The following is a 104,832-nucleotide window of genomic DNA, read 5'->3' as shown; positions in this document are numbered from 1 at the left end:
CGCGCCCCACCGAACAGGGCATCGAACCGGTGCTTCTCCACCGCGTCCAACAACACCGGCGTCTGGATCCGGTTCCGCATCCCGTCCCCGGACTCCCGCACCAACCCCCGCGTCAACGCCTCCGGCACCGACGCCACGATCAACTGCAACCCCAACTCCGCCACCCGACGATCCCGATATTCCAGGACCTCGGGAAAGTTGTGCCCCGTATCCACATGCATCACCGGAAACGGCACACTCGCCGGCGCAAACGCCTTCTGCGCCAACCGCAACATCACGATCGAATCCTTACCACCCGAGAAGAGCAGCACCGGCCGCTCCATCTCCGCAACCACCTCACGCATCACGAAGATGCTCTCCGCCTCCAGGGCGTCGAGGTGGGAGACCCGGTACGTGGCGGGGCCGGTCATGACCCGACCTCGATCCGCTCGGCTGCGCTCATGGATTCCAGACCTTTCCGGTCGGACACGTGAAGAAGACTGCTCAGGCTACCCGGAATGCCTCTGCAGCGCTGCAAGCAACCGGCTGGCGAGATCCTTGCGGCAGACCAGCAGATCCGGCAGGCGCGGGTCGGCCTCGTTGTATTTCAGCGCAGAACCGTCGATCCGGGAAGCATGCAGGCCGGTGGCCGTCGCCACAGCCACCGGGGCGGCCGAGTCCCACTCGTACTGGCCGCCCGCGTGGACGTACGCGTCGACCTCACCGGTCACCACAGCGGCGATCTTCGCCCCCGCCGAGCCCATCGGCACCAGATGAGCGCCCACATCCTCCGCCAGATCGGTCAGGAAAACCGGCGGACGGCTACGGCTGGCCGCCAACCGGATGGTCCTTCCGCCGCCCGAGATCGCCGCCTCCAAGGTCATCGGCGGGTACGCCGGCGGATGGTCCGTGCCCAGCACCCGGTGCTGCGCCGGCAACCCCACCGCACCCGCCACCAGGCGGTGCGGCGTCGACGCGGTACGCGCCCACAGCGCCACGTGCACCGCCCAGTCCGAGCGGCCCTCCTCGGAGAACTCCCGCGTCCCGTCCAACGGGTCGACGATCCACACCCGGTCGGCGGTCAGCCGGGACACCGCCCCGGCGCTCACCTCCGCCGCCCACGCCAGCCGCGAGCCCTCGTCCTCCTCCGAGAGAACCGCGTCCCCCGGCCGCCACTTCGCCAGCTCGGTGCGGATCAGGTCGTGCGAGACCTTGTCCCCGGCCGACCGCAACGCCCCCGCGTCGGCGAACCCCAGCTCGGCCCGCACGCCCAGCAGCGCCTGCCCGGCCTGGGCCGCCAACCACCGGGCGAACGCGCCGTCGATCATCGGAGGACTGCCCACCACTCGCTCCCGTCGCCTCGCCTCGGCCCACCTCACCGGCCCCGGTCCACCCCGCCGGCCGTGGTCCGCCGGAAATGCGCAGACTACCGGCCGTACGATCGCCGGCCGCGCCGCCCCGCCCGGCTCAGGCCCCGTGGTACAGGTTCTGGGTCGGCTCCACACCCCGGGTGACCACCGACTCGACCACGTCCGCCGCCCGGTCCACCAGGAACTCCAGCTCCTTGCGCTCGGCCGAGGAGAAGTCCGACAGCACGTAGTCGGCCGGGTCCTGCCGCCCCGGCGGCCGGCCGATGCCGAACCGCACCCGCACGTACTCCTTCGTCCCCAGCGACTTCGACATCGAACGCAGCCCGTTGTGCCCGCCCTCGCCGCCGCCGCACTTGACCCGCAACTGGCCGTAGCCGATGTCCAGCTCGTCGTGGACCGCGATCACCCGGCCCGGCGGCACCTTGTGGAACTGCGCCAACCCGGCGACCGGCCCCCCGGAGAGGTTCATGTACGTCAGCGGCTTCACCAGCACCAACTTCGGCCCGCCCAGCCCCAGCCGCCCCTCGGCCACCTCGGCCACCGCCCGCCGGTGCCGGCCGAACTTCCCGCCCACCCGGGCGGCCAACAGCTCGGCCACCATGAAGCCCACGTTGTGCCGGTTACCCGCGTACTCCCGGCCTGGATTGCCCAGGCCGACCACCAGCCACGGCCCCGCCTCGTCCGTCACGCCAACATCCCTCCCGCTCCCCCGCCGCACCCGGCGGCCGGCTCAGACCCGGTCCCGACACGACGACAGGCGCCCCCGGGGTCGGGGGCGCCTGTCGCACGGAAAGACGGACCGGTCAGACCTCGGTCTTCGCCTCGGCCGGGGCCTGCTCGCCCTCGGCGGCCGGCGCCTCGGCACCCTCGGCGGTCTCCTCGCCGACCTCGGCCTCGGCCTCCTCGGCGGCGGCCTCGACCTCGGGCAGCGTGGCCTCCAGCTGCTCGGCGGTCGGGGCGGCGGTCACGGCGGCGACCGGCAGCTCCGGGTCGGCGGCCAGCTCGACGCCCGACGGCAGCTCCACGTCGGCGGCGGTGACCTGCGTGCCGGCCTCCAGGCCCTCGATCGACGCCTCCAGGTGGTCCGGCACCTTGGTGGCGTCGGCGGTCACCGAGAGGGTGTCGTGGTCGTGCACGATCAGGGTGTCCTTCGCGGCCTCACCGGTCAGCTGGACCGGGACCTCGACGGTGACCTTCTCGCCGCGGCGGACCAGCAGCAGGTCGACGTGCTCGAAGCTGTCCTTGATCGGGTCACGCTGGATCGCCTTCGGCAGCGCCAGCACCTGGGTGCCGTCGCTGACCTCGATCGCGAACAACTGGTTGGCGCCGCCCTTACGGATCGCGGCGGCGAACTCACGCGCGGGCAGCGCGATGTGCTTCGGCTTCTCGCCGTGGCCGTACAGCACGGCGGGCACCATGCCGGCCCGGCGGGTACGACGGGCACCACCCTTGCCGAACTCGGTACGGGGCTCGGCGCTGATCTTTACCTCGGACACGGGGAAACTCCTGATGCTTTTCGCTGCGGCGGCTTGTCGTCTTGCGGTGCTGGGGCGAGGGGCTCGCTGGGGCTCATGCGTCATGAACGACTGCCCGGAGCACCGCGTCGATCACGGTGCCTCCGTGCGGTGCTTTTCAGCGGCCCGCCGGGCACCCTCGCCGTGGCAACCGCAACAGTCTACCCGAGCTGTTTACGCGCCCGACGGCAGTCCCCGCCCCGCCCGCTGCCAGGAGTGAAAACGCCCAACAGCGTCGCGCGCCGGCCGCCGTCCCGGCGGCCGGCGCGCGACGCCCACGTCAGCTCAGGCCGCCGAAGAGGGTCGTCACCGAGCCGTCGTCGAAGACCTCCCGGATCGCCCGGGCCAGCAGCGGCGCGATCGACAGCACCGTGATCTTGTCGAGTTGCTTCTCCGGCGGCAGCGGCAGCGTGTTCGTCACCACGACCTCGGTGATGGGGCTGTTCTTCAACCGCTCGGTCGCCGGATCCGACAGCAGCGCGTGGGTCGACGCCACCAGGATCTCCGCCGCCCCCGACTCCCGCAGGATGTCGGCGGCCTTGGTGATCGTGCCGCCCGTGTCGATCATGTCGTCGACAATCAGGCACACCCGGCCCTCGACCTCACCGACCACCCGGTTCGCCACCACCTGGTTCGGCTTCAACGGATCCCGCGTCTTGTGGATGAACGCCAGCGGGCAACCGCCCAGCCGGTCGGTCCACCGCTCCGCCACCCGCACCCGGCCCGAGTCCGGCGCCACCACCGTCATCGGCCGGCCCGCGAACTTGCGCTCCACGTACTCGGCCAGCACGTCCATCGCGAACAGGTGGTCGACCGGCCCGTCGAAGAAGCCCTGGATCTGCGCGGTGTGCAGGTCCACCGTGAGGATGCGGTTCGCCCCCGCCGTCTTCAGCAGGTCCGCCACCAGCCGCGCCGAGATCGGCTCCCGGCCGCGGTGCTTCTTGTCCTGCCGCGAGTACGGATAGAACGGCAGGACCACGGTGATCCGCTTGGCCGACCCACGCTTCAGCGCATCGACCATGATCAGGGTCTCCATGACCCAGGTGTTGACCCCGTGCGTCACGGACTGCACCACGAAGGCGTCCGAGCCGCGTACCGAATCCTTGAAGCGCACGAAGATCTCACCGTTGGCGAACTCGTACGCGTCGGCGGGCGTCGGCGCGACGCCGAGGACCTCACCGATCTCCCTGGCCAAGTCCGGGAAACCACGTCCGGAGAAGAGCATCAGGCTCTTGCGGTTTTCGGCGACGATGCTGCCCATGGGCCCGTCTGCTCCCGTTGGTCGGTGTGCCCGGCTGCGGTGTGGGGCCGGGGACTATTCGGTTTGCAGTATCTCCCCCGCCTGACGGCCCCCGAACCGCCTCGGCGCCCTCGTGGATTGCCTCACCTTCCCTTGCGCCCACTATGCCCCAGGAGCATCCTCCGCCGCAGCCCGCAAAGCCCGCTCCGCCGCCTCCGCCGAGGCGGTGCCGGCCCGCCTCCGGGCCACCCACCCCTCGATGCTGCGCTGCGGCGCGCGGGTCACCCCGAGCGCCCCCGGCGGCACGTTCTGGCTGATCGCGCTGCCCGCCGCGACGTACGCGCCCGGCCCCACCTCCACCGGGGCGATCAGGCTGGTGTCGCAGCCGATGAACGCCGCCTCACCGACCGTCGTGCGGTGCTTGTTCACCCCGTCGTAGTTCACGAAGATCGTCGCCGCGCCGATGTTGGCCCTCGCCCCGATCGTCGCGTCGCCCACGTACGACAGGTGCGGCACCTTCGCGCCCGCCCCGACCTCGGAGTTCTTCACCTCGACGAACGTGCCGACCTTGGCCTTCTCGGCCAGCCGCGCCGCCGGCCGCAGGTACGCGAACGGCCCCACGCTGGCCCCCGCCCCGACCTCGGCGTCGACGGCGTGACTGCGCAGCACCGTAGCCCCCGGCCCGACCACCGTGTCGATCAGCGTCACGTCCGGCCCCACCACCGCCTCCGCGCCCACCACGGTCCGGCCGCGCAGCTGCGTGTTCTGGTCGATCACCGCGTCCCGGTCCACCGCGACCGTCACGTCGATCCAGGTCGTCGCCGGGTCCAGGATGCTCACCCCGGCACGCATCCACGCCTCGTTGACCCGGTCGCGCAGCAGCCGGCGCAGCGCCGCCAGCTCGACCCGGTCGTTGCAGCCCAGCGTCTCCACGTGGTCGGCGGCCACGTGCACCCCGACCGGCTCACCGGCGGCGACCAGCAGGGCGAAGACGTCCGTCAGGTACTCCTCGCCCTGGTCGTTGTCGGTGGACAGCTTGCCCAGCGCGTCGCGCAGCCGCACCGCGTCGAACGCGTAGCTGCCGGCGTTGATCTCCCGCAGCGCCCGCTGCTCGGCGGTGGCGTCGCGCTCCTCGACGATCTGCCGCAGCCGGCCCGCCTCGTCCCGGACGATCCGGCCGAGCCCGGTCGGGTCGGGCACCTCGGCGGCGAGCACGGTCGCCGCCGCACCGGCCGCCTCGTGCGCCTCGACCAGCGCGGCGACCGTCTCGGGGCGCAGCAGCGGCACGTCCCCGTTGATCACGACCACGGTCCCTGCGGCGTCGGCGACGGCGTCGAGGGCGATCCGCACCGCGTGGCCGGTGCCGCGCTGCTCGGCCTGGAGCACCGGCACGGCCTCCGGGGCGACCTCGGCCAGGTGCGCCCGGACCCGGTCCGCGCCGTGGCCGACCACGACGACGGTCCGGTCCGCCCGCAGGGGCCCGGTGGCGGTGAGCACGTGGCCGAGCAGGGTCCGGCCGAGCAGGGGATGCAGCACCTTGGGCAGCGCCGACTTCATCCGCTTGCCCTCCCCGGCGGCGAGCACGACGACGGTGCGGAGGTGGGGCTGGGGCACGACGTGGCTCCCGTCGGGACGGCGACAGTCTCGCGGCCATGCTAACCACGCGAGGACGGCGATACAGCGGAAGCTCCCGGGAGAGGATTCGAACCCCTATAATCAGGACCAAAACCTGACGTCCTGCCATTAGACGACCCGGGACGGTCTAAAACGGACAAACCAATCGGTTGGCCGGACTAGTACACCTTAGCGCCCCACGGCGTGCACGCCAGCGCCCATTCCCGCCATGATCCCTTCGATCTTCCAGTAGAGCCGCCGCGATCTGGGCACCTCGACCGTCAGGCAGCCGCGATAGTCGTCGCCGGTGTTGTGCCGGACCGTCGCGGGCCGGTGCCGCTTGAGCGAGACCGGCCGGAAGTCGTCGGCGGGCACTCCCACCCGCCCTGCCCACCACCGGACCGCCTCCGCAGCATCCGCGGACTCGTGGATGCTCACCCGGAACGACAGCGTCCCGCGGGGCACACCCATCACCTCGACGAAGCGGAGGAAGACCTCGACCAGCGTCGGATCGCTGTTGACGAACCGCACGCGGCAGTCGTGCGGACGCCACGGCTTGGCCTTGGCCCCCTCCGCCCAGTAGAGCGCCGCACCGATGAGGATCAACTCCCGGCGCCGCAGCCGCCCTACCCACGCCGACGTGGCTCTGGCCGTCTCCGCGCGGGCCGCGTCCCGCGCCTGCCGATGGGCGGCCCACTGCGCATCGGTCATCGCCCTGGAGTGCGCCCGACGCCGCTCGCGGGCGGCCTCGCCGTCCGGCTGCCACGGCACGCCCTGGACCCAGCGGTACGCCGTCGACTTCGCCACTCCGAGCCGGACCGCGATGTCGGGCACGGTGCAGCCCTGGGCGCGCAGTTGCGTCGCCTCGGCCCGGAGGGCGTCCTTGGCGTTGGGCCGGCGGGTCCGCTCCGGGGCGGGCACCCCGCGCAGCAGCTCCTGGACGCGGTTGCGGCCGAGGCCGGTGCGGGCCCGGATCTCCCGCACGGTGAGCTGTTCGACGGTGCGCAGTCGACGGACCTCTGCCGCCCGGGAGTCCTCCACGAACAGGAGGTTAGGACAGGCGTACGACACACCACGCATTCATGCCGGGAACTGTCTCGTGCGTTCCCCGACGCCCTAAGTTACGGTGACGTAGGCGTAACTTGTGATCTCTGCCGTCCCGCTGCGAGGTGCCATGTCGACCGCTGTGCTCGAGTCCCGCCCCACCGGCCCGAAGCCGCTGACCCAGGGCCCCCAGTCGCGGGGCATCCTGGTCGCCCTGTGGGCGTTCGTGGTCGTCCCGTTCCTGGCCCTGGTCGCCGCGGTGCCCGTCGCCTGGGGCGGCTGGCTGGGCTGGACCGACGTGGCGATCGCCGGATTCTGGTACGTCGTCTCGGGGCTGGGCATCACGGTCGGCTACCACCGCTACTTCACCCACGGCTCCTTCAAGGCGCGGCCGTGGCTGCGGGTGGCGCTGGCGGTCGCGGGTTCCCTCGCGGTGCAGGGCGAGATCATCCAGTGGGTCGCCGACCACCGCCGGCACCACGCCTTCTCCGACCTCGACGGCGACCCGCACTCGCCGTGGCGGTTCGGCCAGAGCGTCCGAGGGCTGGTGAAGGGGCTGTTCCACGCGCACGTCGGCTGGCTGTTCGGCCGGGAACTGTCCAACCGGGAGCGGTTCGCCCCGGACCTGCTCGCCGACCGGGCGACCCGCCGGGTCGACCGGCTGTTCCCGGTGCTGGTGGTGGTGACGGTGCTCGGCCCGGCGCTGATGGGCGGCCTGCTCACCTGGTCGTGGCGGGGCGCGCTGACGGCGCTGTTCTGGGGCGGCCTGGTGCGGATCTCGCTGCTGCACCACGTGACCTGGTCGATCAACTCGGTCTGCCACGTCTACGGCGAGCGGCCGTTCGCGATGCGCCAGGGCGACCGGGCGACCAACTTCTGGCCCCTGGCGATCCTGTCGTTCGGCGAGAGCTGGCACAACCTGCACCATGCCGAGCCGACGAGCGCCCGGCACGGCGTGCTGCGCGGGCAGGTCGACATCTCGGCCCGGGTGATCTGGCTGTTGGAGCGGACCGGGGCCGCGTGGGCGGTGCGCTGGCCGAAGCCGGAGCGCATCGCGGCCAAGCTGGCCCACCCGGAGCCGCCGCGGCGGGACCGGCTGGGGTAAACGGGTCGGGCGGGCCGGCTGCCGCCTGGCAGGATGGCCGGATGACCGACGACGGCGGCGCGACCAACGACGGCGGCAGCATCCCACGACAGGGCGTCACCGCGCGCCGGCGAGGTGACGGCATGGCAGAGGGTCCGGTCGACGGGGGCGGGGCGGGCGGGCGGCGGCGCGCGGTGCCGGCGGCGGGCAAGCCGCCGTCACGGGTGCGGATGTCGGCGGCCCAGCGGCGCGAGCAGTTGATCTCGATCGGCCGGCAGTTGTTCGCCGAACGGGGCTTCGACGCCACCTCGATCGAGGAGGTGGCGGCCCGGGCGAAGGTCTCCAAGCCGGTGGTCTACGAGCACTTCGGCGGCAAGGAGGGGCTCTACGCGGTGGTGGTGGACCGGGAGGTCCGGGCCCTGCTGGACCGGATCACCACGGCATTGACGGCCGGGCACCCCCGGGAGTTGCTGGAGCAGGCGGCGCTGACCCTGCTCAGTTACATCGAGGAGGAGACCAGCGGGTTCCGGGTGCTGGTGCGGGAGTCGCCGCTGATGTCGGCGACGGGCAACTTCAGCAGCGTGATGAACGACGTCGCGCACCAGGTCGAGCACATCCTCGGCGCCGAGTTCAAGACCCGGGGGTACGACCCGAAGCTGGCCGAGCTCTACTCGCAGGCGCTGGTGGGGATGGTGGCGTTGACGGGCCGCTGGTGGCTGGAGGTGCGCAAGCCGCGCAAGGAGACGGTGGCCGCGCACCTGGTGAACCTGGCCTGGAACGGGTTGTCGCACCTGGAGGCGAGGCCGACGCTGATCACGTCGCGGGGCCGCTGACGGCGCGGGCGGCGGGTCAGCGGCTGCCGGGGACGGGGTCGCGGCGACGCCGGTCCTCGGCCTCGGCGTGGTCGGCCGGGCCGACCTTGTCATAGAGGCCGGTGGCGAGCAGCACCAGCCCGAACAGCAGCGACACGATGACGGTGGACATCGAGAAGTTGAGGAAGTTCGCGGGGGTCTGCAGGACGGCCATCATCAGGGTGCCGGTGACGAGGAAGACCGCGCCGGCGGTGAGGTTCATGTAGTGGCCGAGGTTGCTGCGCCGGGACGCCCCGATCAGCAGCACGATGCCGAAGACGACCGAGACGAGCGAGAACGCCAGGTTGGTGCGGAGCCCGAGGGCCCAGTGGCTGCCCCGGTCGAACAGCCCCTCACCCCAGGTCGCGGCGGTGCCCCACACGCCGAAGAGCAGGATGTAGAGCCCGACGAGGCCGGCGAGGGCCCGGTAGAGCGGCCGGGCCGGGTGGTTGACCGGAAAGTGCGCCATGACCCCTCCGTCCGATTGACACCAGTCGGAAGGATTGTCACCCCGCCGGCCGCCGGACGCGGGCCGAACCGCCGCAGCGGGTGCCGGCGCGTGCCGACCCCCGCCACGGCGCGCGGGCTCACAGGACGAGCCGGGCCTTCTGCCAGGCCTCGTTCTCCTCGTCCGTGCCGACCTTGCCGTACATGCCGGCCATCAGCAGGACCAGGGAGAGGGTCAGCACCACGATGTCGGTGACGATGGTGAAGTTGAAGATGTTGGCGTCGGTGTGGAGGAAGGCCAACTCGGCGAGGCCGAGGACCATCAGGGCGTACGCCAGCCACTGGTTGATCGCGACGTCGAGGTTGCGGCCGATCACGGTGCCGGCGAGGATCGCGATGCCGAGCACGATGCTCAGCAGCGAGAAGCCGAGGTTGGTGCCCTGGCCGAGCGCCTTGGTGTCGTCCTGGGCGAGGATGTCGTTGCCGGCGCTGGCGACGAGGCCGAGCACGCCGAAGACCAGGAAGTACAGACCAACGAGCCCGCCGATCGCCCGGTAGATCGGCCGCGCGGGGTGGTTGACGGGGGTGTGGGCCATGTCTGAGTCTCCAAGACCGTGCGGGTAAGGGGTCGCCTGCGATTGTCCCGCACGGCGGGCTGTGACGCCGCACACCCCCCGCCCGGTTGCCCTGGTCAGCCGCCGGGCACCTGCTCGGCGAGGGCCAGCCAGCTCTCCTCGACCTGTTCCCGTTCGGCCCGGACGTCCTTGAGCTGGGCGTCCAGCTCGGCGACCCGGGCGTAGTCGGTGGCGTTGGCGGCGAGCTGGTCGAGGAGGGCGGCCTCCCGCTGCTCCAGCTTGGCGATCTGCCGTTCGAGCCGGGTGAGTTCCTTCTTGGCCTGCCGCGCCTCGGCGGCGGACATTCCGCCCGTGCCGGCGGCCGGGGCGCCGGCGGCGGGGGCCCCGGCGGGGGCGGCCGGGGCGGCCGGCCGGTCGGCGGCGCGGGCCAGGTACTCGTCGACGCCGCCGGGCAGGTGGACGAGGCGGCCGTCGCCGAACATCCCGTACGCGGCGTCGGTGACCCGTTCGATGAGGTAGCGGTCGTGGCTGGCCACGATGATCGTGCCGGGCCAGGAGTCGAGGAGGTCCTCCAGGGCGGCGAGGGTGTCGGTGTCCAGGTCGTTGGTGGGCTCGTCGAACAGCAGCACGTTGGGCTCGGCGGCGAGCAGCCGGAGCATCTGGAGGCGGCGGCGTTCCCCGCCGGAGAGGTCGCCGACGGGCGTCCAGAGCCGGCGGTCGTCGAAGCCGAAGACCTCGGCGAGCTGGGCGGCGGAGACCTCCCGGTCGCCGAGCTGCACCCGGCGGGCGACCTCCTCGACGGCTTCGAGGACGCGCAGGTGCCCGGGGAGTTCGGCCAGCTCCTGGGAGAGGAAGGCGGGCTTGACCGTGGAGCCGGTGTGGAAGCGGCCGGCCTCGGGGCGGGTGATGCCGGCGAGCATCCGCAGCAGGGTGGTCTTGCCGGCGCCGTTGCGCCCGAGGATGGCGATCCGGTCGCCGGGGCCGACCTGCCAGGTGGTGTCGTGCAGGATCTCCTTGGGGCCGGCGTGCAGCCGGACGTGCTCCAGGTCGTACACCTGCTTGCCGAGACGGGCGGTGGCGAGCCGTTGCAGCGACATGGTGTCGCGCGGCGGCGGCACGTCGGCGATGAGCGCGTTGGCGGCGTCGATGCGGAACTTCGGCTTGGAGGTGCGCGCGGGCGGGCCTCGCCGCAGCCAGGCGATCTCCTTGCGGAGGAGGTTCTGCCGGCGGGCCTCGGTGGCGGCGGCGACGCGTTCCCGCTCGGCGCGGGCGAGGGTCCAGGCGGCGAAGCCGCCCTCGTAGGCCCGGACGGTCTGGTCGGCGACCTCCCAGGTGGTGGTGCAGACGGCGTCGAGGAACCACCGGTCGTGGGTGACCACGACGAGCGCGCCCCGACGGCCGACGAGGTGCTTCGCGAGCCAGTCGACGCCGCCGACGTCGAGGTGGTTGGTGGGCTCGTCGAGGATGAGCAGGTCGGACTCGCGGACCAGCAGCGCGGCCAGGGCCACGCGGCGGCGCTCGCCGCCGGACATGGGGCCGACGGGCTGGTCGAGGCCGAGGTGGGGCATGCCGAGGCCGTCGAGGATGGCCCGGACGCCGGCGTCGCCGGCCCACTCGTGCTCGGCGCCCATGCTCTGGCCGAGCCAGGCGGTGCCGAGCACCACGTCCCGGACGGTGGCCTCGGGGGCGAGGGCGAGGGCCTGCGGCAGCCACAGGACGCGCAGGTCGCGGCGGTGGGTGACGCGGCCGTCGTCGGGGTCCTCCTGCTTGGTGAGCATCCGCAGCAGGGTGGACTTGCCGGCGCCGTTGAGGCCGACGACGCCGATGCGGTCGGCGTCGTCGAGGCCGAGGGAGACGTCGGTGAGCAGCGGCCCGGCGGCGCCGTACCCCTTGGACACCCGGTCCAGGTTGACGATGTTGGCCACTACCCCACCTTCCATGATCAAGGCGTCCCGGTGCCGGCGGGCACCTGGGGACGCCTGGCTCCAAGGGTACGCGGACGCGCCCGGCCCGCCCCGGGGGGCGGGCCGGGCGCGGGGCGGCTCAGCCGATCCGGGCGCCGGCCACCGGGCCGTGGGCGGTGCGCGCCTCGCGGCACACCCCGGCCGCCTCCAGCTCGGCGGCGATCCGCTCGGCGTCGGCGGCGTCGGCGGCGAGGAAGACGCAGGTGGGCCCGGAGCCGGAGACGATGCCGGCGAGCGCCCCGGCGGCCTCGCCGGCCTTGAGGGTGGCGGCCAGCGACGGGCGCATGGCCAGCGCGGCGGCCTGGAGGTCGTTGCCGAGGGTGGCGGCGAGCACCCGGGGGTCGCGCTGGCGCAGCGCGGCGAGGAGCCCGTCGGTGCTGCCCAGCGGCGGGCCGGCGGCCCCGGCGGCGCGGAGCCGGTCGAGTTCGGCGTAGGCGACGGGGGTGGACAGGCCGCCGTCGGCGATGGCGACCACCCAGTGCCAGGAGGTGGGGCGGGCCAGCACGGGGCTGACGGCCTCGCCCCGGCCGGTGCCCAGCGCGGTGCCGCCGTGGATCAGGAACGGCACGTCGGAGCCGAGGTCGGCGGCGATCCCGGCGAGCTCGTCGCGGGACAGGCCGGTGCCCCAGAGCGCGTCGCAGGCGACGAGGGCCGCCGCCGCGTCGGCGCTGCCGCCGGCCAGGCCGCCGGCGAGCGGGATCTGCTTGCGCAGGTGCAGCCGGGCGTGCGGCAGGACTCCCGCGTAGCCGGCTAGGGCGTGGGCGGCCCGGATCACCAGGTTGGTGTCGTCCAGGGCCAGCTCGCCGGTGCCCTCCCCCTCCATGGTCAGGGTGAGGGTGTCGCCCCGGCGGGCGGTCAGCTCGTCGTGAATGGAGATGGCGTGGTAGACGGTGTTCAGCTCGTGGTAGCCGTCGCGGCGCAGCGGGCCCACCCCGAGGTGCAGGTTGACCTTGGCGGGGACCCGCACCCGGACGGGGCCGGTGGCCCCGCGCCGCTGCTGGTCGTCATCGTCGTCCGGTCGCCATGCCTCGGTCACGGGACGATGCCCCGCAGGCGCAGGCGGATGTCGAACGGCTCGGTCACGATCAGCTCCTCGGCGGGGTCGACGGCCGGCGCGGACCGGGCGTCAACCAGGTCGTACGCGTTGCGGGGTCCGGGCACCGCGCCAGCCTACTGCCCGGCCGGCGGGCCGGTCGGGGCCGACGCGGCGACGGCGGCGAACTGCTCGACGGTGAGTGACTCCCCGCGTGCGCCGGGGTCCACCCCGGCGGCGGTGAGGGCGGCGGCGGCCCGGTCGGGGCCGCCGGCCCAGCCGGCGAGGGCGGCCCGCAGGGTCTTGCGGCGCTGGGCGAACGCGGCGTCGACGACGGCGAAGACCCGTGCCCGGGGCACCTCGGGGCGGGGCGGCTCGCGGCGGGTGAAGGCGACCAGTCCCGAGTCGACGTTGGGCACCGGCCAGAACACGTTGGGTGGGACCCGGCCGGCGGCGCGGGCGTGGGCGTGCCAGGCGAGCTTGACCGACGGGATGCCGTACACCTTGGAGCCGGGGCCGGCGACGAGCCGGTCGGCGACCTCCTTCTGCACCATCACCAGGCCGTGCCGGAGGCTGGGCAGCGCGGCGAGCAGGTGCAGCACCACGGGCACGGCCACGTTGTACGGCAGGTTCGCCACCAGGGCGGTCGGCGCGGGGTCGGCCAGCTCGGCGGCGGCGACGCGCAGCGCGTCGGCGCGGTGCACGGTGAGCCGATCGGCGTACGGGCCGGCGTGCTGGGCGGCGGTCTGCGGCAGCGCGGCGGCCAGCGTCGGGTCGATCTCGACGGCGTGGGTGTGCGCGGCGGCCGGGAGCAGGGCGAGGGTGAGCGAGCCGAGGCCGGGGCCGACCTCCAGGGCGACGTCGTCGGCGGTCAGCCCGGCGGCGGCGACGATGCGGCGCACGGTGTTCGGGTCGTGCACGAAGTTCTGGCCGAGCTTCTTGGTGGGGCTGACGCCGAGGCGGGCGGCGAGGTCCCGGATCTCCGCCGGGCCGAGCAGGCCGGGGGTCACCACGGGCCGAAGGCGCGTTCGCCGTTGGCCGACAGGGCGGCGCAGAGCGCGTCGAGGTCCGCGCCGGTGGTCGCGGCCAGCGCGCGGACGGTGAGCGGGATCAGGTACGACGCGTTGGGCCGCCCCCGGTGCGGGGTGGGGGTGAGGTAGGGGGCGTCGGTCTCCACGAGGAGCTGGTCGAGGGGGGTGAGCGCGGCGGCCTCGCGCAGCGCGGTGGCGCTGGCGAAGGTGACGGTGCCGGCGAAGCTGAGCAGGTAGCCCCGGCGGACGCACTCGCGGGCGAAGTCGGCGTCGCCGGAGAAGCAGTGCAGCACGACGGTGTCCGGGGCGCCCTCGTCGTCGAGGATCCGCAGCACGTCGGCGTGGGCGTCGCGGTCGTGGATGACGAGGGCCTTGCGGTGCCGCTTGGCGATGCCGATGTGGGCGCGGAAGCTCTCCTCCTGCGCGGCGCGGCCCTCGTCGCCGGTGCGGAAGAAGTCCATCCCGGTCTCGCCGATGCCGCGCACCCGGTCGCGGGCGGCGAGGGCCTCGATGGCGCGCAGCGCCTCGTCGAGGTCGGCGAGGCGGGGGGCCTCGTTGGGGTGCAGCGCGACGGTGGCGAGCACCGCCGGGTAGCGGTCGGCGGCGTCGGCGCTCCACGCCGAGGACGCGACGTCGACGCCGACCTGGACGAGCCGGTCCACGCCGGCCTCGGCGGCCACGGCGACGGCCGCCGCGACGGGGTCGTCGGCGGTGGCGTTGCCGCCCGCCCCGCCGGCCGGCACGCCGGCCTCGGTGACGGTGATGTCCAGGTGGGTATGGCTGTCCGGCACGGGGCCGGGCAGCGGCTCGGGCGCGGGCGGGAACTCGCCGGCCCGGCGGGCGGCCCGCTGCCGGCGGGGTTCGGTCGACTCGGTCATCGCCGCCAGCATCACACACCGGCGGTAGGCCCGGTCCGCCACCCGGCCCCTCCCGGGCGTCCCGGCGCTGCGGCGGCAAGCGCGCCGACCAGGCACCGGTCATCGGGCCGTCACCGGCCGTTCACCCGCCCGGAACGCGGCGGGCCTAGCGTCGCCGGGGTGAGCGTCGCCCCCCAGGCCCGTGGAGCCGCCGAAGCGCGGGCGGGGCTGCGCGTGACGTGCGGCGGGGTGGCCTACCCGGCGGAGGCGATCGCCCGGGGCGCGGCGTACGAGCTGTTCAGCGCCGAGGAGGCGCCCGGCTTCGAGTGGTCGCCCCGGGCGGGGGCGCCGCTGCCCTGGCGGAGGTTCGCCCACGCCAGCGAGGTCGACGCGGTGCACGGCGCGGCCGAGCCGACCGAGGAGCCGGACGCGCCGCTGCTGGTGCCGCTGCACCGCGAGCGGGGCTGGCCGCAGGTGCAGCGGCTCAGCCAGCAGCCGGCCTCGGCCGGCGACCCGACGCTGGCGGCGGTGCGGGCGTCCGCGGTGATCCGGCGGGGCACCCGGATGGTCAAGGTGCTCTCCGCGCGGCAGCTCGCCGGGTACGCCCGGGGCTGGCTGCCGCACGGCTTCTGCCACCGTGAGCACGACGTGGCGCATCTGCGTACCCCGGCGGCCCTGTCGGTGCTGCGCACCGACTCGCCGGGCGGCCGGGACGACCTGGAGGTGGCGTTCGCGCTGCGCTGGCGGGCGGCGGACCCGGCCGACTACGTGTGGCCGGTCGGCGCGGAGCACCGGGGGTTGACGGCGCTGCCGCCCCGGGACCGGCTCGGCCCGCCGGTGCTGGGCACCGGGTTCGTGCCGAGCGAGGCGCAGCTGGTCCCGGAGTTCGTCACCCGGGACTTCGCCGACCTGCCGATGCCGGCCAACGCCGCCCTGCTGGCCTACCCGGCCTCCGGCGAGGAGGTCGTGCTCTACGGCTACCAGGCCGAGCAGCGGGGGTGGCTGCGGATGGTCGGCCCGCAGTGGCGGCACCTGCTGGCCGGGGTGCCGGACCTCTCCCCCGACCAGGAGTGGCTGCCGACCGGGGAGGCGGCCCGCTCGACGCAGCTCGTCGGCGGTTACGCCGGCACGGCGTACGAGGCGGTCGCCGACCTGCCAAGTGGGTTCCGGGTGCTGGCGATGACCCGGGCCGCCCGGTACCCGGTGGAGGCGGTGGTCCGCCGGCTGCGCCACGCCGCCTGGCGGGGCGTGTCCTGCCTGGTCCTGCGGGAGGAGGCGGGCTGGCTGCGGCTGCGGCTGACCCGGCCCGATCCGGACGCGGTGGCCGCGACCGGGGCGCAGTGCCAGGAACGGGGCGTCTACGAGGTGTGGGCCCCGGCGGTCGAGGTGACCGACGACCGGATGGTCGACGTGCCGTACCCCCTCTGACGGCCGTACCCCCTCTGACGACGGCATATCGGGGGGCGGGTGGGGAATGCGCGGGGCGTCCGACGACCCGACCCCGCTCCGGGAGACGAGATGCCCTTCATGACCGTCGGCGCGGAGAACACCGCGCCCATCGACCTGTACTACGAGGACCACGGCGCCGGCCAGCCGGTCGTGCTGATCCACGGCTTCCCGTTCAACGGGGCGACGTGGGAGAAGCAGACCAACGCGCTGCTCGCCGCCGGCTACCGGACCATCACGTACGACCGGCGGGGCTTCGGCAACTCCAGCCAGCCGGCCGCCGGCTACGACTACGACACGTTCGCGGCCGACCTGGACGTGCTGATGACCGAGCTGGACCTGCGCAACGTGATCCTCATCGGGCACTCGATGGGCACCGGCGAGGTCACCCGCTACCTGGGCACGTACGGGTCCAACCGGGTGGACCGGGCGGTGCTGCTCTCCCCGATCCCGCCGTTTTTGCTGAAGACCCCGGACAACCCGGAGGGGGTGGACCGGGGCCTGTTCGACGGCTTCCAGCAGGCAATCCTCGCCGACCGGTTCGCCTACCTCACCAGCTTCTGCGACAACTTCTTCAACTACGCGGACAACAAGGGCCGGCTGGTCAGCGAGGAGGCGTACCGGGCGCACTGGGAGATCGGCGCGCGGGCCTCGGCCATCGGCACGTACCAGAGCGTGGACGCCTGGCTGACCGACTTCCGGGCGGACCTGCCCCGGATCGACGTGCCGGTGCTGATCGTGCAGGGCGACCAGGACCGGGTCCTGCCGTACGGGGTGACCGGCCAGCGGTTGCAGCCGATGCTGCCCGACAGCCGGCTGGTGACGCTGAAGGGCGCGCCGCACGGCATCCCGTGGACGAACGCCGACGAGGTGAACCGGGCGATCCTGGAGTTCGTCGTGGCCCCGGCGATGGCACGGCGCTGACGGCGGGCTCGCCGGCTGGCCGGACCGGTCAGCCGGCGAGCCGGGCCAGCTCCTCCTCGACGATCGACGGATCGAGCTTGCGGAACACCGGCTTCGGCGCGGCGAGCGGCCGGCCCACCTCCAGCGGCACCGACTCCCAGCGCGCACCGACCGTGTAGTCGCCGGTCAGCACCGGGTACGCGGGCCCGCCGTCGAGGTCGTCGACCTCCTCGATCACGGGCATCGGGGCGTGCACGCCGGTGCCGCCGAGCAGCTCGTGGATCTGCTGCGCGGAGTGCGGCAGGAACGGGGTGAGCAGGGTGTTGGCGTCGCTGACCACCTGGAGGGCGACGTGCAGGATGGTGCCCATCCGGGGCTTGTCCGCCTCGGCCTTGAGCTTCCAGGGCGCCTGCTCCGACAGGTACTTGTTGGCCTCGGCGACGACCCGCATCGCCTCGCCGATGGCCTGCTTCTGCCGGTGCCGGCCGATCAGGTCGCCGACGGTGTCGAAGCCGGCGCGGGCGGTGGCCAGCAGCGCCTCGTCAGCCTCGGTGAGCCCGGCCGGGTCGACCGGCGGGATCGCGCCGAAGTTCTTCGCCGCCATCGACACCGAGCGGTTGACCAGGTTGCCCCAGCCGGCGACGAGCTCGTCGTTGTTGCGGCGGAGGAACTCGGCCCAGGTGAAGTCGGTGTCGTTGCTCTCCGGCCCGGCGACGGCGATGAAGTAGCGCAGCGCGTCCGGGTCGTAGCGTTCGAGGAAGTCCCGCACGTAGATGACGACCTTGCGGGACGAGGAGAACTTGCGGCCCTCCATCGTGAGGTATTCGCTGGAGACGACCTCGGTGGGCAGGTTGAGCCGGCCCAGCGCGCCGGGCTCGCCGTCGTGGTCGCCCGCGCCGGAATATCCGCCGAGCAGCGCCGGCCAGATCACCGAGTGGAAGACGATGTTGTCCTTGCCCATGAAGTAGTAGCTGCGGGCGTCCTTGCCCTCGGCGTCGGCGGACCACCACCTGCGCCACGCCTCCGGGTCGCCGGTGCGGCGGGCCCACTCGATCGACGCCGACAGGTAGCCGATGACCGCGTCGAACCAGACGTAGATGCGCTTGTCCGGGCGGTCGCGCCAGCCGTCGAGGGGGATCGGCACGCCCCACTCCAGGTCCCGGGTGATGGCCCGGGGCTGGAGGTCGTCGAGGAGGTTCCGCGAGAACCGCAGCACGTTGGGCCGCCAGCCCTCCCGGCCGTCCAGCCACTCCCGCAGCGCGTCGGCGAGCGCGGGCAGGTCGAGGAAGAAGTGCTCGGTCTCGACGAACTCCGGCGTCTCGCCGTTGATCTTCGACTTGGGGTTGATCAGGTCGACCGGGTCGAGCTGGTTGCCGCAGTTGTCGCACTGGTCGCCGCGGGCGCTGTCGTACCCGCAGATCGGGCAGGTGCCCTCGATGTACCGGTCGGGCAGGGTCCGGCCCGTCGACGGCGAGATCGCGCCGGTGGTGACCCGGGGCACGATGTAGCCGTTGCGGTGCAGCCCGGTGAACAGCTCCTGCACCACCGCGTAGTGGTTGCGGGTGGTGGTGCGGGTGAACAGGTCGTACGACAGCCCCAGCGCCCGCAGGTCCTCGGCGATCACCCGGTTGTAGCGGTCGGCCAGCTCGCGGGGGGTGACCCCCTCGGCGTCGGCCTGCACCTGGATCGGGGTGCCGTGCTCGTCGGTGCCGGAGACCATGAGCACGTCGTGGCCGGCCATCCGCATGTACCGGGCGAAGACGTCGGAGGGAACGCCGAAACCGGAGACGTGGCCGATGTGGCGCGGGCCGTTGGCGTACGGCCAGGCTACCGCCGCGAGAACGTGACTCATGACCAGCAAGCCTAGTGACCGGCGCGGGGCCACCGCGAACCAATAGGCCGGCTCGCCGCGACCGCACCGGGAATGCCGCCCGATTTGTCGCCGACACGCGGCCTGACCTGCCCTGCTGCCCCCGCCTGCCGGTGTCCAATGACACCGTGACTGGCAGACGAGCCGCCCAGGGGCACGAGGAGCCACCCGGCGGATCGACGCCCGGCCCGCCCGCGCAGGCAGCTCCGCCCGCGGTGCCCGCACCGCCCGCGCAGGCAGCCCCGCCCACACTGCCCGGCCCGCCCGCGCAGGCAGCCCCGCCCGCGCAGGCAGCCCCGCCCGCGGTGCCCGGGCAGGCGGCCGGCCCCGACCAGCCGGTGGAGGTGGAGCCGACCACCGGCGCCCCGGTCGACGCGGTGCCGCGCCGGGTTCCGGTCCGGCAGCCCCGCGGTCGGCTCCGCCCGTCGCCCGCCCCCGACCAGGACGCGCCGGGCGACGACGACGGGCTGTTCTGGGCCCCGATCGAACAGGTGCACTGGGACGGCACCCCCCTGCGCGAGGAACACGGCCGCCGCCGCTGGTGGCGACCCGCCGCCGGCGCGGACCACCGGGGACACGGCCGCCTGCGGCGGGCCGCCGACCGTCCCGCCCACCCGCCGGAGGTATGGCAGGGCCTCTCCGCCCTGCTGGCGCTGAGCCTGCTCGCCGCGTTCTTCGCCTGGGTGAGCGCCGGCCCGTTCTGGCTCGCCCTCGGGCACGCCACCACCGGCACCGTCGTGATCGGCGAGTGCACGGGTGCCGGGCTGACGCAGCGCTGCCGGGGGGTCTTCACCGCCGAGGACGAGCGGTTCATCGCCTTCGGGGTACGCGTCAGCGGGGTGCCCGCCGAACGCGCCGCCGCCGGCTCCACCCTGACCGCCCGGATGACCGGCCCGTCGGGCGACACCGCGTACGCCGACACCGGCGTCGGTCGACACCTGCGCTGGCTGCTCGGGCTGCTGCTGGTGCTCGCCTGCGGCGCGGGGATCGCCCGCTACACCGGCGCGACCCGGCTGGCCGACCGGCGGGCCCGGCGTTGGGCGGTGGCGGTCGCGGTGGCCGGGCCGCTCGTGATCAGCGCCGGCTTCCTCGCCGCCGCCTGGTAGGCGCGCCCGCCCCGGCTCGCTGCGCACGCCCCGCCCCGCCGGTTTGGAAGGGGCCCTTCCTATACAGAAAGCGTTAACAAGGTGCCCTTCCTTGCGCCTCAGGCGTGGACGGTGGTGTAGACGTCGCGGCGGCGCAGGCCGTACTCGGTGGCGACCTCGGTGATCGCGTCGCGCCGGGACAGGCCGGCGGCCTCCCGGGCGGCGACGGCCGCGCGCAGCGTCTCGTCGTCGGGGCGTTGCGCGGCGGCCGGCGGCGCGCCGGCCACCACGAGGGTGATCTCGCCGCGCGGCTCGCGCTCGCCGGCCCAGGCGGCCAGCTCGCCGAGCGGCCGGCGGACCACCTCCTCGTACGTCTTGGTCAGCTCGCGGCAGAGCGCGGCCGGGCGGTCGACGCCGAACTCGGCGGCCAGGTCGGCGAGCGCGCCCGCGATGCGGTGCGGGGCCTCGAAGAGGACCAGGGTGCGTTCCTCGCCGGCCAGGGCGCGCAGCCGGGACCGCCGCGCGCCGGGCGCGCGGGGCAGGAAGCCCTCGAAGCAGAACCGGTCGCTGGGCAGGCCGGACAGGGCCAGGGCGGTGGTGACGGCGCTGGGCCCGGGTGCGGCGCTCACCGGGACCCCGGCGTCGATAGCCCCCCGGACCAGCCGGTAGCCGGGGTCGGAGACGCTGGGCATGCCGCCGTCGGTGACCAGGGCGACGACGTATCCCTCGCGGAGGACGTCGACGAGTTCGGGGGTGCGCCGCTCCTCGTTGCCCTCGAAGTAGGAGACGATCCGGCCTCCGACGGTGACGTCGAGGTCGCGGGCCAGCCGGGTGAGCCGCCGGGTGTCCTCGGCGGCGACCACGTCGGCGGCGGCGAGCACCTCGCGGAACCGGGCGGACGCGTCGGCCGGGTTGCCGAGCGGCGCGCCGAGGAGGATCAGGCGTCCAGATTCGGACATTTCGCCCAAGAGATGCGCTCCTTCATCGACAGTTGTACCGATATCGGGGACGACGGACGCCACCGGGCACCTCCGCAGCCTACGATCGCTGCGTGACGAGTGCGTCGACAGCGCAGAGCGCGAGCGCGGGCCGGGCGGGATCGGAGCACGCCGGGTCCGCCGGCGACGCGACCGAGGAGTCCTTGCGGCCCCCCACCCCGGACGGCGGCGGGGGCGTCCCCGCGATCGTGCGGCGGCGGCTGGCCACCGTCGACGCCCGGCTGGACGTCAACTCGTGGATCGCCACCGCCGTCGTGGTGGCGATCGCCGCGATCCTGCGCCTGGTCGGCCTCAGCTACCCCAAGGGCAAGATCTTCGACGAGATCTACTACGCCCGCGACGGCTGGGGGCTCGTCGAAAAGGGCGTCGAGTGGAACTTCAAGGACAACGGCCCGTCGTACGTGGTGCACCCGCCGCTGGGCAAGTGGCTGATCGGCCTCGGCGAGTGGGCGTTCGGCTACTCCGACGCCGAGCACAACATCTCCGTGCCCGGCCACCTGATGACGACCGCGCCGGAGTTCGGCTGGCGCTTCGGCGCGGCGCTGGCCGGGATCGTGTCGGTGCTGCTGCTGGTGCGCATCGGCCGCCGGCTGTTCCGCTCCACCACGCTCGGCTGCGCCGCCGGCCTGCTGCTCGCCCTCGACGGCTTTCACCTGGTGCTGTCCCGCACCGCCCTGCTCGACATCTTCCTGCTGCTGTTCGTGCTGGCCTCGTTCGGCGCGCTGGTCCTCGACCGGGACGCGCGGCGTCGCCGGTGGAGCCGGGCGCTGGACGCCGGCCTCGACCCCACCGCGCCCGGCCGCGCCGGCCGGCCCGCCGGCGGCTGGCGGAACTGGCCGTGGTGGCGGCTGGCCGCCGGGGTGCTGCTCGGCCTCGCCTGCGCGGTCAAGTGGAGCGCCCTCTCCTTCCTGCCGGCCTTCGCGCTGCTGGCCCTGCTGTGGGAGGTCGGCGTCCGCCGGTCCGCGGGGGTGCGCCGGCCGTGGCGCGACGCGCTGCTCGACGAGCTGCCCTGGCTGGTGCTGGCCGGCGTCCTCATGGCCGTCGCCTACGTGGCGACCTGGTCGGGCTGGCTGCTGACCGACGACGGCTACTACCGCCTCGCCGCCAGGTACCCGAACGTGCCGGGCCTGAGCGACACCCCGATCATCGGGGCGCTGAACAATCTGTGGGAATACCACAAGGCGGCGTACGGCTTCCACAAGCAGCTCGACGACCCGCACAAATACCAGTCCTGGCCCTGGCAGTGGCTGCTGCTGGGCCGGCCGGTCGCCTTCCACTGGTCGGGCGAGGGGGCCTGCGGCGCGCCGAGCTGCGCCTCGGAGATCCTGCTGCTGGGCACGCCGCTGCTGTGGTGGTCGTTCCTGCCCGCCCTGTTCGGGGCGGCCTGGATCGGCCTCGCGCGGCGGGACTGGCGGGCCGGGGCGATCCTGCTCTGCGTGACCGCCGGGCTGCTGCCCTGGTTCTGGTTCGCCCTCGACGGCCGGACGATGTTCTCCTTCTACACCGCGCCGGCCCTGCCGTTCCTGGTCCTCGCGGTCGTCTACGTGCTGGGCGCGATCGTCACACCGGCCACCGACGGGGCGCGGGCCCCGGCCGCCAGGGAGGCGTCCGCCGACGGCGAGGACGAGGCGGCGGAACGCCGGCTGGTGGGCGGCGTCATCGTGGGCGCGTACGTGCTGCTGGTGGCGCTCTGCTTCGCGTACTTCTATCCGATCTTCGTGGGCAAGGTGCTGCCGTACGCGGAGTGGTCGGCCCGGATGTGGTTGGACGGCCGCTGGATCTGACGCCGGCCGTCGGATATCGGACAACCGGGCCCGGGGCGGGCCCGGTTGCCGGGCTGTCGGGCGCGGAAGGCGGCCTCTGGGCGCAAAGACGCGCGCCCCGATCGCCTGCCACGGGGGAAGCGGGCGATTGGGGCGCGCAATAGGAGCTTAACCACCCGGCACCACCGGCACAACGGGTGGACTCGGGTCAGATTTCCGACGGAGCACACCAGCCTAATGGTTTACGTGCGGCAGCTAACCGTCAGTCATCCGGTGCGGACCTTACGGAGCTCACCGGCCGGGCCGAGGGCCCGATCCGCCCCCGCCGCCGGGCCCTTGAGGGCCGCCTGATCCTCCAGAGTGGATCTCACTACACTCGCCCCGGTGATCAACAAGAGACGATGGACAACCGTCTTCCGCGGACTGCTGGCGGCAACCGTCCTGCTCGGTCCGGCGGTCGCGCTGGGTGGTCCCGCTCCGGCGCGGGCCGACGAGGAGAACCCCGTCGCCGAGCCGCCGCGGGTGGAGCTGGTGCTCGACGTCAGCGGCTCGATGCGGGCCCGGGACATCGACGGGCGCAGCCGGATCTCGGTGGCGCAGCAGGCGTTCAACGAGGTCGTGGACGCGCTGCCCGAGGAGACCCAGCTCGGCATCCGGGTGCTCGGGGCGACCTACAAGGGCAAGGACTCCAAGGTGGGGTGCCAGGACACCCAGCAGATCGTGCCGGTCGGCCGGGTGGACCGGGCCCAGGCCAAGGCGGCCGTGGCGACCCTGCGGCCCACCGGGTTCACCCCGGTCGGGCTGGCGCTCCGCTCGGCCGCCGCCGACCTCGGCACCGGCGCCACCGCCCGCCGGATCGTGCTGATCACCGACGGCGAGGACACCTGCGCCCCGCCCGACCCGTGCGAGGTGGCCCGCGAGCTGGCCGCCCAGGGCACCAAGCTGGTGGTGGACACCCTCGGGCTCGCCCCCGACGAGAAGGTGCGCCGGCAGCTGCTGTGCATCGCCGGCGCGACCGGCGGGACGTACACGGCCGCGCAGAGCGCCGACGAGCTGACCGGCCGGATCAAGCAACTGGTGGACCGCGCCCGGGACACGTACACCGCCGCACCGACCGTGGTGGGCGGCTCCGCCCGTTGCCCGGACGCGCCGCTGCTCGCCCCCGGCGTCTACACCGACCGGGAACAGTTCTCCGAGCACCGCTGGTACCGGGTGCCGGTGCGCCCGGGCCAGGAGCTGCGGGCCTCGGTGAGCATCGCGCTGGACCGCCCGGTCAACCCCGACCACGCGGTGCTGCTGCGGGCGACCGCCCCCGACGGCCGGGAGCTGGTCCGGGGCGTGGACGCCGGCAGCGGTCGCACCGACGTGGTCTCCGCCGGCCTGCGCTGGTCGGCCGCCGCCGACGACGATGCCGACGACGACGCCGATGACGGCGACGGGGAGACGCCGAGCCCGGCGGCCGGCGACACGGCAGCCGCCCCGACCACCGTCTGCCTGGTGGTCAGCAACGCGTTCGCGCCCCGCCCCGGCACCCGGGCCAGCCCGGGGATGCCGATCGAGCTGACCGTCGACGTGGTCGCCGCGTCGCCGGACCCCGGCGGGCCGGACCTGGGCCGGGGCTGGGTGCTGTTGCTGCTGCTGACCCTGGCCGGCCTGGTCACCGGGCTCGTCGCCGGGCTGCTCACCCGCTGGTGGGTCGCCACCTGGAGGGAGAACTGAGGATGCGTACCCCGTTGATCCGGTCTTCGGCGGCGCTGGCCGCCGCCGCCGCGCTGACGCTCCCGGCCGCCCCCGCGCTGGCCGCGCCCACCCCCTCGCCCGGCGCTGCGACGGTCACCAAGGCCGGCACCTCGTTCCTGACGGCCACGCCGATCACCGCCGGCCAGCCGGTCCGGGTCGGCGCGGCAGGCGGCGACTACCTCTACTGGTCGTTCGCGGCCAGCGCCGGGCAGGTCCACGAGATCGCGGCGACGGTCACCTTCCCGAAGGGGCGCACCGGCGACTCCACCTGGACGGTCGAGGTCTTCGACGGCCTGCGCCGCCGGCAGGCGTGCACGGCGGGGGCACAGACCCCGACCGCCGGTGCGTCGGCGACCAGCGTGGCGCTGGGCTGCACCCTGCGCCGGGTCCGGTCGTGGGCCGAGCCGTGGTCGGCCGACCCGCTGCCCGGCACGTACTACGTGCGGCTCTCCGTCGTGGAGCTGCCGGAGCCGGACCTCGGCCTGCCGGTCGACGTGGACCTGCTGGTCGCCGAGGTCGGCGACGGCGACGCCCCCGCCGACGACGGGGAGCTGAAGGCCCCGCTGGTGCCCAACACGAAGGCCGGGACGGTGCTGACCGGGGACCCGGCGGCGGCCCCGGCCGACGAGGACGACGACGGCAGCCTCCTCGCCGGGTGGCTGCCGGACCTGTCGTCGCGGTGGGTCTGGACCACGATCGGCGGCGTGCTCGCGGCGGTGGCCGGCGTGGTCGGCTTCGCGCTGACCCGCCGCCCCCGCCGGCCCTGACCCCTGCCCTGGCCTGTGGGACCGGCGCGTTCCGGCCGCCGGTCCCACAGGCCACGGGCGCGGGTGCGGGTGCGGTACGTTCGACGGCGATGAGCGGCGTGCGGGGCGGCCGGGGCCGCGACGGGGGCGGCGGGGGCCGGGATGCGTGACCTGCTGCCGCCCGAGGTCGCGGTGGCCGTCGCCGGTGGGGACGACTGGGACGGCGAGCTGCTGCCCGCCGAGCGGGCCTGCCTGGGCGAGCGGGCGGTCGAGCGCCGACGGCGCGACTTCACCGCCGGGCGGGTCTGCGCCCGGCGGGCCCTCACCCGGCTCGGCGTGCCGGCCGTGGCCGTGCCCGCCGCGGCGGACCGCTCCCCGGTCTGGCCGCCCGGGGTGGTCGGCACCATCACCCACACGCCGGGCTACTGCGCCGCGGCCGTGGCCCGCGCCGACGAGATCCGGTCGGTCGGCATGGACGCCGAGCGGCACCGGGAGCTCAACCCGGGGGTACGCCGGCTGGTCGGCCTGCCCGAGGAGTGGGACGACTGCGCCCGCCTCCCCGGCACCGCCCCCTGGGCCGTCGTGCTGTTCAGCGCCAAGGAGACCATCTACAAGGTGTGGCACCCGGTCGTCGGCACGTGGCTGGACTTCCACGACGCCCGCGTCGAGCTGGACCCGGACGCCGGCCTGTTCACCGCCCGGATCTCGCCCGCCCGGCTGGACGCGGCCCCGGTGCCCGGCCCGCCCGCGACGGTCGCCGGGCGGTTCGCGGTCGACGCCGACGTGGTCCGTACCGCCGCCGTCCTGTTACCCCGCTGAGACGGGCGGGGTGAGCCTCGACTTGGCCAGGAGCGATACCGTCAGGGCGTTCGAGATCGCGATGAGGTGCCGAGGAGTACGGTGAGCCACCCCCAGGACCCTTACGGGCCGCCGCAAGACCCCTACCAGCCGAACCAGGATCCAGCGACGGCACCCGTGCCCCCGTGGCCGGCCGATCCGACCGCCCCGCCGCCTCTGCCGCCGACCACCGCCCAGCCCCCGGTCTCGGGTGCGCCGTACCCGCCGCCGCCGGTGTCCGGCACGCCCTATCCGCCGCCGCCGGTGTCCGGCGCGCCCTATCCGCCGCCGCCGGTGTCCGGCGCGCCCTATCCGCCGACCTCGGGCTCCCCGTACCAGCCCACGTCGGGTGCGCCCTACCCGCCGCCGGGTGGGTTCACGCCGCCGCCCGCCCCCGACCCGACGTACCAGCCGGGCGCGGACGCGGCCTACCCGCCGCCCCCGGGTCCGGCCTATCCGCCGCCCCCCGGCGGGTCGTACCCGCCCGGCCCCGGCTATGCGCCGGGCCAGGGTTACCCGCTCGGCCCGCCGATGGGGGCCAAGAAGAGCAGCAAGAAGCCGATCGTCATCATCGTGGTCGTCGCGGTGGTGCTCGCGCTGCTGTGCTGCGTCGGCGGCATCGTGGCGCTGGTCGCCGGGGCCAACGAGGCGGCGAAGGAGGCCGAGCGGCAGCTTCCGGACCTGCCCCGGGTCACCACCGCGCCCAGCGGCCTGCCGAGCGCCAGCCCGACCTCCTCGTCGTCGTCCGCCCCGGCCGACGGTGAGACCTTCAACATGAAGGCCGGCGACACCCTGGTCATCAACGACGACGACGGCACCCTGGAGATCACGGTGCTGCGGTTCCGCACCTCGACGAAGGGCTGCAAGTCGTACTCGCCCGACCCCGACAAGGGGCTCTACCTGATCGCGGACGTCACCGCGACGGTGAAGAAGGGCAACATGTCGATCAACCCGTTCTACTTCCAGTGGGTGGGCGAGGACGGCACCACCGCGAACGGGATCGCCGGCGCGCTGGCCGGCTGCGGCGACCTGCTCGACTCCGGGGTCAACCTGCGGGAGGGCAGCAAGCGCACCGGCAGCGTCACGTTCGACGTGGCGAACAAGAACGGCGCGCTGGAATACCGGCACAAGTTGGAGACCGCCGGCTCCTGGAAGCCGTAGGCGCACCACCTCGCGTACGTGGGGGCCGGCCCGCCGCCGCGGGCCGGCCCCCCGTCCGTCCCCACCCAGCGGGTGGCGGGCCGACCGGTCACCCCCGACCAGGGCCCGGCCCTTTCGGGCGGCGGCGTGCGGCGGGCCGCAGCAGGTCGACCAGGCCGCGCCAGGCGTGCCCGATCGTCAGCCCGGCCCGGATGGTCGCCAGGGGGTTCCAGAAGTCCCGGAAGTGGACGATCCGCCCGCCCCGGAACCGGACCACCGAGATGTAGACCTGGTGGAACGGCCGACCGGTGACGACGCCCCGGCCGTCACCGACGAACTCGGCGACCACCAGCTCCGGGTCGGTGGTCTCGTGGAAGGTCAGGCCGGAGAAGCGCACGTCGAACTGCTTCGGGAAGTCCTTCATGTGCTCGTACAGCTCCCGGTGGCCGGTGAACCGCGCGGGGATGCCCGGCAGGGGGTAGGGGAACTCCAGCACCCCCTCGGGGTCGAACAGCTCCACCCACTCGGTGATCCGCCCCTCGGAGATCAACTCCAGGTTGCGGGCGAACAGGGCCTGGGCCTGGGTCCGGGCCTGCTGGTCGGCGTCCATGCTGGTCAGTCCTCACTACTGGTCGGGGCGAGGGGCGGGACCGGATCGCCCGGCACGGCGCGGGGCCGCACGAGCGGGGCGAAGTTGCGGTCGAGCAGGGCGTCGGGCAGCAGGCGGGCCGCCAGGCTGCCCCACCGCACGTCGCGGCCGACGGGGTAGCGGGTCCTCGGCCGCGCGGCGGTCAGCGCGCGGGCGACCGCCCGCGCGAAGTCCGCCGGGGTGGTCCCGCTGCGCCGGGCCTGCGCGGCCAGCCGGGCGAGGAAACGGCCGAACGGCTCCGCGTAGAGGTCGCCGGCCCGCCCCGCCGCCCGGGCCATCGTCTCCGTCCCGGCGTGGGCGACCTTGTCCCAGATCGGCGTCTGGATCGCTCCCGGCTGGACCACCGACACCGCGACTCCGAACGGCCGCAGCTCGCGCCGCAGGCTGTCGCTGACCGCCTCCTTGGCGAACTGGGCCGCCGCGTACGCGCCGAGGTAGGGCAGCGCGACCCGGCCCAGGCCGGAGGTGACGTTCACGATCCGGCCCCGGCCGGCGCGCAGCAGCGGCAGGAAGCCCTGGATCACCGCGACCTGGCCGACCACGTTGGTGTCGAGCTGCCGCCGCAGCTGCTCCGGCGGCACGCACTCCAGGGGGCCGGGCAGGCTGATGCCGGCGTTGTTGACCAGCCCCCAGAGGCCGCCGGCCCCGACCTGCCGGGCCACCTCGGCGACGGCGTCCCGGATCTGGTCGGCCCGGGTGACGTCGAGGCGGAGCGGGGTGAGCCGCCCGGCCGTGGCGGCGGCCAGGTCGTCGGCGGCGGCCCGGTCGCGCACCCCGGCGAAGACCCGGAAGCCGGCCCGTTCCAGGTGGAGCGCGGCCTCCCGGCCGAGCCCCGACGAGGCGCCGGTGACCACCACGGCCCGGCCCCGCGCGTCGATCCGCCACCCGGCTCCGATCATGTTCCCGCCCCTCCGTCGGCTCCGGCCGGCGCCGCCGCGACGTCGGCCGGCTCCCCGTCGATCCCGGCCGGCACCGCGTCGGCCCCGGCCGTCGTCTCGCCGAACTCGGCCGACACCGTGTCGATCTCGGCCAGCACCGCGTCGACGCAGGCGGCGACGAGGCGGGCCGCCCTGTCGTCCGGGACCGCCTCCGACACGTGGACGAAGTTCCAGGCCAGCTCGCCGTGGCTGGTGTTCGCCGTGGCGACGAAGTAGCCGCAGACCGAGAGCCCGGCGACGAACTGCGCGCCGGCGAGCCGCCAGGCCCCGATCCGGTCCGGGAAGTCGTACCGGCCGAGGTTGGACAGGCAGAGGTTCACCGGCCCGGTCCGCTCGGTCAGCTCCACGAACCGGCCGCTGGCCGCGACCGACGGCGGGCAGGAGAGGCGGACGAGGTCGACCATGGCGAAGTGGCTGCCCCGCTGGCGACGGCCCGCGAGGTCCCCGCTGATCGACCGGGCGACCTGCCACAGCGACGCGCCCGGCCGGTAGGGCACGAAGGAGGGGACGGTCGCGACGTACGCGCCGACGGCCCGCTCGGGCACGGGGGGCGTCAGCGCGGCCCGGAAGTCCACCGGGGAACCGATCGCCACATGCCCCGGGGCGGGCGGTCCCGTCTCGGCGGCGACCGCGAGGACCATGGCGGCGGCGAGCGCACCGTGCACCGTGGTCCGTTCCCGGCGGCACGCCTGGGCCAGCGCGGCGACCTGCTCGGCGGTGAGCGTGCGGTGCAGCAGCCGGCTCCGGCGCTCGGTGAACGGCACGAACCGGCTCGGCGTCACCCGGGCCGGCCGGTGCCGGCGCACCGCGTACAGGTCCCGCAGCAGTTGCCCGCCGAGCCGCAGCGCGCCGGTGACGCCCCGGAACCGACGGGGGAACATCCGCTCGGCCGGCGGCAGGGCCGGCTCCCGCTGCGGGGCGGCGCTGCCAGGGGTTCGGCCGCCCGTGCCGGGCCAGCCCTGGGCGGCCAGCCGGTCGGCGTACTCGATCCACTGGCGCAGCAGCGACAGCGCGGTCGTGCCGTCAGCCACGCAGTGCGGCAGGGTCAGGATCAGGTCGTGCGCGTCCCCGGCGGCGGGTCCGGGGCCGGCGGGCGCGGGCTGCCCGGTCCGCGCCGTCGTCGCCGCCGGTGGTCCGGCGGGCAGCACGACCGCCCGGCAGAGCGGGCCGGCCCGCCAGTCGACCCGGTCGGCCAGCTCCCGCTCGTTGACCTCGCGCAGCCATCCGGCGTCGGGGTCGGCGGGCTCGTCGGGCACCGGGGGGCCGCCGGCGCCGTCGGGGCCGGGCGCGACCCGCCGCAGCGGGATCGGCCGGTCCGTCGGCACGAACCGGGGTCGTCGGCCGTCCGGCCGGGTCGCGATGGCCACCCGCAGCAGCGGATGGCGGGCCTGGAGTTCGTCCAGCGCCGCCCGCAGCAGCTCCGGCGGCAGGTGCCCGCGCACCCGGACCCGGGCGATGACGTTGAGCGGGGAGACCTGGTCGGCGATCCAGTACCAGCGCTCCAGCGGGCTGAGCGCCCGGTGGGCCCCGCGCGTGGCGCTCACGGCAGCGCCGCCGGCAGGGCGTCGGGGAAGGTCAGGTCCGCCAGGTTGCGGCGGTCGACCAGGCGCGTGGGCAGCCACCGCAGGTACGCGCGGCGGGCCAGGTCCCCGGCGGGGCTGGCGAGCTGCTCGATCCGGCTAAGCGAGTGCGCCTGGCGGATCATCCGCCGGGTCCGGTCGCGGCGGGCCGCCTCGTAGCGGCGCAGCGCGCCGGGCAGGTCGGTGGCCCCGGCCAGGCAGCGGGCCAGCACCACCGCGTCCTCGACCGCCATCGCCGCGCCCTGGCCGAGGCTCGGCAGCATCGGGTGCGCCGCATCGCCGAGCAGGGTGACCGCGCCGTCGCCCCAGCGCCGCAGGGCGGGGCGGTCCCGGGCGGGGACGCTGATGACCGCCGCGTCGGCGGTGGCGGCCACGGTGGCGACCACCTCGTCGGCCCAGCCCGCGTACGCGCGGAGGATCTCGTCCCGGCCGCCGTGCCAGTCGCGGGCCGCCTCCGGCGGCATGTTGCGGGTGCCCCACCAGTAGACCTGGTCGCCGCCGAGGTGCACCAGCCCGAACCGTTGGCCCCGCCCCCAGTAGTGGGCGGCGTACCCGTCGCGGACCCGGTGGTGCCGGTACGCGACGGTCGCCAGCCAGCACACGTACCCGGGTTCCCGGGGCCGCTCGGGGCCGACGAGCTGCCGGCGTACCGCCGATCCGAAGCCGTCCGCGCCGATCAGCAGGTCGCCGTCGGCGCTGGTGCCGTCGGCGAACTCGACCCGGATGCCGCCGTGGTGGCGGTGGAACCGGCGGGCGGCGGACCCGAGCCGGATCGGCGGGTCCCCGGCCTCGGCCAGCAGCGCCCGGTGCAGTTCGGCGCGGTGGATGGCGACGTTCTGCGCGCCGACCCGGTCGCCGAGGTGCGCGAACCGGACGGTCCTGATCGGCCGCCCGGTGGCGGTGCGGAAGTGCAGCTCGGGATAGACCTGGCCGCGCCGCTCGACGTCGAGGTCGATGCCCAGGCAGCGCAGCGCGACGCGGGCGTTGGCGGTCAGGGAGAGCGCCGAGCCGGCCGCCCGCAGTTCCGGGGCCTGTTCGTGGATCTCCACGTCGACCCCGACACGGCGCAGCGCGCCGGCCGCCGCCAGGCCGCCGATGCCGGCCCCGATGACGATCGCCTTCGGCCGGCGGCGGCCCGAACCGGCGGCGCGGGCCGAGCCGGCGGCGCGGGCCGGTCCGCCGGAGCCGGCGGGGGCGATCATCGCGGGTCCCCGACCGGCCGGCGGGCCGGGGCGTCCCCCGCCAGCAGCCCGGTGATCCGCCGCCCCACCTCGGCCACGTACGGCTCGTCCATGAGCACCAGGTGGTCGCCGGGCACGTCGATCACGTCGATCCGGCCGGTGGTCAGCTCGCCCCAGCCGTTGCGCGGATCGAGGTGCAGGGTGCCGGCGAGGTCGTGCATCGGCTTCAGCACGGCGGGCAGCGGGTCGGCGGCCCGCAGCAGGGCGATGTCCTGGTCGACGACCTCCGGCCGGTAGGAGATGATCGCCTCCCAGTTGGCGCGGAAGACCGCGAAGAGGCGGCGCACCGAGCCGCGCGGGCTGCCCGGGCGCAGCACCCCGATCTCGCCGGCCCGGCCCGCGATGAAGTCGAGCTTCGCCTCGGGCGTGGCCAGCTCGGCCGGCACTCCGCGCGCCGGCGGTCCGTCGCGGCCGAGCCGCATCAGCTCCCAGAAGAACCAGTCGAGCAGCACGTCGTCGGCGACCGGCACCGGGTCGCCGGGCCGGCGGGCGATCGGGTCGAGCAGGATCAGCCGGTCGACCCGGGCCCCGCCGGCGCGGAGCTGCCGCGCCATCTCGAAGGCGACCACCCCGCCGAACGACCAGCCGCCGATGACGTACGGGCCCTCGGGCTGGACCCGGCGGATCGCGTCGAGGTACGCGCTGGCCAGCTCGGGCACGGTGCACAGCGGCTCGGTGCCGGCGTCCACCCCGGCGGCCTGCAGGGCGTACAGGGGCTGGTCGTCGCCGAGGTGGCGGGCCAGCGGGACGTAGCAGAGCACGTTGCCGCCGAGCGGGTGCACCAGGAACAGCGGCAGCCGGTCGCCCCGGGCGCGGATCGGCACCAGCGGGTCGAACGTGAGGTCCGCCCCGCCGGAGCGGAGCAGCGCGGCCACGCCCGCCACGGTCGGCGTGGCGACGAACGCCGAGACGGGCACGGCCACCCCGAACCGCTTCTCCAGCATCACCACCAGCCGCATCGCGGTCAGCGAGGTGCCGCCCAGCTCGAACAGGTTGTCGTGCGCGCCGACGGCCGGCAGGTGCAGCAGGTCGGCGGCGATGTCGGCGACGACCCGTTCGTACCGGTCGCGGGGGGCGACGCGGGGCGCCTCGGCCAGGTCCAGCGGCAGCTCGCGCAGGGCGCGGTCGTTGCGCTTGCCGCTGGGCGTCAGCGGCATCGCCGGCAGCCACTGCCAGCGCGCCGGCACCAGGTGCTCGGGGAGGGTGGCGCGCAGCCGGCCGCGTACGTCGGCCAGGTCGACCGCGTCCGGGTCTCCGACCAGGAACGCGGCGAGGTAGGAGTCGACGCCCTCCCGGCGGCGGGCGACGACGGCGGCCTCCCGGATCCCCGGGTACTCCGCGGCCAGCTCCATGACCGCCATCTCCACCTCCAGGGGCTCCACCCGGAAGCCCCGGATCTTGGTCTGGGTGTCGGTGCGGGCCACCCAGATCAGGTCCCCGTTGGGCAGGTAGCGGGCCAGGTCGCCGGTGCGGTAGAGCCGGCTGCCCGGCGGGCCGAACGGATTGGGCACGCAGCGCTCGGCGGTGAGGCCCGGCCGGCCGTGGTAGCCCCGGGTGACCTGGATACCGCCGTAGTACAGCTCGCCGGTCACGCCGGTCGGCACGGGCCGCATCCGCTCGTCCAGCAGGTGCATCTCGACCCCGTCGATGGCGGGCCCGATCGGCGGCAGGTTGGGCCACCGTGCCGGGTCGCCGGTCATCGGGTACGCGGTGACCAGGTGCGTCTCGGTCGGCCCGTACTGGTTCTCCAGGATCGCGCCGGCCGGCAGGGCGGCCAGGAAGCGCCGGATCTCGGCGGTCACCCGCAGCTGCTCGCCGGAGGAGATCACCACCCGCAGCGCGCGGGGGTGGATGCCGAGCAGCTCCGCGGCCTCGGCGAGCTGCTGCAACGCGACGTACGGCAGGAAGATCCGCGCGACGGACTCGCGGTCGAGCAGCCGCAACAGGGCCGGCACGTCCCGCCGGAGGTCCTCGTCGATGATCCGCAGGGTGCCGCCCGCGCTGATCGTGGTGAGGATCTCCTGGAACGACACGTCGAAGCTCAGCGGGGCGTACTGCAACGTGATGCCGCCGGCCGCCGCGCTGGCCGCCCGGATCTGCCACGCCTGGTAGTTGTCGAGCGCGCCGTGCGTCATCGCCACGCCCTTGGGCACGCCGGTCGACCCGGAGGTGAACAGGACGTACAGCAGGTCGTCGGCGGTGACCCGGGGCAGCGCCACGGGCTCGTCGGTGACTTCGGGCCCCGCGACGAGGTCGGCCACGTCGAGGACCGTCGACGGGTCGCCGACCAGGCCCCGGTGTCGCCGCTGCGTCACGATCCGCGCCGGCCGGGCCTGCTCGACCATCGCGGCGATGCGCTCCGCCGGGTACGTCACGTCCAGCGGGACGCAGGCGGCCCCGGCCCGCGCGACGCCGTAGATCGCGGCGATCATCTCCGGCGACCGGTCCAGGGCGATCCCGACGAGCTGGCCCGGCCGGACCCCGGCGCGCAGCAGCCCGACGGCGATCCGGTCGACCATCTCGTCGAGCCGCGCGTACGTCCACCGCTGCGGCCGGTCGCCGCGGGCAGCCTCGGCGTCGAAGGTGATCGCGACGGCGTCCGGCGTGCGCCGGGCGTGCGCGGCGAGCCGTCGCCCCACGTCGCCGGGGGGCTCCAGCGGCGGGCCGGCGGGCTGCGGCGCGGCGGCGAGGAAGCCGAAGTCCGGCTCCCCCTGCGGGTCGGCCACGATCTGGGCGAGGATGCGCAGGTAGGCGTCGATCAGCAGGTCGGTCTGCGCCGGGGTGAGGGTGCGCCCGTCGGCGTCGACGCGCAGCGACACGCGCCGGTCGGCGGGGCTGACGAACACGTTCACCAGCAGGGTGAAGTTGGTCTCCTCCCAGGTGTCGAAGCCGAGCAGCTCGACCTCGGGCAGCTCCAGCAACGGGGTCAGCACGTGCATGTGCACGTAGTTGAAGGCCGTCTCGAAGATCGGCTCGCCGCCCCGGTCGCCGACGATGGCGTGCAGCGGGTACCGCCGGTGCGGGTGGCACTCCCGCTCCTGCCGGTGGACCTGCCGGACCAGCTCCAGCCAGGTACGCGCGCCGGGGGTGACCCGCAGCGGCACCGTGTTGAGGAACAGCCCTGCGACGAGTTCCGCCCCGGGCCGGTCCGGCCGCCCGTGGGTGACCAGGCCGGTGGTGACGTCCGTCGCGCCGGAGTACAGCCGCAGCAGCAGGCAGTGCGCCGCGAGCAGGACCGACTTCGCCGGCAGGCCGTGCGCGGCGGCGAAGCCGCGTACCCCGTCCTGGAGGTCGTCGGGCAGCGGGACGTGCCGGATGATCGTCCCCTCGTCGCCGGGCGGCTCGTACTGGCGGCAGCCCTCGATCTGGGTGAGTTCCGCGCCGTCGAGCCGGGCCCGCCAGAAGTCGCGGGTGGCGGCGGAGTCGACCGCGCGGCGTTCCTCGACGACGTACGCCGCCGGGGAGGGCAGGGCGGCGGCCCGGGGCGGGTCGATGTCGACGCCCACCAGGCGCAGGTAGGCCCGCAGCAGGTCACCGACGACGGTGGCCACGCTCCAGCCGTCGAGGAGCACGTGGTGGAAGCTGAACACGAGGTCGACGGCCCCGGACGGCAGCAGGTGCACCCGCATCAGGTGCAGCGGGACGCGGTCGAAGGCGTACCGGTGGCGTCGCCGCTGCCGCATGTGCGCCAGCACCTCGGCGTCGGCCGCGGCGGCGTCGAGGTCGCGCAGGTCGGCGACGTCGAGGCCGCCGGTCACCCGCGCGTGGACGACCTGGAGCGGCTCGGAGCAGCCGCCGAGGTCGAACGAGGAGCGCAGGGCCGGGTGGCGGTCGAGGAGCCGGGCGTGGGCGGCGCGGAACGCGACCTCGTCCCACGGCAGCCGCAGCGAGTAGCGGAACACGTCGTGGTAGGCGGTGGCGTCTTCGCGTTCGCTGCCGTGGAACAGCAGGCCGAGCTGGAGCCGGGTCGCCGGGAAGGCGTCCTGCGCGTCGCCCAGCGCGGCCCGGTCCAGGTGCGACACCAGCCCGAACGGCTCCGGCGGGGCGTCCTGCTCGCCCGTCGGCGGCGCGGCGGCGCGGGCGCGGGCGTGGGCGGCCAACGCCGCCACGGTGGGCCGGGCCACCAGGTCGGCGACGGTGACGTGCAGGCCGTGCCGGGCCGCCTCGGCGCCGACCCGCAGAGCGAGGATGGAGTCGCCGCCGACGGCGAACCAGTCCTGGTGGATGCCGACGGACGGCACCCCGAGCACCCGCGCCCAGATCGCGGCGAGGGTGCGTTCCACCTCGTCGCGGGGGCCCGGCCCGGTCCCGGCGTCGGCGCGGGCGGCACCGGGGGGCGGGCCGCCGTTGACGGGCCCGCCGGAGTCGGGGGCGGCGGGGTCGGGGGCGGACACGGCGGCCGGGTCGGGCAGGGCGGCCTGGTCCAGCTTGCCGTGCGCGGTGAGCGGGATCCGGTCGAGGCGGTGGAAGAGGGCGGGGACCAGGTAGTCGGGCAGCCCGCGCAGGAGCTGGGCGCGCAGCCACGCCGGGTCGAGGTCGGCGTCGGCCCGGTAGTAGCCGACGAGGTGGGTGCCCCGGGCCGGGTCGGTGCGGGCCACCACGACCGCCTCCCGCACGCCGGGCACGGCGGCGAGGGCGTGCCGGACCTCGCCGGGCTCGACCCGGTTGCCCCGGATCTTCACCTGGTCGTCGAGGCGGCCCAGGTATTCGACGGTGCCGTCGGCGAGCCAGCGGGCGAGGTCGCCGGTGCGGTACAGCCGGCCGCCGGTCACCGGGTCGACGCCGAACCGCTGGGCGGTCAGCTCGGGCTGGCCCAGGTAGCCCCGGGCGACGCCGATCCCGGCGACGCAGAGCTCGCCGGGCGCGCCGACCGGCTGCGGCTCGTCGCCGGGGCCGAGCACGTAGAGCTGGATGTTGTCGATCGGGCGGCCGATGGGCACGCGGGCGGTCCGCCCGGCCGGGTCGGGGCGGCACTCGAAGTGGGAGACGTCGACCGTCGCCTCGGTCGGCCCGTACAGGTTGACCAGCCGGGGCGCCGGCGGCCCGGCGGGCAGCAGCCGGTGGAACCGGTCGACGTGCCGGGGCGGCAGCTCCTCGCCGCTGGCGAAGACCAGCCGCAGGCCGGCGGCGTCCGCGCGGGAGGCGGGCGCGTCGGCGAGCAGGTCGAGGAAGGGCCCCAACATCGACGGTACGAAGTGGACGACACTGACGCCCTGCCGGGCGACCGTCCGCAGCAGCGCGGCCGGGTCCCGCCGCACCTCCGGCTCGGGCAGCACCAGCCGGGCCCCGGCGAGCGCCCACCAGAACAGCTCCCACACGGAGACGTCGAACGACACGGGCGTCTTCTGCACCAGCACGTCGTCGCCGGTCAGCGGGTAGCGCCGCTGCATCCAGACCAGCCGGTTGACCACCGAGCGGTGCTCGATCAGCACCCCCTTGGGACGGCCGGTGGAGCCCGACGTGTAGCAGACGTACGCGAGGTCGGCACCGTCGGCGACCGGCGACACGGGCGTCGTCGGCCGGTCGGTCATCGCCTTGAGGTGGCAGACGGCGACCCCGGGGCCGACCGGCGGCGGTGGCGTGTCCCCGGTCACCACGAGCACCCGGGCCCCGCTGTCGGCGAGCAGGTGCCGCAGCCGCGCCTCCGGATGGTCGGGCTCGATCGCGACGTACGCCCCGCCCGCCTTCAGCGTGCCCAGGATCGCGGTGAGCAGCCCCGGTCCCCGGTCGGCGAGGACCGCGACCCGGTCGCCCCGGCCGATCCCGGCGTCGCGCAGGGCGCGGGCCACCTGGTTGGCGCGGGCGTCGAGGTCGGCGTAGCTGACCGTCTCGTCGGTGCCGTCGACGACCAGCGCGGTCCGGTCCGGGGTGCGGGCGGCCTGCCGCGCGAACAGGCCGTGCACCGTCAGGTCGTCGGGCAGGTCGGCGCGGGTGTCGTTGAGCCCCCGGGTGAGCCGGTCCCGCTCGACCGGGGGCAGCATCGGGGTCTGCGCGAGCGGCCGGTCGGGACGATCGAGGGCGTTGCGGAGCAGCGTGACGACGTGCCGGCCCAGCGCCTCGATCGGGAAGTCCGCGTCGAACACGTCCGGGGCGTAGTCGAGGTCCACCGTCAGCGGGCCGTCGTCGAAGTCGTTGACCAGCACGGCGAGGGCGTGCCCGTCGTGCAGCCGGCTGCGCGCCATCGTCTGCTGCGCGACGCCGGGGATCGGCTCGGGGCGCGGCCAGCGCATCCAGGACAGGGTCACGTCGTAGAGCTGCCGCCCGCCGTCGGGCAGGGCGACGCCGCGCAGCAGGTCGCCCCGGGACATCCCCTGGTGGGCCCAGAGCGCACGCAGGGTCGTCTGCACCTCGGCGGCCAGGTCCGCCAGCGGTCGCGCGCCGTCGACGCGGACCGGCAGGGGCAGCTCGTTGGCGAAGTGGCCGACGGTGCGGCGTTCGACGTGGGTCCGGCGGTTGAGCAGGGGTACGCCGAGGACGACCCGGTCGGTGCGGTGGATCCGGGCGAGGTAGGTGGCAAGGACCGAGGCGACGACGGTGAACGGGGACTCGCCCCGGGCGGTGATCCGGTCGACCAGGGCCCGGTCGATGGGGAAGCTGTGCCGCCCGCTGGTCACGGACCGGCCGCCGACCGGGCCGGTGTCGCCGGCCGAGGCGCTGCCACCGGCCGAGGCGCTGTCGATCGGGCCGTCGCCGGCCGCGCCCCCGGCCGCGCGACGCGGGAACAGGGCCGGCGCGACGCCCGCCAGCGCGGCGCGGTAGTGCTCGCGGTCCCGTTCGCCGGGTGCCGGTCGCGGGCGCTCGGCCCGGGCGCGGGCGACGGCCAGGTACGACGACGACGGCGGCTCCCCGGCGCTCGCCCCGGCGCGCAGGAGGCGGGCGTAGTCCTCGCTGGCCTGCCGCAGCAGCAACCGCCCGCCCCAGCCGTCGGTGACGAGGTGATGGGCATTGAGGTACGCGTAGCTGACCGATTCGCTCTCGACGAGCAGGGCCAATTCGTACATTCGGCTCCGGCGCAGCGGAAACGGGCGGTCGAACGACCGGGCCATCCAGGAATGGCAGGCCGCGCGGGGGTCGGCGTCTTCCGAGAAGTCGATGGTGGCAATTACCGGCGGTTCGTCCTCGACCCACTGATAGGGTTCACCGTTCTCTTCCTCGAAACGCAGCCGCAACGCGTCGTTCCGCAGGACGGCCCGTTTCATGCAGGCACGCATGAGGTCGAGGTCGAGGGGCCCGGTGAACCGCAGGTATCCCCCGACGTTGAACTGGGGCAGCTCCGGACATAGTCGACCAGCTACCCAGATGTCGGCCTGAACTGTGGTCAACGGTGCCCGGTCGACATTCCTCACTGCTCACCCCTCACGACTGCACCGCACGACCGACGCACCGTCGCATGACAATATTGATCGACTTTCGTCGCTGCCATGGCGCTGGACAGTACCGGAGGAACGGCGTTTACGTCAGCGAGTTCGGCACCTTCACATCGAATTCTCATGCAAAGAAAGATGTCGTTGCGCCAAAGTCTCCGGCTGGGGTATAAGTTCTTTTCGAGATCACCTCGGCAAATCCCCCGCGCCGATAGGAATTGACGCGCCCGTGGCCATGATGGGAATTGCGCGGGCGTCCGACATGGCCGATGGCGGGAGGTTCGGGTGGAGCTGACCAGACCGGGGACCCTCGTGCGCTGGCTCGACCGGCACGGCCTGGCCCGGCTCGGCATCGGCGTCGCCGCCCGCCGGGGCGACGCGCAGGCCCGCCTCTTCTTCGATCCGGCGATCCGCGACGACCCGTACCCGTTCTACCGGGAGGTCCGGGAGGCCGGCGCGCTGGTCCGGGGCCGGCTCATGTGGAGCACCACCCGGCACGACGCGGTCGTCGCGGTGCTGCGCGGCGAGGCGTTCAGCAGCGACCCCGGGTCGCTGCCGGCACCCGGCCCGCTCGGGGTGCTGCGCCGCCTCGGCGGCAGCGGGCGGCCCATCGGGCCGGCCGACCCGCCCTCGATGCTGGTCGTCGACCCGCCGGCGCACACCCGCTACCGCCGCCTGGTGGCCAAGGTCTTCACCCCCCGGGCCATGGAGGGGTTGCGGCCCCGGATCGAGCGGCACGCCTCGGCCCTGCTGGACGACCTGGCCCCGGACGGGTCCGGTGCCGTGGAGGTCGTCGGGCGCTACGCGAGCCTGCTGCCGCTCATCGTGATCGCGGAGATCCTCGGCGTGCCGCAGCACCTGCGGCAGCGGTTCCTGGCCTGGGGCGAGGCCGCCACCCCGACGCTCGACCTCGGGCTGACGCTGCGGCAGTACCGTGCCGCCGAGGCCGCCATCGGGCAGCTCAACGGGTGGCTGCGCGGGCACTTCGCCCGGCTGCGCGCCGATCCCGGCGACGACCTGCTCAGCCGCCTCGTGCACCTCGACAGCGACGGCGAGCGGCTCACCGAGGAGGAGCTGCTCGCCATCGCCGGCCTGCTGCTGGTGGCCGGGTTCGAGACCACGGTCAACCTGCTCGGCACCGGCATCCACCTGCTCATCCGCCACCCCGATCAGCTCGCCGCGCTGCGCGGGCGACCCGACGGGTGGGCCAACGCGGTGGAGGAGATCCTGCGGTACGACTCGCCCGCCCAGTCCACCGCCCGCTACTGCCTCGCCGACACCGAGGTGGCCGGCGTACGGATACGCGCCGGGGAGGTCGTCGTGCCGATGATGGGCGGCGCGAACCGGGACCCGGCCGTCTTCGCCGACCCGGACCGCTTCGACGTCACCCGCGCCAACGCCCGCGACCACCTCTCGTTCTCCAGCGGGGTGCACTACTGCCTCGGCGCCGGGCTCGCCCGGCTGGAGGGCCAGCTCGGGCTGCGCGCGTTCTTCGAGCGCTACCCCGACGCGGCGCTGGCCGGGGTGCCGCGCCGCCGCCCGACCCGGGTGCTGCGCGGGTACGACCAGCTGCCGGTACGGCTCCGGCCGTAGGAGGGACACCCATGCGCTCCGTCCTCTTCGCCAGCCCCGCGCACCCGGGGCAGCTCAACCCCCTGCTCGCCATCGCCGGGGAGTTGTCCCGGCGCGGCGAGCCGGGCCTGTGGTTCGCCGCCGAGGAGGAGGCGCGGGACCGGGTGGCGGCCAACGCCACCGGCAGCCCGCTGCGCTTCCGCTCCACCGGCGACACCGTGCTCCGCGTCGACGACGAGCTGTACGCCGCGATGACCCGGGGGCCGATGACCACCGCCGGCCTGGTCGCCCTCGCCCGGCAGATCCGGATCCCCGAGGTGGCCGACCGGGTCCGGGAGCGGACCCTCGAACAGATCGACGAGATCCGGCCCTCGCTGATGGTGATCGACATGCTGAACCTGGGCGCGCTCGACGCGGCGCTGGCGCGGGGCGTGCCGTACGTGCTGAGCCTGGCGTTCCCGCCCAGCAACGTCTACCTGAGCCGGCTGCCGTGGGACTATCCGACGCCCACCTCGGGGCTGCCCCGCCGGCTGGGCCCCCGGCAGCGCTGGACCAACCTGACCTTCCGCGCCCGCCTGCGGCTGTCGCTGCTGCGCGCGCTCGCCGGACAGGCCCGGCACCGCCGCGCCCAGCGGATCGACAACGCCTTCGGCGACCCCGAGAAGTACAGCGCCGCCGCGACGGCCGTCTTCGGCTACACGGTGTTCGGGCTGGAGTACCCCTTCCCCGCGCCGGAGCACCTGCACCTGCTCGGCCCGATGGTGCCACTGCGCGACCCCGCGCCGGGCGGGAGCGCGTCCGGCGGTCCGGGGCAGGGCGGGGAGTTGATCGGCTGGCTCGACCGGCAGACCTCGGTCGTCTACGCCTGCCTCGGCACCCTGGCCCGGCTCACCGGCCCGCAGGTGCGGGCGTTCGCCGAGGCGCTGGCCGCGATCGGGCCCGAGCACCAGGTGCTGTGGAAGCTGCCCGCCGCGCAGCGGCACCTGCTGCCCGGCCCGCTGCCGCCGCACGTGCGGATCGAGGAGTGGATCCCGTCCCAGCTCGACGTGCTGGCCCACCCGAACGTCCGGGCGTTCGTCTGCCACGGCGGGGCCAACGGCTTCCACGAGGGCGTCCACTTCGGGCAGCCGATGCTGATGACCCCGTTCTGGCTGGACTGCTACGACATCGCGGCCCGCGCGGTCGACGCCGGCGTCGGGCTGGCGCTCGACCACCCGCCGCACGTCGACGCGGGCGAGGTGGCCGCGAAGCTGCGCCGGCTGCTCACCGAGGAGAGCTTCCGGGAACGCAGCCGGCACTGGGGCGAGCAGTGCCGCCGGGCCGGCGGGGTCGGCCGGGCCGCCGACCTGGTGCTGAAGCTCGCCGCCAGCCGCTGACGCCATCAGCCGCTGACGCCGCCGTGGCACCCGCCGCAGTGGCCGCTGCGGTGGCCACCCCCGCCGTCGGGGCCACCCCCGCCGTCGGCGGCCCCGGTCCGCCGCGCCTGGCCTTCTCGCGCGCCCCCCAGTATCGTGCCGATGTATCGATGCGATACATCGGACACCATTCGGACTGGCGAGGGAGCGACGGATGCGGCGGGTCGACTACGACCGGGAGCAGCACCAGCACTACGCGCGCGGCCGGGCGCTCACCGAGCAGCAGCTGGAAACCTGGCTGAACGCCTTCGCCGCTGCGCTGCCGCGGCGGCGTCCACTGGTGGGGCTGGACGTCGGGTCGGGGACCGGCCGGTTCACCCCCGCGCTGGCGCGCGCGTTCGGGCCGGTCACCGGCGTCGAGCCGGCGGCACGCATGCGCGAGGTGGCGCAGGCTCAGCCCCCGTACCCCGACGTGCGCTACCTGGCGGGCGCCGCCGAGGACCTGCCCGTGCCGGACGGCAGCGCCGACTACGCGCTCATGTTCCTGTCCTGGCACCACGTCCAGGACAAGCCCCGCGCGGCCCGGGAGCTGGCCAGGGCGCTCAGGCCGGCCGGGCGGCTGCTGCTGCGCGGCAACTTCAGCGACCACCACCCCGAGCCCTGGTGGCTTGCCCACTTCCCGCGCGGCCGGGAAGCGGACCTCGCGCAGTTCCAGCCGCTGCACGAGGTCATCGAGATGTTCACGGCGGCCGGCTGGCGGGTCACCGGCTTCGGCACGGTCACCCAACCGTCCGACGGCACCCGCGCCGACGTGCTCGAAAGGCTGCGCCTGCGCGCCCTCTCGTTCCTCTCCCAGCTCGACCCCGACGAGGTGGAGGCCGGCCTGCGCAGCATCGAGGAGGCCGTGGCCGCCGATCCCGACGTGCCGTCGCCCCCGCTGTCCGAGCCGCTGCTCACGCTCGAACGGCGCTGACCGGCGTGGCCGGGCCCACCGACCCGCTGGCCGGTCTCGACCGGGTCCCGTGGGGTTCGCTGCACCACGCGTACGGGCCGGCCGTCGACGTGCCGGGCCAGTTGCGGGCGTTGCGGTCGGCGGACCCGCCTGCCCGGCGTCGCGCGCTGTCCGAGCTGTCCGGCAACGTCTACCACCAGGGCACGCGGTGGGGGGCGAGCCACCACGTGGTGCCGTTCCTGGTGGCAATCGCCGACGACCCGGCCACCGGCGACCGCGCGGCGGTGGCCGGCCTGCTCCGCGCGGTGGTGCTCGGCGACCGGCGTGACGACGCGCTGCCGTTCGACCCGTGCCGGGCGTTCGCCGCCGCCGACGGCATCACCGACGACCAGGCGGCGCTGGTGGACCGCCACCTGGCGGCCGGGGACCTGTCCGAGCACGACGAGGCCGCACGCCTGGCCGACCAGGTGGCGGTCCGCTGGGCGGCCGACGCCTTCCACGCCGGGGCCCGGCACACCGACCGGTACGTCCGCTGGCTCGCCGAGCCGGACCCGCAGCTCGCCGGGTGCGCCGCGGAGCTGCTCGCCTGGTTCGCCCCCGACGAGGCGGCCCTGGCCGGGCTCGTCGCGGTCCCGGCCGACGGGGCCCACGCCGCCGCCCGGGCCAGCGCCAACCTCGCCCTCGGCCACTGTCCGGTCGGCTCGGACCGGATCGACGCCCGCCTCGGTGGGCTGCTCTCGGCGAACCGCGCGGTCGTGCGGGTCACCGCCGCGGTGGCGCTGGCCCGCCGACTCGGCGACCGGCTGCCCGACCGCGCCCTCGACGTCCTCGCCGAGGCCCGCAGCGCGGGCTTCGACGCCGACGTGCCCGGCTGGGACCGGTCGGTGCGCGGGCTCGTGGCGCTCGCGCTGCACCGGCTCGGCCTCGGCTGACGCTGCGCGGAGGCAGCGGGAGTTGCGATTCCCGCAATACCGGCGACGTTATTCCCACGCGCCGCAGATGCAAGCCCAGACAATCAATCAATTAACTCGGACAGAATTGCGACACTCGAATCGGCGGACACGCCACATTCTTGCGCGGCGGTCGGGCCACTGCGAGACTCTGACCAGGCGGGTTCGACGCGCGGCATATCGGCAGATAATCCATCATGCCCCTTTTCCACGTGCACGCCCGCAAACACTTCTAGAAGATCACGGGAAATGCGGCCAGCCACCGCATTCGTCGAACCCGGCTGGCGTCAGCACCTCCCCGACCTGCTCGATCACGACGCACAGAAGGACTCGCAATGACGAAAGCACGCACAAGCTGGACCCTCCGGGCCTTCGCCGCACTGTCGACCATCGCCCTCTCGGCCGCATTTCTCGCGGTGGCCGGGCCGAGCCAGGCCGCGAGCAGCGCCGCAAATAGCCGGGGCTCCACCCTTTCCGCCGGCACCGCGACCTATTCCACAAAGGCCACGGCCGCTCGCGGCCCGATCGTCGCGACGGCAAAGGTGGGCGCATTGGACATCACCTGCACGCTGACCCCGTCCACGCCCTTCGTCTACTACGGCGGCCCGTACGGCGGCGGAGAGGAAGGCATCGCGACCGTGCGCTGCACCCAGCCCGTGTACGCGATCCAGGTCGAGGTCGCCCTGTTCCGTTACGGCACCCAGGTCACGTACAACACCCACACGAGCTACAGCACCACCACCGCGAGCGCCGACACCGAGTACCCCCGGGCGTCCGGCGAGTACCGGACCGGCGCGGACGCCTACATCACCTGGACCTACGGCGGCTCCACCAGCTTCATCCCGCTCACCTTCAGCGCGATCGCCAACCTTTGAGAACCCGAGCCAAAAGGCCGTCTCCGACTACCGGAAACGGCCTTTGAACTGGGTGGAGCTGAGGGGATTTGAACCCCTGACCCCCTCGATGCGAACGAGGTGCGCTACCGGTCTGCGCCACAGCCCCTCCGCCGGCGAACCGGCTTTGGTCCCACCTGGCTTGCACCAGGCGGGCCGGCGACAAGACTAACAGCACACCCGCCCGCCAAGCGAATCCACCCCGCCGACCCGGTCGGTGCCTGCTCACGGGCCCCGTCGAGGCTCACCATGTCGGCGACGTGGCGGGGTCCGAGGGGTCGGGACACCGCCACGTCGCCGACATGGAGTCGATCAAGCACGAGTTGACGAGTCGATCAACGCCGCGCCGACATGGAGTCGGGACAAGGTCAGGCCGAGTGGGAGGTGCGGCCCGACTGGTACGGGCGGCCCCGCAGCCCGCCTGCCCGCCGGTACGACACCGAGCCGCCGCCGCTGGCCGCCGGTGGCAGGTCGGCGGGGCGGTCCAGGCCCATCGCCGTGCGGCGTACCGCCTCGCGCTGGGCCGCCAGGCGGCGCTGGGCCTCCCGGCGGGCCGCCGCACGGCGGGCCTGCTCCCGGCGTACCTCGGCCTGCCGGGCGGCCAGCCAGGCGGCCTCCCGGGCGTGGGCGCGTCGGCGTCGGCGCTCGGCGAGGGCCCGCTTGCGCAGGTGCACCACGTACGTCACCAGGAGGGTGGCCGTGACGGAGAAGCTGATCCAGAAGCCGGGGCCGACCACGGCCACCCCGATCAGCTCGACGACGTTGAGCAGCAGCAGGGCGGCGAGCACCCGCCGCCTGCGGTAGATCGCCGGGGTGTGCGGCCGACGGCGGGGCGCGGCCCGTCGACGGGACTTCGCGGCCGGCGGCACCGCGCGCAGCCGGCCGCGCCGCCGCGCCGGGGCGGGCGGGGCGGAGACGGGGGCGGAGAGTCCGCCCGTGTTCGCGTCCTCGGCGAGGGTGACGACGAGGGAGCGGGAGGGATTGACCGGCCGACGCCCGGGGACAGTACGTCGCCGCCGACGGCGCTGGAGCACCCGCGCCGTCGACTGCGCCCGCTCCGCCACCAGCCGCTCGGTGGCGTCGTACCGGCGAACCAGCGCCGGCGCGAGGGCGAGCAGACCGGCGGCGGCGAGGACGGCGAGGAGCACCGAGGTCGGCACCCTCACCCCTCCCGTCACCAAGTTCGGGGCAACCGCCGTACGGCCGCAGGATCTTCGACGGACCCCGTTCCGGGCGGTCGAAGATGCGGTCGGGCAGCGCTTGCCGCAGCTTGCAGTTACTTGAGGTTACGGGCCGCCGACCGCGTTGATTGTGCGCCGCGCCGATCAGGCGGGGGTGGGACGCTTCACCCCGCGGTGGCGCGCAGCCGGTGCCAGCGGGCCAGCAGGCCGCCCTCCGCGACGACTTCCTCGCTGGTCATGGCGTACCCGATGTGGTCGCGCCACGCACCGTCGATATGCATGTAACGCACGTGGTACGACTCCTCGCGGAAGCCGAGCTTCTCCACCACCCGGCGGGACGGCTTGTTCTCCGGCCGGATGTTGACCTCGATCCGGTGCAGCCCGCCGGGGCCGAACGCGTGGTCCACGGCGAGCGCCAGCGCGGTGGGGATGACGCCCCGCCCGGCCACCCGGGAGTCCACCCAGTATCCGACGTACGCCGAGCAGAACGCCCGCCGGACGATGCTGCCGACGTTGAGGTGCCCCACCAGCCGCTCCCCGCCGTGCTCGCGCAGGCACACCGCGAACGGCATCCCCTCGCCGGTGCGCGCCGAGCGGCGCTGGTCCTTGTGGACCCAGCGGAACGCCGCCGGGGAGTTCAGCTCGTCCCAGTTGCCGGGCAGCGCCGACTCCCACGGGGCCAGCCAGGCCCGGTTGGCGCGGCGCACCTCCGACCAGGCCGCCGCGTCCGAGCGCCGGTACGGTCGCAGCAGCACCGGGCCGTCCGCGAGCACCACCGGCCACCCCGGCGACCGCCCCGACCACAGTCCACTCACCGGCGCCGGTCCAGCAGGAGGACGTCCACGGTGGAGCCGGCGGCGGCCGTGGTGACCCGCTCGCCGAGCACCATCAGCCCGTTGGCCTCGGCCAGGCCGGACAGGGTGAACTTCCCGCCCGGCAGCGGCTGGACGGTGTAGCCGCCGCCGCGCCGCTCGGCGACGTGCGCGGGGCGGAACTCGCGCAGCCCGCCGGGCGAGGTGATGGTCTCCAGCAGGTGCGCGCGCACGCTCGGCCGGAACACGGGCTCGGCCCCGGCCAGCAGGTTGATGGCGGGCCGGGCCAGCACCTCGAAGCCGATCAGCGCCGCGCCGGGCTCACCGGGAAGACAGACCACCGGCACCTCCTCGGCGCCGACCGTACCGAACCCGAGGGCGGTGCCGGGATAGAGGGCCACCTCGGTGAAGGTGACCGGCCCGGCCCGGCCGCCCTCCCGGCGGGACAGGATGCGGCGCACCATGTCGCCCGGCCCGGTGCCGGTGCCGCCGGTGGTGATGATCAGGTCGGCGCGCAGGGTCTGGTCCTCCAGCAGCCCGCGCAGCCCCTCCGGGTCGTCGTCGCAGATCCCCACCCGGTACGCCAGCGCGCCCACCTCGGCGGCGGCGGCGGTCAGGGCGTGCGAGTTCGCGTCGACCACCTGCCCGGGCTGGCTGCCCCGGCCCACGTCGACCAGCTCGTCGCCGGTGGCCACGATGACCACCCGCGGGCTGGGGCGCACCACCACGTGCCCGATGCCGGTGGCGGCGAAGACGGCGACCAGGGCCGGGGAGACGTACGTGCCGGCGCGGGCGAGCAGGGTCCCGGCCGGCAGCTCCTCACCGGCGCGGCGCACCCCGTAGCCCCGCTTGGGGGTGCGGAAGATCTCCACGGCGGCCATGCCCTGGTCGGTCCACTCCACCGGCACCACCACGTCGGCGGCGATCGGCAGCGGGGCTCCGGCGGCCACCGAGAAGCAGGCCCCCGGGGTGAGCCGCACCGGCCGCCAGCTCGCCGCGCCGAGGTCGCCGACCACGTTGAGCCGCACGGTGCGGGACCCGGACGGGCCGGAGCGGCCGGCGTATCCGCCCGCCGCCCGGCCCGCGCCGGACAGGTCGTCCCAGCGCGCCGCGTACCCGTCGACGGCCGCCTGGTCGAAGGCCGGGTAGGAGTGCGGCGCGACGACGTCCTCGGCGAGGACGTTGCCGTACGCCTGGGTGAGGTCGAGGTCGAGCGGAGGCAGCGCGCGTAACCTGCGCAGCACGCTGCCCAGGTAGTCGGCGAGCGGCGTCAACTCGTTCGCGGCCGCCTCGGCGTCGGCCGTCGCGGTCATGTATTAGGACCGCCCGACGCCTCGCGCATGCCGTTGAGGATCGCCTCGGTGACGGTCTCGTCGCCGTTGTTGACGAACTCGGCGAGCCACTTGCGGAACTCCGTGCCGAGGTCGTCGCGTTCGCAGGCGAGCTGCACCACCGTCTGGAGGTAGCCCAGCGGCATCCCCGTGTCGTAGCGGGTGCCCCGGTAGACGATCGCGTGCACCGGGACGCCCTCGGTGCGCAGCAGCTCCATCGCGTCGGTGAGCTGGATCTCGCCGCCGCTGCCCGGCTCGGTGCGCCGGATCGCGTCGAAGATCCGCCCCGGCAGCACGTACCGGCCGAGGACGGCGAGGTTGCTGGGCGCGTCCTCCGGCTTGGGCTTCTCCACCATGCCGGTGACCTTCACGACCTCGCCGACGTCGGTCAGCTCCGGCTCGGCGGGCTCGACGGAGGCGATGCCGTACCGCTTGGTCTCGGCCGGGTCGACCTCGAAGAAGGCCAGCACGATGCCGCCGGTGCGGGCCTGTAGCTCCAGCATCGCCGGCAGCAGCGGCTCGGACGGCTTGACGAACTCGTCGCCGAGCAGCACCGCGAAGGGCTGGTCGCCGACGTGCGACTCGGCGTAGCCGACGGCGTGGCCGAGGCCGAGCTGCTCCGGCTGCCGGCACGTGTAGATCTCGGCCAGCTCGCTGGGGCGGCGCACCGCGGCCAGCCGCTCGGCGTCGCCCTTCTCCTCCAGCCGGGCCTCCAGGTCGGGCCGGCGGTCGAAGTGGTCCACCATCGATGTCTTGCCGCGCCCGGTGATCAGCAGCACGTCGCCGATGCCCGCCTGGGTGGCCTCCTCGACGATGTACTGAAGGACCGGCCGGTCGACGACCGGCAGCAGCTCCTTGGGCACCGCCTTGGTGGCCGGCAGGAACCGGGTGGCCAGGCCGGCGGCCGGGATGACGGCCTTGACCGCGCGGGAACGACCGGTTGCGGGGGCCGCTGAGGGGTTCGCTGAGTGCTCCGACATGTCGCGAGACTATCGGCCAAGGCCGTGTTGCGACGGGTGAGGACCGGAAGACGCGCCGCCGGCCCGGGGCAGGCCGTCGGCCGGGCTGACCGAACCGGCCGGCACGGCGAGCTCCTCCACCGGCGGCCAGGGCCGCGCCTCGGCCAGCCGCCAGGTGTCCCGCCCCGCCGCCTTGGCCGCGTAGAGGGCGTCGTCGGCCGCGTCGAGGACCTGCTGACCGGTGGAGGCGTGGTCCGGGTAGACGGCGATGCCGACGGAGACGGTCACCAGGATCCGCGCCCCGCCGCCCGAGTCCACCGGGACGGGGGTGTCGCGGGTCGCCGCGCCGAGCCGTTCGGCGACGATCGCCGCGCCCCGCGCGTCGGTTTCCGGCAACAGCACCACGAACTCCTCCCCACCCTGGCGGAAGGCCAGGTCCACCTCGCGGATCTCGCCCCGCACCCGGCGGGCGAACTCGGCCAGCACGGCGTCCCCGGCGGCGTGCCCCCAGGTGTCGTTGACCTCCTTGAACCGGTCCAGGTCCAGGGCGAGGACGCTCAACATCCGGCCGAACCGGCTGGCCCGCTCCACCTCGCGGCGGATCGACTCGCGCAGGTAGCGGTAGTTCCACAGCCCGGTCAGCGGGTCGGTCAGCGACAGCCGCTGGGCCTCCTCGTGCACCCGCACGTTGTCCACCGCCACCGCCGCGTGGCCGGCGAAGGTCCGCAGCGTCTCCAGGTCGTCGTCGTCGAACTCGTCCCCGCCGAGCCGGTCGTAGAGGACCAGCACGCCGAGCGCCGCCGCCGGGCCGGTGGGCCCGCCGGAGTCCACGCCGGACCGGGCGACCGGGTCGGCCGGTCCGCCGGGGGCGGCGAAGGGCACCGCGACGTACGTCTCGCAGCGCGGCTCCCCGGCGGCCTCCGCCACCGGGTCGGCCCGCCCCCGGCGCGGCTGGCCGGTCGCCGCCACCGCGCCGACGATGCCGCCGCCGACGGGCACCCGCAGGCCGGCCGCGCCGGCGGCCTCCGGATCCGCCCCGGCGGCGGGCGACCAACGCCCGTCGAGCCCCTCGGCGCACCGGCCGACCAGCACGCCGCCGTCGACCAGCAGCACCGCCCCGGCCTGCGCCCCGGTGGCCGCGATCGCGCTGTGCAGGATGACCCGCAGGATGCGTTGCAGGTCGTGGGTGCTGGCCAGGGTGTCGCCGAGCACGGCGAGATGGCCGCGCAGCTGGTCCCGGCTGCTGGTGAGCGCCTGCACGTAGATGCCGGTCTCCCGGGTCATCCGGTTGAACGCGCCGGCCAGCCGGCCCAGCTCGTCGCGGCTGCGCACCGGCACCCGGGTGGCGAGGTCGCCGTGGGCCACCCGGTCCGCCGCGCCGGCCAGCTCCACCAACGGGCGGGTGGTGACCCGGGCCAGCCGCCAGGCGGCGGCCACCGCCAGCAGCCCGGCCAGCAGCACCGCGCCGACCAGCGCCGCGTACAGGTCGGGGGGCTGCTCGCTCGGGACGGAGAGCACCAGCGGCAGCGGCTGGCCCGGCGCGGGCAGGAGCCGGCGGACGTACCGGCCGTCGCCGGTGCCGGTGACCCCGTCGCCGGCGGCCCGGCGCGCGGCGGCGAGCACCCCGTCGCGTACGGCCGGGGCCTCGGTGGTGTGCGCGACCCCGACGGAGCCGGACGCGCCGTCGAGGAGGGTGACCGCGACGCCGGTGACCGCCGCGAGCCGCGCGACGAGGCCCGGGTCGACCGGCTGGGCGGTGACGACCGCGCCCAGGTCGCCGCCGGCCCGGTCGCGCAGCGCCACCCGGACGGCGAGCGCGGCGACGGGGCCGGCGGCCGGGTCGGCGGCGTCGCAGTCCCGCCAGGGCGCGGCGGGTGCGTCGGGGGTGGCGTAGGTCGGGACGCCGGCCACGTCGGTGACCAGCACGGCGGCGGCGAGGCCGCGGCTGACCACCTGCCCGGCCGTGCCCGCCCGCCCGGCCGCGTCGGCGGCCAGGGCGACCGCGTCGGCCGCCGCGCGCAACTGCTGGCAGAGGGCGTCGACCGAGGTACGCACGGTCGCGGCGGCCAGGCCGAGCCGCTCGGCCGCCCGGTTGCGGTCGACGGTCGTCATGGTCAGGCCGACGAAGAACGCCCCGAGCAGGACGGGGCCGAGCACCACCGTGAGGAAGGCCGCCGTCAACCGCCCGCGTAGCGTCAACGCTTCCCCCCGGAAGTCCCGCGCCCGATGTAGCGATGCTGACACAGTGCGACCGTGAGACAAACGTTGCGTCAGGAGTGTTGCGTGCCGGATTTTTCTGATGGAGCGGAAGTGACCCACGAGGCGAAGCGGCGGGCCCGGGTCGAGCTGCTCGCCCGCCGCCGCGCGCTGCCCGCCCCGGCACGTGCGGAGGCCGCGGCGCGCGTCCGGGCCGCGCTGACCGATTTGGTACGCCGGCTGCGCCCGGCCCGGGTCACCGCGTACGTCCCCGTCGGCGCGGAGCCGGGCGGGCCGGAGCTGCCGGAGGTGCTGAGCGCGGCGCTGCCGCCGGGCGGCGAGCTGCTGCTGCCGGTGCTCCGGGACGACCTCGACCTGGACTGGGCGGCGTACACCGGGCCGGGCTGCCTCGTCGCGGCCGGGCGGGGCCTGCGGGAGCCGACGGGTCCCCGGCTCGGCCGGGCGGCGGTCGCCGACGCCCGGCTGGTGGTGGTGCCCGCCTTGGCGGTGGACCGGCGCGGGCGGCGGCTGGGGCGCGGCGGCGGCAGCTATGATCGGGCGCTGGCCCGCCTCGGCGCGGACGCCCTGACGGTGGCCCTGCTGCACGACGGCGAGCTGGTCGCGAGCCTGCCCGCCGAGCCGCACGACCGGCCCGTCCGCGCGGTGGTGACCCCCTCCGGCGGGCTGCGTACGCTGACGGGCGACTCCGTGTCGGTCCCGGCACTTCCGCTGGACGAACCCGGGTCCGATGACGCACCATTGGCACTCGAATGAGTCGAGTGCCAACCGGCCGTGCCAGATCCGGAGGAGACCGTGCCCACGTACCAGTACGCCTGCACCGAGTGCGGCCAGCAGCTCGAGGCGGTGCAGTCCTTCTCTGACGAGCCGCTGACCGAGTGCCCGGCGTGTGCGGGGCGGCTGCGCAAGGTGTTCAACTCCGTCGGCATCGTCTTCAAGGGCTCGGGCTTCTACCGCACCGACTCCCGCTCCGGCTCGGACGCGGCCAAGAACGGCTCGGGCAAGACCGCCGCCTCCGACTCGTCCTCCGGCGGCGACTCCGGCTCGTCGGGCGGCTCGTCCGCCGGCTCCTCGGCGTCCTCGGGCTCGTCCGGCTCCTCGGCGTCGTCGGGGGCGTCGGGCTCCTCGGGTTCGTCGGGCTCGTCGGGGGCGTCCGGTTCGTCGGGCTCGTCGGGGTCGAGCGGCACGGCCAAGGCCCCCGCCGCCAGCGCCTCCTGACGACGGCAGCTCCGGACATAGGAGATCTTGGAAGAGAAGGGCCCCTCTGGGGGCCGGAATCTTCCAAGATTCGCCTCGGTTCCGGGCCTTAGCAGATCATCGGCCCCGGTGGGCGTTGTCCACAGCCGGCCCGGTTGTCCACAGGTTCCGCCCCTGGCCGGGCGGGACGGCCCCCGCGCGGCCTAGCCTGCTGCTCCCGGCACCGCCCTGGTGCCGGGGCGGGCGGGAGGGGCCGGATGGCGAACGTCGGGGCGGACACCGGATCACTGCGGCCGATGCGCCGGCCCCGGCTGCCGGGGCGGGCGACGCTGCTGCGCGCCGCGCTGGTCGCCGGCCTTCTCGGGCTCGCCGCGGCGGTCCTCCAGACCCCGTCCGGCTGCCCGCCGCCGGCCGGAGGCCGCTCCGCCGGCCCGGCCACGCCGCCGCCCGCCGAGGCGGCTTCCGACCCCGCCGCGCCGCCGGCCGCCCTGCCGCTCCCCGACGGGGCGGTCGGGGTGCCGATCCGGCTGGCCGAGCCGGCCGCGCTCGCGGTCGTCCGCCCGGGAGCCCGGGTCGACCTGCTCGCCGTGCCGGCCGGTCGGCAGGCCGGCGACGCCGACCTGCTGGCGCCCCGGGCGCTGGTGCTCGACGTGGTCGGGGCCGGCGCGACCGACGGCTCCTCGGCGCTCTACCTGGCGCTGCGGCCCGAGCAGGCACACCGCGCCGTCGGGCTCCCGGAGGGCAGCCGCTTCGCGATCGTGGTGCGGGGATGACGCTCTTGCCGGCCGACCCGTCGGGCACGGCCGACCCGTCGGACACGGCCGACCCGTCGGGAGTCGGCCGACCCGTCGGGAGTCGGCCGACCCGTCGGGAGTCGGCCGACCCGTCGGGAGTCGGCCGCGGGCTCCGGTGCGGGGGCGGGCCGGCCGTCACCCCGGATGCGGGGCCTCGGCGGCTCTCAGCTCCAGTGCGGGGGGCGTTCGGCGAGCAGCCAGTCGTCGTTGCCGCCGGACGTCTCGCCCCAGCCCCGGTCCGTGTCGTCGGCCGTCTGCTCGGGCAGCACCACGAAGTCCTCGCTCAGGTCGACAGCGCGGTCGTCGTCGCCGCGCGCCTGCGCCCCCGGGTCGATGCTCACGAACGGCAAGACTACCCGGATTCCGGCCCGCGTCCGACCGGCCACCCGGAGGGGAAGTTGGTAGCGTCGGTCGGCGTGACCACGCCCAGCGGTGACCGCCCCGAGGACGACTACTGGCGTCGACCGCCCGACCCGGCCGGCGGCGGCGCGACCGGCGACCCGACGCCGCGCCCACCGGCACCCGGCCCGGCCGGCGTCGATCCGCCCGCCGGCTACGGCGGGCCGCCGCCCACCACGCCGCCGCCGCCCGGGTGGCGTCCCCCGCTGCACGTGCAGGCAGCGCCGCCCCGCCAGTTGCCACCGCAGGACATGGCCGGGCTGGACGCGGTCGAGCAGCGGGCTCAACACGTCACCTGGGGCGTCGGCGCGGTCGCCGGCGTGGTGCTGCTGGCCCTGCTCTGCCTGCTCTGCTCCCGGGCGTTCCGCTGACTGCGGCCCCCGGGCGTTCCGCTGACCGCGGGGCCGGTCCCGGCTGACCCGCGCCGTCCGGCCCGGGCCGCGTCGGGTCAGAGCACCCGGCCCCAGGCCGCCTCGGCGCCGGAGTCGCCGGTGAGGAAGACGTAGACCAGCGAGGCCACGCCCAGCACGACCACCACCACCGTCAGCAGCAGGGGCGCCCAGGACGGCAGGCGGGAGACCCGGTCGTCGTTGCGGGTCACCAGCAGCAGGGCGATGGCGGCCACGGCGAGCCCCACGGTGAACCAGAGCAGCGTGTCGGCGTACTCGGAATGCTCCTTGATCTGCGCGAGCAGGGCCGGGTCGAAGCCCTTCTCCTTGAACGCCTCCTCCAGGGCCTCGCCCGTCTCGGTCGACACCCAGGTGACGATCGGGGTCAGCACCGCAAGGCCGGCCACCGCCCAGCCCAGCCGGGGACGCCACCTCGGCACCAGCCCGTACGCGCTGGCCAGCAGCGCGAGCAGCGGCACGAACACCACCGCCGCGTGGATCACCAGGATGTGGCTTGGCAGCCCGTTGATCTCCCTGAACACCGACACCTCCGGCCGTGGACGTGATCCCCGCGGCGTCAGCGTACGCGCACCTCAGGGGCTGTGGCCCGGGCCACCCGGGTCAGGCGCTCGCTTGTCGCCCGGTGCGGCCCGTGCTGTCATTGACGTCATGTCCGGTGGCGAGGAACTGCTGCGGTCGAGGGGCCTGCGGGTCACCCGGCCGCGCCTCGCCGTGCTGGACGTCCTCGCCGCCGGCGGCCACCTGGAGGTCGACGAGATCACCCGGCGGGTGCGGGAACGCCTCGACTCCGTGTCCACCCAGGCCGTGTACGACGTCCTCGGCGCGCTGTCCCGCGCCGGGCTGTCCCGCCGGATCGAGCCGGCCGGCAGTCCCGCCCGGTACGAGGCGCGGGCCGGCGACAACCACCACCACGTGGTCTGCCGGGGCTGCGGCGAGATCGCCGACATCGACTGCGCGGTCGGCGAGAAGCCCTGCCTCGACCCGGACACCGCCCACGGCTTCGAGGTGGACGAGGCGGAGGTCACCTTCTGGGGGCTCTGCCCCACCTGCCAGGCCCGCCGCCGCGCCGACGACTGACCGCCGCCGTCCCGCCCCGCCCGGGTCCGCGGCCGGGCGTGGCACCCTTGGTCGGGTGGACTCCGACGACCTCGGCCTGTTCGGTCCGGAATCGGTCACGTGGAAGGTGCACGAGGAGCCGATCCTGATCGTCGCCGGCCTGCGCTCCCTCTACCTCCAGGCGCTGCACCCCCGGGCCATGGCCGGGGTGGCCCAGAACAGCAACTACCGCACGGACGCGTGGGGCCGGCTGGTCCGGACGGCCACCTACGTCGCCACCGCCGTCTACGGCACCACCGCCGAAGCCGAGGCCGCCGGGGCCCGGCTGCGCCGCCTGCACGGCCGGATGCGGGCCACCGACCCGGACACCGGGGAGGAGTTCCGGATCGACGAGCCGGAGCTGCTGCGCTGGGTGCACGTCACCGAGGTCGAGTCGTTCCTCGGCACCGCCCGCCGGGCCGGGCTGCGGCTGACCGACGCCGAGGTCGACGGCTACTACACCGAGCAGCGCCGGGCGGCGGCCCTGGTGGGGCTGGACCCGGCCGGCGTGCCCGGCACGGCGGCGGAGGTCGCGGACTACTACCGGCAGGTCCGGCCGGCCCTGCGGATGACCCGGGAGGCGGCAGAGACGGCCCTCTTCCTCACCGCCCCGCCCCTGCCGTGGAAGCTCAACCTCCCGGCCCGGGTCGGGGTGAACCTCGGGCCGGCCCGGCTGGCGTACTTCGGCGTCGCCGGCACCGCGTTCGCGCTGCTGCCGCCCTGGGCCCGCCGGCTGTACGGCGGCCTGGGACTGCCGACCACCGAGCTGTCGGCCGACCTCACCGTCCGCGCCCTGCGGCTGGCCCTGACGGCCCTGCCCCGGCGCTGGCGGGAGGGGCCGTTGCAGCAGGCGGCGAAGGAACGGGCCGCCCGCCTGGCGGAGGGCCGGGTGGGCTAGGCGTCATGTCGCCGACATGGTGGTATCCCGCCGCCCGGATACCGCCATCAGCCCGACATGACCCGCCGGGCCGGACCGGGCCCCGGCCGGGTCACTCCCGGCGGTCCATGGCCGCCCAGGGGTCCCGGCCCGGCACCTGCGCGCCCGCCGGGCAGGTGCGGCGGTAGTCGCACCAGCCGCAGCGCGGCCCCGGCTCGGCCGGGAAGGCGTCGTCCGGGTCGGACCCGTCGGCGACGGCCCGCTCGGCGGCCATGATGTCCCGCGCCGTCTCCTCGGCGCGGGTGACCTGCCGGGCCAGCGACTCGGCGGTGTGCTCGTGGGCCGCGACCGTGCCGGTGGGCAGGTGGTGCAGCTCGACCCGGCGGCACGGCCGGCGGAACACCCGCTCGGCGGCGTACGCGTAGAGGGCCAGCGCCTGCGAGCCGCGCGCGTCGTCGGCGTCGAGCCCCGTGCGGCCCGTCTTGTAGTCGACGATGACCAGCTCCGGCCCGCTCGCGCCGGTGCGGAGGTCGATCCGGTCGGCGCGCCCGTTGAACGCCAGCACCGCCGTCCTGACCGCCACGACCCGCTCGACGCCGACCGGGTCGGCCTGCGGATCCAGCGTCTCGACGTAGGACTCCAGCCAGGCCAACGCCCGCCGGTACGCGTCGCGCTCCTGCTCGTCGTCGCGGAACCCGTCGCGTACCCAGGTGCCGCGCAGCAGCCCGGCCAGCGCCTCGGGGCGGCGTCGGTCGGCGGGCAGGGCATACCAGTTCTTCAGGGCGTTGTGCACGCTCGCGCCCAGCGAGTTGTGGGCCCACGGCGGGCCCTTCGGCGGCGCGGGCCGGTCCACGTACGAGTAGCGGTAGCGGCGGGGGCAGTCGGCGAAGGCACCCAGCTTGCTGGGGGTGCAGACGAACAGCCGCTCCGGCATGCCGTCGAAGCCGAGCTGCTCGGGCTGGGCGGCCTGGCGGGACTGGGCGGGCTGGCCGGCGCGGGGGCGCGGGGCCCGGCCCGCCCCGGCGGCGGGTCGACCGGCGGGGCGGCCGGATGAGGAGGCTGGTCGCACCCCGCGATCCTGCCACCCGGATACGACAGCCGGGCCGACCCGGCCGGCGGGTCGCGCCGCCGGATCGGCCACGCCCCGCGCGGCGGGCTCAGGTCGCGCTCGTGTACTGGGTGACGAAGGCCGCGACGGCGTCGGCGATGAGCTGCACCGCGATCGCGGCGAGGAGCAGGCCGGCGATCCGGGTGAGCACCTCGATCCCGCCCGGGCGCAGGATCTTGACGATCCCGCCGGAGAAGCGCAGCACCACCCAGACGGTGAGCATCACCGCCACGATGGCCGCGGCGATGGCGCCGTAGTCGAGCGCCCGGTCGGCCTGCTGGACGAAGAGCATGGTCGCCACGATCGCGCCCGGCCCCGCCAGCAGCGGGGTGCCCAGCGGCACCAGGGCGATGTTCGAGGTCGCCTGCTGGGTGGGGTCGTCGGCCTTGCCAGTCAGCAGCTCCAGGGCGACGAGGATCAGCAGCAGCCCGCCGGCCGCCTGGAGCGCCGGCAGGTCGACGTGCAGGTACGCGAGCAGGGTCTGCCCGGCCACGGCGAAGACCACGATCACCCCGAGCGCCAGGGCCACCGCCTGCCAGGCGGCCCGGTTGCGGTCCCGGGCGGACAGGGGGCCGGTGAGCGCGAGGAAGATCGGCATCATGCCCGGCGGGTCGACGATGACCAGCAGGGTCACGAAGACCTCACCGAAGAGCTTCAGATCCACCCGGAGAGGGTAGCCGCGCAGGTGGAGGCCGATCAGGCCGAAGCGACGGGGGTCACGCCGCTGGCCTCGGCCACGATCCGCCCGTACGCCTCGGGCGAGGTGGTGAACGCGCCCAGCCGGACGGTCTTGTGGGTGCCGTGGAAGTCCGACGAGCCGGTGACGAACAGGCCCAGCCCGGCGGCGAGCGCCCGCACGTGCGCCCGCTCGGCCGGGGAATGGTCCTCGTGGTCGGCCTCCAGGCCGGCGAGCCCGGCCGCCGCCAGCTCGACGATCAGCTCGTCGGGCACGATCCGCCCCCGTCGGCTCGCCTTCGGGTGGGCGAAGACGGGCACGCCGCCGGCGGCCCGCACCAGCCGCACCGCCCGGAACACGTCGATGTCGTCCTTGGGCAGCCGGTACCGCTCGCCCAGCCACTCCGGCCCGAACGCCTCGGTGGTGGTGGCCACCAGCCCGGCGCGGATGAGGGCCTGGGCGATGTGCGGGCGGCCCACCGTCCCGCCGCCCGCCCCGGCGAGGATCTCCGGCCAGCTCAGCTCGATGCCGTCGGCGCGCAGCAGGGCGACGATGCGTTCCCCGCGCGCTTCACGGGCGGCCCGCACCCGGGCCAGCTCCGCGCCCAGCTCCGGCTCCGCCGGGTCGAACAGGTACGCGAGCAGGTGCAGCGCCACCGGCGGGTCGACGCCGTGCCAGCGGCAGGAGAGCTCCGCGCCCCGGACCAGGGTGAGGCCGGGAGGCAGCGCGGCCACGGCGGGCGCCCACCCGGCGGTGGTGTCGTGGTCGGTGATCGCCACGACGTCGAGACCGGCGTCGGCGGCGGCCCGCACCAGCTCGGCCGGGGTGAGGGTGCCGTCGCTGGCCGTCGAGTGGGTGTGCAGGTCGATCCGGGCGGCGGCCGGCACCGGGGGCGGGGTCATCGCCCGACGCTATCGGTGCCGGCGGCCGGTCAGGGGGCCGGGTCGGTGACGACGACCGGCCGGCCGGCCGGGTCGACGCCGGTCACCGGGCTGGCGGCGGCCCGTTCTCCGGCGATGACGCGGTCGGGGCGCACCGGCACCAGCCCGCCCCGGGTGTCCACATACCAGGCGTCGCCGGCCGGCGTCCAGCACACCGCGCCGGCCAGCGTCGGGCCGGCGGGGCGGGCGACCAACGGGCCGTCGAGGGTGGCGAGGTCGACCAGGAGCGCCCCGGCGACGCCGGACGAGCCGGTGCGGCCGTTCAGCAGCAGCCAGCGGCCGTCCGCGGACACCCCGCCGAGCCCGTCGGTGCTGAGGGTCGGCCCGCAGGCCGTGCGGATCGTCGCCAGCGCCCGGGCCGGGTCGAGCAACGCCAGGCAGGGGCGTCGGGGCGTGCCGGCGGAGACCAGGCCGACGAGCCGGCCGTCCGGCAGTGCACCGTGGACGGCGAGGACGTCGCGCCAGCCGTCGGCGGCGAGCCCGCCCGTGGCCGGATGCCAGAGCGCGTACCCGGATCGGGCCGGATCGCGGCGCACCAGGACGGAGTTGCCGGCGAAGCCGACCGGCACGGCCGCGCCGGGCGCCGCCGTGCCGGCGACAGCGACGAGCTTGTCGCCGACGATCCCGGCGAGGGAGAGCCGGTCGCCGTCGCGCCAGGCGACCTGGCCGCCGTCGGGGGCGACGGCGATCGCCTCCGCGCCGGCCAGCAGCACCTGCGTGCTGCCGTCGCGGTGCACGGACAGCAGGGCCCGGCCGGCGACGGTGGGCGCGCCCACCACCAGCCAGCCGCCCCCGTCCGGTACGCGCTGCGCCCGGTCGGCGTCGACGACGCCGAGGGGGATGTTCGTGTTCCCGGCGGTGTAGAGGGTGCCGTCGACGACCAGGTCCACCGCGCCGCCGGCCGGCCCGAGGGCCGGTCGGGGCGATCCGCCCGACGGGCTCGGCATCGGTTCCGGGACCGGCCACGAGGAGCCACGCGGGTCGCCGAGCACCACGGTCGGCGGGGTGGACTGGCCCTCCTGCGGGCTGAGCTGCACCATGCCGGCGCTGACCAGCACGGTGGCCATCCCGGCCAGGGCGGTGCCGGTGAGGACCCGGCGGCGGCGGGCCCGGGTGGCCCGCCGGATGACCAGGCCGGCCGGGTCCACGGTGCACGGCAGCGGCGCGGCGGCCTGCCGGGAGAGGGTCTCCCGGAGCGCGCGCTCCAGCTCGTCCGCCGTCACGACTGTTGGACGCGCGGGAACGGGCGTCCGGTTGTCACCGGGACCGGCCACCCCGCTCACCTCCGCTCCGCGCCGACGGCCTCGACCGACACCGGGGCGCCGACGGCCTCGACCGACACCGGGGCGCCGACGGCCTCGACCGACACCGCAAGCGGCGCGCCGCCGGCCGGGGCCGGACGGGGACCGGCGCCGCTCGTGGCGGGCGCGTCGGGCGCGCCCGCCCGGGTCGGGCGCGGCACGGCGGGCATGACCGGGGCGGGACGGGGCGGGATCGCCGGGGCGGGACGGGCGGCGGGGTCGGCCTGTCGGGCGGGCCGGAGGCGGGCGGCGGCGGGCCGCGTCCGGGGGGCGGGCCGGTTGCCCGTCCGCCCGTCGGGCTGCGGCTCCGCCGCGGCGTCGGTCAGGTCGAGGGCGGCCTGCGCGCCCAGCCGTCGCCGCAGGGTGGCCAGCGCCCGGGAGGTCTGGCTCTTCACCGTGCCCGGGGAGATCTCCAGCAGCGCCGCGGTCTGCGCCTCCGACATGTCCTCGTAGAAGCGCAGCACCAGCACCGCCCGCTGCCGGCTGGGCAGCGCCCTGAGCTGCCGCCACAGCACGTCCCGGTCGAGCTGCTGCTCGATCTCGTCGGCCCCGGCCCGTTCGGGCAGCACCTCGGTCGGCCGCTCACCGTGCCAGCGCCGCCGCCACCAGCTCGTCGACGTGTTGACCATGACGCGGCGCGCGTACGGCTCGATCGCCTCGATGCCGCCGAGCCGCTTGCAGGCCAGGTACGTCTTGGTCAGGGCGGTCTGGAGCAGGTCCTCGGCCGTGGCCCAGTCGCCGGTCAGCAGGTAGGCGGTGCGCAGCAGCGCCCCGGAGCGGGCCGCGACGAATTCGCGGAACTCCTCCTCCAGCGGGTCTTTCGCGGCCACCGCTCACCTCCCGCACCCCCGTGCCTGCTTGGCAGGTTGTCATGCCGGGGGCGGACCGGGCGACGGCGAAAGGTGCGGCGTTCCTCCGATGTTCGGACGGAAAGTTTCACGCCCCGTCGTCGGCCTTGGCCTCGTCCGCCTCCTTGCCCAACCGGGCCTCGACCGCCTGCGGCTCGTACATCTCCTCGACGACGCGCAGGTAGAGCTCGTTCGGGTTGGGCAGGTTCTTGATTTCGCGGAGCGCCTGGTCCTGGCCGGCGGACTCCAGCACGAACGTGCCGTAGTTGAGGGCGCGGCCGGTGGGGCTCTGCTCGTATTTCATGTCGGTGACCCGGGCGAGCGGCATCATCGCCACCTTGCGGGTGATGATGCCGTTGACCACCATGACCCGCTTGTTGGTCAGGATGAACCTGTCGTACCACCAGTCGGCGACCTTCCAGGCCACCCAGCCCATCACGGCGAACCAGAGCAGCACCGCGATGGTGGTCAGCGCGCCCACGTCCCGCCCGGCGAGGAAGCCGGAGAGGTAGCCGAGGACGAAGGTCGCCCCGATGCCCACCAGGATCGGCGTGGTCAGGTGGATCCAGTGCCGCTTCCACTCGCCCCGGTAGCGCTCGGTGGGGAAGAGGTAGCGCGCCACCAGCGAGCTGGGCTCGTCCTCCAGCGGCAGGACCCGTCGGGGGCCGAGCGGCATGCCGGAGGCGTCGACCCGCAGCCCGGCAAGCTCCTCTTCGGAGATCTGCGGCGGCTGGTAGTCGGCCTCCGGGTCGCGGACCCAGGCCCGCCCGGAACGCGCCTGACCGCCGAAGGGACCGTCGCCGTAGCCGGCGTCGTCGGAGAAGGGCGGACCATCGGAGAAGCCCGACCCCGGGCCTGGGCCCGGAACGTCGTCGGGCCTGACCCTGGGGATCGGCTCCGTGTCTCGGTCCCGGCGCTCCCGGTCGGGGTCGTCGGGGTCGAACGGCGGACCGGAGGGGCTGCCCATCGGCGGTTAGGCGATGAGGCTGGTGAAGAAGTCGCCGAACCCCTGGGCGATGTCCATGATGCCGCCGCCGATCGACTTGAAGACGTCTGCGGCGGAGTTCGGCCGGTACGCAACAAAGAAGATCAAGAATGCGATACCGGCCCAGGTGAGGACCTTCTTGACCATGGCGGGCCATCCTCTCGCGCGGCGCCGGGTCCATTTACCGCAGCGGCACCCAGAGTATCAGTTAGGTGTCGTACAGTGAATCTCTGCGTCCGTTCTCCGACAGAACGGGAGACTCGCCAAGCCTCTCGGCTCGTCAGGCCCGCCCGTGCAGGTACGGAGACGGAGCGCCGTACACGAGCTCGGACGGCGTCCACTCTGTGAGGTCGTGCAACTCCACGTCCTCGGCGAGCAGATGCCCCGCGCTCGCCGGCCAGGCTATCGCATGAAGCCACAATCCCCGAGCCTCGCCGGCGTACGCGCTTCGATCCGTCGGAGAATTCACAAGCCACAGTGGAGTCGGGTGCCCGGCGACACGGATCTTGGCCTGCCCGACATGCCCCGGATGCCCGGGTCCGGGATCGTCCAACGCCTCGGCGAGTTGCGGGCCCGGGTCGGGGCCGGCCATGCCGGCGAACCGGGTGCCCAGCCCGACGCCCGGCTCCTCGGCCACGAACACCAGGTCGGCCGGGCCGCCGCCGAGCGGCTCGGGCCCGGCGAAGGCCACGACGGTGGCGCGCACCCCGGCCCGCTCGTCCCCGGCGTACGCCACGCCGGTGAGGGTCCAGCCGGGCGGCAGCGGCCACGGGCACCAGACCGGCGTGGCGGGGCCGTCGGCGGGCCCGGCGGCGGCGACCCGGTCCACGACGCTGGCCACGATCTCCGCGCCGATGTGCTCCGGCACGTGCAGCGGCGGCACGGGACCGCAGCGCGCGCAGCGCCACTCCGTGTGCATCAGGTCCGGCTCCCGGACGGATCCACCACACCTGGGGCAACTCACCGCGACACTCACGATTCCACCGTCGCCCCGGCTCGACCCACAGTCAAGCGGAGCGGCGGAATCCCCGGCGGGTCGCCACCCACCGGCACCCCGGCCGGCCGGCAGGGAGCGGCCCGCCATGTCGCCGACGTCGGGCGGTCCGGGAGCCCGGGATGCCGCGATGTCGCCGACATGGCGGCACGGCCCACCGGCCGGCGGGTCAGGCGGGCGGCGGGCCGGCGTGGGCGCGGATCCAGGCGTGCATGGCGATGCCGCTGGCCACCCCGGCGTTGATCGACCGGGTCGAGCCGTACTGGGCGATGGAGAAGAGCTGGTCGCAGGCCGACCGGGCGGCCTCGGACAGACCCGGCCCCTCCTGGCCGAACAGCAGCGCGCAGCGGCGCGGCAGGCTCGTCGTCTCCAGCGGCCGGGAGCCGGGCAGGTTGTCGATGCCCACCACCGGCAGGCCCCGGCCCGCCGCCCAGGCGGCGAACTCCTCGATCGTCCCGTGGTGCCGGACGTGCTGGTAGCGGTCGGTGACCATGGCGCCCCGCCGGTTCCACCGCCGTCGCCCCACGATGTGCACCTCGGCCGCGAGGAAGGCGTTGGCGTTGCGGACCACGGTGCCGATGTTGAGATCGTGCTGCCAGTTCTCGATCGCCACGTGGAAGTCGTGCCGACGCCGGTCGAGGTCGGCCACCACGGCCTCCCGCCGCCAGTACCGGTACCGGTCCACGACGTTGCGCCGGTCGCCCTCGGCGAGCAGCTCCGGGTCGTAGCGCGGGTCGTCCGGGGGGTCGCCGGTCCACGGCCCCACGCCGACCTCAGGCTGATCACCGGTCACGGTCTCCAGAGGGTACGGACCCCCGGGCCGCCCTGCGCCGCCGGGTGCGCCACGGTCACACCCTCGGGTGGGGCGGGATCAGCCCAGGTCGAGGGCCCCGCCGAGCCGGTCGAGGAACCACCGGTCGGCCGGCGCGGCGGCCCCGCCCGCCGGGGCCCCGGTGGTGGCCCGCCGCACCCGGGCCGCGACCGACTGCACCCACTGCCGGTACGCGGCCGAGTCGGCGGGGTCGGCCCGCCGACGCAGCACCCGGACCGTGGCGCGGCAGGCGGCCAGCAGGTCGACCGGGTCGGCGGTCCGGTCCTCGGTGGCCGTCGCCCCGTCGTGCCGGGCGTAGATGGCGGCGACCACGGCGCGGACCAGGTCGCTGTCGGAGGCGCGCCCGGCGGCCACGGCGTCGAGGCCGGCCAGCCCGGCGGCGACGCCCCGGGACGGGCCGCCGGGAGCGGGCGCGGCGGCGGCCACGAGCACCCGGCCGGGCAGGCCGGTCAGCAGGTCCCACTCGGCGGCGGAGTAGGCGGCGGTGGTCAGCGGTGCGGCGCGGCGGCCGGCAGAGGGCGGCTCTCCGGCGACGGAGTGGCTCATGGGGACCTCCGGCGCCAGCATATGGCCCCGTACGGCCCGTCGGGCCCCTTCACCGCAACCGCGTGGCGCGGGGCCGCCGGCGTGCGGGAGGGGGTCAGCGCGGCTCGGGGAAGCTCGGCCGCTCCGGGTCGACGCCGTTGGGCACGGTCGCGGCAGCGTACGCCCGCTTGGGGACCATGACCCGGCGGCGGAAGACGCAGACCATGGTGCCGTCCTGCTTGTAGCCGCGGGTCTCCACCGACACCACGCCCCGGTCGGGCTTCGAGGAGGACTCGCGCCTGTCCAGAACGGTGGTCTCGCCGTAGATGGTGTCGCCGTGGAAGGTCGGCGCGACGTGCCGCAGCGACTCGACCTCCAGGTTCGCGATGGCCTTGCCGCTGACGTCGGGCACGGACAGGCCGAGCAGCAGGGAGTAGACGTAGTTGCCGACCACCACGTTGCGGCCGAACTGGCTCGCCGTCCCGGCGTAGTGCGCGTCGAGGTGCAGGGGGTGGTGGTTCATGGTGAGCAGGCAGAAGAGGTGGTCGTCGTACTCGGTGACGGTCTTGCCCGGCCAGTGCCGGTAGACCGCGCCGACCTCGAACTCCTCGTAGTAGCGGCCGAACTGCATCGGGGTCCCCCTCCACGGGCGGGCGACGGAGTTCGGGCCAGCATGCCTTATCGAGGGTTAAGGCGAGGCCGGGGGCCGCAGCCGGGCGAGGAAATGTCACACCGGCCGCGCTCCCGGGGGGAGACGCAATGAGCGGCGGGGCCCTCCCCGGCACCCGCCGCCCACGCTCTGATGGGGAAGATTCTGCCGCACGACGAGGCCCGGTCAACAGAGACCGAGGTCACATTTATCGTTTCGTAACAATGCGCAGAGTAGCGATCATGAAGTGTGGGAGCGATCACCGCAGGTCCAATCGTCGCTAGTCAGGCATCAGATCATCGAAGTTGATCAGCAATCAGGGCCCCTACCTGTGGAAACGCTCCCATCACGTCCCGTCACGCAAATGCGTCATGCATGTGCACGCGGCAAGGACGCCCGCAACAGATATGAATCGATACGCTGACACCCCGTCCCCGGCCCCGCCTGGTTTCGGGGGCGGACGCCCGGGAATGCGCCGGGTCCCGTCCTGGTTCCAGCAGGCGTACGTGATTCCGCGGTGATCGGAGAGTCCACATGGCAACCGTTGAGCTGACCACGGCGAACTTCGACGAGGTGGCGGGCGGCGACGGCATCGTCCTCGTCGACTTCTGGGCGGAGTGGTGCGGCCCGTGCAAGCGGTTCGCCCCGGTCTACGAGCGCTCCTCCGACAAGCACCCCGACATCGTCTTCGGCAAGGTCGACACCGAGGCCCAGCAGGAGCTCGGCGCGAAGTTCGACATCCGCTCGATCCCGACGATCATGGCGATCCGGGACGGCGTGATCGTCTTCGCCCAGCCGGGGGCGCTGCCCGAGTCGGCCCTGGAGAACCTCATCGAGCAGGTCCAGGGCCTCGACATGGACGACGTCCGCAAGAAGCTGGCCGAGCACCAGCACTGAGCGCCGGGCGCCACCGAGCCCGCGCAGCCGGCGGCCGGATCCCACCCGGGGTCCGGCCGCCGCCACGTCACCCGCCCTTCGGCGGGCGTCACGGTGCCCGCGTCACCGGTACGGTTGGGGCACCCCACCCGACGGAGGGACCCGAAGGGTGCCCTTCATCCCGTACCGTCGGAAACCGATGGAAACGCTGACCCGCCGGGGCCGGGGGGCCCGACTGGCCGCCACCGCGCTCGGCCTCGTCGTGTTGTTCGCCGGCACCGTCTGGGGCACCGACGACGACTTCCCGTTCGGGCCGTTCCGGATGTACTCCACGTCCGACCCGCCGGACGCCGCCGCCCCCGACACCCGCGTCGAGGGCGTCGACCGCACCGGGGCCGTGGTCGACCTGGGCCAGGAGGCCACCGGCATCCGCCGGGCCGAGATCGAGGGCCAGCAGAGCCGGTACGTCGAGGACCCGGCCCGGCTGCGCCGGGTCGCCGACGCGTACGCCGAACGCCACCCCGACGCCGCCGCGCTGGTCGAGGTGCGCATCGTGGTCCGCTGGTACGGCATCGCCGACGCCCGGCCGACGGGGCGCTGGACCGACGAGACCGTGGTGAGCTGGCGGGCGGACGGGTGAGCGGCTGGCTCACCGAGGCGGTCCCCCGGGGCCGGGTGGCCGCCTTCCGCACCCTGGTCTACCTCTTCGTCGCCGCCGACCTGGTGTTCTTCACCCCCTGGGTACGCGCCCGGGCGAGCGTGCCCGGCGACCTCTACCAGCCGCTGCTCGTCGGGCGGGTGCTCCCGCTGCCGACCCCCACCCCGGCGCTGGTCGGCGCGATCTTCTGGGCGCTGCTGGCCCTCGCCCTGCTCGCCGCGACCGGGCGGGCCCACCGCCTGCTCGGCTGGTCGGTCTTCGCGCTCTACCTGGAGTGGATGATCATCGCGATGAGCTACGGCAAGGTCGACCACGACCGGTTCGGCCTGCTCGTCGCGCTCGCCGCGCTGCCCACCGCCGGCCGGGCCCGGCACGGCGACCCGACCCGCACCGAGGCCGGCGGCTGGGCGCTGCGGGTCACCCAGATCGCGGTGATCTGCACCTACTTCCTGGCCGCCTTCGCGAAGTTCCGGTTCGGGGGGCTCGACTGGGCCACCGGCTCGGTGCTCGCCAAGGCGATCATCCGGCGGGGCACCGACCTGGCCGACCTGATCGCCGGCGTGCCGCACCTGCTGCTCGTGGCGCAGTTCGGCATCCTCGCCTTCGAGCTGCTCAGCCCGGTGGTCTTCGTGCTGCCGGCCCGCGCCCGGCTGGCCACGGTCGGCTTCTTCTACTCGTTCCACCTGGTCACCATGGCGACGATCACCATCTCGTTCGCCCCGCACCTGGTGGCGATGGCCAGCTTCCTGCCGCTGGAGCGGGTGCGCCCGGTCGCCTGGCTGCGCCGGCTCCGCCCGGGCGGGCCAGCGGGGCGGCTACGCCGGGGTGGGGCGACGGGGCGGCCCGGCCAGCTCGACGATCAGCCCCTCGCAGCTGCGGGCGACGACCTCCGCCCCGCGCCGCTGCACCAGCCGTAGGGTCGGGTCCTCCGCGCGTTCCCGCCACCGCCACTGCGCGTCGACGGCCAGCTCCCACAGCTGCCGCGCGGTCGCGTCGTGCTCCGCACCGAGCCGGGCCGCCGGCCCGTTGCCCTCGCCGCCGAGCAGCCGCTGCGCCTCGGCCGCCGGCTCGGCGGCGAACCCGACCCGCCCCGCGCGCAGCGCCGCGAGCAGGCGCAGCTCCGCGAACTCGTGCGCGCCGGCCACGATGCGCTCCACCACGCCGAGCAGCTCGCCGGTGCCGGGGCCCGGCTCCGCGCGCAGCAGCCCCTCCACGGCCACCAGCGCCGACCGGGCCTTCAGGGTGCCCTGCCGGTCCACGAAGAGGCGGTTGACCGACTCCCGCAGCTCGGTGAGGCCGCTGCGCCGGATCAGCTCGGTGGAGAGCTTCACCCGGCTGTCGCAGCCGGTGCGGACCAGCGTGGTGGCCAGCCGGACGCCGAACAGCCCCAGCCGCTCCAGCAGCGCGGCCCGCGCGTCGACGGAGAGGCCCACGGGCAGCCCGGCCCGGACGAACCGGTCGGCGGAGAGGAGATGCGCCTCCAGCTCCGGGCGGGGCACCCGGGCCAGCTCCGCCAGCGCGGCGAAGTCCGCCTCGCCCAGCGTCCGGCCGGCCAGGCCCACGGTGCCGCTGCACGCGAGCGCGTGCACACAGCGGATGGCCACCCGGGGGTCGCGCTGCTGCCGCCGGACGAGCTGCCGGGCGGTCAGCAGCGCGTCGATCCGCCCGCCGCCGGTCTCGTCGGCGCGCGAGCGCACCAGGAGGACGTGCACCGGGCCGGCCTGGCCGACGATCCCGTCCCGCTCGGCCTCCAGCGCCCGCAGGTCGCTGTCGCGGCCGTCGCGGGTCAGGTAGAGCAGGGCGTCGGCGTCCCGCAGGGCCCGCTCGACCACCGGGGCGCGCCCCCGCTCGTCGGGGTCGGCGACGGCGGGCGTGTCGATGAGGGTGAGCTGCCGTAGGGCCCGGGTCGGCCACCGCACGACGAGGTCGCGCAGCTCGCCGGGCCGCCAACCAGCCCCGTCCACCCGGAGGCCGGTCGCCGACCGGGTCACCGCCAGCTCCTGTGGCACGCCGTCGGTCGACCAGGCGGTGGCCCCCGGGGCGGGCCCGTCCTCGTACCAGGTGAAGGTCTCCTCGCCGTCGATCCCGGCGACCGGCGCGACCTGCTCCCCCATGATCGCGTTCAGCAGCGTCGACTTCCCGGACCGCCACCCGCCGACGACGGCGACCCGCAGCGGCTCCTCCAGCCTGGCCAGCTCGTGCCGCAGCCGGTCGGCGGCCCAGGGATGGTCCCGGTAGTGGTGCAGGGCCTCGTGCAGCAGGGCCCACACCGCGTCCTCCAGCCCTCGCGCGGCCGTCATGCCGGCTGCTCCAGCAGCACCGGGCCGGCGTCACGACCGGCCGTCAGCCCCTGGGCCTGCTCGTGCAGCCGGGCCAGCCGGGCCATCCTCGCCCGGATCTCCCGCTGCCGGCGGTCGCGGGCCGCGGCGTCGGTGTCGGCGGCCTGCTTCGCGCTGCGCAGCGACTGGACGATGTCCTCCTGGAGCTCCTCGGTCAGCGCCGTGAAGTGGTTGCGCAGCAGCCGCTGCACCTGCCGCGCGGTGTCCCGGCAGTCCTTCGTCACCCGGAGGAAGAACTCGTCGACGTGCCGCTGGACCGCCGTCTTCGCCGCCGACTGCCGGTGCCGCAGGTGCTGCCGGCTCTCGTCGCGGATGGCCTTGCCCCCGAGCAGCGCGCCGAACCCGACCGACACCGGATTGATCATCGGCATTCCGGCCAGGGTCAGCGCGAGCCCGCACATCAGCATCCCGCCGTACGAGCCTTTCATGCCGCTGAGCACCTTCTGGGTCACCGTGAACCGGTCGATCGCCGGCCGCTCGAAGTGCGGCAGCCGCTCGGCGAGGTCCTCCGGCACCGCCGTCGACCACTCCGGCAGCGCGTCGTGGCCGTACCGGCCGAAGTGGGCGGCCACCCGGCGGGCGGTCCAGTCGCAGCGACGGACCAGCCACTGGTGGTTCTCCCGCGCCGCCGCCGCGAGGCTGCGCTCCAGCCACTCCTCGAAGACGTCCCAGCCGGTCAGCGGGTCGGCCGTGTCGAACGCCGTGTCGACCTCGCGCAGGATCTGCCGGGTCCGCTCCCGCAGGTCGTACTCGATGTCGGAGAGCAGGTCGGTCATCTCGTCCGACAGCGTGTTCTGCCAGCGGGTGGAGCAGCGCCGCAGCTCGTCCACCTCGCGCTGGGCGGCGTGCAGCCGGGAGATCGGCCCGGCCTGCTCCTCGACCTGCTGGCTGTCCAGCTCGGCACGCAGGGGGGCGGCGAGCTGCTCGACGACCGTGCGGGCGAGCATGGTGACGGCCGTACGGGCCAGCGCGTCGCCCTTGCCGGCGAGGTCCCGGCGGAGCCGGGCGATCAGCACGGGGAAGCCCGACTCGGCGTTGAGCGGGTGGTCGTCGGCGACCGCCGCCCGCAGCCGCAGCGCCGCCGAGACCGGGATCAGCGCGGCCGGCACGCCGGCCTCGTGCAGGTGCCGCCGGTTGCGCTCGGCGACCGCCCGCCAGTCGGGCACGAGGTCGGTCTTGGTCTGCACCACCGCCACGTTCGGGTGTGACCGGGTCAGGTGTAGCAGCAGGTTCAGCTCGGCGACGGAGAGCTCCCGGGTGGAGTCGGAGACCAGCAGGACGAGGTCGGCCCGGTGCAACGCGGCCTCCGGCGTGCCGGAGGCGAGGGCCGCGCCGTCGCCCGCCGGGGTGTCCACGAGCACCAGACCGTCGGCGAGCAGCGCCCGGGGGACCCCCACCTCGACGTGGGCGGGGCCGCCGCCGCGCGGGAGGAGCCCGGCGACCCCGGCGGCGAGTTGGTCCAACGGCAGCGGTGTCCGTTCGGCGGCCGGGGACACGGCCGGGGCCGCCACGAAAGGCGCGACGGAGGAGCCGGCGGAGGCCGGCACGGCAGCGCCGGCCGACCCGACCGGCCCGGCCGGCCGCTCCCGCTGCACCGGGTGCCGGACCACGGCGGCGCAGGCCGTCTCGGCGTGCCGCACCACCGTCGGCAGGACGGTGGTGCGGCCGTCGCCGACCGGGCAGACCTGCGCGGTGACGACGGCGTTGACCAGCTGGCTCTTGCCCTGGCCCGGCTCGCCGACGACCAGCACGCGCAGCGCCGGATCGAGGAGCTGGACCCGTTTGTGGTGGACCGTGCGGAGCAGGTCGGCACGCCCGTGGGCGGTGCAGGTCCGGGCGATCTCGTCGAGCACGTCCAGCCAGATTCCCGCCATCACGGGACCAAGTGTGCCGATTGCGGAGAAATTATCAAGAGGCGGTGAACGATGGACCGGGCCGGGGCACCCCCTCGTGCCCCGGCCCCGCCCACCGTCGAGGCCGCTCAGAACAGGCCGTCGCCCAGCCCGAGCAGGCCGGAGTCGGTGCCGGCGGGAGCGCCGCCGTGGCCGCCGGTGACGCCACCGGTGATGCCACCGACCGCGCCCGTGACGCCACCCAGCGTCCCGGAGACCGTGTCGTCCACGTGGTCGGTCACCCCCGACACGGTGCCGGGCACGTCGACCGGCGGCACCACGCCGCCCGCGCCGCCGGGCAGGCCCAGCCCGCCCAGGGCGTCGTCGACGCCGATGGAGTCGACCAGCCCGCCGACCTGACCGTGGACGCCGGGCAGGACGCCGCCGAGGTCCCCGTCGAGCAGGTCGGAGTCGTCGAGGCCGCCCGCGTCCGGCGTGGCCGGCAGGCCGTCGACCGCGCCGGTGACGCCCCCGACCACCGGATCGACGGCGTCGACGCCCGGCACCGCCTGGTCGAGGGTGTGCGTCACGTCGCCCACCCCGGTCAGGTCGGTGTCCACGCCGCCGCGCCCGACGCCCAACCCGACCCCCGGCAGCACGGTCACCCCGGCCGAGACCGTGGCCGGATCCACGGCGATGGTGCCCAGCACCCCGGCCTTGACGTCCACCCCGGCGGAGGAGCCGGTGACACCGATCTGCTGCGCCACGTGCTGCAACTGGCCCACCGCGTCGGTGGCGTCGGCCGGCAGCGGGTCGAGGCCGAACTGCGCCACCGGCGCCAGCGAGGTGAGGCCCTGCGCCGGCGCGTAGTCGACCACCAGCGGCACCACGTCCTGGACGTCGGCGGCGGTGATGTCCTGGAGCCCGGCCGCCTGCAACGCGCCCTCCGGGTCCAGGTCGAAGGCCGACCGGGCGTCGGGGTCGGTCAGCAGGTTGAGCACGAAGTCGTGCAGGGTCTGGTTCGGTTCCATGAGCCGCTTCTCCTCGGACGTGTCGCCGGCGTCGACAGGACGTCGACAGTGACCGGCGTCGACGGACGTCGACCGTGACCGGTGACGCTACGGACGGGGCCGGCGACGGGCATCGGGGAACGACCCGAAACCGCCCCCGCCGGATCGGGGCCCTGCCTCCGCCATCCGTTAGGGGGATGGGGGGAATCCGGCAGCCCGAAGTTAGGGGCCCGGTTCAGCTTCGATCTCTGGTACGAACGTATGAACCCACGGGGTCTGCCGGGCCGGGTGACCGCACGTCCCGACACCGTCGCCGCCGGTCGGCCAACTCCTGGTGAGGAAGAGACGATGCCGTACGTCCTGGGAATAGACATCGGAAACACCACGACCGCCGCCAGCGTCGCCCGGCGACGGGGCATCGACTGGACGCACCCCGAGGCCGTCGCGCTGGACGCCGGGTCGACCACCGTCGCCTCCGCGCTGCGCCTGTCCGCCCACGATGGCCTCACGGTCGGCGCGTCCACCCGCGACGGTGGCGGTCGGACCGTGCGCGGCTTCGTCCGCCGGGTCGGCGACGACGTGCCCGTGGTGCTCGGCGGCGAGGCGTACCCGGCGGAGACCCTGACGGCGATGCTGGCCGGCTGGGTGGTGGAGCAGGTCCGGGCCGCCGAGGGCGGCCCGGCCGAGGCCGTCGTGGTCAGCCACCCGGCGGGCTGGGGCCCGCACCGGCGGGAGCTGCTGCGGCGCGCGCTGTGGGAGTTCGACGTGCCCGGCGTGACGCTGCTGCCCTGCCCGGTGACGGTCGCCGAGGGGCACGCCGCGCGGGGCTTCGCCGGCGACCTCGCGGCCGTGTACGCCCTCGGCGGGGACACCTTCGAGGGCGCGCTGGTCCGCCGGAACGCGGACGGCACGTACGCGACCCTCGGCCTGCCGCAGGGCCTGCCCGGCTGCGGCGGGGCCGAGTTCGTCGCGGAGCTGACCGACCACGTCCGGGCCGTGCTGGCGCGGGAGCTGTCCGCCCTCGACGCGCAGCAGGCGGACGCCGCCGCGCGGGAGCTGCCGCCGGCGTGCGAGCGGGCCGCCCACGAGCTGTCCGTCGCCCCGCAGGCCGACGTGGTGCTGGATCTCCCGACCGGGCCGGCGCGGGTGCCGGTGGCCCGCGCGGAGTTCGAGGAGATGATCCGACCGGCCGTACGGGCGACCGTCGACCTGCTGCTGCGGGCCGTCCACGGTGCCGGGCTGGAGCCGGCGGGGCTCGACGGCGTCCTGCTCGCCGGCGGCGCCACCCGGGTCCCGCTGGTCGCCGAGCTGCTCGGCGCGGCCCTGCCGGGCCCGGTGGAGGTCGCCCCCGACCCGCAGCTGGTCGCGGCGACCGGGGCGGCGCTGGCCGCCCGCCAGGTGGTCGCGCCCCGGCCCCGCGTGCCCGACACGCGGCACGGGGCCGAACCGGTGGAGGTCGCCGGCTTCCGGGTGGCCAGGGCGGCGGCGGTCGCCCCGGTGCCGGGCGGGGGACGCGGCCCCGGGCGCGGCGAAGGCGGCGACGGCGGGTTCCCGGACGCGCCACCGCCCCGGCCCCCGGTCCGGATCGCCCCACTGGAACTGCCGAGAGCGTCCCGCCTGGCGTCGCTGCGCCGGCGTGGCCGCGAGGGAAGCATAAGATGATCATGACTATCGAGCGCCCGCTGCTGCTCGGCCGGGAGCGGCGGTCCCTGCTCGACCGGCTCGCCGCCGACCCGGCCGCGCCGTTCGCGCTCGCCGTAACCGGCCCGGGCGGCCACGGCAAGACCGCCCTGCTCGGCGAGGTGGCGCGCCGCTGCCGGCAGGCCGGGCAGACCGTGCTGAGCACGGTGCCGGCGGCCACCGCGCCGCCCGAGCCCGGCACCGTGCTGCTGGTCGACGACGCGCACCTGCTCGACGACGCGCGGCTCGGCGTGCTGCGGGCGCTGGTGGACGCCGGCCGGCACCGGATCGCCGTGGCATACCGCCCCTGGCCGCGGCGCGCCGCGCTGGTCGAGCTGGCCGACGCCCTGCGCCGGCACGCCGAGCCCGTGCTGCTCGTCCCCTTCACCCCGGAGCAGACCGCCGCGCGCTGCGCCGCCGCACCGGAGCAGGCCCGCCGGGCCGACCTGGCCGACCACGTGCAGGCGCAGACCGCCGGCGTGCCCCGGGACGTGGACCGGCTGGTACGCGGGCTGTCCGCCGCCCCGGCCCCTGACCTGCCGGCCACCCCGGGCCCGACTCCGCCGGCCATGCCGGCCCCGGGCGGGACGGCGTCGCCGGGCGAGCCGCCGCAGTCGGCCCTCGTGGAGTTCGGGCCGGACCTGGACCGGCTCACGCCGGACGCCCGCCGCCTGCTGCTCGCGCTCGCCGCCGGCGTACCCCTGACGGTCGACCTGCTCGGCGCGCTGCTCGACCGGACGCCCGGCGCGGTGGCCGAGCTCGTCACCGCGACCCGGGCGGCGGGCCTGCTCACCGCCGACCACCGGATCACGCCGCTCGTCCGCCAGGCGGTCGTCGCCCTCAGCCCGCCCACCGACCGGACGGCGGTCTGGCACCGGCTCGTCGAGCAGCGGCTCAGCCGGGGCGGCACGGTCCTGCCCCTGGTCTCCGCGCTGCGGGCCGTCGGCGCCCTCGGCGACTGCCCCGCGCCGGCGCTGCGCGCGGCGGCCGAGGAGGCGCTGGCCGAACAGCCGGCGCTGGCGGCCGAGCTGTTCGCCGCCGCCACCGCCGCCGGCTCCTCCGCCCCTGGCCGCCAGGCCGTCGCCGCGCTGCTCGCCGGCGACCTGGACACCGCCCTGCGGCTGGCGGACCGGCTGCTCGCCGGTGCCGCGCCGGACGACCGCGCCGAGGCAGCGACCGTCGCCGCGACCGCCCTCGCGCACCGGGGACAGACCGGCCGCAGCGTGGAGCTGCACCGCTGGTCGGGCACCCCTGCGGCGGCTGCCTTCGCCGAGATCGGGTCGCTCGCCACCGCGACGGCGGCCAGCGGCAGCGCCGGGTCGGTGGATCCGCCGGCCGGCGGACCGCCGACGCTCGGCGCCGGCGCGGCCCGGCTGATGGCCGAGGGCGTCCGGGCCAGCATCGACGGCACGCCCACCACCGCCCTGTCCACCCTGGTGCAGGCGGCGGCCCTGCTGGAACCGGACGGCCGCACCGTCCTCCTGCCCGACAGCCCCGCCGCGCTGGCCGCGCTGACCGGGATGCACTGCGCGGAGCTGGACATCGCCGAGCGGGTGCTCGACCGGGCCACCGCCAGCGGGATCGGCGGTCCCCTGCTGGCCCGCCGCCACCTGCTGCTGCGGGCGTGGATCCTGATGCTGCGGGGGCGCACGGCCGCCGCGGCCGACGCCGCCACGGCGGCGACCGCCGCGGGTGGCCCGCTGGAGTCCCGCGACCTGCTCTTCGCCACGGCGCTGGAACTGGGAGTGGCCCGACGCAACAGCGACCTCGGCGCGCTCCAGCGCGGTTGGGGGCACGCGCTGGACGCCGTGGTCCGGCACCCCGTCGACCTGTTCACCCTGCTGCCCCTCGGCGAGCTGGCCATCGCGGCGGCCCGGCTGGGCGACCTCGACCGGCTGGAACCGCACCTGCACCAGGCCCGGGCGCTGCTGGGCCGGCTCGGCGACCCCGCCCTGTGGAGCGCGCCGCTGCACTGGAGCGGGCTGCACGCCGCCATCCTCGCCGACCGGCCCGGCACGGCCGAGGAACACGTGGCGGCCCTGACGGCCGCCGCAGACCACAGCCGGTACGCGGCGGTGGCCGCCACCGCCGCCGCGAGCTGGGTGGACGTCCTCCGGGGCACGGTCGACCCGGCCCGGGTCGAGGCCGCCGCCCGTGGCCTGTACGACGCGGGATACTGCTGGGACGCGGCCCGGCTCGCCGGGCAGGCCGCCATCCGCACGGCGGACCGGCGGGCGATGACCGCCCTGCTGGACTGCGCCCGGGTGTTCCAGGGCCGGCAGGCGGGGGCGAAGGGCGCTCCTGCCAGCGCCAGGGGCGGGCCGCGCTCCCCGGCGGGCGGGGCTGCCCTGCCGGCCGTCGTCGAGGTCGACGCCGTGCCCCGCAGCGAGCTCAGCGAGCGCGAGCACGAGGTGGCCGAGCTGGTGCTGGCCGGGTTGACCTACCGCGAGATCGGCGACCGGTTGTTCATCTCCGCCAAGACCGTGGAGCACCACGTGGCCCGGATGCGGTCGCGGCTGAACTGCGCCAACCGCACCGAGCTGCTGGCCCTGCTGCGCACCCTGGTCGCGGAGCGGGTGGCCGTGGCGGCCGGCGGGGCGTGGCGGGAGCGGCCGGCCCCATGACGACGACCTGCCCGGACGCGCCGCCCGACACCGGCCCTCCCGACACCGGCCCTCCCGCCGCGGGGGCGGCCGTCCGCACCACCGGGGCCGTAGCCGCGGCGGGCGGAAGCGACGCGCTCATGCGGGCACTGGACGCGCTGGTCGACCGGGTGCCCGGGGCCCGCCTCGCCGTGCTGCTCTCGCCCGAGGGGCTCCGGCTCGGCGCCTCCCGGGGCACCGACGCGGCGGTGGCCGAGCAGGTGGCGGGCCGGGTCGCCGGCCTGTGGGCGCTCGGCGCGGCCACGGCCCGGTTCTGCGCCGACGCCGAGCCACGACGGATCGTCGCCCGGATGTCGGAGGCGCTCCTGCACGTCACCGGCATCCGCACCGGCGTCGTCCTGGCCCTGCGCGCCGACGGACAGTCCCGGGCGGCCGACATCGAGTTCGAGGTGGCGCGCTTCGTGACGGAGGCCGACCGGCACCTGCCAGCGCAGCCGACGTCGCCGCCCGGCGCGGCCGGACCAGGGCCGGCACACCCCACGCGCGGAGTCCCGCCCGGGTCGGGGCCGGCGCACCCGACGCCCGTACCGCCCGGGTCGGGGCCGGTCGTCCGGGCCGGGACCACCGCGCCCGGCCGGATTCGGCCGGCCCTCCTCGCGGTGGCCGCCGCGCCACCCGCCCCGGGCACGGACGGCAGGGCGAGCGAGGCCGAGCGGCTCGACCTGGCCTCCCTGGTGCTGGCCCGGCCGGGCACGGGCCGACTCCCCCGGCTCACCCCCGAGCAGGCACGGATCGTCCGGCGGTGCCGGCGTCCGCTGTCGGTCGCCGAGATCGCCACCGACCTGGACCTGCCGGTGGACGCCGTCCGCGTGCTGCTCGACGGGCTGCGCCGGGCGGGGCTGGTCGAAGTGCGGGACCTGCCGTCCCGCGACGGGCGGCCCTCGCTGGAACTGCTGGAGCGGCTGCTCGCCGCGCTCCGGGCGTTGTGAGGGTCAGTCCCGGCGGGCCGAGGGCACGGCGCAGGCGGCCGTGCCGCCCGGCAGCCGGTGCCGGTTGCGGGCCACCCAGCGGTACGCGGGCCAGGCCGCCGCGCGGGCGGGCGGGAAGCGCAGCCCGGCCCCCGCGACCCGCCACAGGGGACCGCTGTCGCCGAGCAGCCGCGCGATCGCGTCCGGCCCGGCGGCCCGGGAGCCGTCCGCGCCGACCCACTGCACGGCGTCGGCGCACTCGGCCTCCGTCAGGCCCAGCTCGTCGAGGTCGGCGAACTGCCAGGGCAGCACCCGGGCCCGGGTGGGGATGCGGCGCTCGATGAACTCCGCGCACTTCGTGCAGAACGCGCAGTCGCCGTCGTAGACGAAGGTCGACCTCTCCATACCCTCATCCTGCCCCGACGCCCGGCCCGCCGTGCGCCGGTGTCCGGCACGTCACTTGCGCTTCGTTCGCACACGTGTTCGAATGAGGTCCGTGCGCTGGGACAACCTCTCCGCTCCCCCGGAGGAGGCCGGTTCCGAGCGGGCAGCGCCGGCGGCTCCACCCCTGCCGCTGGCGCTGCCCGGCGCGGCCACCCGCACGTTCGACACCCCCCGGCTCCACCGGGATGGCCTGCTACGAACGCCGTGAGGTCGCCTGTCGATTAGAGTCGCGGGGTGCGCACCGCTCAGCAGATCCTCGCCGACGCCGCCGTCATCGCCGTCGTGGGCGCGTCCCGCGACCCCCGCAAGCCGGCGCACACCGTGCCGGCGCAGATGCAGCGGTACGGCTGGCGGATCATCCCGGTCAACCCGACGCTGGACGGCGAGCTGTTCGGCGAGCGGGTGTACCCGTCGCTGGCCGCCATCCCGCACCCGGTCGACCTGGTCGACGTGTTCCGCCGACCGGCCGACGCGGTCGAGGTGGTCCGCGAGGCGGTGGAGATCGGCGCGCCCGCGGTGTGGTTGCAGCTCGGCATCGTCTCGCCCGAGGCGCGACGGATCGCCGAGGAGGGCGGCATCGACTACGTCGAGGACGCCTGCCTCATCATCGAGCGCGCCGCCGCCGGGCTGACGCGCCTCGGCTGACTGCCGCCGGCCGGTGCGCCGCGCCGGCGGTTTGCAGGGGGCCCTTCCTATGCAGAAGGCGTTAACAGGGGACCCTTCCTTGCACCGTCAGAGCTGGTAGTCGCGCAGGAGGCCGCGGGAGATGATGGTCTTCTGGATCTCCGAGGTGCCCTCGCCGATGAGCAGGAACGGGGCCTCCCGCATCAGCCGCTCGATCTCGTACTCCTTGGAGTAGCCGTAGCCGCCGTGGATGCGGAACGCCTCCTGGACGACCTCGGCGCAGTACTCGGAGGCGAGCAGCTTGGCCATCCCGGCCTCGACGTCGTTACGCTGGCCGGCGTCCTTGAGCCGGGCGGCGTTGACCATGAGGGCGTGCGCGGCCTCGATCTTCGTGCCCATCTCGGCGAGCTTGAACGCGATCGCCTGGTGCTTCGCGAGCGGCTGGCCGAAGGTCCGGCGCTGCTGGGCGTACGCGACGGCCAGCTCGAAGGCGCGGATGGCGACGCCGCAGGCGCGGGCGGCCACGTTGACCCGGCCGACCTCGATGCCGTCCATCATCTGGTAGAAGCCCCGGCCGACCTGCTCCTCGCCGCCGAGCACGGCGGAGGCGGGGACGGTGACGCCGTCGAGCACCATCTCGGTGGTCTCGACGCCCTTGTAGCCCATCTTGTCGATCCTTCCGGGGATGGTGAGGCCGGGCGCGGTCTCGCCGAAGCCGGGCTCCTTCTCCAGCAGGAAGGTGCTCATGTTGCCGTAGACCGAGTCTGCCCCGGTGTCGGTCCTGACCAAGGTGGCCACCACCGAGGAGTACGCGCCGTTGGTCAGCCACATCTTCTGGCCGTCGAGGACGTAGGTGTCGCCGTCGCGGACCGCCCTGGACCTGATCGCCGAGACGTCCGAGCCGCACTCGGGCTCCGACATGGAGAACGCGCCGCGCACCTCGCCGGTCGCCATCCTCGGCAGCAGCCGGGCCCGCTGCTCGGCGGAGCCGTGCTGGGAGATCAGGTACGCCACGATGAAGTGGGTGTTGACGATGCCGGAGATCGACATCCAGCCCCGGGACAGCTCCTCGACCACGAGCGCGTAGGTCAGCAGGGACTCGCCCAGGCCGCCGTACTCCTCCGCGATGGTGAGGCCGAACAGCCCCATCTCGCGCATGCCGTCGAGGATGTCGGTGGGGTACTCGTCGGCGCGCTCCAGCCGCTGGGCATGCGGGATGATCTCCTTGTCGGCGAACTCCCGGACGGTCTCCAGGATCGACCGCTGCACGTCGGTCAGGCCCGGCGTCTGGGCGAGTCTGGCCACTTCAGCCTCCACGGATCACTCATCGACGCGCGTTACCCACGGGTAACCGAACGCTCGGTAAGTATCGACCGGCCGGCCGACGAGGCCAAGCCGGCCAGTCCCCCCAACTGCTGTGAAAAGGTTCACCGCTGCGGGTAGCGTCCGCAATGGGCCAGGTCACGACGGGTGGCGGGAGACGCCGGATGAGTTATCCACCACGCGAGCCGGACGAACCACCATCGCCGTACGAGCCCCCGCCATCCCCGTACGGCCCGCCCGGCCAGTACGGCTCGCCCGCCGGGCAGGGGCGGGGCACCAACATCCTCGCCGTGCTGTCGCTGGTCTTCGCGTTCGCCTTCGCGCCCGCCGGCATCGTGCTCGGCCACGTGGCCAAGCGGCAGATCCGGCGCACCGGCGAGCACGGCGACCAGCTCGCGACCTGGGGGCTGATCCTCGGCTACGTCTTCACCGTGATCGGCCTGATCGCCTGCTGCGGCTGGATCGGGCTGGTCTTCTGGGGCGGCTCCACGGACGGCAGCTCCTACCACTGATCCCGCCGGAGCCCGGCGACGGTCAGCGGAACTGGGCCTCCCGGACGCTGTTGCCGCCGTCGACCACCAGCATCTGCCCCGTGATGTACGACGCGGCCGGCGAGCAGAGGAAGGCGATCGCGGCGGCGACCTCGTCCGGGGTGCCCGGGCGGCCCACCGGCGTGCCGAGGCCCTGCCGGATCTCGGCCACGGTGGAGGCGGCGGTGTGGATGGTGCCGGGGGCCACCGAGTTCACCGTCACCCCGTCGGCGATCATCTCCATGGCCAGCGCCCGGGTCAGGCCCACCACGCCCGCCTTCGCCGCCGCGTACGCCGCCTCGGTGGGCAGGGCGTTCACCGGGCCGGCCGTGGCCGCGAGGTTGACGATCCGCCCCCAACCACGCTCGGCCATCCCACCGATGAACGCCCGACTGCACAGGAACGCCGTGGTCAGGTTCCTGTCGATCTCGCCGCGCCACTCGTCGTAGCTGAGCTGGGCCACCGGGCGCAGCACCTCGGGGCTGGCCCGGCTCGCCAGGCCGGCGTTGTTGACCAGCACCTCCACGTCGCCGAGCTGCTCGGCCACGGCGTCGGCGAGCGCGCCGACCTCCGACTCGTCGGTGAGGTCGGCGACGAACCCGGTCACCCCCAGCTCGCCGGCCCGCTCGTGGATGCGCCGGGTGGTGGAGACGATGGCCACCCGGGCCCCCAGATCCGAAAGCCGGCGGGCGGTGGCGTACCCGATGCCGTCCGGGCTGCCGGCGCCCGTGACCAGGGCGACCCGGCCGTCGAGCCGCATGGTGACGGGCTCCGGCAGCACCGCCGGGGCGTCCTCGTCGGCCGGGCCGGCCCCGGCGGTGGGGCGGCTGCGCCGGGGCATGCCCGGGCGGCTCACGTCCCGTCGTGGTCGGCTGCCGGAACGGTCCGCGCCGCGCGCGTCGATTGCCATGCCGCGATCCTGCCGGTTCGTCCTGCCCCGGGCAACGCGGCACCCGGTGACGGGTGCTGCGTTTTGGGTCGTCCTGGCTACCCTGACCGCGCACCCTCGACGAGACGCGGAGAGAGCCCATGACATACCCCCCACCGGCCGACAGCCCGAGCGACCCCTGGTCCCAGCCGTCCGCGCCGCCGGTCGACCCGACCCTGCCGGTGAGCGGGCAGCCGACCGGCGGCGACCCGTACGCGCCGGCCGACCCGTACGCGGGGATGAAGATGGGGCAGGCCCCGCCGGTCGCCGACCCCTACGCCGTGCCCGGCTACGCCCCGGTCGGTCACCCGACGCCGGGCTATCCGGGGTACGGGTACGCGCCGCCGCCGAGGACCAACGGGATGGCGATCGCGGCGCTGGTGCTCGCCCTCGTCGGCATCGGCTCCTGCATCACCGCGCCGATCGGCGCGATCCTCGGGCACGTGGCCCGCAAGCAGATCCGCGAGACGGGCGAGGGCGGGGAGGGGATGGCGAAGGCGGCCATCATCGTCGGCTGGATCCTCACCGGCCTGCTGGTGCTGGCGATCCTCTTCTACGTGGCGCTGATCGTCCTCGCCATCACCACGAGCGATTCCGGCAGCGGCAGCGGCAGCGGAACCGGCTACGGCTACTGACCGGCTACGGCTACTGACCGGCCCGGTGCCGCCCCGGCCGGGGCGGCACCGCAGCCCGTCGGCGCTCAGCTCACGGGGCGACGGCTCACGGGGCGGCGGCTCGGCTCACGCGGCGGCTTACTCGGCGGGCGGAGTGAAGCGCGACGTGCGGGCCATGCCGGCCGCCCGGCCCTTGGCGGCGATCACCAGGGCCATCTTGCGGGACGCCTCGTCGATCATCTCGTCGCCGAGCATCACCGCGCCGCGCCGGCCGCCGGCCTCCGAGGTGTAGTGCTCGTACGCGTCGAGGATCAGCTCGGCGTGGTCGTAGTCGGCCTGGGCCGGCGAGTAGACCTCGTTGGCGGCCTCGATCTGGCCGGGGTGCAGCACCCACTTGCCGTCGAAGCCCAGCGCGGCCGAACGCTTCGCCACCTCGCGGAACGCGTCGGTGTCCCGGATCTGCAGGAACGGGCCGTCGATGGCCTGGAGGTCGTGCATCCGGGCGGCCATCAGAATGCGCATCAGGATGTAGTGGTAGGGGTCGCCCGGGTAGTCCGGCATGAGCCCGCCGACCACCAGCGACCTCATGTTGATCGAGGCCATGAAGTCGGCCGGGCCGAAGATGATCGTCTCGACGCGGGGCGAGGCGGCGGCGATGGCGTCGACGTTGACCAGCCCGGCCGCGTTCTCGATCTGCGCCTCGATGCCGATCCGGCCGACCGGCAGGCCGAGGGTCTTCTCCAGTTGGGTGAGCGTCAGGTCCAGCCACTGCACCTGGGCGGCGTCCTGCACCTTGGGCAGCATGACGCAGTCCAGGTGCGCGCCGGCCCCCTCCACGACGTCGATCACGTCCCGGTACGTCCACGGGGTGGTCAGGTCGTTGACCCGGACCACCCGGGTCTTGCCGGCCCAGTCGCCCTCGTTGAGGGCGGCCACGATGTTCTTGCGCGCGTCCGGCTTGGCCAGCGGGGCGACGGCGTCCTCCAGGTCGAGGAAGACCTGGTCGGCGGGGAGGCCCTGGGCCTTGGCCAGCATCTTGACGCTGGATCCCGGCACGGCGAGGCAGGACCGGCGGGGACGACCGGCGGCGGTCATGGGGTGCTCCTTCCGGCGCGGCTGGCACGCCGACGCCACCGGTACGGCAACCGGATTACCTGACGATCGCAAAGGGGCTTGTGACGCCACGGTAACGTCGTGCCGTGACTGGGGTGAATGGGCCTGTGGAAGATCTCACGGGGCGGCGCATCGTGGTGGTGACGGGCGCCAGCTCCGGCATCGGCCTCGCCGCCGCGGTGGACCTGGCCCGCCGGGGCGACCGGGTGGTGCTGGTCGGGCGGGACCCGGCCCGGCTCCAGGCCGCGGGCGAGCGGGTGCGGGAGGCCAGCGGCGAGCGGCCCGAGCTGTTCCGGGCCGACTTCGCGGTCCTCGACGACGTGCGGGGGCTCGCCGAGCGGCTGCGTACCGCGTACGACCGGATCGACGTGCTGGCCAACAACGCCGGCGCGATCGTGCTGCGCCCGGTGACCACCGTCGACGGGTTCGAGCTGTCCATGCAGGCCAACCACCTGGCGCCGTTCCTGCTCAGCACCCTGCTGCGGGACCGGGTGGGCCGGCTGGTGGTGACCGCCTCCGGCGCGCACCGCAGCGGCGTCCTCGACCCCGACGACCTCAACGCCACCCTGCGCGGCTACCGGTCGGTGCGCGCGTACGGCACCAGCAAGCAGGCGAACATCCTGTTCACCGCCGAGGCGGCCCGGCGCTGGCCGGACATCCCGGCGTACTGCTTCCACCCGGGCGTGGTGCGGACCCGGTTCGGCGCGGACAGCCGGCTGCTCGCCCTCGGCATGCGGGTCATGCCGTTCCGCAGCCCGGAGAAGGGCGCGGAGACCCTGGTCTGGCTGGCCAACCAGGATCCGGCCCGGCTGATCGACGGCGGCTACTACGCCGACCGTCGGCCCCGCCGGCCGCTGCGCAAGGCCACCGACCCGCAGCTCGCCGCCCGGCTCTGGGTGGCCAGCGCGAGGGCGGTCGGCGTCGAGCCGTGACCCCCCGGCTACTGGGCTACCGGGCGAGCCGATCACCGAGGCGGGCCGGCACCCTGATGGGTGGCTGTTCTTGCGGGAGATGTGGGCCGAAGATCGTGCTCGATCAGCGAAAGAGTGGCCTTCGGCAGCGAGTGACACCACTCTTTCCCTGATCGAGCGCGATCTTGTCCTCCCGCGTGCCGGGCGGGAGGCGTCATGCCGGGCGGTCGGGTGGAGAGCCGGGCAGCGGGGTGGCGTCGGCCGGCAGCGGGGTGGCGTCGGCCGGCAGCGGGGCCGGGACGGCGCGACGGCCGGCGCGGGCCCCGCCGAGCACCACCACGGCGACGCCGGCCAGGATCAGCGCGAGCCCCGGCAGCGCGCCGGCCCGGGGCAACTGGCCGAGCCAGGCCCACGCGAGCAGGGCAGCCCCGGGCACCTCCAGCAGGATCAGCATGCTGACCGTGGTCGCGGAGACCCGCCGCAGCGCGTAGTTGAACATCGAGTGGCCGAGCAGCTGGGCCCCGGCCACCAGGCCGAGGATCGCCAGCCAGGTGCCGGTGTCGTAGCCGCCCAGCGGCACCCCGCCGACCAGGCAGACGACCAGCAGGATCAGCGCGCACACCCCGTAACAAATGGTGGTGTAGGTGGTCGTGCTGACGGTGACCCGCGCCCGCTCCCCGAGGGCGGTGTAGACCGCCGCGAACAGGCCGCCGGTCGCCGCGAGCAGGTCGCCGGCGAACGCCCGGCCGGAGACGGCGAAGTCGGCCCCGGAGGCGAGCACGGCACCGCCGACCGCCGCCGCGATGCCGGCCCAGACGGCCGGCGGTAGCCGGCGGCCCTGGCCCCGGGCGATCAGCCCCTGCCACACCGGCTGGGTGGCGACCAGGGCGACGGCGGCGGCGACCGAGGTGAGCTGGACGCTCGGCATCCAGGTGGCGAAGTGGGCGGCCAGCGCCACCCCCGACAGCACGCAGTACCAGCCCTCGCGCCGGCCGGCGCCCGCCGGCGCGCGCCCGTCGCCGCCCGGGCCCACAGGCCCGTCGCCGCCCCCGTCGCGGTCCGGGCCCGACCGCGTCAGCGCCCGGAACTCTGCCCGCCGCCGGGCCAGCGCGAACGGGCCCAGCGCACCGACCGCGAGCAGGTTGCGCCAGAAGGCGATCGCCAGGGCGGGCGCGGCGGCGAAGGCGACCAGCGGCGCGGACGACGAGACCGCGAGGACGGCCAGGGCCAGGACCCCGCCGGTCAGCGGGCCCACCGGGCGGTGGTGGTGAGGGACGGGCACGGGAAGCAATCTTCACACGCACGTCCGTCGACCACCCGTCACCACAGAACGTCAGCGTTCGATTACGATCATCGCATTCCGCCGGCGACCCTCCCCCTCGACGCCCGGAGGCACCTCCCCATGCCCGTTTTCCGTGCGGTGCTGTTCGACTTCTTCGGCACGCTCACCCGTTCCGTGCAACGCGGCGCGGCCCACCGGTCCACCGCCGAGCTGCTCGGTTGCCCGGTCGACGCGCTCGTCGACGTGCTCGACCGCAGCTACTACCAGCGGGCCAGCGGGCGGTTCGGCGACGCCGTGGCCACCCTGCGCTGGGTGTGCGCGCAGGCGGGCGTACACCCGCCGGAGAGCGCGCTGCGCGCGGCCGTGGCCTCCCGGCGGCGGGCGGTCCGCGCGGACACCCGGCTGCGCGACGAGGCGGTGCCCGTGCTGACGGCGCTGCGCGCGGCGGGCGTACGCACCGGCCTGGTCAGCGACTGCACCCACGAGCTGCCGGAGTTCCTGCCCCAGCTGGCCGTGGCCCCGCTGCTCGACGTGCGGGTCTTCTCGGTGCAGCTCGGGCGCTGCAAGCCCGATCCGGCGCTCTACCTGTCGGCGTGCGGCCCGCTCGGGCTGTCCCCGGGCGACTGCCTGTACGTCGGCGACGGCGGCAGCCAGGAGCTCACCGGGGCGCGGCGGGCCGGCATGACGGCGGTGCGGCTGGCCGCACCGGACCTCGCCGAGCACATGGTCTTCAACGCCGAACCGGCCTGGGACGGGCCGGAGCTGGGCTCGCTGAGCGACGTCCTCGGTTGGGTGGACCCGGTCGCCGTGCCGGCCTGACCCGAGCTGCACAGGGTCGGTCAGCGGCGGCGGACTCGGTGCAGCCGGAACGGTCGGCGGGTGGCCCGGACCACCGGGGCCGCCCGGGGCGGCTCGGCGAGCGAGGCGTCCGGCAGCCGGTCGCCGGCGGCGGGTTCGCCGGCCGGGGTGAGCCGGACCAGGGCGCAGCCGTCGGTGGCCCACCGCTGCGCCAGATCGGCGGCGGAACCGGGAGCGTTGAGCCGTTTGGCGGCGACCGTCGGGGCCAGGGCCGCCCACTCCTCGGTGCCCGGGGCCAGCCGGGTCACCCGGGCCGGCCAGGTGACGATCCGGCCGCCGTGGTCGCCGCGCAGCGTCACCTGCGCCTCGGCCGCCTCGGCCAGCCCGGGCGCGGCCTGTTCGCCGGGGCCGCTCACGACCAGGAGCGACCCTGGCGACGGTACGCACCACAGCGCCCGCGCCGGCCCGCCCGCGACACCCACCCAGGCGACGGCAGCCTTCTTCACCGCCTCGTCGACCAGGGGCGTGCCGGCCCGCCCGTTCACCTCGTCAGTCACCCTGGCATCCTCCCGCATGCCTGCCGGCCCGCGCGAGCGTACGGCGACGCCCGTGGCCGGTGAGAGGGGTTCCCTCCTCTACCGCAGGCGTTAAAAGGGGCCCTTCCTTGCGCCTCAGCCGACGAAGGGCGGCACGACGATCTCGCCGCGCGCCACCGCCATCACGTCGCCGCGCACGGTCGCGCCGACCGCCGCACCGCCGACGGCGGTGACCGTGCAGGCCAGCACGGACGGCCGGCGCAGCTCGGCGCCCTGCCGGACGGTGTAGGAGGTGCTTCCCTCGCCGGGGAGCAGCCCGCTGGCGACCAGCCACACGCCGAGCCCGAGGGCGGCCGAGCCCGTCGCCGGGTCCTCCGGCACCCCGCGCCCCGGGACGAAGACCCGGGCGTGCGCGGTTTGCGAGTCGGCCTCCCAGGAGAAGACGCTCACATGTTCGAGGCCGTACCGCTCCGCCGCCGCCGGGTCGACGCGCGCGCGGGCCACCGCGTCCGGCCGCACCGGCAGGTACGGGAACTCCAGCCCGCACCCGGCGACCCGGGGCGGCGGGCCGGCGTGGTCGGCGGCGGTGAGGCCGACCATCTCCAGCAGCGGCTCCAGGTCCAGCTCGGGGCCGAGCGTCGGCACGCCGCCGGTCAGCGTCGCGCCGTGCGCGGTGACCTCGATCGGCAGCACCCCGGCACCGCACTCCTGGGTGACCTGCCCCACGCCGAACAGGCCCCGGCGGCTCGCGGTCACCGCCGCGCCGACGCTGGGGTGCCCGGCGAACGGCAGCTCGTCGGTTGGCGTGAAGATCCGCGCCCGGTAGGTGGCCCCGACCTGGGTGGGCGGCAGCACGAACACCGTCTCGGACAGGTTGAACTCCAACGCCAGCGACTGCATCTGTTCGGTGGCCAACCCCTCGGCGCCGAACACGACGGCAAGCGGGTTGCCGGCGAACGGGCGGTCGGTGAAGACGTCCACGATCTCGTAGGCCAAGGTCGACATGTTGATAAACAGTAGGCGCTTAGGCTGGTGCCCGTGAGCACGCCGAACCGGGTCTACATCGCCCGACTCGCCGGAGTCGCCGTCTTCGACCCGAACGGCGACCAGGTGGGCCGGGTGCGCGACGCGGTGGCCCGGCTCCGGCCCACCCAACGCCCGCCCGAGGTGGTGGGCCTGGTCGCCGAGATGCCGATGCGCCGACGGATCTTCCTGTCCATCAACCGGATCACCACCATCGACGCCGACGCGGTGGTGCTCGGCAGCGGCACGCTCAACCTGCGCCGGTTCGAAAAGCGCCCCAACGAGCTGCTGGTGCTCCAGGAGCTGCTGGACCGGCGCGTGCAGCTCGACCCGGGCGGCCAGCCCGGGTCGGTGGTCGACGTGGCCATGGAGTGCAGCCGGGGCGGCGAGTGGTCGCTGACCCGCGTCGCCGTCCGCGAGCACACCGGTCGGCTCACCCGCCGCGGCCACCTGCACCAGGTCGAGTGGGACCGGGTGCGCGGCCTCAGCGGCATCGGCGAGAACCGGGGTACGGCGAACCTGCTCGCCGTCCTGGAGGACATGCGCCCGGCCGACCTGGCCAACGCCTTACAGGACCTGCCGGACACCCGGCGCAACGAGGTGGCCGCGGCGCTGGACGACGAGCGGCTGGCCGACGTGCTCAGCGAGCTGCCCGAGCACGACCAGGTGGAGATCCTCGCCGCGCTGGACCGGGAACGGGCCGCCGACGTGCTGGAGGAGATGGACCCGGACGACGCCGCCGACCTGCTCAACGAGCTGCCCCCGACCGAGCAGGACGTGCTGCTGGACCTGATGGAGCCCGGCGAGGCCGACCCGGTCCGCCAGCTGCTGAAATACTCGTCGGGCACGGCGGGCAGCGTGATGACCTCGGAGCCGGTGATCCTGCCGCCGGACGCCACGGTCGCCGAGGCGCTGGCCCGGATCCGGGAGGAGCAGCTCTCCCCGGCGGTGGCCGCGCAGGTCTTCGTGACCCGCGCGCCGCTGACCACCCCGACCGGCCGCTACCTGGGCATGGTGCATTTCCAGCGGCTGCTGCGGGAGCCACCGTCCGACCTGCTCGGCGGGGTGGTGGTCAACGACATCGACCCGCTGCGCCCGGCCGCCCCGCTGCCGGAGATCACCCGCCGGATGGCCACGTACGACCTGGTCGCCATGCCGGTGGTGGACCGCAACAACCGGCTCGTCGGCGCGGTGACCGTCGACGACGTGCTGGACCACTCGCTGCCGCGCGACTGGCGGGACCGGGACGCCCCGACCGCCCCCGCGCCGGTCCACGAGGTGCTGGACGACGCCGATGAGTGAGCAGCGGCGGGCGGAGCGGCTGGACCAGCCGCGCGAGCCCCGGGGCGTGAAGCTGCCCCGGATCGACCAGGAAACGTTCGGCCGCTGGGCGGAGGGGATCGCCCGGGGCATGGGCACGGCGAACTTCATCGTCTACATGACGGTGGTGATCGCGGCCTGGTTCGGCTGGAACACCCTGGCCCCGGAGGGCCTGCGCTTCGACCCGTACACCTTCACGTTCCTGACCCTGGTGCTCTCCCTCCAGGCGTCCTACGCGGCGCCGCTGATCCTGCTCGCGCAGAACCGGCAGACCGACCGGGACCGGGTGGCGCTGGAGGAGGACCGGCGGCGCGCGACGATGCAGAAGGCGGACACCGAGTACCTGGCCCGGGAGGTCGCGGCGCTGCGGATCGCGCTGGGCGAGGTGGCGACCCGGGACTTCCTCCGTTCGGAGCTGGCCCGGCTGGCGGAGGAGCTGGACGAGGCCGCGCAGCGCCGGCAGAAGCTGGAGCGCCGGCAGCACGAACGCCCGTCGTCGGAGCGCCCGCCGCCGCGCGGGGTTGGGGCGCACCTCGACGAGCCCCTCGACGAGCTGGACGGCGACTTCGCCCGGGGCGCCCGGCCGGAGGGGTCGACCGGCGGGCGCTGACCGCCTGCCGGGCGTGGCGGCCAGGGCGGGTGCGCGCGCCGACCAGGGCGGGTGCGCGCGCCGACCAGGCCGGGCGGGCCATCGACTCGCTCACACCGGGGCCCGCCGACGGCCGGCACCTATCGCCCCCGACGTAGCATTGCGGGCATGTCAGCACCCGTCAGCACCGTCGAGGACGCCGTCCAGGCCGCCCTGGCCACCGTCGACGACCCGGAGATCCGCCGGCCCATCACCGACCTCGGCATGGTCCGCTCCGCCCGGGTCGGCGACGACGGCGTGGTCCGGGTCGAGCTGCTGCTCACCGTGGCCGGCTGCCCGCTGAAGGACAAGCTGCGCGCCGACATCACCGCCGCCGTCGCCGCGGTGCCCGGCGTGACCGGGGTGGAGATCGAGTTCGGGGTGATGAGCCCCGAGCAGCGCCAGGGCCTCCAGGCGAAGCTGCGCGGCGGCTCCGCCACCGAGGAGCCGGTGATCCCGTTCGCCCAGCCCGGCTCCCGCACCCGCGTCTACGCGGTCGCCAGCGGCAAGGGCGGCGTCGGCAAGTCCAGCGTCACGGTGAACCTGGCCGCCGCGCTGGCCGCCCGGGGCCTGAGCGTCGGCGTCGTCGACGCGGACATCTACGGCCACTCGGTGCCCCGGATGCTCGGCGCGGACGGCCGCCCGACCCGGGTGGAGGATCTGATCATGCCGCCGCAGGCGCACGGCGTGAAGGTGATCTCGATCGGCATGTTCACCTCGGGCAACTCGGCCGTGGTGTGGCGCGGCCCGATGCTGCACCGGGCGTTGCAGCAGTTCCTCGCCGACGTCTACTGGGGCGACCTGGACGTGCTCCTGCTCGACCTGCCCCCGGGCACCGGCGACGTGGCCATCTCGCTGGCCCAGCTGCTGCCGAACGCCGAGATCCTGGTGGTCACCACGCCGCAGGCCGCCGCCGCCGAGGTGGCCGAGCGGGCCGGCGCGATCGCGCTCCAGACCCACCAGCGGGTGGTCGGCGTGATCGAGAACATGTCGTGGCTGGAGCTGCCGGACGGCTCCCGGATGGAGGTCTTCGGCTCCGGCGGCGGCGCGACCGTCGCCGAGTCGCTGACCCGGACGATCGGGGCACAGGTGCCGCTGCTCGGGCAGATCCCGCTGGACACCCGGGTCCGGGAGGCCGGCGACGTCGGCAACCCGATCGTGCTCGCCGAGCCGGAGTCGCCGGCAGCGAAGGCCCTCGGTCAGGTCGCCGACCGGCTCGCGGTGCGGCGGGAGTCGCTGCTCGGCAAGCCCCTCGGCCTCAAGCCCGCCGGCCGCTGACCAAGCCGGCCCGCCTCACCCCCGCCCTCACCGCGGCGCCCTCACCGCGGCACCCTTGCCGTCGCCGCCGGCGCCCTTGCCGTCGGTGATCAAGAGAAAAACGTCAAAGTTGATCTCAACGGTGACGCAAACCTCTTGATCACCGAGCTGGGCCGGGGGGCCGGGGGGCCGGGGCCGGCGTGGGGGTGGGGGTGGGGTGGCGGCGGTGGGTGGCGGCGGTGGGGTGGGTGGCGTCAGGTGGCGTCGTCGTAGCTGGCCGTGCGGGGGGCCGGGGCCGCGCCGCCGGAGGTGGCCGCGACCGCGCCACTGGTGCTGCTCGACTTCAGGTCGACCGCCTTGGCCACGTCCTTCAGGTCGTCGTGCACGCCGGTGACGTCCGAGCGGAGGCTGTCGTAGACGCCCTGGAGCGGCTTCCGGATCGCCTGCTCGTCCTCCTCGCTGAGCAGGTGCTTGCGGATGAACGCCTTCGGGTGCAGGTCCTCCAGCTGGATGTCGGTGCCCAGCTCGCGGCTCAGGTCGCCGGTCGCGTTGCGGGCCATGGCGCGCAGGTTGCGGACCATGCGCAGCCCGTCGCTGATCACGTTGGGCAGCCGGTCACCGAAGATCAGCAGCGCCAGGAGCAACAGCGCGGCGATCTCCCACCAGTTGAGGTTCTCGAACACTGCTGGGCCTCCTCGTCGGCATCAGCCCAAGCGTACGCAGGTGACGGCTCCTCGGGGAGGGGCCGGTCGGCTCTCACTTGGCGTCCGCGGCAAGCGTCACCGAGGCGTTCTGCCGGCTCGACCCGCGCCGGTACTCCACCGTCACCACGGACCCCGGCGCGAACTTGCGTACCAGGGCGATCAGGTCGGTCGGGTCGGTCATCGGGCGGCCGGCGAGCCGCAGGATCACGTCCCCCGCCCGGAGCCCGGCCCCGGCCGCCGGGCCCGACGGCTCCACCGATGCCAGGCGTACGCCGCCGGCGCCGCCGCTGGCCGCGCCGGTGCCGCCGACCTGGGCGCCGATCACCGTACGGCGGGCCTTGCCGGTGCCGATGATGTCCTGGGTGACCCGCTTCGCCTGGTTGATCGGGATGGCGAAGGCGAGCCCGATGTTGCCGGCCTCCTGCCCGTCGGCCACCAGCGACTTGATCGTCGAGTTCACCCCGATCACCCGGCCGGCCGAGTCGACCAGCGGGCCGCCGGAGTTGCCGTGGTTGACCGCGGCGTCGGTCTGGATGGCCGCGTAGTAGCGGGTCGGCCCGCCCGGGTCGCCCGCCTGCATCGTCCGGTCCAGGGCGCTCACGATGCCGGCGGTCACGGTGTTGGCCAGCGACAGCGGCGAGCCGATGGCCAGCACCGGGTCGCCGACGGCGAGGGCGTCGGAGTCACCGAACTCCACCGGCCGCAGGCCCGTGGCGGAGGACACCTTGATCACCGCGATGTCGGACTCCGGGTCCTGGCCGACGACGCTGGCGGCGGCGGTGCTGCCGTCGTTGAACACCACGGACGCCTTGCCGGTGCCCCCGGCGACCACGTGATCGTTGGTGATCACGTAGCCGTCGGCGCTGACGATGAAGCCGGAGCCCTCGCTCGTGCCGCCCATGCCGGCCACCCGGACGGTGACCACGCTGGGCAGGACGCGCTGGGCGACCCCGGCCAGCGACTCCGGTTTGCGCTGGGCCAACGCCGGGGCCTCGGCGGAACCGGCGCCGAGCACCGGGCCGCCGGCCGCGCCGCCGCGCACCGCGAAGGCGTACCCCAGGGCGCCGCCCAGGGTCCCGGCGAGCAGCGCGGTGATCAGCGGGATCAGCAGCAGTTGGCGCAGCGTCGGTCGGCCCGGCGCGTCCGGGTCGACGACCGGCTCCGGCTCCGCGGCGGCGTCGACGGGGCCGGGCACCACGACCGCCGCCGGGGCGTACGGGTCGCGCCACGGGTCGGCGAGCGCGTCGGACCACCAGGGTGAGGCCGGGGATCCCCGGTGGACGCCGTCGGTCGCCGTCGGCGGCCCGGCCGGCGGCGCACCGGCCCCCGGCGGTGCCGCCGGAGTCGGAGCTCCCCCGGGCTGGCGCCAGTCCCAGCCGTCGGTCACGTCGGTGCCTCCCAGTCGTCCCCGGCCCCCTCGCCCCGGGCCGGCAGGGCTGGCCGGTCCGACGACGGGGATACCGCATCCAGGATTACACGAATGCCGCGAGTGCAGTCAGTGGTTGCGGTGCGTGACCGCCCGGTGGGAACCGCCCGATCGGGGAGGTTCCGCCGTGATCGTCGGGCACCGGACTCGCGGCTGCGTCCGTTCGCCCCCGCCTCTAGGCTCATACCGCCAACCCGCCCCCGACGGAGGTGTCCCATCGCCACGGCCGCCAGTTCCGGCAGCTCGACGACCCCGGCGTCGCAGTTCGCCGAGTCGTACGTCACCGAGGACCTCGTGCTGCGGACCGCCCGCAGTCTCGCCCGCGAGGTGGGCCTCGACGCGGTGACCCCGGGCACGGGGGCGGCGCTGCGGCTGCTCGCCGCCGCCGGAAGCGCGCGGGCGGTGGTGGAGATCGGCACCGGCACCGGCGTGAGCGGGGTGTGGCTGCTGCGGGGCATGCGCGCCGACGGCGTCCTCACCACCATCGACGTCGAGGTGGAGCACCAGCGGATCGCCCGCCGGATCTTCGCCGAGGCGGGCTTTCCCTCGGGGCGCACCCGCATCATCACCGGCCGGGCGCTGGACGTGCTGCCCCGGCTCGCCGACGGCGCGTACGACCTGGTCTTCGTCGACACCGAGGCCACCAACTTCAGTTCCTGCGTGGCCGCGGCGCTGCGGCTGCTGCGCCGCGGCGGGGTGCTCGCCCTGCACGGCACGCTGGCCGACGGCCGGATCGGCGACCCGGCGGCCCGGGACGTGGAGACGGTGACCACCCGGGAGACGATCAAGGCGCTCCGGGAGTCCGAGGACTGGACGCCGGCCCTGCTCCCGGTCGGTCAGGGCCTGCTCGCCGCCGTGAAGTGCTGAGCTGTTAACAGGGGACCCCTGCTCAACCGCAGGCGTTAACAGGGGGCCCCTCCTTCCACCCTCACCCGAGGGTGGCCAGCCAGCGCAGCAGGCCGCGCACCCCCCAGCCGGTGGCGCCCCGGGTCAGCTCGGCGGCGTCGCCGTCGGCCCACGAGGGCGCGGACATGTCGACGTGCAGCCAGCGCTGCCGCAGGTCGCCGGTGAACTCGCGCAGGTAGAGCGCGGCCAGCACCGAGCCGCCGCCCTGGTTCGGGGCGCTGTAGAGGTCGGCCACGTCGCTGCCCAGGTATTCGACGTAGTCGGCCGGCAGCGGCATCCGCCAGGCCGACTCCCCGGCCGCGTCGATCGCGGCCAGCACGTCGGCGGCCAGCTCGTCGTTGTCGGAGTAGAGCGCGCCGGTGCGCTTACCGAGCGCCACCATGTTCGCCCCGGTCAGGGTCGCCAGGTCGATCAGCAGGTCGGGCTTGAGCTCGGCGACGGCGTACGCCAGCGCGTCGGCGAGCACCAGCCGCCCCTCGGCGTCGGAGTTGGTGGTCTCGCTGGTGACGCCGCCGTAGTGGGTGATCACGTCGCCGGGGCGGAACGCCGACCCGCTGACCGCGTTCTCCGCCAGCGGCGCCAGGGTGGTGATCCGGACCGGCAGCCGCAGGGCAGCCGCGCCCAGCGTGGCGGCCACGACGGCGGCGGCGCCGGCCATGTCCTTGCGCATCAGCTTCATGGCGGGCACCGGCTTGATGGAGATGCCGCCGGTGTCGAAGGTGATCCCCTTGCCGACCAGGACGACGTGGGTGCGCGCGTCGGCGGGGTGCCAGTCCAGCTCGACCAGGCGCGGGCCGCTGGCGGAGCCGCCGCCGACGGCGAGGATGCCGCCGAAGCCCTCGGCGGCCAGCTCGTCGGGCTGCCGGACCCGCAGGCGCAGGTCGGGTCGGCCGGCCACGGCGGCCTCGACCTGCTCGGCGAACCACTGCGGGTTCTTCACCGAGGACGGGGTGTTGGTCAGGTCCCGGGCCAGGCGGGTCATCCGGGCGGTGATCTCGGCCCGCTCGACCGCGTCCGCGTAGGGGGCCGGGTCGCCGACGGCGACGTCGACGCCGGCCAGCGCCGGGGCCTCGCCGGCCTCGGTGAGCCGGAAGCGGTACGACGCCAGCAGCAGCCCCTCGACGAGGCCGCGCACCGCGCCGGAAGTGGCATCGACCGGCATCATGATCGTGAGATGTGTCTCACCGGACGCCGCCCGGGCCAGCGCGGCCCCCGCCGCCCGCCATCCGGGCTCGTCGCCCTCGCCGACCCCGACCAGCAGCAGCCGCGTCGGGACGCGCCCCGGCCGCAGGTGGACGTGCACCTCGCCGGCCCGCCCGGCGGCCCGGGCCGCCGGGACCAGGGCGGTGGCCTCGGCCAGCAGGTCGTCGGCCAGCGCCGGCAGCCCGGGCAGGACCGTGGCCTGCGCCGCACCCTCCTCGGCCGTCCCGTCGGGTCGGATGGGCAGGGCCAGGGCCTCGGACCGCTCGGGTCCACCCACCAGGCGGATGGCAAGCACGCTGGAACGACCTCCAGATGGGTCGGGAGAAGGGCCCGGACGCGCTCGGGCCAGGGTGAAGCCCTGAGCCACCGGCGGGGCCGGTGGCTCAGGGAGGTGTGAACCGCCCGCGCGGCGACCGCCGCCCGGACCGTGCCTCGGTCAGCCGGCGGCTGCCTTCAGTGCGTCACCGAGCGCGTTGGCCTCGTCGGGAGTCATCTCGACGACGAGCCGGCCACCACCCTCCAGCGGAACCCGCATGACGATGCCCCGGCCCTCCTTGGTGACTTCCAGCGGACCGTCGCCCGTCCGCGGCTTCATCGCCGCCATGTTGTCTCCCCTCAGACCTGCAACAGGGTCGGTGGGTTGCCCCACAGCCTCTTCGCCATCACCCACCGCGACGTGCACGGCGGTGTCGACCAACGATTTTCCCTGATGAACACCGCCGGACCCAAACCGAAGAGGCATTGATGTAACAGGACCTAGCTTATCTTGAGATGGCCTGTCACAATGTGCGGTCATGCAGGCACGGTCGGCACTCTTCGACCTGTACGGCGACCACCTCCGACCCCGGGGTGGCCGCGCGCCGGTCGCCGCCCTGGTCAAGTTGCTCGCTCCGCTCGGGATCGCCCCACCGGCGGTGCGCACGGCGGTCAGCCGGATGGTCCGCCAGGGCTGGCTCGACCCGCTCCGGCTGGCCTCGGGGCCGGGCTATTCGATCACACCGAAAGCCGCGCGGCGACTCGACGAGGCGGCTGCCCGGATCTACCGGACCGGCCGGATCAGCTGGGACGGACGCTTCGACATGCTCATCCTGGACAGCCCCGCCTCCCGCCGGGAGCGGCAGCGGCTCGCCGCCAACCTGAGCTTCCTCGGCTACGGCGCCCTCGACGAGCAGACCTGGGTGGCCACCCGGCCGGCGGAGGACGTCGACGTCCTGCTCGAGGAGGCCGGCGTGCGGTACGAGCGGTTCACCGCCGCGCACACCGCCGGCACCCCGGGCGCGATGGGCGTGGTCCGCCGGGCCTGGGACCTCGCCGAGATCGGGCACGCCTACGAGCAGTTCGTCGCCGAGCAGCGCCCGCTGCTGGCCGCGGTCACGGCACGCAGCGGCGACGAGGAGGCGTACGCGGCCCGGTTCCGGCTCGTGCACGCATGGCGTACCTTCCTGTTCCGGGACCCGCAGCTCCCCCCGGCGCTGCTGCCCGAGCGCTGGCCCGGCACCGCCGCGGCCAGTTTCTTCGACCGGCACGCCACCCGGCTGCGGCCGGCCGCCGACCGGTACGTCGAGCAGTGCCTCGACGCCACCAACCGCGAGAGAAGGGTCGTCAAGACGTGACCGAGCCGCTGCTCGTCGACCGCACCGACTCCGTCGTCACCCTGACCCTCAACCGCCCGACCGCGATGAACGCGCTCGACGTGGCGCTCAAGGAGGCGCTCCGGGACGCCCTGGCCGAGCTGGAGTCCGACCGGTCCTGCCGGGCCGTGGTGCTGGCGGGAGCGGGCGGCTCGTTCAGCGCCGGCCAGGACCTGCGCGAGCACGTGCAGATCCTGGAGTCGCCGGGCGCGAACCCGGTGGACACCGTCCGGGCCCACTACAACCCGATCGCCGCCCGGCTGGCCAACCTGCCGAAGCCCGTGGTGGCCGCCGTGCGGGGGATGGCCGCCGGGGCCGGCGCGTCGCTGGCCTTCCTGGCCGACTTCCGCATCGGTGGGCCGAAGACCCGCTTCCTGATGGCCTTCGCCGGGGTGGGCCTCGCCGCCGACACCGGCGCCTCGTGGACGCTGCCCCGGCTGGTCGGCCACGCCAAGGCCGTCGAGCTGCTGATGCTCGCCGAGCCGGTCGCCGCCGAGGAGGCCAGCCGGCTGGGCCTGCTGACCCGCCTGGTCGACGACGACGAGCAGGTGCTGCCGACCGCGCAGGAGCTGGCCGCCCGGCTCGCCGCCGGCCCGACCGTCGCGTACGGGGCGATCAAGCGGCAGCTCTCCATCGCCGACGCCGGCACCCTCGCCGACGCCCTGGCCGCCGAGGCGCAGGCCCAGTCGATCTGCGGGGGCACCGCCGACCACCGGGCCGCCACCATGGCCTTCGTCAACAAGGAGAAGCCCGTCTTCGAGGGCCGCTGAGGACCCGCCGCCGGTTGGCGGGCCGCTGGACCCGCGGGCGGGCGGGTCGGCCCGGGTCAGTCGTCCTCCTCCGGGTCCTGGTTGGCCTCGGCCCCCAGCACGAACGCCTGCATCGCCAGCTCGTCGCCGGACGGCGAGACGAAGGCGGGCAGCTCGCGGGGGCCCAGGTCGCGCACGTAGGACCAGAACAGTCGGACGGCCTCCGCCGGCGTTTCCGCCTCGATCGGGAGGTCCAGGCTGACCAGCCAGGACCGGCGGGCCGGCGGCGGCCCGAGCCGCGCGACCAGCGCCCGGTAGGCGTCGGCGGGCAGCGCGCTGACCGGCCCGTTGAGCGTCAGCCCGTCGGCCGGCACCGGCTCGTCGAAGACCCGCCGGGTGTATGCGACCACGAACGCGCCGGAGGCCGGGTCGGACTGCGGATCGTCCGGGTCCTCGCGGCGCTCGGCGGTGGCCCGGGCGACCCGGCCCAGGGCCACCAGGCGCAGCGGGCCCTCGGTCAGCACCGCCACGGGGTCGCCCGGGCGGGGACCGGCGGTGGCGGTGACCCCGGCCCCGGCCCCGGCGGCAGTGACAGTGGCAGCGGCAGCGGCAGCGGCCGGATCGCCGGCCGCGGCGTCGCCAGCCAGCCCGGTCAGCCCCGTCAGCTCCAGCGTGTCGTGGTGGACGAGCCGCTCGGCGTCGTAGCGGCCCGGGGGGAGGAGCACGGCCCAGGCGGCGGCGACCCGCCCCCCGTCGAGCCGGGCGGGGACCGTGCCGTCGGGGCGCTCGGAGAGCGTGCTGTCGGGGCGGTCGTCGGTGTCGGTCATGGGGTCGATCCCATCACGCCGACGACGGACCGGTGACGTGGCAGCCGGCCAGGTGGTCGTCGACCATGCCGGTGGCCTGCATGAGCGCGTACGCAGTCGTGGGGCCGACGAACCGGAACCCACGCTTCTTCAGCGCCTTGGCCAGGGCGGTCGACTCCGGGGTCAGCGCCGGCACCTCGGCGAACGAGGCCAGCCGGGCGGCCCGGGGCGGGGGCGCGAAGGACCAGAGCAGCGCGGAGAGCCCCTCGGGCAGCTCCAGGGCGGCCCGGGCGTTGGCGATCGCCGCCTCGACCTTGGCCCGGTTGCGCACGATGCCGGCGTCGGCCAGCAGCCGGGCCACGTCGGCCTCGCCGTAGGCCGCCACCGCCTCGATGCGGAAGTCGTCGAAGGCCAGCCGGAACGCGGGGCGCTTGCGCAGGATGGTCAGCCAGGACAGGCCCGACTGGAACGCCTCCAGGGTCATCCGCTCGTAGAGCGCGTCGTCGCCGCGCAGGGGTCGACCCCACTCACGGTCGTGGTAGGGGGCGTAGTCCGGGGTGCTCGCTCCCCACGCGCAGCGGGGCAGCCCGTCCGCGCCGATCACCAGGTCAGTCACGGCTCACACGCTAGCCGGAGCCGCCGGCCGGGCGCGGGCGTGCCGGCGTGGTGGCGGTATCCGACCCGTCGGGACCCCGCCATGTCGGCGATCTGGCGGGAACGCCCCGACCCGCACCCGCCCGCACCCCGCACGGCGCGGCAGCGGCCGTCAGGGCAGGCGGCCCTGCTCGACCAGCCGGCCGAACTTCTTCAACGCCTGGGTGAGGCTGACCTTGGAGCCGGGCCAGAGCACCGGCCACGCCACCCGCCCGGCCGTGCCGCCCGGCACGTGGAACCACTCGTGCCAGACGACCTGGGTGCGCCCGCCCTCGATCTGGGTGCAGCGCAGCACCCCGGGGCCGCGCAGCAGGCGGCCGCAGTGCACCACGCCGATCTCGTACGGTGCGTCGACCCGGACCACCCGCATCTCGTCGCGCAGGACCGCCGGCCCGAGCGAGGTGACCGCCTCCACGAGGCTGCCCTCGCCGCCGTCGCCCTCGACGACCCGGACGGTGGTGAACGGGATCCAGTCGGACTGCCGTTCCCAGGCCAGCAGCCCGGCGAACACCCGCTCGGCCGGGGCGTTGACGATCACCGTGGCGGTGACCTCGCCCGCGCCGGGCTGGGCCGCCTCGCGGAGGCCCTCGGCGTCCGCCGAGCCGGTCACGCCGGCTCCGACCGGACGGGGCGGTCGGTCGGCTCGCGGTCGCCCGCCTCGGCGGCCACGGACGTGCCGACGGCGTCCCGGTCGGCCGCCGGAGCGGACGCGGCACCGGCGGGGGCGTCAGCGCCAGCGGCGGAGGCGTCAGCGGCCGGCGTGCCAGCGGCAGGGGCGTCAGCGCCGGCGGCGGAGGCGTCAGCGGCCCGGTCGGCGGCGGGGCCGGGGACGTCGGCGGTGACGGTGATGTCGGCCCCGGTCGCGGCGACGGTGGCTCCGGTGGCGGCGTCGGCCCCCGACGCCTGCTCGGCGGCGGCAACGGCCGCCTGCTCGCGGGTGTGCCGCAGCGCGTCGGCGTCGGCGACCCGTCCCTCGCGCAACGCGGTGACCTCCGCCTCCAGCACGCCGATCAGCTCGGACTTGTACCCGATGTCGTAGGCCGCCCGGCGCATGGCCTGGTCGACCTGGGACATCCGGTACCCGCGCGGCGCCGTGTCGAAACGGACGTCGCCCACGTCGGACTCGCGCAGCGGCCGGCTGACCGGCAGCGGAACGGCCCGCCCGTCCGGCTCGACCGGCGCGAGGCCGGGATCGCGGCCGGTGACCAGCACCGTCACCCCGAAGACCACTGCCGCGACGGTGAGCGCGACGACCAGCAGGAGCAGCACCTGACCCATGCCAGAGATCGTGGCACGCGAACGGGCCCGGAGCGACCCCGCCGGGCGGTCCTCCCACAGATCGGTGCGGATCTGTGCCGTCGTACCCCCGGGAAGGACCGCCGGGCGACCGGCTAGCGTCGGAGGCGGCCGGGTCGCCCGGCCGGCTACGGAAGGCCGGCGGCTGCGGAGATCGACGGCTGGCACAGACCAGACGGCTGCCACAGACCAGCGGACGCGACGGATCGGCGGCTGCGGGAGATCGGGAGGCGACATGGCCGGGGCGCTTCGGCTCGGAAGCCGGACCTTCGCGCCGGGCGAGCTGGTGGTGATGGCCATCGTCAACCGCACGCCCGACTCGTTCTTCGACCGGGGGGCGACCTTCGCGCAGGACAGCGCGCTGCGCGCGGTGGAGCGGGCGGTGGCCGAGGGCGCGGAGATCATCGACATCGGCGGGGTCAAGGCCGGCCCCGGCGACGAGGTGGACGTGGCCGAGGAGATCCGCCGCACGGTCGACACGATCGCCGCCGTGCGGGCCGCCTTCCCCGACGTGGTCATCTCCATCGACACCTGGCGGGCCGAGGTGGCGGTGGAGGCGGTCGCGGCCGGCGCCGACCTGCTCAACGACACCTGGTCGGGGGCGGACCCGGCGCTTGCCCGGGTCGCGGCCGAGACCGGGGCCGGGCTGGTCTGCTCGCACGCGGGCGGGCTGGAGCCGCGCACCCGCCCGCACCGGGCGGCGTTCGCCGACGTGGTGGCCGACGTGGTCACGACGGTCACGGGCCTCGCCGAGCGCGCGGTCGCCCTGGGGGTACGCCCCGACGGCGTCCTCATCGACCCGGCGCACGACTTCGGCAAGAACACCCGGCACTCCCTGGAGATCACCCGCCGGCTCGACGAGCTCAGCGCCACCGGGTGGCCGCTGCTGGTGGCCCTGTCCAACAAGGACTTCATCGGCGAGACGCTGGACCTGCCCGTGGCCGAGCGGCTGGAGGGGACCCTGGCGGCGACCGCGCTGTCGGCCTGGCTGGGCGCGCGGGTCTTCCGCGCCCACCAGGTGGGGCCCACCCGGCGGGTGCTGGACATGGTGGCGACGATCCGGGGCGACCGCCCGCCGGCCGTGACCCGGCGCGGGCTGGCCTGACCGGCAGCGCCTCGACACCGGCCCGGTGGCGGCGCTCAGGTCCAGCGGAGGATGTTCTTGCGCCAGGCGTAGAGGATGCCGAGCGCCAGCACGCCCACGAAGACGCCCATCTCGGCGACCGTGACGAGCCCGAAGCCGGGCCGGTCGAACACCACCGCCCACGGGAAGAGGAAGACCGCCTCGACCGCGAACAACACGTACAGGTAGGCGTACACGTAGTAGCGGATCTGCATCTGGGCCCAGTCGCCGCCCACCGGGTCGAGGCCGCACTCGTAGCCGGCCCGCTTGCCGGGCGGGTCCGCCGGGCGGGCGGGGCGCAGCACCCGGTTCGCGCCGAACGCCACGACGAAGAAGAGGGCGGCGGCGAGCAGCAGGAGCCCGAGCGTCGCGTACGAGCCCAGGTAACCGGTCACGGTGGGTCAGCCTACCGCGCCGGGCCCGGCGCACGTCACGGAACGGTTTCCCGGCGGGACCACTGCCGCCTGCGCCGCCGGCTCACCGACCCGCCCGGCGACCGGTGATTCTGATTACGGCGGGCGGGGCAAATGACCCCAAATCCTGACGTAAGCACCTGGAATCCGTTCCCAGTCGGCGGACCACCGGGCAGGTTCGACATCCCATCCGACGTAGGCTCTCAGGGAGGAACCCAGACCGGACCGGACCACCCACGGGCGGTGCGGGGCAGCGCTGTGTCAAGGAGGTCATGTGGCCGGGCAAGGCGAGGTCACCATCATGTTCAGCCGCCCGCGCGACCGCGCCGAGCGAAGCGAGGGGCAGGCGTGACGAAGCAGATCCGTCAACTCGACCGGGTCGTCATCCGGTTCGCCGGCGACTCCGGCGACGGCATGCAGCTGACCGGTGACCGGTTCACCTCGGAGACGGCCCAGCTGGGCAACGACATCTCCACGTTGCCCAACTTCCCCGCCGAGATCCGCGCCCCCGCCGGGACCCTGCCCGGCGTGTCGAGCTTCCAGGTGCACTTCGCCGACTACGACATCCTCACCCCGGGCGACGCGCCGAACGTGCTGGTCGCGATGAACCCGGCCGCGCTCAAGGCCAACCTGGCCGACCTGCCGCGCGGCGCGGACATCATCGTCAACACCGACGAGTTCACCAAGCGCAACCTCGCCAAGGTGGGCTACCAGGCCAGCCCGCTCGACGACGACTCCCTCGACGGCTACGTGGTGCACCCCGTCGCGCTCACCTCGATGACCGTCCGGGCGCTCGCCGACCAGGAGGTGTCCAAGAAGGACGCCGAGCGGGCCAAGAACATGTTCGCCCTGGGCCTGCTCTCCTGGATGTACTCCCGCCCGTACGAGTCGACCCTGCGCTTCCTGGAGCGCAAGTTCGCCAAGCGCCCCGAGCTGGTCGCGGCGAACGTCGCGGCGTTCCGGGCCGGCTGGAACTTCGGCGAGACCACCGACTCCTTCTCGGTCCGGTACGAGGTGAAGCCGGCGAAGATGGTGCCGGGCACCTACCGCAACATCACCGGCAACGCGGCGCTCTCCCTCGGCCTGGTGGCCGCGGGCGTCCGCTCCGGCCTGCCGGTTTTCCTCGGGGCCTACCCGATCACCCCGGCGTCGGACATCCTGCACGAGCTGAGCAAGCACAAGCGGTTCGGCATCGTCACCATGCAGGCCGAGGACGAGATCGCCGCGGTCGGCGCGGCGCTCGGCGCGTCGTACGGCGGGTCGCTCGGCGTCACCACCACCAGCGGCCCCGGCGTGGCGCTCAAGAGCGAGACGATCTCCCTCGCCGTGGCGCTGGAGCTGCCGCTGGTCATCGTGGACGTGCAGCGGGCCGGCCCGTCGACGGGCATGCCCACCAAGACCGAGCAGGCCGACCTCAACATGGCCCTGTACGGACGGCACGGCGAGGCCCCCGTCGCGGTGATCGCCCCGAAGTCCCCGTCGGACTGCTTCCACGCGGCCATCGAGGCGGCCCGGATCGCGCTGACCTACCGCACCCCGGTGCTCCTGCTGTCCGACAACTACGTCGCCAACGGCTCCGAGCCGTGGCTGCTGCCCGACGTGGAGTCCCTGCCCGACCTGCGGGTCGAGTTCGCCACCGCGCCCAACGGCGACGACGGCACGTTCCTGCCCTACCTGCGCGACCCGCAGACCCTGGCCCGGCCGTGGGCCATCCCGGGCACGCCGGGGCTGGAGCACCGCATCGGCGGCCTGGAGAAGGCCGACAAGACCGGCGACATCTCGTACGACCCGGCGAACCACGACTTCATGGTGCGCACCCGGGCGGCCCGGATCGAGGCGATCCCGGTGCCGGACGTCGAGGTGGAGGACCCGGACGGCAACGCCCGGATGCTGGTGCTGGGCTGGGGCTCGACGTACGGCCCGATCGGCGCCGCCTGCCGGCGGCTGCGCCAGCGCGGCCTGTCCGTCGCGCAGGCCCACCTGCGGCACCTGGCCCCGATGCCCGCCAACCTCGGCGAGGTGCTGCGCTCCTACGACCGGGTGGTCATCCCCGAGATGAACCTCGGCCAGCTCGCCCAGGTGGTCCGGGGCAAGTACCTGGTCGACGCCATCGGCTACAACCAGGTCCGCGGCCTGCCGTTCACGGCCACCGAGCTGGAGACGATGCTGGAAGAGGTCCTGAAGAATGTCTGAGCCCGTCGCCCTCAAGCTCACCGCGAAGGACTTCAAGTCCGACCAGGAAGTGCGCTGGTGCCCCGGCTGCGGTGACTACGCGATCCTCGCCGCCGTGCAGCAGTTCATGCCAGAGCTGAACATCCCCCGGGAGCGGATCGTCTTCGTCTCCGGCATCGGGTGTTCGTCCCGGTTCCCGTACTACATGAACACGTACGGGCTGCACTCGATCCACGGCCGCGCCCCGGCGATCGCCACGGGCCTGTCGGTGTCCCGCCCGGACCTGTCCGTGTGGGTCGTCACCGGCGACGGCGACGCGCTGTCGATCGGCGGCAACCACCTCATCCACGCGCTGCGCCGCAACGTCAACCTGAAGATCCTGCTGTTCAACAACCGGATCTACGGCCTGACCAAGGGGCAGTATTCCCCGACGTCCGAGGTCGGCAAGATCACCAAGTCGACGCCGGCCGGTTCGGCCGACGCTCCGTTCAACCCGATCTCGCTGGCCCTGGGCGCGGAGGCGAGCTTCGTCGGCCGCACCATCGACTCCGACCGCAAGCACCTCCAGTCGGTGCTGCGGGCCGCCGCCGAGCACCAGGGCTCGGCGTTCGTGGAGATCTACCAGAACTGCAACATCTTCAACGACGGGGCGTTCGACCAGCTCAAGGAGCCGGCCACCCGGGACGACTTCCTGATCCGGCTGGAGCACGGGCAGCCGATCACGTTCGGCAAGGACGGCCGGTTCTGCGTCGTGCACCCGCCGGGCGGCTTCGGGCTGGAGGTGCGGGAGACCGCGTCGGTCCGCCCGGAGGAGATCGTCGTGCACGACGCGACGGTCGCCGACCCGGCGTACGCGTTCGCGCTGTCCCGGCTGCCCGGGCTCGACCTGAGCAACACCCCGATCGGCGTGTTCCGCTCGGTCGACCGCCCGTCCTACGACAGCGTGGTCCAGGCCCAGGTCGAGGAGGCGAAGGCACAGGTCACCGAGACCCCGGAGCAGCAGCTCGCCGGCCTGCTGGGCAGCGGCGACACCTGGACGATCCTCTGATCCGTCCCACCCGTACGACGACAGGGCCCGCCACCGGAAGGTGGCGGGCCCTGTCGTCTGGTCACGGGCGGCGGGCGGTCAGCCCGGCGTGCTGGCGGGCTGGGACCGGTCGTCGCGGACGTGCACGAGCATGTCGCCGGTCTCGATGACCGCGCCGGCCCGGTCGGAGAGCGTCACCACCTTGCCCCGGCGGACCAGCGCGATGACCAGGGCGTCCAGCTCGCGCGGGGAGCGGCCGACCTCGTCGCGTTCCGCCGAACGCATGGCCAGCGCCATGCCCTGACCCGGGGTCAGCAGGTCCTCCACCACGTCGATCAGCGGCGGCGCGGAGGTGGACAGGCCGAGCAGCCGGCCCGCCGTGGCGGAGGAGACGATCACGTGGTGGGCGCCGCTCTGCTTGAGCAGCGGCGCGTTCTCGGCCTCGCGGGCCGCCGCGATGATCCGCACCTGCCCGGCCGTGAGCTGCCGGACGGTGAGCGCGACCAGCACCGACGCGTCGTCGCTGTCCGTGGCGATGATCACCGCCTTGGCGTTGCGCACGTGCGCCTCGTTGAGCACCGAGGAGCGGGTGGCCGACCCCTCGATCGCGACGAGCCCCGCCGAGGTGGCCTGCCGCAGCGACGCCGGGCTGCGCTCGACCACCACGATCCG

Annotated in this window: 100 protein-coding genes, 2 tRNA genes and 1 pseudogene (1 of these 103 cut by a window edge); 42 read left to right on the top strand and 61 right to left on the bottom strand. The window is 75.0% G+C overall.

Going from position 1 to position 104,832, the window contains the following annotated elements; translation table 11 throughout:
• The 8 genes and pseudogenes from ACFYWL_RS12890 to ACFYWL_RS12855 form a co-directional block, all read right to left on the bottom strand.
• Positions 1-410 (bottom strand): phosphoadenosine phosphosulfate reductase family protein (locus ACFYWL_RS12890; RefSeq protein WP_386971302.1); only part of this gene is annotated, 410 nt, incomplete at its 3' end.
• A gap of 78 nt (positions 411-488) precedes the next feature.
• Entirely contained in the window at positions 489-1,307 is an 819-nt protein-coding gene (locus ACFYWL_RS12885) for an inositol monophosphatase family protein (RefSeq protein WP_386971349.1), read from the bottom strand.
• Positions 1,308-1,446: 139 nt separating this feature from the next.
• The gene (gene pth / locus ACFYWL_RS12880; RefSeq protein WP_386971299.1) at positions 1,447-2,037 is read right to left on the bottom strand and encodes an aminoacyl-tRNA hydrolase; all 591 of its coding nucleotides are present in this window, start codon (positions 2,035-2,037) and stop codon (positions 1,447-1,449) included.
• Between the two features lie 115 nt (positions 2,038-2,152).
• A complete protein-coding gene (locus ACFYWL_RS12875) occupies positions 2,153-2,845 on the bottom strand; it encodes a 50S ribosomal protein L25/general stress protein Ctc (protein WP_386971296.1) in 693 nt (230 codons plus the stop codon).
• 298 nt (positions 2,846-3,143) lie between these two features.
• The gene (locus tag ACFYWL_RS12870) at positions 3,144-4,124 is read right to left on the bottom strand and encodes a ribose-phosphate diphosphokinase (RefSeq protein WP_386971294.1); all 981 of its coding nucleotides are present in this window, start codon (positions 4,122-4,124) and stop codon (positions 3,144-3,146) included.
• A 64-nt stretch (positions 4,125-4,188) separates the two neighbouring features.
• Positions 4,189-5,660: pseudogene (gene glmU / locus ACFYWL_RS12865) on the bottom strand (bifunctional UDP-N-acetylglucosamine diphosphorylase/glucosamine-1-phosphate N-acetyltransferase GlmU); the annotation flags it as partial.
• Positions 5,661-5,790: 130 nt separating this feature from the next.
• A tRNA-Gln gene (locus ACFYWL_RS12860) sits at positions 5,791-5,861 on the bottom strand.
• 45 nt (positions 5,862-5,906) lie between these two features.
• Positions 5,907-6,758 carry a helix-turn-helix domain-containing protein gene (locus ACFYWL_RS12855; protein ID WP_386971291.1) on the bottom strand — a complete coding sequence of 284 codons (852 nt, stop codon included), beginning with the start codon at positions 6,756-6,758 and terminating at the stop codon, positions 5,907-5,909.
• 133 nt (positions 6,759-6,891) lie between these two features.
• Between ACFYWL_RS12855 and ACFYWL_RS12850 the strand changes: the two genes are divergently transcribed.
• Entirely contained in the window at positions 6,892-7,866 is a 975-nt protein-coding gene (locus ACFYWL_RS12850) for an acyl-CoA desaturase (RefSeq protein WP_386971288.1), read from the top strand.
• Positions 7,867-7,988: 122 nt separating this feature from the next.
• Entirely contained in the window at positions 7,989-8,678 is a 690-nt protein-coding gene (locus ACFYWL_RS12845; RefSeq protein ID WP_386971347.1) for a TetR family transcriptional regulator, read from the top strand.
• A 16-nt stretch (positions 8,679-8,694) separates the two neighbouring features.
• On the opposite strand, the gene ACFYWL_RS12840 is transcribed toward ACFYWL_RS12845, so the two are convergent.
• The 7 genes from ACFYWL_RS12840 to ACFYWL_RS12810 form a co-directional block, all read right to left on the bottom strand.
• Positions 8,695-9,165 carry a DUF4383 domain-containing protein gene (locus tag ACFYWL_RS12840; RefSeq protein WP_386971285.1) on the bottom strand — a complete coding sequence of 157 codons (471 nt, stop codon included), beginning with the start codon at positions 9,163-9,165 and terminating at the stop codon, positions 8,695-8,697.
• Between the two features lie 118 nt (positions 9,166-9,283).
• On the bottom strand, positions 9,284-9,739 hold the full coding sequence (locus ACFYWL_RS12835; protein ID WP_386971283.1) for a DUF4383 domain-containing protein: 456 nt from the start codon (positions 9,737-9,739) through the stop codon (positions 9,284-9,286).
• Positions 9,740-9,834: 95 nt separating this feature from the next.
• Entirely contained in the window at positions 9,835-11,643 is a 1,809-nt protein-coding gene (locus tag ACFYWL_RS12830; protein ID WP_386971280.1) for an ABC-F family ATP-binding cassette domain-containing protein, read from the bottom strand.
• Between the two features lie 118 nt (positions 11,644-11,761).
• Positions 11,762-12,718, bottom strand: coding sequence for a 4-(cytidine 5'-diphospho)-2-C-methyl-D-erythritol kinase (locus ACFYWL_RS12825; RefSeq protein ID WP_386971277.1), 957 nt, complete (start codon positions 12,716-12,718; stop codon positions 11,762-11,764).
• Entirely contained in the window at positions 12,715-12,843 is a 129-nt protein-coding gene (locus ACFYWL_RS12820; RefSeq protein ID WP_386971274.1) for a hypothetical protein, read from the bottom strand. The genes ACFYWL_RS12825 and ACFYWL_RS12820 overlap by 4 nt, the downstream gene beginning before the upstream one ends.
• Before the next feature lie 9 nt (positions 12,844-12,852).
• Positions 12,853-13,725: a 16S rRNA (adenine(1518)-N(6)/adenine(1519)-N(6))-dimethyltransferase RsmA gene (gene rsmA / locus ACFYWL_RS12815; protein WP_386971345.1), complete on the bottom strand. Its 873-nt coding sequence runs from the start codon at positions 13,723-13,725 to the stop codon at positions 12,853-12,855.
• Positions 13,722-14,636 (bottom strand): TatD family hydrolase, encoded by a 915-nt coding sequence (locus ACFYWL_RS12810; RefSeq protein ID WP_386971343.1) that lies wholly within the window; start codon positions 14,634-14,636, stop codon positions 13,722-13,724. The genes rsmA and ACFYWL_RS12810 overlap by 4 nt, the downstream gene beginning before the upstream one ends.
• 147 nt (positions 14,637-14,783) lie before the next feature.
• Between ACFYWL_RS12810 and ACFYWL_RS12805 the strand changes: the two genes are divergently transcribed.
• Positions 14,784-16,031, top strand: coding sequence for a hypothetical protein (locus ACFYWL_RS12805; RefSeq protein WP_386971271.1), 1,248 nt, complete (start codon positions 14,784-14,786; stop codon positions 16,029-16,031).
• Between the two features lie 90 nt (positions 16,032-16,121).
• Positions 16,122-16,973 carry an alpha/beta fold hydrolase gene (locus ACFYWL_RS12800; protein WP_386971269.1) on the top strand — a complete coding sequence of 284 codons (852 nt, stop codon included), beginning with the start codon at positions 16,122-16,124 and terminating at the stop codon, positions 16,971-16,973.
• 28 nt (positions 16,974-17,001) lie between these two features.
• Here ACFYWL_RS12800 and metG read toward each other — a convergent pair whose 3' ends face one another.
• Positions 17,002-18,804 carry a methionine--tRNA ligase gene (gene metG, locus ACFYWL_RS12795; RefSeq protein ID WP_386971266.1) on the bottom strand — a complete coding sequence of 601 codons (1,803 nt, stop codon included), beginning with the start codon at positions 18,802-18,804 and terminating at the stop codon, positions 17,002-17,004.
• Positions 18,805-18,950: 146 nt separating this feature from the next.
• Here metG and ACFYWL_RS12790 point away from each other — a divergent pair, with 146 nt between their 5' ends.
• The gene (locus ACFYWL_RS12790) at positions 18,951-19,928 is read left to right on the top strand and encodes a hypothetical protein (protein ID WP_386971264.1); all 978 of its coding nucleotides are present in this window, start codon (positions 18,951-18,953) and stop codon (positions 19,926-19,928) included.
• A 98-nt stretch (positions 19,929-20,026) separates the two neighbouring features.
• Here the strand turns inward: ACFYWL_RS12790 and rsmI are convergent, their stop codons facing one another.
• Positions 20,027-20,866 carry a 16S rRNA (cytidine(1402)-2'-O)-methyltransferase gene (gene rsmI, locus ACFYWL_RS12785; RefSeq protein ID WP_386971261.1) on the bottom strand — a complete coding sequence of 280 codons (840 nt, stop codon included), beginning with the start codon at positions 20,864-20,866 and terminating at the stop codon, positions 20,027-20,029.
• Between the two features lie 92 nt (positions 20,867-20,958).
• Here rsmI and ACFYWL_RS12780 point away from each other — a divergent pair, with 92 nt between their 5' ends.
• From ACFYWL_RS12780 to ACFYWL_RS12760, 5 genes are all read left to right on the top strand, one after another.
• A complete protein-coding gene (locus ACFYWL_RS12780; RefSeq protein ID WP_386971258.1) occupies positions 20,959-22,689 on the top strand; it encodes a dolichyl-phosphate-mannose--protein mannosyltransferase in 1,731 nt (576 codons plus the stop codon).
• A 363-nt stretch (positions 22,690-23,052) separates the two neighbouring features.
• On the top strand, positions 23,053-24,387 hold the full coding sequence (locus ACFYWL_RS12775; RefSeq protein WP_386971255.1) for a VWA domain-containing protein: 1,335 nt from the start codon (positions 23,053-23,055) through the stop codon (positions 24,385-24,387).
• Between the two features lie 2 nt (positions 24,388-24,389).
• Positions 24,390-25,175: a peptidase gene (locus tag ACFYWL_RS12770; RefSeq protein ID WP_386971253.1), complete on the top strand. Its 786-nt coding sequence runs from the start codon at positions 24,390-24,392 to the stop codon at positions 25,173-25,175.
• Between the two features lie 141 nt (positions 25,176-25,316).
• Entirely contained in the window at positions 25,317-25,973 is a 657-nt protein-coding gene (locus ACFYWL_RS12765) for a 4'-phosphopantetheinyl transferase (RefSeq protein WP_386971250.1), read from the top strand.
• Positions 25,974-26,225: 252 nt separating this feature from the next.
• Positions 26,226-27,152: a hypothetical protein gene (locus ACFYWL_RS12760; protein WP_386971247.1), complete on the top strand. Its 927-nt coding sequence runs from the start codon at positions 26,226-26,228 to the stop codon at positions 27,150-27,152.
• An 88-nt stretch (positions 27,153-27,240) separates the two neighbouring features.
• Here the strand turns inward: ACFYWL_RS12760 and ACFYWL_RS12755 are convergent, their stop codons facing one another.
• From ACFYWL_RS12755 to ACFYWL_RS12735, 5 genes are read right to left on the bottom strand one after another with little or no spacing between them, the layout of a single operon-like run.
• Positions 27,241-27,741, bottom strand: coding sequence for a nuclear transport factor 2 family protein (locus tag ACFYWL_RS12755; RefSeq protein ID WP_386971244.1), 501 nt, complete (start codon positions 27,739-27,741; stop codon positions 27,241-27,243).
• A 5-nt stretch (positions 27,742-27,746) separates the two neighbouring features.
• Positions 27,747-28,679: an SDR family oxidoreductase gene (locus ACFYWL_RS12750; RefSeq protein ID WP_386971242.1), complete on the bottom strand. Its 933-nt coding sequence runs from the start codon at positions 28,677-28,679 to the stop codon at positions 27,747-27,749.
• The gene (locus ACFYWL_RS12745) at positions 28,676-30,262 is read right to left on the bottom strand and encodes a hypothetical protein (RefSeq protein WP_386971239.1); all 1,587 of its coding nucleotides are present in this window, start codon (positions 30,260-30,262) and stop codon (positions 28,676-28,678) included. The genes ACFYWL_RS12750 and ACFYWL_RS12745 overlap by 4 nt, the downstream gene beginning before the upstream one ends.
• Complete coding sequence (locus ACFYWL_RS12740; protein ID WP_386971236.1) at positions 30,259-31,500, bottom strand: FAD-dependent monooxygenase; 1,242 nt, start codon at positions 31,498-31,500, stop codon at positions 30,259-30,261. Before ACFYWL_RS12740 ends, ACFYWL_RS12745 begins: the two co-directional genes overlap by 4 nt.
• Entirely contained in the window at positions 31,497-38,861 is a 7,365-nt protein-coding gene (locus tag ACFYWL_RS12735; protein ID WP_386971233.1) for an amino acid adenylation domain-containing protein, read from the bottom strand. The genes ACFYWL_RS12740 and ACFYWL_RS12735 overlap by 4 nt, the downstream gene beginning before the upstream one ends.
• A 327-nt stretch (positions 38,862-39,188) precedes the next feature.
• On the opposite strand from ACFYWL_RS12735, the gene ACFYWL_RS12730 reads away from it, so the two are divergent.
• From ACFYWL_RS12730 to ACFYWL_RS12710, 5 genes are all read left to right on the top strand, one after another.
• The gene (locus tag ACFYWL_RS12730; RefSeq protein WP_386971231.1) at positions 39,189-40,496 is read left to right on the top strand and encodes a cytochrome P450; all 1,308 of its coding nucleotides are present in this window, start codon (positions 39,189-39,191) and stop codon (positions 40,494-40,496) included.
• 11 nt (positions 40,497-40,507) lie between these two features.
• On the top strand, positions 40,508-41,851 hold the full coding sequence (locus ACFYWL_RS12725; RefSeq protein WP_386971228.1) for a glycosyltransferase: 1,344 nt from the start codon (positions 40,508-40,510) through the stop codon (positions 41,849-41,851).
• Between the two features lie 193 nt (positions 41,852-42,044).
• Complete coding sequence (locus ACFYWL_RS12720) at positions 42,045-42,803, top strand: class I SAM-dependent methyltransferase (protein WP_386971225.1); 759 nt, start codon at positions 42,045-42,047, stop codon at positions 42,801-42,803.
• Between the two features lie 5 nt (positions 42,804-42,808).
• Positions 42,809-43,714, top strand: coding sequence for a hypothetical protein (locus ACFYWL_RS12715; protein WP_386971223.1), 906 nt, complete (start codon positions 42,809-42,811; stop codon positions 43,712-43,714).
• 353 nt (positions 43,715-44,067) lie between these two features.
• Positions 44,068-44,607, top strand: a complete 540-nt coding sequence (locus tag ACFYWL_RS12710) for a hypothetical protein (RefSeq protein ID WP_386971221.1) — start codon at positions 44,068-44,070, stop codon at positions 44,605-44,607.
• A gap of 53 nt (positions 44,608-44,660) precedes the next feature.
• On the opposite strand, the gene ACFYWL_RS12705 is transcribed toward ACFYWL_RS12710, so the two are convergent.
• The 6 genes from ACFYWL_RS12705 to ACFYWL_RS12680 form a co-directional block, all read right to left on the bottom strand.
• A tRNA-Ala gene (locus ACFYWL_RS12705) sits at positions 44,661-44,734 on the bottom strand.
• A gap of 259 nt (positions 44,735-44,993) precedes the next feature.
• Complete coding sequence (locus ACFYWL_RS12700) at positions 44,994-45,791, bottom strand: hypothetical protein (RefSeq protein WP_386971219.1); 798 nt, start codon at positions 45,789-45,791, stop codon at positions 44,994-44,996.
• A gap of 179 nt (positions 45,792-45,970) precedes the next feature.
• On the bottom strand, positions 45,971-46,579 hold the full coding sequence (locus ACFYWL_RS12695) for a GNAT family N-acetyltransferase (protein WP_386971341.1): 609 nt from the start codon (positions 46,577-46,579) through the stop codon (positions 45,971-45,973).
• Between the two features lie 38 nt (positions 46,580-46,617).
• Positions 46,618-47,931: a gephyrin-like molybdotransferase Glp gene (gene glp / locus ACFYWL_RS12690; protein ID WP_043961769.1), complete on the bottom strand. Its 1,314-nt coding sequence runs from the start codon at positions 47,929-47,931 to the stop codon at positions 46,618-46,620.
• On the bottom strand, positions 47,928-48,929 hold the full coding sequence (locus ACFYWL_RS12685) for a UTP--glucose-1-phosphate uridylyltransferase (protein ID WP_386971215.1): 1,002 nt from the start codon (positions 48,927-48,929) through the stop codon (positions 47,928-47,930). Before ACFYWL_RS12685 ends, glp begins: the two co-directional genes overlap by 4 nt.
• Positions 48,930-48,938: 9 nt before the next feature.
• The gene (locus tag ACFYWL_RS12680; protein WP_386971212.1) at positions 48,939-51,107 is read right to left on the bottom strand and encodes a diguanylate cyclase; all 2,169 of its coding nucleotides are present in this window, start codon (positions 51,105-51,107) and stop codon (positions 48,939-48,941) included.
• Between the two features lie 84 nt (positions 51,108-51,191).
• On the opposite strand from ACFYWL_RS12680, the gene ACFYWL_RS12675 reads away from it, so the two are divergent.
• The 3 genes from ACFYWL_RS12675 to ACFYWL_RS12665 all read left to right on the top strand — a co-directional run bounded on the left by ACFYWL_RS12675 (position 51,192) and on the right by ACFYWL_RS12665 (position 53,092).
• Positions 51,192-51,878, top strand: coding sequence for a 5-formyltetrahydrofolate cyclo-ligase (locus ACFYWL_RS12675; protein WP_386971209.1), 687 nt, complete (start codon positions 51,192-51,194; stop codon positions 51,876-51,878).
• An 18-nt stretch (positions 51,879-51,896) separates the two neighbouring features.
• Entirely contained in the window at positions 51,897-52,340 is a 444-nt protein-coding gene (locus ACFYWL_RS12670; RefSeq protein WP_386971206.1) for an FmdB family zinc ribbon protein, read from the top strand.
• Positions 52,341-52,576: 236 nt separating this feature from the next.
• Entirely contained in the window at positions 52,577-53,092 is a 516-nt protein-coding gene (locus tag ACFYWL_RS12665) for a flagellar biosynthesis protein FlgA (RefSeq protein WP_386971204.1), read from the top strand.
• A 185-nt stretch (positions 53,093-53,277) separates the two neighbouring features.
• Here the strand turns inward: ACFYWL_RS12665 and ACFYWL_RS12660 are convergent, their stop codons facing one another.
• The gene (locus ACFYWL_RS12660; protein ID WP_043961765.1) at positions 53,278-53,463 is read right to left on the bottom strand and encodes a hypothetical protein; all 186 of its coding nucleotides are present in this window, start codon (positions 53,461-53,463) and stop codon (positions 53,278-53,280) included.
• 66 nt (positions 53,464-53,529) lie between these two features.
• Between ACFYWL_RS12660 and ACFYWL_RS12655 the strand changes: the two genes are divergently transcribed.
• A complete protein-coding gene (locus ACFYWL_RS12655) occupies positions 53,530-53,883 on the top strand; it encodes a hypothetical protein (protein ID WP_386971200.1) in 354 nt (117 codons plus the stop codon).
• A 77-nt stretch (positions 53,884-53,960) separates the two neighbouring features.
• Here ACFYWL_RS12655 and ACFYWL_RS12650 read toward each other — a convergent pair whose 3' ends face one another.
• Complete coding sequence (locus ACFYWL_RS12650; RefSeq protein ID WP_386971198.1) at positions 53,961-54,443, bottom strand: DUF2231 domain-containing protein; 483 nt, start codon at positions 54,441-54,443, stop codon at positions 53,961-53,963.
• A gap of 127 nt (positions 54,444-54,570) precedes the next feature.
• Here ACFYWL_RS12650 and ACFYWL_RS12645 point away from each other — a divergent pair, with 127 nt between their 5' ends.
• Together ACFYWL_RS12645 and ACFYWL_RS12640 are read left to right on the top strand one after the other, a co-directional pair.
• Positions 54,571-54,999, top strand: a complete 429-nt coding sequence (locus ACFYWL_RS12645) for a Fur family transcriptional regulator (protein WP_074477077.1) — start codon at positions 54,571-54,573, stop codon at positions 54,997-54,999.
• Positions 55,000-55,054: 55 nt separating this feature from the next.
• Positions 55,055-55,915: an oxygenase MpaB family protein gene (locus ACFYWL_RS12640; protein WP_386971194.1), complete on the top strand. Its 861-nt coding sequence runs from the start codon at positions 55,055-55,057 to the stop codon at positions 55,913-55,915.
• Between the two features lie 91 nt (positions 55,916-56,006).
• On the opposite strand, the gene ACFYWL_RS12635 is transcribed toward ACFYWL_RS12640, so the two are convergent.
• The 11 genes from ACFYWL_RS12635 to ACFYWL_RS12585 form a co-directional block, all read right to left on the bottom strand.
• A complete protein-coding gene (locus tag ACFYWL_RS12635; protein WP_386971340.1) occupies positions 56,007-56,828 on the bottom strand; it encodes a RecB family exonuclease in 822 nt (273 codons plus the stop codon).
• Positions 56,829-57,051: 223 nt separating this feature from the next.
• Positions 57,052-57,666 carry a MarC family protein gene (locus ACFYWL_RS12630; RefSeq protein ID WP_386971191.1) on the bottom strand — a complete coding sequence of 205 codons (615 nt, stop codon included), beginning with the start codon at positions 57,664-57,666 and terminating at the stop codon, positions 57,052-57,054.
• 32 nt (positions 57,667-57,698) lie between these two features.
• Positions 57,699-58,580, bottom strand: a complete 882-nt coding sequence (locus ACFYWL_RS12625; RefSeq protein WP_386971188.1) for a PHP domain-containing protein — start codon at positions 58,578-58,580, stop codon at positions 57,699-57,701.
• 29 nt (positions 58,581-58,609) lie between these two features.
• The gene (locus ACFYWL_RS12620; RefSeq protein ID WP_386971186.1) at positions 58,610-59,842 is read right to left on the bottom strand and encodes a hypothetical protein; all 1,233 of its coding nucleotides are present in this window, start codon (positions 59,840-59,842) and stop codon (positions 58,610-58,612) included.
• A 56-nt stretch (positions 59,843-59,898) separates the two neighbouring features.
• A complete protein-coding gene (locus tag ACFYWL_RS12615; RefSeq protein WP_386971184.1) occupies positions 59,899-60,750 on the bottom strand; it encodes a SigE family RNA polymerase sigma factor in 852 nt (283 codons plus the stop codon).
• Positions 60,751-60,856: 106 nt separating this feature from the next.
• Positions 60,857-61,735, bottom strand: a complete 879-nt coding sequence (locus ACFYWL_RS12610; protein ID WP_386971182.1) for a PH domain-containing protein — start codon at positions 61,733-61,735, stop codon at positions 60,857-60,859.
• Positions 61,736-61,741: 6 nt separating this feature from the next.
• The gene (locus ACFYWL_RS12605) at positions 61,742-61,900 is read right to left on the bottom strand and encodes a hypothetical protein (RefSeq protein ID WP_165878125.1); all 159 of its coding nucleotides are present in this window, start codon (positions 61,898-61,900) and stop codon (positions 61,742-61,744) included.
• A 133-nt stretch (positions 61,901-62,033) separates the two neighbouring features.
• On the bottom strand, positions 62,034-62,717 hold the full coding sequence (locus ACFYWL_RS12600) for a DUF6758 family protein (RefSeq protein ID WP_386971339.1): 684 nt from the start codon (positions 62,715-62,717) through the stop codon (positions 62,034-62,036).
• A gap of 199 nt (positions 62,718-62,916) precedes the next feature.
• On the bottom strand, positions 62,917-63,540 hold the full coding sequence (locus ACFYWL_RS12595) for a TrmH family RNA methyltransferase (protein ID WP_386971177.1): 624 nt from the start codon (positions 63,538-63,540) through the stop codon (positions 62,917-62,919).
• 78 nt (positions 63,541-63,618) lie between these two features.
• The gene (locus ACFYWL_RS12590) at positions 63,619-64,125 is read right to left on the bottom strand and encodes a hypothetical protein (protein ID WP_386971174.1); all 507 of its coding nucleotides are present in this window, start codon (positions 64,123-64,125) and stop codon (positions 63,619-63,621) included.
• A gap of 94 nt (positions 64,126-64,219) precedes the next feature.
• A complete protein-coding gene (locus tag ACFYWL_RS12585) occupies positions 64,220-64,735 on the bottom strand; it encodes a MaoC family dehydratase (RefSeq protein WP_386971171.1) in 516 nt (171 codons plus the stop codon).
• 552 nt (positions 64,736-65,287) lie between these two features.
• On the opposite strand from ACFYWL_RS12585, the gene trxA reads away from it, so the two are divergent.
• The 3 genes from trxA to ACFYWL_RS12570 all read left to right on the top strand — a co-directional run bounded on the left by trxA (position 65,288) and on the right by ACFYWL_RS12570 (position 67,204).
• Complete coding sequence (trxA, locus tag ACFYWL_RS12580) at positions 65,288-65,650, top strand: thioredoxin (RefSeq protein ID WP_386971168.1); 363 nt, start codon at positions 65,288-65,290, stop codon at positions 65,648-65,650.
• A gap of 178 nt (positions 65,651-65,828) precedes the next feature.
• A complete protein-coding gene (locus tag ACFYWL_RS12575) occupies positions 65,829-66,269 on the top strand; it encodes a hypothetical protein (RefSeq protein ID WP_386971165.1) in 441 nt (146 codons plus the stop codon).
• Entirely contained in the window at positions 66,266-67,204 is a 939-nt protein-coding gene (locus ACFYWL_RS12570) for an MFS transporter permease (protein ID WP_386971163.1), read from the top strand. The genes ACFYWL_RS12575 and ACFYWL_RS12570 overlap by 4 nt, the downstream gene beginning before the upstream one ends.
• On the opposite strand, the gene ACFYWL_RS12565 is transcribed toward ACFYWL_RS12570, so the two are convergent.
• The 3 genes from ACFYWL_RS12565 to ACFYWL_RS12555 all read right to left on the bottom strand — a co-directional run bounded on the left by ACFYWL_RS12565 (position 67,103) and on the right by ACFYWL_RS12555 (position 71,489).
• Positions 67,103-68,587 carry a hypothetical protein gene (locus tag ACFYWL_RS12565; protein ID WP_386971160.1) on the bottom strand — a complete coding sequence of 495 codons (1,485 nt, stop codon included), beginning with the start codon at positions 68,585-68,587 and terminating at the stop codon, positions 67,103-67,105. The two genes, ACFYWL_RS12570 and ACFYWL_RS12565, sit on opposite strands and share 102 nt — an antisense overlap.
• Positions 68,584-70,500 (bottom strand): dynamin family protein, encoded by a 1,917-nt coding sequence (locus ACFYWL_RS12560; protein ID WP_386971336.1) that lies wholly within the window; start codon positions 70,498-70,500, stop codon positions 68,584-68,586. The genes ACFYWL_RS12565 and ACFYWL_RS12560 overlap by 4 nt, the downstream gene beginning before the upstream one ends.
• Before the next feature lie 107 nt (positions 70,501-70,607).
• Entirely contained in the window at positions 70,608-71,489 is an 882-nt protein-coding gene (locus ACFYWL_RS12555; RefSeq protein WP_386971158.1) for an IniB N-terminal domain-containing protein, read from the bottom strand.
• A 327-nt stretch (positions 71,490-71,816) separates the two neighbouring features.
• Between ACFYWL_RS12555 and ACFYWL_RS12550 the strand changes: the two genes are divergently transcribed.
• The 3 genes from ACFYWL_RS12550 to ACFYWL_RS12540 are packed head-to-tail and all read left to right on the top strand — an operon-like array spanning position 71,817 to position 76,740.
• Complete coding sequence (locus tag ACFYWL_RS12550) at positions 71,817-73,130, top strand: Hsp70 family protein (protein ID WP_386971155.1); 1,314 nt, start codon at positions 71,817-71,819, stop codon at positions 73,128-73,130.
• Positions 73,131-73,132: 2 nt separating this feature from the next.
• Positions 73,133-75,772: a LuxR C-terminal-related transcriptional regulator gene (locus ACFYWL_RS12545; RefSeq protein ID WP_386971152.1), complete on the top strand. Its 2,640-nt coding sequence runs from the start codon at positions 73,133-73,135 to the stop codon at positions 75,770-75,772.
• Positions 75,769-76,740 carry a DUF742 domain-containing protein gene (locus ACFYWL_RS12540; protein WP_386971149.1) on the top strand — a complete coding sequence of 324 codons (972 nt, stop codon included), beginning with the start codon at positions 75,769-75,771 and terminating at the stop codon, positions 76,738-76,740. The genes ACFYWL_RS12545 and ACFYWL_RS12540 overlap by 4 nt, the downstream gene beginning before the upstream one ends.
• A gap of 3 nt (positions 76,741-76,743) precedes the next feature.
• Here ACFYWL_RS12540 and ACFYWL_RS12535 read toward each other — a convergent pair whose 3' ends face one another.
• On the bottom strand, positions 76,744-77,124 hold the full coding sequence (locus tag ACFYWL_RS12535; RefSeq protein WP_386971146.1) for a thiol-disulfide oxidoreductase DCC family protein: 381 nt from the start codon (positions 77,122-77,124) through the stop codon (positions 76,744-76,746).
• A gap of 91 nt (positions 77,125-77,215) precedes the next feature.
• On the opposite strand from ACFYWL_RS12535, the gene ACFYWL_RS12530 reads away from it, so the two are divergent.
• Both ACFYWL_RS12530 and ACFYWL_RS12525 read left to right on the top strand, forming a co-directional pair.
• On the top strand, positions 77,216-77,371 hold the full coding sequence (locus ACFYWL_RS12530; RefSeq protein WP_386971143.1) for a hypothetical protein: 156 nt from the start codon (positions 77,216-77,218) through the stop codon (positions 77,369-77,371).
• Positions 77,372-77,397: 26 nt separating this feature from the next.
• Entirely contained in the window at positions 77,398-77,808 is a 411-nt protein-coding gene (locus ACFYWL_RS12525) for a CoA-binding protein (RefSeq protein ID WP_145775075.1), read from the top strand.
• A gap of 87 nt (positions 77,809-77,895) precedes the next feature.
• Here the strand turns inward: ACFYWL_RS12525 and ACFYWL_RS12520 are convergent, their stop codons facing one another.
• Positions 77,896-79,092, bottom strand: a complete 1,197-nt coding sequence (locus ACFYWL_RS12520; RefSeq protein WP_386971140.1) for an acyl-CoA dehydrogenase family protein — start codon at positions 79,090-79,092, stop codon at positions 77,896-77,898.
• 182 nt (positions 79,093-79,274) lie between these two features.
• Between ACFYWL_RS12520 and ACFYWL_RS12515 the strand changes: the two genes are divergently transcribed.
• Positions 79,275-79,622 (top strand): DUF4190 domain-containing protein, encoded by a 348-nt coding sequence (locus ACFYWL_RS12515; RefSeq protein ID WP_386971137.1) that lies wholly within the window; start codon positions 79,275-79,277, stop codon positions 79,620-79,622.
• Between the two features lie 22 nt (positions 79,623-79,644).
• Here ACFYWL_RS12515 and ACFYWL_RS12510 read toward each other — a convergent pair whose 3' ends face one another.
• Entirely contained in the window at positions 79,645-80,481 is an 837-nt protein-coding gene (locus ACFYWL_RS12510; RefSeq protein ID WP_386971334.1) for an SDR family NAD(P)-dependent oxidoreductase, read from the bottom strand.
• Positions 80,482-80,669: 188 nt separating this feature from the next.
• Here ACFYWL_RS12510 and ACFYWL_RS12505 point away from each other — a divergent pair, with 188 nt between their 5' ends.
• Entirely contained in the window at positions 80,670-81,203 is a 534-nt protein-coding gene (locus tag ACFYWL_RS12505; RefSeq protein ID WP_386971135.1) for a DUF4190 domain-containing protein, read from the top strand.
• Between the two features lie 117 nt (positions 81,204-81,320).
• Here the strand turns inward: ACFYWL_RS12505 and ACFYWL_RS12500 are convergent, their stop codons facing one another.
• On the bottom strand, positions 81,321-82,277 hold the full coding sequence (locus ACFYWL_RS12500) for an HpcH/HpaI aldolase/citrate lyase family protein (RefSeq protein ID WP_386971132.1): 957 nt from the start codon (positions 82,275-82,277) through the stop codon (positions 81,321-81,323).
• Positions 82,278-82,402: 125 nt separating this feature from the next.
• Between ACFYWL_RS12500 and ACFYWL_RS12495 the strand changes: the two genes are divergently transcribed.
• A complete protein-coding gene (locus ACFYWL_RS12495; protein ID WP_386971130.1) occupies positions 82,403-83,227 on the top strand; it encodes an SDR family NAD(P)-dependent oxidoreductase in 825 nt (274 codons plus the stop codon).
• A 193-nt stretch (positions 83,228-83,420) separates the two neighbouring features.
• Here ACFYWL_RS12495 and ACFYWL_RS12490 read toward each other — a convergent pair whose 3' ends face one another.
• Positions 83,421-84,488 carry a DMT family transporter gene (locus tag ACFYWL_RS12490; RefSeq protein WP_386971127.1) on the bottom strand — a complete coding sequence of 356 codons (1,068 nt, stop codon included), beginning with the start codon at positions 84,486-84,488 and terminating at the stop codon, positions 83,421-83,423.
• A gap of 120 nt (positions 84,489-84,608) precedes the next feature.
• On the opposite strand from ACFYWL_RS12490, the gene ACFYWL_RS12485 reads away from it, so the two are divergent.
• Positions 84,609-85,307, top strand: a complete 699-nt coding sequence (locus tag ACFYWL_RS12485; protein WP_386971124.1) for an HAD family hydrolase — start codon at positions 84,609-84,611, stop codon at positions 85,305-85,307.
• A gap of 20 nt (positions 85,308-85,327) precedes the next feature.
• Here ACFYWL_RS12485 and ACFYWL_RS12480 read toward each other — a convergent pair whose 3' ends face one another.
• Positions 85,328-85,861, bottom strand: a complete 534-nt coding sequence (locus ACFYWL_RS12480) for a hypothetical protein (protein WP_386971121.1) — start codon at positions 85,859-85,861, stop codon at positions 85,328-85,330.
• Positions 85,862-85,957: 96 nt separating this feature from the next.
• On the bottom strand, positions 85,958-86,827 hold the full coding sequence (locus tag ACFYWL_RS12475) for a PhzF family phenazine biosynthesis protein (RefSeq protein WP_386971119.1): 870 nt from the start codon (positions 86,825-86,827) through the stop codon (positions 85,958-85,960).
• Positions 86,828-86,860: 33 nt separating this feature from the next.
• Between ACFYWL_RS12475 and ACFYWL_RS12470 the strand changes: the two genes are divergently transcribed.
• From ACFYWL_RS12470 to ACFYWL_RS12460, 3 genes are all read left to right on the top strand, one after another.
• The gene (locus tag ACFYWL_RS12470) at positions 86,861-88,147 is read left to right on the top strand and encodes a magnesium transporter MgtE N-terminal domain-containing protein (RefSeq protein ID WP_386971116.1); all 1,287 of its coding nucleotides are present in this window, start codon (positions 86,861-86,863) and stop codon (positions 88,145-88,147) included.
• A complete protein-coding gene (locus ACFYWL_RS12465; RefSeq protein ID WP_386971113.1) occupies positions 88,140-88,775 on the top strand; it encodes a DUF1003 domain-containing protein in 636 nt (211 codons plus the stop codon). Before ACFYWL_RS12470 ends, ACFYWL_RS12465 begins: the two co-directional genes overlap by 8 nt.
• Before the next feature lie 147 nt (positions 88,776-88,922).
• Positions 88,923-90,071, top strand: a complete 1,149-nt coding sequence (locus ACFYWL_RS12460) for an Mrp/NBP35 family ATP-binding protein (protein WP_386971110.1) — start codon at positions 88,923-88,925, stop codon at positions 90,069-90,071.
• 233 nt (positions 90,072-90,304) lie between these two features.
• On the opposite strand, the gene ACFYWL_RS12455 is transcribed toward ACFYWL_RS12460, so the two are convergent.
• Positions 90,305-90,733 carry a preprotein translocase subunit TatB gene (locus ACFYWL_RS12455; RefSeq protein ID WP_386971108.1) on the bottom strand — a complete coding sequence of 143 codons (429 nt, stop codon included), beginning with the start codon at positions 90,731-90,733 and terminating at the stop codon, positions 90,305-90,307.
• Between the two features lie 73 nt (positions 90,734-90,806).
• The gene (locus ACFYWL_RS12450) at positions 90,807-92,141 is read right to left on the bottom strand and encodes a S1C family serine protease (RefSeq protein ID WP_386971105.1); all 1,335 of its coding nucleotides are present in this window, start codon (positions 92,139-92,141) and stop codon (positions 90,807-90,809) included.
• 255 nt (positions 92,142-92,396) lie between these two features.
• On the opposite strand from ACFYWL_RS12450, the gene ACFYWL_RS12445 reads away from it, so the two are divergent.
• Positions 92,397-93,047 (top strand): O-methyltransferase, encoded by a 651-nt coding sequence (locus ACFYWL_RS12445; RefSeq protein ID WP_386971331.1) that lies wholly within the window; start codon positions 92,397-92,399, stop codon positions 93,045-93,047.
• A gap of 61 nt (positions 93,048-93,108) precedes the next feature.
• On the opposite strand, the gene ACFYWL_RS12440 is transcribed toward ACFYWL_RS12445, so the two are convergent.
• Both ACFYWL_RS12440 and ACFYWL_RS12435 read right to left on the bottom strand, forming a co-directional pair.
• Complete coding sequence (locus ACFYWL_RS12440; RefSeq protein WP_386971102.1) at positions 93,109-94,584, bottom strand: leucyl aminopeptidase family protein; 1,476 nt, start codon at positions 94,582-94,584, stop codon at positions 93,109-93,111.
• 141 nt (positions 94,585-94,725) lie between these two features.
• A complete protein-coding gene (locus ACFYWL_RS12435; protein ID WP_007455245.1) occupies positions 94,726-94,893 on the bottom strand; it encodes a DUF3117 domain-containing protein in 168 nt (55 codons plus the stop codon).
• 190 nt (positions 94,894-95,083) lie between these two features.
• Between ACFYWL_RS12435 and ACFYWL_RS12430 the strand changes: the two genes are divergently transcribed.
• Entirely contained in the window at positions 95,084-95,902 is an 819-nt protein-coding gene (locus tag ACFYWL_RS12430) for a PaaX family transcriptional regulator C-terminal domain-containing protein (protein WP_386971100.1), read from the top strand.
• Complete coding sequence (locus ACFYWL_RS12425; RefSeq protein ID WP_386971098.1) at positions 95,899-96,690, top strand: enoyl-CoA hydratase/isomerase family protein; 792 nt, start codon at positions 95,899-95,901, stop codon at positions 96,688-96,690. The genes ACFYWL_RS12430 and ACFYWL_RS12425 overlap by 4 nt, the downstream gene beginning before the upstream one ends.
• Before the next feature lie 56 nt (positions 96,691-96,746).
• On the opposite strand, the gene ACFYWL_RS12420 is transcribed toward ACFYWL_RS12425, so the two are convergent.
• From ACFYWL_RS12420 to ACFYWL_RS12405, 4 genes are all read right to left on the bottom strand, one after another.
• On the bottom strand, positions 96,747-97,496 hold the full coding sequence (locus ACFYWL_RS12420) for a hypothetical protein (protein ID WP_386971095.1): 750 nt from the start codon (positions 97,494-97,496) through the stop codon (positions 96,747-96,749).
• A 13-nt stretch (positions 97,497-97,509) separates the two neighbouring features.
• Positions 97,510-98,091 (bottom strand): DNA-3-methyladenine glycosylase I, encoded by a 582-nt coding sequence (locus ACFYWL_RS12415; RefSeq protein ID WP_386971092.1) that lies wholly within the window; start codon positions 98,089-98,091, stop codon positions 97,510-97,512.
• Between the two features lie 150 nt (positions 98,092-98,241).
• Positions 98,242-98,739, bottom strand: coding sequence for an SRPBCC family protein (locus tag ACFYWL_RS12410; protein ID WP_377582720.1), 498 nt, complete (start codon positions 98,737-98,739; stop codon positions 98,242-98,244).
• Complete coding sequence (locus ACFYWL_RS12405) at positions 98,736-99,407, bottom strand: DivIVA domain-containing protein (protein WP_386971089.1); 672 nt, start codon at positions 99,405-99,407, stop codon at positions 98,736-98,738. The genes ACFYWL_RS12410 and ACFYWL_RS12405 overlap by 4 nt, the downstream gene beginning before the upstream one ends.
• A gap of 253 nt (positions 99,408-99,660) precedes the next feature.
• Between ACFYWL_RS12405 and folP the strand changes: the two genes are divergently transcribed.
• Entirely contained in the window at positions 99,661-100,530 is an 870-nt protein-coding gene (gene folP, locus ACFYWL_RS12400; protein ID WP_386971086.1) for a dihydropteroate synthase, read from the top strand.
• Between the two features lie 35 nt (positions 100,531-100,565).
• Here folP and ACFYWL_RS12395 read toward each other — a convergent pair whose 3' ends face one another.
• Entirely contained in the window at positions 100,566-100,943 is a 378-nt protein-coding gene (locus ACFYWL_RS12395; protein WP_386971084.1) for an NADH-quinone oxidoreductase subunit A, read from the bottom strand.
• A gap of 366 nt (positions 100,944-101,309) precedes the next feature.
• Between ACFYWL_RS12395 and ACFYWL_RS12390 the strand changes: the two genes are divergently transcribed.
• The gene (locus ACFYWL_RS12390) at positions 101,310-103,154 is read left to right on the top strand and encodes a 2-oxoacid:acceptor oxidoreductase subunit alpha (protein ID WP_386971081.1); all 1,845 of its coding nucleotides are present in this window, start codon (positions 101,310-101,312) and stop codon (positions 103,152-103,154) included.
• Positions 103,147-104,181 carry a 2-oxoacid:ferredoxin oxidoreductase subunit beta gene (locus ACFYWL_RS12385; RefSeq protein ID WP_386971078.1) on the top strand — a complete coding sequence of 345 codons (1,035 nt, stop codon included), beginning with the start codon at positions 103,147-103,149 and terminating at the stop codon, positions 104,179-104,181. Before ACFYWL_RS12390 ends, ACFYWL_RS12385 begins: the two co-directional genes overlap by 8 nt.
• 78 nt (positions 104,182-104,259) lie before the next feature.
• Here ACFYWL_RS12385 and ACFYWL_RS12380 read toward each other — a convergent pair whose 3' ends face one another.
• Positions 104,260-104,832 carry the 3' portion of a potassium channel family protein gene (locus tag ACFYWL_RS12380; protein ID WP_386971075.1) on the bottom strand. 444 nt of this gene lie beyond the right edge of the window, so only the last 573 of its 1,017 coding nucleotides appear in the window; the start codon falls outside the window, past its right edge; it ends in the stop codon at positions 104,260-104,262.

Source organism: Micromonospora sp. NPDC002575 (assembly GCF_042889525.1).
In the GTDB taxonomy this organism is placed as follows: Bacteria; Actinomycetota; Actinomycetes; order Mycobacteriales; family Micromonosporaceae; genus Micromonospora; species Micromonospora carbonacea.
Note: the sequence above shows the minus strand (reverse complement) of the source record. Positions and strands in the feature narration are given on the sequence as shown.

What these genes read in the sequence shown, in the direction of transcription:
- ACFYWL_RS12475 (WP_386971119.1), bottom strand. Translation starts at nt 86,827, where the DNA reads ATGTCGACCTTGGCCTACGAGATCGTGGACGTCTTCACCGACCGCCCG.
- ACFYWL_RS12740 (WP_386971236.1), bottom strand. Translation starts at nt 31,500, where the DNA reads ATGATCGCCCCCGCCGGCTCCGGCGGACCGGCCCGCGCCGCCGGCTCG.
- ACFYWL_RS12510 (WP_386971334.1), bottom strand. Translation starts at nt 80,481, where the DNA reads ATGCCCCGGCGCAGCCGCCCCACCGCCGGGGCCGGCCCGGCCGACGAG.
- ACFYWL_RS12550 (WP_386971155.1), top strand. Translation starts at nt 71,817, where the DNA reads ATGCCGTACGTCCTGGGAATAGACATCGGAAACACCACGACCGCCGCC.
- ACFYWL_RS12885 (WP_386971349.1), bottom strand. Translation starts at nt 1,307, where the DNA reads ATGATCGACGGCGCGTTCGCCCGGTGGTTGGCGGCCCAGGCCGGGCAG.
- ACFYWL_RS12755 (WP_386971244.1), bottom strand. Translation starts at nt 27,741, where the DNA reads ATGGACGCCGACCAGCAGGCCCGGACCCAGGCCCAGGCCCTGTTCGCC.
- ACFYWL_RS12665 (WP_386971204.1), top strand. Translation starts at nt 52,577, where the DNA reads ATGGCGAACGTCGGGGCGGACACCGGATCACTGCGGCCGATGCGCCGG.
- folP (WP_386971086.1), top strand. Translation starts at nt 99,661, where the DNA reads ATGGCCGGGGCGCTTCGGCTCGGAAGCCGGACCTTCGCGCCGGGCGAG.
- ACFYWL_RS12835 (WP_386971283.1), bottom strand. Translation starts at nt 9,739, where the DNA reads ATGGCCCACACCCCCGTCAACCACCCCGCGCGGCCGATCTACCGGGCG.
- ACFYWL_RS12610 (WP_386971182.1), bottom strand. Translation starts at nt 61,735, where the DNA reads ATGGGCAGCCCCTCCGGTCCGCCGTTCGACCCCGACGACCCCGACCGG.
- ACFYWL_RS12840 (WP_386971285.1), bottom strand. Translation starts at nt 9,165, where the DNA reads ATGGCGCACTTTCCGGTCAACCACCCGGCCCGGCCGCTCTACCGGGCC.
- ACFYWL_RS12765 (WP_386971250.1), top strand. Translation starts at nt 25,317, where the DNA reads ATGCGTGACCTGCTGCCGCCCGAGGTCGCGGTGGCCGTCGCCGGTGGG.
- ACFYWL_RS12725 (WP_386971228.1), top strand. Translation starts at nt 40,508, where the DNA reads ATGCGCTCCGTCCTCTTCGCCAGCCCCGCGCACCCGGGGCAGCTCAAC.
- ACFYWL_RS12545 (WP_386971152.1), top strand. Translation starts at nt 73,133, where the DNA reads ATGACTATCGAGCGCCCGCTGCTGCTCGGCCGGGAGCGGCGGTCCCTG.
- ACFYWL_RS12485 (WP_386971124.1), top strand. Translation starts at nt 84,609, where the DNA reads ATGCCCGTTTTCCGTGCGGTGCTGTTCGACTTCTTCGGCACGCTCACC.
- ACFYWL_RS12535 (WP_386971146.1), bottom strand. Translation starts at nt 77,124, where the DNA reads ATGGAGAGGTCGACCTTCGTCTACGACGGCGACTGCGCGTTCTGCACG.
- rsmI (WP_386971261.1), bottom strand. Translation starts at nt 20,866, where the DNA reads ATGTCCGAATCTGGACGCCTGATCCTCCTCGGCGCGCCGCTCGGCAAC.
- ACFYWL_RS12385 (WP_386971078.1), top strand. Translation starts at nt 103,147, where the DNA reads ATGTCTGAGCCCGTCGCCCTCAAGCTCACCGCGAAGGACTTCAAGTCC.
- ACFYWL_RS12565 (WP_386971160.1), bottom strand. Translation starts at nt 68,587, where the DNA reads ATGACGGCCGCGCGAGGGCTGGAGGACGCGGTGTGGGCCCTGCTGCAC.
- ACFYWL_RS12625 (WP_386971188.1), bottom strand. Translation starts at nt 58,580, where the DNA reads ATGACCCCGCCCCCGGTGCCGGCCGCCGCCCGGATCGACCTGCACACC.
- glp (WP_043961769.1), bottom strand. Translation starts at nt 47,931, where the DNA reads ATGACCGCGACGGCCGACGCCGAGGCGGCCGCGAACGAGTTGACGCCG.
- ACFYWL_RS12605 (WP_165878125.1), bottom strand. Translation starts at nt 61,900, where the DNA reads ATGGTCAAGAAGGTCCTCACCTGGGCCGGTATCGCATTCTTGATCTTC.
- metG (WP_386971266.1), bottom strand. Translation starts at nt 18,804, where the DNA reads ATGAGTCACGTTCTCGCGGCGGTAGCCTGGCCGTACGCCAACGGCCCG.
- ACFYWL_RS12585 (WP_386971171.1), bottom strand. Translation starts at nt 64,735, where the DNA reads ATGCAGTTCGGCCGCTACTACGAGGAGTTCGAGGTCGGCGCGGTCTAC.
- ACFYWL_RS12590 (WP_386971174.1), bottom strand. Translation starts at nt 64,125, where the DNA reads ATGAGCCACTCCGTCGCCGGAGAGCCGCCCTCTGCCGGCCGCCGCGCC.
- ACFYWL_RS12770 (WP_386971253.1), top strand. Translation starts at nt 24,390, where the DNA reads ATGCGTACCCCGTTGATCCGGTCTTCGGCGGCGCTGGCCGCCGCCGCC.
- ACFYWL_RS12850 (WP_386971288.1), top strand. Translation starts at nt 6,892, where the DNA reads ATGTCGACCGCTGTGCTCGAGTCCCGCCCCACCGGCCCGAAGCCGCTG.
- ACFYWL_RS12515 (WP_386971137.1), top strand. Translation starts at nt 79,275, where the DNA reads ATGAGTTATCCACCACGCGAGCCGGACGAACCACCATCGCCGTACGAG.
- ACFYWL_RS12540 (WP_386971149.1), top strand. Translation starts at nt 75,769, where the DNA reads ATGACGACGACCTGCCCGGACGCGCCGCCCGACACCGGCCCTCCCGAC.
- ACFYWL_RS12645 (WP_074477077.1), top strand. Translation starts at nt 54,571, where the DNA reads ATGTCCGGTGGCGAGGAACTGCTGCGGTCGAGGGGCCTGCGGGTCACC.
- ACFYWL_RS12870 (WP_386971294.1), bottom strand. Translation starts at nt 4,124, where the DNA reads ATGGGCAGCATCGTCGCCGAAAACCGCAAGAGCCTGATGCTCTTCTCC.
- ACFYWL_RS12800 (WP_386971269.1), top strand. Translation starts at nt 16,122, where the DNA reads ATGCCCTTCATGACCGTCGGCGCGGAGAACACCGCGCCCATCGACCTG.
- ACFYWL_RS12500 (WP_386971132.1), bottom strand. Translation starts at nt 82,277, where the DNA reads ATGACCGCCGCCGGTCGTCCCCGCCGGTCCTGCCTCGCCGTGCCGGGA.
- ACFYWL_RS12720 (WP_386971225.1), top strand. Translation starts at nt 42,045, where the DNA reads ATGCGGCGGGTCGACTACGACCGGGAGCAGCACCAGCACTACGCGCGC.
- ACFYWL_RS12420 (WP_386971095.1), bottom strand. Translation starts at nt 97,496, where the DNA reads ATGACCGACACCGACGACCGCCCCGACAGCACGCTCTCCGAGCGCCCC.
- ACFYWL_RS12710 (WP_386971221.1), top strand. Translation starts at nt 44,068, where the DNA reads ATGACGAAAGCACGCACAAGCTGGACCCTCCGGGCCTTCGCCGCACTG.
- ACFYWL_RS12505 (WP_386971135.1), top strand. Translation starts at nt 80,670, where the DNA reads ATGACATACCCCCCACCGGCCGACAGCCCGAGCGACCCCTGGTCCCAG.
- ACFYWL_RS12435 (WP_007455245.1), bottom strand. Translation starts at nt 94,893, where the DNA reads ATGGCGGCGATGAAGCCGCGGACGGGCGACGGTCCGCTGGAAGTCACC.
- ACFYWL_RS12810 (WP_386971343.1), bottom strand. Translation starts at nt 14,636, where the DNA reads ATGCTGGCGGCGATGACCGAGTCGACCGAACCCCGCCGGCAGCGGGCC.
- ACFYWL_RS12685 (WP_386971215.1), bottom strand. Translation starts at nt 48,929, where the DNA reads ATGTCGGAGCACTCAGCGAACCCCTCAGCGGCCCCCGCAACCGGTCGT.
- trxA (WP_386971168.1), top strand. Translation starts at nt 65,288, where the DNA reads ATGGCAACCGTTGAGCTGACCACGGCGAACTTCGACGAGGTGGCGGGC.
- ACFYWL_RS12430 (WP_386971100.1), top strand. Translation starts at nt 95,084, where the DNA reads ATGCAGGCACGGTCGGCACTCTTCGACCTGTACGGCGACCACCTCCGA.
- ACFYWL_RS12480 (WP_386971121.1), bottom strand. Translation starts at nt 85,861, where the DNA reads ATGCGGGAGGATGCCAGGGTGACTGACGAGGTGAACGGGCGGGCCGGC.
- ACFYWL_RS12575 (WP_386971165.1), top strand. Translation starts at nt 65,829, where the DNA reads ATGGAAACGCTGACCCGCCGGGGCCGGGGGGCCCGACTGGCCGCCACC.
- ACFYWL_RS12750 (WP_386971242.1), bottom strand. Translation starts at nt 28,679, where the DNA reads ATGATCGGAGCCGGGTGGCGGATCGACGCGCGGGGCCGGGCCGTGGTG.
- ACFYWL_RS12405 (WP_386971089.1), bottom strand. Translation starts at nt 99,407, where the DNA reads ATGGGTCAGGTGCTGCTCCTGCTGGTCGTCGCGCTCACCGTCGCGGCA.
- ACFYWL_RS12555 (WP_386971158.1), bottom strand. Translation starts at nt 71,489, where the DNA reads ATGGAACCGAACCAGACCCTGCACGACTTCGTGCTCAACCTGCTGACC.
- ACFYWL_RS12465 (WP_386971113.1), top strand. Translation starts at nt 88,140, where the DNA reads ATGAGTGAGCAGCGGCGGGCGGAGCGGCTGGACCAGCCGCGCGAGCCC.
- ACFYWL_RS12460 (WP_386971110.1), top strand. Translation starts at nt 88,923, where the DNA reads ATGTCAGCACCCGTCAGCACCGTCGAGGACGCCGTCCAGGCCGCCCTG.
- ACFYWL_RS12560 (WP_386971336.1), bottom strand. Translation starts at nt 70,500, where the DNA reads ATGGCGGGAATCTGGCTGGACGTGCTCGACGAGATCGCCCGGACCTGC.
- ACFYWL_RS12635 (WP_386971340.1), bottom strand. Translation starts at nt 56,828, where the DNA reads ATGCCGGAGCGGCTGTTCGTCTGCACCCCCAGCAAGCTGGGTGCCTTC.
- ACFYWL_RS12845 (WP_386971347.1), top strand. Translation starts at nt 7,989, where the DNA reads ATGGCAGAGGGTCCGGTCGACGGGGGCGGGGCGGGCGGGCGGCGGCGC.